This window comes from Tropicimonas sediminicola (genome assembly GCF_900188335.1).
Lineage (GTDB): Bacteria > Pseudomonadota > Alphaproteobacteria > Rhodobacterales > Rhodobacteraceae > Tropicimonas > Tropicimonas sediminicola.
Window position 1 is genome coordinate 227,328 of sequence record NZ_FZOY01000006.1, and the last position, 87,740, is coordinate 315,067.

Below are 87,740 nucleotides of genomic sequence, written 5' to 3' on the forward strand. Positions count from 1 at the left end.
TGATCATCGCGACCTCGAGGCCCAGACCATGCAGCGCCTCGATGGCCGCCCGCGACGTGGGTTTGACCGGGTCGGACACGGCGATCACCGCGGCGACCTTGCCGTCGATGGCGGCAAAAAGCGGCGTCCGGCCCGCGGCTGCGAGCGCCTTGCCGCGGTCGACGAGTTCTCCTGGCGCGATGCCCTCGCGCTCCATCAGCCGCTGCGCGCCGACCAGCACCGCGCGCCCCTCGACCGTGCCGCGCACGCCGAAACCGGTGATCGAGGCGAAATCGGCCACCGCGGGCAGCGCGGCGCGGTCCCCCGCAGCACGCAGGATCGCCTGCGCCACCGGGTGCTCGGACTGCGCCTCGACCGCGGCGACAAGGCGCAGAACCGCGTCACGGCTCTGCCCGTCGGCAAGCTCCATGTCGGTCAGCTCGGGCCGCCCCTCGGTGATCGTGCCGGTCTTGTCGAAGGCCACGACCTCGACCTCCTGCAGCCGCTGCAGCGCATCCCCCTTGCGGAACAGAACGCCCATTTCGGCCGCGCGTCCGGTGCCGACCATGATCGAGGTCGGCGTGGCGAGCCCCATGGCACAGGGGCAGGCAATGATCAGGACGGCGACGCCGGCCACAAGTGCATAGGTCAGCGCCGGGTCCGGGCCGAAGACCAGCCAGACCAGCACGGTCAGCGCCGCCAGCGTCATCACGGCGGGCACGAACCACATGGTGATGCGGTCCACCAGCCCCTGGATCGGCAGCTTGGCGCCCTGCGCCTCCTCGACCATGCGGATGATCTGGGCCAGCATCGTGTCGGCACCAACGGCGGTCGCACGGAAGGCAAGCGCACCCGTACCGTTTACCGTGCCGCCGACCACGGCATCGCCCGCGCCCTTGCCCACCGGGATCGGCTCGCCGGTCAACATGCTCTCATCCACATAGCTGCTGCCCGAGATGACCTCGCCATCCACCGCGATCCGCTCGCCCGGCCGCACCCGGATCACGTCGCCGAGCACGATCTGGTCGATCGCCACCTCCCGGGTTTCACCGGCACGCTCGACAAGCGCGGATTTCGCCTGCAGCCCGACGAGCTTGCGGATCGCCTGACCGGTGCGCCCCTTGGCACGCGCCTCCAGCCAGCGCCCGAGCAGGATCAGCACGACGATCACCGCGGCCGCTTCGAAATAGACCGCGCGCGTCTCCGCCGGGAGCAGCGACGGCAGGAAGGTGGCGATGACCGAGTAGCCGTAGGCAGCGGAGGTGCCGATGGCGACGAGGCTGTTCATGTCAGGCGCCCCGTGCAGCAGCGCCGGATAGCCCTTGAGGTAGAACCGCCGCCCCGGCCCGAAAAGCACGAGGCTGGTGAGCACGAACTGGATCACCCAGCTCGCCTGATGGCCGATGGTATTGGCGATGAAGGCGTGAAACCCGGGCAGGACGTGTCCGCCCATCTCCAGCAGAAAGACCGGCAGCGCCAGCGCGCCGGCGATCAGCGTGAGCCGCTTGAGTTCCTCCGCCTCGGCCTCCTTGCGGGCGCCGGCATCCGGTGCATCGCCGGCCCCTTGCGGGATCGTGGCGGGATAGCCCGCCTCTGTGGCCGTGCGGGCGAGCAGCTCGGGGGTCACCTGCCCTTCGAGATACCGCACCCGCGCCGTTTCCCCGGCGAGGTTGACCGAGGCTTCGAGCACACCGGGCACCTTGGCCAGCGCACGTTCCACGCGGCCGACACAGGAGGCGCAGGACATCTCCTCGACCCGCAGGGTCACCTCGGCGACCCGCGCGGGGTATCCGGCGGCGTCCAGCGCCTGCCGGATGGAATCGGCAGTGGCAGGCGCCTCGAAGCCGACCCGCGCGGTTTCGCTGGCGAGGTTCACATTCGCCGCCGCGACGCCGGGCACCGCGCCGAGTGCGCGCTCGACCCGCCCCACGCAGGAGGCGCAGGACATTCCCTCCACGGCAACAGTCAGTTCGGTCATTTCCGTCTCCTCGGACTCCGTCTCGCGGACGGATCATTGGTCAGGTCCTGCACATAAGGGTTCCACCAACTGGAAGGTCAACCCAGGCACCGGTTTTCAAGGAAGGCGCAACGACGCAGGGGTGAACGCCGTGCGGGAGGTTCCTGATTCGCAGGCAGGCGGTATCCCGGTACAATGGAGAGATTCGCTGCACTGCCGGGCGTTCTCCCCGCGCGAAGCGGCTCAAGTTGCACGGAAAACCGGCCATGGCATGTCGCCCCGGCGACACCACACAGAGCTTTGAGCGGAAATGCCGTCGCTTGCGGTTGTCAGAACGGACAAAGGCAGGCAGCATTCCTCTTCGTGAATTCAAGACGCGCCTCTGAAAGGAAATCCCTCGGATGCTGACTAGACGCCACTTCATTGTTACATCCGCTGCGCTGTTTTCGGCGCCGATTGCGGCTTCGCTGCCAGGCGCCGCCGAGGCCGCCCCGGGGGACTGGGCTTCCTGGGACGCGCAGGTCACACCGCCCGGATTCGACCCCGCCACGACCAACCCCTGGGGTCTGCATTCCCGCTTCCTGCCGCGGCGGGTCGAGACGAACCGCAGCCTGACCCCCGGCGACATCCACGTCGATGCGGTCGCGCGCTACCTCTACCACATCCAGCCCGATGGCTCGGCGATGCGCTACGGCGTCGCCATCGGCCGCGGCGGTCTGTATGAGCCCGGCACCTACACGATCCGGCGCAAGGCCAAGTGGCCCACCTGGACGCCGACGGCCAACATGATCAAGCGCGAACCCGAGATCTACGCCCAGTATGCCGGCGGCCAGCCGCCCGGCCCGAGCAATGCCCTCGGTTCGCGCGCGCTCTATCTCTATGTCGGCTCGCGCGACACCTACCTGCGCATCCACGGCACGCCGTTCCCGCGCTCGATCGGCACCCGGGCCTCGTCCGGCTGCGTCCGGATGGTCATGGCGCATATCAACCAGCTCTACGACTTCGTCGACGTGGGCTCGACCGTGGTGCTCTACCCGGGCGAGGAATCGATCAGCGCGTAGAGCTGACGGATCGTACCGGCACGGGTTCGAAGGGGCGGCAGGGACCGCCCCTTTTTCATGGGTTCTGTCCAGAGGCGGGACGCCTCCCGGAGCCAACATGTTCCCGCAACAGGAAACGGCGCCGCGAGGGTTCCTCGCCGCGCCGTTGCTCGATCCCGTGTCTGATTGCCGGCGCCCTCAGGCCCGGGCGCAGATCATCCGCCCCTCGACCGTGCGGAGCGGCAGGTAGGTCGTCTCCACCGGTCCGACCCAGCGATACCAGTAGCAATCGTCCTCCGGCATGATCACCACGGAGTTCAGATCCTGGTGCGGTGCGGCCATGGCGACCACGGCTTCGGGCAGTTCCTCGATGAAATTCGGCTCGCCGTCGACCCCGATTCCGGAGGTCGTCGTGGTGCAGGCCGTGAGGGAAAGCGCCGCAAGGGCCGCGAGCCAGGGTTTCGCTGTCGTCATTCTCAAATTCCTGCGCTGTCAAGTTATGCGGGCTTCGGTTCGCCTAGGTTGTCGATCTGTCAAGCGCGGGCAAGGCCCCTGCGGCCGCAAAGGGGAATTGCGCACGCGGCTAGTGCGGCAGGGGCACAGGTTTCCTCCCCGGCCCCACCAGATGTGCACGGGATGCAGTCACAACGTGATCCGCGCCTCGGCGACACGGTTGACACCGATTGCTCGAAGGATCGGGCGGAACACCATCCCGAAGGCCACCCCGAAGCCGAGCTGGAACAGGATGTTGGCGACAGGATATGCCCCCTCGCCCGCGACCGCGCCGAACAGGAAATTCGCGGCCGGGTGCGTGAGGTAGATCATCAGGGAATGCGCTGCGAGCAGCACCACCAGGCTCGCGAGCAACCGTGGCAGCGCGACGCTGGGAAACGCGAGGCAGAGCGCGAGCGCGAACAGCCAGACGGGCTCGGTGTGGCTCTCGAGCAGGACAAGACAGAGCAGCGCATGCGCAATGGCTATGCCGAGGCTGACCGCCTGACGCTTCCGTGTCGCGGCCGTCGCCACCATCGCGCCGATCGCCAGGAACGGCAGGATCGTGGTCGGCAGCCGTTCGACCAGCTCCGCCGCCTCTGCAACACCGCCCATGCGCAGTGCGACGCCGAGGAACACGGCAAGGTTCACCGCCTCGGCCGTCAGGAAGAACGCTGCCAACCCGCGCCAGATGTCCTGCGACAGGGCCCTGCGCACGGCCGGCAAAGTTAGCAGCAAGGCGATCGCGAGGAACATCTGCAGGTAGGCATGGAGGAACCACAGCCATTCCATCTGGATCGCGGGCGGCGCGCGACCCAGCACGGCCACGTCCAGAAACTCCGCCATGTTCCGATAGGGCAGCAGCATCGACGGATGCGCCTCACGTTCGACAAAGGCATTCTTGGCGAAATAGAGCAGCGAGAACGGCACCAGCGGCACGATGAGCCGCAGGAGCAGCGCCCAGACCCGCCCGGCGTGGTCCGCCCGCAGCACCGCGGGCAGTTGCAGGCGGCCAAAGGAGAAACCGGCAAAGACGAAGAGCACGATGGAGGCGCCGAGCGAGAGTTTCAGCCCGGTGTGAAACGCCACGACCGTCACGATGGCGAGGCTGCGCACGAGAATGAAGCTGTCGATCCCCGTCATGCGCAGGAGGCGCATGGGCGTTGCCTTGGCCGGAATGGCTTGTCGCCCCCCTGCCGCCAGCTCCGCAACGCTCCGCCAGGCCCAGTCCTGCGGCAGCGTCAGGCCCATCCCGTCGAGTTCCAGCCGCGCCTCGATGGTCGCGAGGCTGTCGGCGCCCAGATCGGCAAGCGCCTGATCGCGGTGCACCTGCCCGCGGCCGGAATGGCGTGCGAAGAGCGCGGCGATCTGCTGCTCCAGCGCACCGCGCGGCGCCTCGCCCGCCCCGCCGATGGTCGCCTCCGCGTCCCGGGCCATGTCGACAAGGGCATCCTTGTCGACCTTGCCGTTCGGCGTCGCCGGGAACCTCGGAAGGATCAGGATCGTTGCCGGGAGCATGTAGGCGGGCAGAACCCGGGCGAGCGCCGACCTGACGGCGGGCTCCGTGATGCCTCCCTGCTCGCTCAGCAGGAACAGCCGCAACCTGTCCCCCCGCAGCACCGCGCTCGCCTGCTGGACGCCGGCCAGCGCCTCGGCCGCGGCCTCGATCTCGCCCAGTTCGACCCGGAACCCGTTGATCTTGACCTGGCCATCCCGCCGACCGGCAAAGCAGATCTCGCCCTCCGGTGTCTGAAAGGCGAGATCGCCGGTGAAATGACGTCGCGCGGGCGCACCCGGGTCATCGGCAAACGGGTCGCGTGCCCCGCCGACCGGATCCGCCAGTTCCGCCACCAGTTCCCCGACCTCGCCGGCGGACACCGGCGTGCCGTCTCCGGCCACCAGCCGCGCACCGGCAAAGGGCAGCGCCCGGCCGATCGGGATGTCGCGCTGACGGGCTTCGCCGGGCTGGATCTCGTGGAACAGGAAGGCCTGCGGTGTCTCGGTCGTGCCGAAGATGTTGAACTGCCGGACGTGGGGGAACTGCTCCTGCCACTGCGCCACCACGCGCCGCGGCAACCGCTCGCCGCCCCAGAAGACCGCCCGGAGCGTCTCGAAGCCTCCGGACCCGTCCAAGCCCGTCGTGAGCAGACGCGCCGAGGCAGGCCCGAGGCGCAGAACGCTGCACCCGGCCCGCCCAAGCAACGCTCGCAGCTCAGACGGGTCGGCCATCTCGCACGGCGTCGGGATCGCCACGGCGCCGCCGTTCGACAGCGGCAGGAACACGTCGCGCAGCGTCGGGTCGTGCGCGACGCCCGCCAGCATCATCGTCACCGGCGGCTCCGGCAAGGCCAGCATCCCGGCCTGCCAGGCGAGAAAGCGTTGCAGCGTGGCGTCGGGATGGGTGATCAGCTTGGGCGCACCCGTCGTACCCGAGGTGAATAGATGGCAAGCGGCGGCGCGCGGCGCCCCGCCTCGGACCGTTCCGCCACCGCGCGGCTCGACGCATGTCAGGCCAGCGAGCCCTTCCGGCAGACGCGCGCCCGCCTCGATCACGAACCGCGCCCCGAGCCGGTCGAGCATGTGCCGGATGCGCGCCTCGGGATAGCTCGCGTCGACCACCGCGAAGGAGGCACCGTGGGCGGAGACGCCGAGCATCGCCGCCACCAGGGCCGGGTCGCGGCTGCCGAGGATGGCAACCCGATCCTGCGGCCCGGCCCCTGCGGCCTCCAGCCCGGCCGACACGGCGCGCGCCCGGTCCGCCAGTGCGCGATAGCTGATCCGTTCGTGGCTCGTGAGGATGGCCAGCGCGTCCGGTGTCCGCCCCGCATGATCGAAAAAATCCGCATGGATCCGGCGGGCCGGTTCCGGCGCGAGTGTTTCGCGCGGCAGGATGCTCTCGTGTCCGCTCCGTGCCTCCGCGAGGATGCTGCGGCAGGTCCGCTCCGGATCGCGAAGGGCTGCGGCGAGCAGACGGGCCTGAAGATCGAGGAATTGCCGCGTGCGCCCCTCGGAAAGCTGCGCCCGGTCATGGAACGCCCGCGCGGTCAGCACCCGCCGGTCCTCTGACCAGACGAGGTTCAGGTCGAACTCGGTGCGCCGGTCGAGAAATTCCCGCGGCCCGATCTCCAGCGCGCCGGCGACGATCCGGGGCGCGGGCGGGAACATGTTGATCGAGACGTCCGGTGCCTTGCCCGCCGCCAGCACCGCATCGAGAACCGGTGCATTCTCCAACGCCACCGCGGCGCGGGTCCTGTCGCTGAGCGCGCGGGCAAAGGCGGCGAAGTCGCGGTCCAGATCCACCTGCAGGTCGAGCGGCAGCGTGTGCGAAAACGGCCCGACGACCGAGTTCGGCGCGCCCAGCGACTTGCGCCCCTCGGTCTGGAAGAAACTGGAAACGGCTGTTTCGCCGGAAAACCCATGCAGCCCGAGCGCGTAGACGGCGGAGAGCAGGCCGAACCGCGTGGCCCCGAGCGCCTTGGCCGTCTGGCGCAGGGGGGCGGAAAGGTCGTCGAAGTCGCGCTCCACGACATGGCCCGCCGAGACCTCCGTGCCGCTCTCCACGCCATCCCCGATCAGCCGGACCGGCGCGGGCAGCGCCTGGACCAGCGCCTCGACGGCGCGGGCGGCGTCAGGCTCCGCGGTTTCAACATCGGTGTAATCGTAATACGAGCCCACCGGCGGCAGGTCCTCGCCCGCGTAAAGCTTGAGCAGCTCCCGGGTCATCACTCCGCGGGAAAAGCCGTCGGTGATCGCGTGGTGGGCCGCGATGGTGAAGCGCCAGGCATCGCCCAGGTCGGCCACGAGGACCCGGACCAGTGCGCCGGGCTGCCTCGGATCGACGTCATCGAAAACCAGCGGCAGCGCCCAGTCGCGGAAACCGGCAAAGCTCTGATCCTCCATCCGGCAGGCGTGGTAGCGGAACGGCGCGTCCGGGGAGACCACAGCGTGCACCACCCCGCCCGACAGCTCGAACCGGGTCCGCAGCGCCGCGTGACGCTGCACAAGCGCCTGCGCGGCCGCGCGGAACGCGGCCTCGTCCAGCGGGCCGGCGACCCGGTGCCCCATGGCGATCATGTAGGAACCGATACCGGCGAGTTCGGACAGCACGTAGCGCGCCTGGTTGTCACCGGCGACTTCGCGCATCTCTTGCGCGCCCTGTCCTGTTCCAAGCGTCTCCAGCACTGCGACCGGTCCTCGCTCGACGCCGTCCCACACCAACCGGACATCGTTACAGGTTGACCTTAAGTCAGAAAGCGCGACGCGCAAAACCTCTGTCACGGGCACCCGATGGTTCCAGGCCAGCGTTGCGCGATTGCATCCCGGGCAGTGACGGATGGGCGCGGGCTAACAGATGCGCGGCAGCGGGTCGTCCTCGAGCTCCTCGAGCAAGCGCAGCCCGCCCAACTCGGTCCTCAGTGCAACCGCCCCGCCGTTTCGCGGCGCCTGCAGGCGCCCGATCACGGCGGCGTCTGCGCCGCCGGGCGCGGCTTTCCATGCGGACAGGGCGTGATCCGCCGCCTCCGGCGCCATCACGGCGACCACCCGGCCCTCGCAGGCGAGATAATACGGGTCGTATCCGAGAATGTCGCAGACTGCCCGGACCGGTGGCCGCACCGGGACAGTGGGCTCGTCGAGGATGACCTCCAGCCCGGTCGCACGCGCGATCTCATGCGCCGCCGAGACAAGGCCGCCGCGCGTCGGGTCGCGCATGAAGCGCAGCCCCGGCACATCGCGCAACGCCCGGGTCAGCGGCAGCACGCTCCCGGCATCCGAGCGGATCTCGCCGCGCAGGCCGAACTGTTCCCGCGCCAGAAGGACGGCCACCGCGTGATCGCCGACCGGTCCGCTCACCAGAAGCGCGTCGCCCTCGCGGATTTCGTTCAGGCCCAGCGCTCCGGGATGCCGCATCACCCCGATCCCCGTGGTGGCGAGGTAAAGCCCGCCCCCCTGCCCCCGTGGAAGCACCTTGGTATCGCCGGCCGCAACCCGAACCCCCAGCTCCGCCGCCGAACGGGCGAGATCGACGACGATGCGCTCCAGCAGAGCGGCCTCGAAGCCTTCCTCGATGAAGGCATTCAGGCTGAGGAACAGCGGATCGCCCCCGGCCACGGCAAGATCGTTGGTCGTGCCATGGACGGCGAGCGAGCCGATGGTGCCTCCGGGAAACTCCAGCGGCTGCACGGTGAAGCCGTCGGTCGAGAAGAGGATCCTGTCGCCGGGCAGCGCGAGGCGCGCGGCGTCGACCGTGGTGTCGAGCGCATCGTTGGCGAGATGCCGGGCGAAGACCTCGTCGATCAACTCGCGCATGAAGCGGCCGCCGTTGCCGTGGGCGAGCGAGATACGGCTATCGGTCAGGCTCATCCCCGGTCTCCTCTGGCTTGCGCCGCGTATTCCACCACCTGGCCGAGCGAGATACCCGCGTCGCTGCATGGCACGCGCCGATGCAGGCGAAGCAAGCGGGCCATGCCGTCCAACCTTGTTTCGATCTCCCGCACGAGACGCGCATTCTGGAACACCCCGCCGGTCAGGCCGATCTGCGCGAACGGCAGCGTCTCTGCCAGCGTCCGGACCAGGTCGGGAACGACCTGCGCCATCGTGGCATGGAAATCCGCCGCGCGGCGGGCCTGCGAGCGGCGCTTGTCAGTGAGGACGTCGAGCAGAGGGGGCCAGTCGACCTCCAGCGGCCCGTCCGCTCCGGAGGAGACCGGCAAACGGACGGCCTGCCCTGCCTGACCAGAGGCGAGCGTTTCCAGCCGCATCGGCCCCTGCGCCTCGAAACTGCAATGGGTCATGCCGGTCACCAGGCAGGCGGCAGCGTCGAACAGGCGACCGACAGCCGTGGTCTCGAAGGTGTTGAGGCCCCGCGCCCAGGCCTGCCGCGCGAGGTCCGCCCCGTCTGGCGCATGCGGCAGGTCCCGGCCGGTTGCCCAGCAGAGCGCCGCCGCGCTGCGCCAGGGCTCGCGCCCGGCGCGGTCGCCGCCGGCAAGCCGGAAAGGGCGGAACCGCGCCACCCGCAACCAGCGCCCCGGCGCGCCCCAGAGCACCTCCCCGCCCCAGAGCGTTCCGTCCGCCCCGAGCCCGACACCGTCCCAGGCAAAGGTGAGCCAGTCGCCTATCGCGTCAGCGTGCTCGGCCGCGAGCGCCGAGGCGTGGGCATGATGATGCAGGATCGGCACCACCGGCAGGCCCTGTCCCCGTGCCCATCGGTGGCTGGTGTAGCCCGGGTGGGCATCGCAGAGCAGCACCGCAGCCCGCTGGCCATAGAGAGCCTGAAGGCTCTCCGAGACCTCCTGCAGCACGGCAAGGCTGCGCACGGCCTCCATCTCGCCGATATGCGGCGACACCACGGCGCGGCCGCCAAAGCCAAGCGCGACGGTTGCCTTCATCTGCGCGCCAAGGGCGAGCACGGTCTCCGGCAGGGCCTTCGGCAGGGCCAGCTCGAGTGGCGCCGTCCCGCGCCCGAGCCGGAGCGGCACCAACCGCCCCGCGATCTCGCGACAGACCGGATCGTCGGCAGGGCGTGCAATCGGCCGGTCGTGGTGCAGCATGGCGTCTGTGACGTTGGCGAGCCGGTCCTCGACCTCCTCGGGTGCGATCAGCACCGGCTCGCCGCTCAGGTTGGCCGAGGTCGCGACCAGCGGTCGGCCGAGTGCCTCGAGCAGCAGCAGGTGCAACGGGCTGTAGGGCAGAAAGAGACCGAGCTCACCGCAATCCGGCGCCACCGAGGGTGCCAGCGCCGCATCGGGCCGCCGAGGCACGAGCACGATGGGCCGCTGTGGCGTCAGCAGTGAATGTGCGGCCTTGTCCGACAGGTCAGCCAGTGCGCGCACCCCGTCCAGACCGCCCGCCCCCTCCAGCGGCACCATCACCGCAAACGGTTTGTCCGGGCGACCCTTGCGCCGCCGCAGCCGCGTAACAGCCGCCTCGTTCGCCGCATCGCACATGAGGTGGTAGCCGCCGATGCCGCGTACGGCGACGATCTCTCCCTCGGAAAGCGCCGCGACGGTTGCGGCAAGCGCGGCCTCGGCCCCCGTGACATCCTCCCGCTCCCGCCTGGCGAAGCGCAGCGACGGTCCGCACTCCGGGCAGGCGATGGGTTCGGCATGAAACCGGCGGTCCGCCGGGTCCTCGTATTCCGCCCGACAGGCGGCGCAGAGCGGAAAGCCCGACATGGTGGTATTCGCCCGGTCGTAGGGCATCGCCGAGATCAGCGTGTAGCGCGGCCCGCACTGGGTGCAGTTGATGAACGGATAGCGATAGCGCCGGTCCTGCGGGTCGCGCATTTCGCGCAGGCAGTCGTCGCAGACGCAGGTGTCCGCCGGCACGAAGATCGCAGCTTCCGAACCCGCATCGCTGTCGAGGATCGTGAAACCCGCGAACTCCTGCGGGGAGGTCTCCGTCACCTCAGCGACCTGTGGTGCCGAGAGTGGCGGGGCATCAGACACCACCTTGCGCAGGAACGCCTCCACGCCGCCCTCCGGCCCTTCGACATGGATCACCACTTCGCCCATCCGGTTCCTGACCCACCCGGACAGCCCGAGCCGGAGCGCCACGCGATAGACATGCGGCCGAAATCCGACGCCCTGCACATGGCCGGTAAGCACGATGTACCTCGCCTTGTGCACGCCTCTGCGCGGCATCGGGTGCGGCGTGGCCCGGTCCTGCTTCATTCCGCGGCCTGCCCGGAGCGGCTGCGGCCACCGCCCGACCACCAGATCCGGCAGGCGCCCTCGTCCGAGACCATGCAGGGGCCGACCGGGGTGCGTGGCGTGCAAGCCGCGCCGAAGATGCGGCACTGGTCCGGATAGATCCGTCCCAGCACGACCGCCGCGCAGTCGCAGCCCGCGGGCATCTCTCCGATCCGGCGCCGGCCCGCCTCGGCATGGTCGGGCAGCACCTTGCGGGCGTCATGGACCGCGAAGGCGGGGCGCAGCGCATACCCCGAGGCCGCAATCGTGCCTATGCCGCGCCACGCAGCGTCCGTGACCACCATGACCTCCGACAGCAGCCGGCGGGCCACGGGGTTGCCGCCCGGCTGCACCAGCGCGGGATAGCAATTGTCGAGCCGAGGCCGCCCTTCAAGCGTCTGCCGCAGAACCGAATGGATCGCCACCAGCAGGCTCTCGCTGTCGAACCCCGCGATGGCCGCCGGCACCCTGTAGCTCGTCGCCACGACCTCCCATTCCTCCGGTCCCATCACGGTGCAGACATGGCCCGGCGCGATCAGCGCGTCGAAGCCGACCTCGCCGGAACTCAGCAGCATCCCGACCGCGGGAAAAGTGCGACGACCGGAGAGCAGCAGGGCGAGGTTCTCCGGCACGCCCTGCGCCATCATCGCCGCGACCGGCGCGGTCGTCGTCTCGAACCCGGCGGCGAAGAAAACAACACGCCTGCCAGGGGCAGCCCGGGCGAGTTCCACGGCCTCCTGCGGGCTCGCCACGGGCACCACGTCGGCGCCGGCGGCCCTGGCCTGCTCCAACGAACGGACCTCGGATTTCCGGACATTGACCGGCACCCGGAGCATGTCCCCGAAGGTGGCGAGCGTCAGGTCCTCCCGCATCGCAAGCTGGATCGCGAGGTGGACATCCTCCTCCGGGCAGACGCAGACCGGGCAGCCGGGCCCCGGGATCAGCTCGATCTCCGGCGGCAGCGCATGTCGCAGACCGGCGCGGGTGATCGACCTCTCGTGGCCGCCGCAGACATTCATGATGCGGACCTTCCCGGGCAGGTTCAGCGCCCGGATGCGGTCCAGCCAGTCTGCCGCGCTGCGCCGCATCCTCAGCCCTCCGGCACTGTGGCCGGCGAGCGGCGCTCCGCCACGCCCCGCAGGAGCCAGTCGGCCCAGGGCGCCATGCCCTCGCCGGAGCGCGCCGAGACCTCGAGGACGGGCGCGGCATTTCCGAGCTGGCGAACATGCCCCTCTGCACGGCCGGCGTCGAATTCCGGCATGTAGGGGGCGAGGTCGCGCTTGGTCAGCAGCACGAGGTCGGCAGCGCGGAACAGCACCGGGTATTTCGCAGGCTTGTCGTCGCCCTCCGGCGTCGATAGCAGCGCCACGTTGCAATGCTGCCCGAGATCGAAGCTGGCAGGGCAGACAAGGTTGCCGACGTTCTCGATGAAGAGCAGGTCCAGCCGGTCGAGCTCCAGGCCGTGCAGCGCCTCGTGCACCATCCGGGCATCCAGATGGCAGGCGGTGCCGGTGCAGATCTGAACCGCCGGCAGGCCGCAGGCGCGCAGACGGTCGGCGTCGTTCTCCGTCTCCAGATCCCCCACGATCACGCCGATCCGGAGGTTGCCGCCCAACGCCCCCGCCGTTGCCTCCAGCAGCGCCGTCTTGCCCGCACCGGGAGAGGACATCAGGTTGACCGCGAAAACGCCGTGCCGGTCGAGATGCGCGCGGTTCCGCGCGGCCTGTTGGTCATTGGCCTGAAGCAGCCCGCCGAGCCCCTCGGTGATCCGCCGCCCCTCCGTCACCGTGCCTGCATGATCGGAGCGCGCGCAGCCGCAGGTGTCACACATGAGCCTCCTCCCTAGGTTCCCGTGCCGGCGGATCATCCTCCACCACCACGGAGCTCAACAGCAGTTCATCCCCCGACCGCAGCTCCGTCCGCCAGGTGCCACAGCGGACGCAGGCAAGTCGATTGATCTCCGCCTCGCACTCCAGCTTGCAATCCGGACACCAGATCCGCAACGGCGCCGTGTCGATGCTCAGCCGCGCTCCTTCGGCAAGGCTTCCGGCCGCGGCGACGGGAAAGGCGCTGGCCAGAAGCTCCGGCACCACGCCCGACAGGGGCCCGATCCTCAGCGTGAGGCCGGTGACGCGGGCCGCGCCATTGTCGCGGGCGACGGCCTCGAGCTGCTCGACCAGAGCCCGGCAGATCGCGACCTCATGCATCGGGATGAAGGAGCGTGCCGAAGGTTTCCCAACTCAGCCGCGCCTCCTCCTCGGAGACCTTCTTGATCGCGTATCCGACGTGGATCAGGACGATGTCGCCCACGGCAAGATCTTCGCCCTGCATCATGAAAAGGTTCGCGTCCCGCAGGACGCCGCCGGCCTCGCAGGTCGCGGTGTAGCCGTCGATCGCCGTGATCCGCATCGGAACGGCAAGGCACATGAGGCGTCTCCCCCCTCTCGCCCGCACACACCCAAAATGTAATGCACAACCCCCACCGATCCATGCGGACCAATTGTCTCGCTTGGGGCGCGGGAGTCGGCCGCGCGCTCGCAATCGCGCGCCCGGCCGAAGCCTTGTCTCAGACGAAGCTGACGGCGACCTTGCCGATGCCGTCGATCTCGCCTGCAAGCTCGGTGCCCTTGGGGAAATAGAGCAGACCGCAGACCGATCCGGTGATGACGATCTGGCCGACCTTCAGGCCGCCGCAATGGTCCCCGACCTTCTCCAGGAACAACCGCAGGTTGCTGAGGGCCGAACCGCCGGGAACGCTCGTGTCGCCGTCCAGCGGCATCTCTTCGCCGGCCTTGAGCCGCGCCGTGACCACGCCGAAATCCGAGCCATCCCAGCCTTCGAGCACATCCCCCTGCACGTAGCCCGCGTTGATCTGCAGGTCGGCGAACTTGTAGGCGGCATCCTCCGCCGCTTCGCCGGCAAGGCGGGTGTCAACCAGTTCGAACATGGCGCAGGGGCGGAAGTAATCCTCCAGCCGCTCCGGTGCGCCACCCTCGGGCAGCGGGCGCATCAGTTCGAAACCGATTTCCAGCTCGACGCCGAAGCGCTCGGTCACGGGCTTCTGCCCGCCGTTCCCCACGACGTAGCACGCCGGGATCGGCGCCAGGATCGGTTCGCTCCCCGGTACCGGCGCGACCTTGAACCCCGCAACCGCGCCGAGCGCGTCGGCGACGCCGCCCTGCACGCGCAGGATCTCTTCGCGGGAAAGGCTGGCGGCGGCGGGCGAGATGCGCGCGCCGGTCCGGTGGGCGGCGACCAGGTCTTCGATCAGTTTATCCACGTCGTTCATGCTGTTTCTCCAACGTTGCAGCAACTTCCCGCGCCGCGCAGAGCACGGGGTTTTCCAAAGGCACGGGCGCGCACTCGCGAAGCCGTTCCGCGGCCTGCCCAAGCGGGCCGCCGCCGATGATGACCCGCCGCGCACCGGACGCCACGGCCCGGCGGACCGCCTCCAGCAGCGCTGCATCGAGCGCCTCCGCGTCGGCCATGAGCGCCAGTGCATCGCCTTGCGAGAGAAAGCAGCCCTTGTAGAGCCCCGGCGCAGCGTTGCGCTGCATGAGGCGGTCTATGGCAGGCTGAAGCTCCGGCGTTGTGGTGGCCACGGCGAAGGGCGCGCCCGACCGGGCCGCGGCGCGGGCCGCCGCGCCGCCGATCCCGATCACGGGACAGGGATAGCGGCGCGCGATTTCCTCCGCCCCCGGGTCTCCGAAGGCCGAGACGATGATCGCGGTGGGTTCCGGCGTCAGGACCGCCGCGCCGACCAGCGCGGCCGCCGCATCGAGCGCCGCTTGCGTGGTGATCATCGGCGGGCCGTCCGGCGCCGTCCATCCAAGCGGAGCCTGAGGCAGGGCGCGGGCCGCGATCGCGCACATCGCTTCGGTCGTCGCCCGGTTCGAATTCGGGTTCATCAGTGTGATGGGCATGGCGCGATCATTCGGCAGTGTCCGATGCTTCGTCAGGAGCACGCTCTGTGCCAATTTTCCCGGAGAGGCAACAGCTTACCCCATTTCTATGTCGGAATGCCGCCGATTCCGGCCTCCGACCCCGCGTTCCGGACCGGTTTGCCGGGTCACACCCGCCATGGTTGTCATTGGACGGCCCCGTGAATGGGCAAATTATACCCAATTGGTCAAAATTTGTGCGAAATCCCACATTCTCACAAGCCGCCGCAAGGCTGGGCGGATTGCGCCTCCACTCTCGCGAGAACCCGACGCAGCTTCCCGAACAAGGGACGGAACGAACGATCCTGGTCAACAAGGAGAATGACGTTGAAGACACTGAAGCACAGTTTTGCGGCACTGGCCGTGATGGCGGGGATGGCGATCTCCCAGGGCGCCGTGGCGCAGGGAACGCTGCGCGTCGGAATGACCGCCGCCGACATCCCGCTGACCACCGGCCAGACCGACCAGGGTGGCGAAGGCATGCGCTTCATGGGCTACACGGTCTATGACTCGCTCATCGAATGGGACCTGACCAGCGCCGACAAGCCGTCGGTCCTGATCCCCGGCCTCGCGACGGAATGGTCCGTCGACCCCGAAGACCAGACCAAGTGGACCTTCAAGCTCCGTGAGGGCGTGACCTTCCACGACGGCAGCCCCTTCACCGCAGAGACCGTCGTCTGGAACTTCGACAAGATCCTCGACGATGCCTCCGAGCAATACGACCCGCGCCAGTCCGCCCAGGGCAAGTCGCGCATCCCCGCCGTCGACACCTATACGGCAATCGACGACTACACGCTCGAGATCACGACCAAGACCCCGGACGCGACGCTGCCCTACCAGCTCGCCTGGATCCTGATGTCCTCCAAGGCGAACTGGGAAGCCTTGGACAAGGACTGGGAGAAAGTCGCCGCCACCCCGTCGGGGACCGGCCCCTGGAAGCTCGAGACCTTCGTGCCGCGCGAGCGCGCCGAGCTGGTCCCGAATGCCGACTACTGGGACGAAACCCGCATCCCCAAGCTCGACAAGATGGTGCTGATCCCGCTGCCCGAGCCCAACGCCCGCGCCGCCGCGCTGATGTCCGGCCAGGTGGACTGGATCGAGGCCCCTGCCCCCGACACCATCCCCGCGATGGAAGGCAACGGCTTCGTGATCTCCTCCAACGCCTATCCGCACAACTGGACCTGGCACCTGTCGCGCCTCGAAGGCTCGCCCTGGAACGACATCCGGGTCCGCAAGGCCGCCAACCTCGCCCTCGACCGCGAAGGCATGATGCCGCTGCTCGGCGGGCTGATGGTGCCGGCCAAGGGCTTCCTGCCGCCCAGCTCGCAGTGGTTCGGCGAACCTGAATTCGACATCACCTATGATATCGAAGCGGCCAAGGCGCTGATGCAGGAGGCCGGCTACGGCCCCGAGAACCACCTCGACGTCAAGGCGCTGATCTCGCCGTCGGGCTCCGGCCAGATGCTGCCGCTGCCGATGAACGAGTTCGTCCAGCAGAGCCTCGCCGAGATCTGGATCGACGTCGAGTTCGTCGTCGTGGAGTGGAACCAGATGATCAACCTCTGGCGCGCCGGCGCGGGCGACCCGTCGGTCGAGGGGGCGATGTCGATCAACTTCACCTACTTCATCCAGGACCCGTTCACCGGCCTGATCCGGCACCTCTCCTGTGACCTGATCGCGCCGAACGGCACCAACTGGGGCCACTACTGCGACCCGGAGATGGAAGAGCTGTTCACCAAGATCCGCACCACCTTCGACCCGGCCGAGCAGGACGCGGTGCTCAAGGCGACGCACGAGAAATACGTCGACGAGGCGCTGTTCCTGATGGTCACCCACGACGTGGCGCCGCGCGCCATGAGCCCGAAGGTGCAGGGCTTCGTGCAGGCCCAGAACTGGTACCAGAACTTCTCCTCCATCACGATGGAGTGAGGTTTCGGCCCAACTGAAGACCCCCCGCCGCCCTCCGGGCCGCGGCGGGGGACCCTCCCTGAAGGAACACGACCTTGCTGAGCTACTTCCTGCGCCGCCTGATACTGGTTCTGCCGGTGGCCTTCGGCGTCTCGATCATCTGCTTCCTGCTGGTGCAGATCGCGCCGGGTGATCCGCTGACCGCCATCATGCCTGTCGACGCGACCGCCGAGGAACAGGCCGCCATGCGCGCCGCCTACGGCCTCGACAAGCCGCTGCCCGTTCAATACGCGATCTGGATCGGCAACCTCGTTCAGGGCGACATGGGCCGCTCTATCGCCACCGGACGGCCCGTCGCTGGCGAGGTCTTCGGCGCGGTGCAGAATTCCCTGGTCCTCGCCATCAGCGCCTCGCTGATCGCCTTCCCGATCGGCGTCTTTCTCGGTTTCCTCGCCGGTTACTTCCGCGACACGCTGCTTGACCGCGCGGTCACCGCGATCTCGATCACCGGGGTGTCGGTGCCCAACTACTGGCTGGGGATCGTCCTCGTCATCATCTTCTCGGTGCAGCTCGGCTGGTTGCCCTCGATGGGCGCCGGGCCCGGCGGATCGCAGGAATGGGAATGGAACTGGCTCCATATCCGTCACCTCGTCCTGCCTGCGATCACGCTCGCCGTTGTCCCCATCGGCATCGTGGCCCGTACGGTCCGCGCACTCTCGGGCGACATCCTGACGATGGACTTCGTGCAGGCGCTCTACGCCAAGGGCATGTCCCGCTTCGACGTGCTGTGCCACGTCGCCCGGAACGCCGCGGCGACCGCGCTCTCGGTGATGGGGCTGCAGCTCGGCTACCTGCTTGGCGGCTCGATCCTGATCGAGACGGTGTTCAACTGGCCCGGGTCCGGCTTCCTGCTCTCCAACGCGATCTTCCAGCGCGACCTGCCGCTGCTCCAGGGCACGATCCTGGTGCTGGCGCTGTTCTTCGTCGCCATGAACCTCATCGTCGACGTGGCCCAGGCCGCCATCGACCCGCGCATCAAGAGGAACTGACCGATGGCGATAGCTGAAACCATCGACGCAGCGCCCGCGCAGCGCTCCGGCTACTGGGCGGGCGTGGCCTCACGGCTGCGGCGCGACCCGGTCACCATGATCTGTCTCGCGGTGCTCGCGCTGCTGATCCTGTCGGCGATCTTCGCCCCGTTCCTCGGGTTGCAGGATCCCTACAAGGGCTCGATGATCGCCCGCCTGAAGCCGATCGGCACCCCCGGCCACCCGCTGGGCACCGACGAACAGGGCCGCGACATGCTCGCTCGCCTGATCTACGGCGGCCGGCTCACGCTGTTCATCGGGCTGATGCCGGTGGTGCTGGCCTTCTTCGTGGGCTCGATCCTGGGGATTGTGGCGGGCTACGCCGGGGGCATGGTCAACACGGTCATCATGCGCACCGTCGACGTGTTCTTCGCCTTTCCGTCGGTGCTGCTGGCCATCGCCATCTCCGGCGCGCTCGGCGCAGGGATCGTGAATTCGCTGGTCTCTCTGACCATCGTCTTCATCCCGCCGCTGACCCGCGTCGCCGAGGCCGTCACCTCGGGCGTCCGCTCGCTCGACTATATCGACGCCGCCCGCGCCTCGGGCGCCAGCGCGCTGACGGTGATCCGCGTGCACGTGATCGGCAACGTCCTGTCGCCGATCTTCGTCTACGCAACATCGCTCACCAGCGTCTGCATGATCCTCGCCGCGGGCCTGTCGTTCCTCGGCATCGGGGTGCGGCCGCCGGAGCCGGAGTGGGGGCTGATGCTGAACACGCTGCGCTCGGCGATCTATGTGAACCCATGGCTGTCGGCGCTGCCGGGGCTGATGATCTTCATCACGTCGCTCTGCCTCAACCTGGTGAGCGACGGCGTAAGGAGCGCGATGAATGTCCATGACTGATACCCTTCACGACACCGCCGCGCAGACAGCCGAGGGCCTGCCCGACAAGGGCGGACCGGCGCAGCCGCTGCTGATCGTCAAGGACATGCAGAAATACTTCCCCGTGCGCGGCGGCATCTTCGGGCGCACGCAGGCGATGGTGCAGGCGGTGGACGGCGTGTCCTTCGAGGTGAAGAAGGGCGAGACCCTTGGCATCGTGGGCGAATCCGGCTGCGGCAAGTCCACCACCGCGCGGCTTCTGATCGGGCTCACCGAGAAGGATTCGGGCGAGATCATCTTCGACGGCCAGGGCGTCGGCGACAGCTTGAACCTGCGCGACCTGCGCCGTGGCGTGCAGATGGTCTTCCAGGACAGCTACGCCTCGCTCAACCCGCGGCTCACCATCGAGGAATCCATCGCCTTCGGCGCCCGGGTGCAGGGCCTCTCCGACCCAATCGGGCGTGCGCACAGCCTGATGGAGCGCGTGGGCCTTGCCCCCGAGCGCTTCGCGCAGCGCTACCCGCACGAGGTCTCGGGCGGCCAGCGCCAGCGGATCAACATCGCCCGCGCGCTCGCCATGTCGCCCCGCCTCGTGGTGCTGGACGAGGCCGTCTCGGCGCTCGACAAGTCGGTGGAAGCGCAGGTTCTGAACCTGCTCGCCGACCTGCGCGAGGAATTCGGGCTGACCTACATCTTCATCAGCCACGACTTGAACGTGGTGCGCTATATCTCCGACCGAATCCTCGTGATGTATCTCGGCGAGGTGGTCGAGGTCGGCCCCGTGGTCTCGATCTGGGAAGACCAGGCCCATCCCTACACGCGCTCGCTGTTCTCGGCGATGCCCTCGATGGACCCGGAGAACCGCACCAAGACGCCGCCGCTGACCGGCGATCCGCCGAACCCGATCAATCCGCCGAGCGGCTGCCGGTTCCACACCCGCTGCCGGTTCGTCGACACCGTATGCAAGGAAAAGGCGCCCGCCCTGCGGGAATTGCCGGGCCGGGGCGGTCACTGCGCCGCCTGCCACCTGCACGACCCGGACTCGGGGCATGACAAGGCAGGCCGGGAGGATATCTGGTGAAGGCTCCCCTCGTGGAAATCCAGGACCTCGTCGTCCGCTTCAAGGGCGACCGGACGGTCCACGCCATCAACGGGCTCGACCTGACCCTGCAGCAGGGCGAGACGCTGGCCCTGCTGGGCGAAAGCGGCTCCGGCAAGTCGGTGACCCTGAAGACGCTGCTGGCGCTGCTGCCGCCAAAGCGCAGCGAGGTCGAGGGCGGCATCGCCGTCAACGGCACCGACGTGCGCAAGCTCAAGGGCAAGGCGCTGCAGAAATACCGCGGCGGCGAGGTCTCCATGGTGTTCCAGGACCCGGGCCTGGCGCTCGACCCTGTCTATACCGTGGGCGCACAGATCTCCGAGGCAGTGATGCGGCACAAGGGCGTGTCGCGCGACGAGGCGATGAGCACCGCGCTCGACATGCTGCGCCGCGTCCGCATTCCCTCGCCCGAACGGCGGCTCAAGAACTACCCGCACGAGCTTTCGGGCGGTATGCGCCAGCGGGTGATGATCGCCCTCGCGCTAGCCTGTCGGCCCCGTCTGCTGCTGGCCGACGAGCCGACCACGGCGCTCGACGCGACGGTGCAGATCCAGATCCTGCTGCTGCTGCGCGAGTTGCAGCGCGAGTTCGGCATGGGCGTGATCTTTGTCACCCACGACATCGGCGTGGCGGTCGAGGTCTCGGAGCGGATCGCGGTGATGTACGCCGGCCAGATCGTCGAGGAAGGCACCACGAGCGAGATCATCAACAACCCGCGCCACCCCTACACGCAGGGCCTGCTGGCCGCCAACCTGCACGACGTGGCCCGTGGCGAGCGGCTGAACGCCATCCCCGGCGCCCCGCCGCCGCTGGAGGAGCGCCCGACGGCCTGTTCCTTTGCGCCCCGCTGCCCGATCGCGGGCCCGGAATGCCGCGCCAGCCTGCCCGATTTCGTCACCCTCGCGCCGCGCCGCCGGGTGGCCTGTTTCCGCGCCCTCGAAGCCGCCGCCGCGGAATAGGAAGCCAGATGTTGCTCGACAAGGACCCCTACCGTGCCTTCATGCCCTACGAGCCGATCCCGGTCGCCTCGGCGTCGGACGGCCCCCTCTCCGGGCTGACCCTCGGGGTGAAGGATCTGTTCGATGTCGCGGGCTACCGCACCGGCTGCGGTTGCCCGACCCGGCTCGCGGCGAGCCCGGTGATGACCCGGACAGCCCCCGCCGTGCAGCGCCTGCTCGACGCGGGGGCGCAGTTCGTCGGCAAGACCCACACCGACGAGCTGGCCTGGGCTCTCTACGGGATGAACGCCCATTTCGGCACGCCGGTGAACCCGGCGGCCCCGGACCGCATCCCCGGCGGCTCCTCCTCCGGCTCCGCGGCCGCGGTCGCGGGCGGGCTGGTGGACATCGCCGTGGGCTCGGACACCGGCGGCTCGATCCGGGCGCCAGCGAGTTTCTGCGGCATCTGGGGCATCCGCCCGACCCACGACCGGATCCCGCTCGACGGCGCGCAGGCGCTGGCGCCCAGCTTCGACACCTGCGGGCTCTTCGCCCGGGATGGCGAGACCCTGCTGCGGGGCATGGAGGTGCTGGCCGGACCGGATACCGCGCCTTTGCCCGACGCGCCGGAGCTGCTCTGGCCGACCGAGATGCACGCGCAGCTGGGCGAGGCGCAGTCGGCGCTCTGCAGCGCGGCCTTCGACGGGCTGACCGCACGCGAGGTGTATGTCTATCCGGATGGCGTCGAGGCGGCCTATGCCACCTATCTCACCACAAACGGCGCCGATTGCGCCGAGGCGATCGTGCCCTACATCCGCGCCTCCGGCATGCCGCTGGTACGCGGGATCGATGGACGCGCCGCCGCGGCCGAGGCCCTGACTCCCGAGGAGATCGCCACCGCCCGCGCCGCCCGCGCCGCCTTCCGCGACCACGTGGAGAGCGTCGTCGGCCAGGGCGTGCTGCTGGCCCCGGCGGTGCACGACGCTCCGTTCCGGCTCGACGCGCCGGTCGAGGTGTTCGACGGTTTCCGGCACGACGCGATGCGGCTGCTCTGCGTCGCCGGCATGAGCGGCCTGCCCCAGGTCGTCTTCCCGGCGGGCAAGGTCGACGGCGCGCCCTACGGCGTTTCGCTCATCGGGCCGCGCGGCTCGGATCTCTCCCTCATATCACTGGCCATTCAACTGGCCGCAAAGGACATGCCATGACCTGCCCCATCGAAGACAAGCTCTCCGCGCTCGGACTGGCCCTGCCGCCCTCGGCCCCGTCCCGCGCGCTGTTCCTGCCGGGCAAGATCACCGGCAACCTGCTGTTCCTGTCCGGCCAGATCTGCGAATGGGAAGGCGTGCCGAAATACTTCGGCCCCGTCGGCAAGGGGTTCGACATCGCGATCGGGCAGGAAGCCGCGCAGATGTGCGCGCTCAACCTGCTGTTCTCGATCAAGGCCGTGGCCGGCTCGCTGAGCCGGGTCAAGGAAGTGGTGCGGCTTGGCGGATTCGTGGCGGCCGACCCGGAATACCCCGACGGCCCGATGATCGTGAATGGCGCTTCGCAGCTCTTCATCGACCTCTACGGAGAGGCTGGCCGCCATGCCCGCACCGCGGTCAACGTGGCCTCCCTTCCCGCCAACGCGATGGTCGAGGTCGAGGCGGTGGTGGAGCTCGGCTGAGCTCTCACGGGAACGAGACCGGCGGCGCGTCGTTCGCTTCGTCGAAGTTTTGCCCGATAAGGGCGGATCGGCCGCTCACCGATGCGATAGAGAGCGTCCGCAAGGGCGCGAACGGCAGGACACGGCGCAAGAACGCCCAAGGCAGCAGGCGCCGCCCGGGCTCAGCCGAGCGCGCCGATCAGCCGTGCCGCGGCCTCGACACCGTCCAGCACCGGCACCGACACCCGCGAGCGGACGGCCTCGGCCAGCCGGGACATGCCGCCACATCCCAGGATGATGCAGCCGCACCCGTCCTGGGCGACCGCAAGCGACGCCTCGTCGGCGATCCGTCCCATGGCGGCATCGCTCTCGTCCTCGGTCTCCAGAACCGACAGCTCGCTCGCCCGCACCCGCCGCATCCAGGGGGTCAGGCCGTAGCCGCGGATGTTCTGCTCGATCACCGGGACCGACACCGAGAGCGTCGTCACGACCGAGAATGGCAGCCCCCGCAGCATTGCCATGGTGAACGCCGCCTGACCGATGCCGATCACCGGGCACCCGGCGATGCCGTTGGCGGCCGCGAGGCCGGTGTCGTCGAAACAGCCGATGATGATCCCGTCGAAATCCGCCCCGGCCCGCGTCACCAGCTCCAGCAGCGGCGGCTCCGCCAGTTTCCCGTCCGCTTCCCCCTGGATCGCCGGCGGGCCATCGGTGGAGGTCCAGCCGGTGAAGGCGACGTGCGGCGCGACGGACCGGGCCGATGCCAGCATCGACTCGGTCATGGAGGCGGTGCTGTTGGGGTTGATCAGGAGAACCCGCTTCATTCAGACCATGCCCTTGCCGGCATCCGACCCGAGCCGCGCCCGGCGGCGCGCCTGCACCCAGACAGCGCACAGGAAGACCGCGATCACCAGGAGGGAGAACACCGTGGTCAGGGTCCCCAGGGCAAAGATCACCGGCGTCGTGACGTTGGTCGTCATGCCGTAGATTTCCAGCGGCAGCGTGTTGTAGCTGCCTGCCGTCAGAAGGGTGCGGGCGAATTCGTCGTAGCTCAGCGTGAAACCGAAGAGCGCAACCCCGATCAGCGAGGGCGCGATGATCGGCAACACCACATGGCGGACCGTCTGCCAGTTGCTGGCGCCCTGGTCGCGCGCGGCCTCCTCGAAGCTCGGGTCGAACCGGTTGAAGACGGCGAACATGATCAGCAGGCCGAACGGCAGCGTCCAGGTCAGCTGGGAGCCGTAGCCAGAGGTGGACCAGTGCACGTTCAGCCCCGATTGCGAGAAGATCAGCCCGACGCCGAGCGAGATCAGGATCGACGGGATCACCAGCGAGGTGATGACCAGGTAGAAGATCACCGAAGAGCCGGCGAAGCGCTTGCGGAACGCCAGCCCGCCCATCACCGAGACGACGACGGTGGTGACCATGACCATCAGCCCGAGCACCAGCGAGCGGGCGAAGCTGCCCCAGATGTCGCCCACCGCCTGCTGCTCGAAGAGATCCCGGAACCAGTGCGTCGACACCCCGCGCATCGGGAAGGTCAGCCCGCCCTGCGGCCCCTGGAAGGACAGGATCGCGATGGTCAGGGTCGGACCGTAGAGGAACAGCAGGAACAGCGAGAAGAAGGCCGCGAGAACATAGAAGCTGCGGGGGCGTTTGCCGGTCATCTCAGAGCTCCTTGCGGATGTCGACGAAGCGCAGCAGCACGGCGATGATCAGCAGCACCGTGGCCAGCAGCACCACCGCCGTCGCCGCGGCCGATGGATATTGCAGCAGCGCGATGTCGTTCGAGATCAGCCGTCCGACATTGGCCGACTGGCTGCCGGACATGAAGCGCACGGTGATGAAATCGCCCATCACGAGCGTCACGACGAAGATGGAGCCGATCATGATCCCGGGCTTGGTCAGCGGGATGATCACGTTGGTCAGCGTCTGGAAGCCGGAAGCGCCGTTGTCGTAGGCGGCCTCGATCAGGCTCCGGTCGATCCGCATCATCGTGTTGAAGATCGGCACCACCATGAACAGCGTGTAGAGGTGGACGAAGGCGAGGATCACCGAGAAATCGGAGAAGAGCAGCCATTCCAGCGGTTCGTCGATCACACCCCAGGAGATCAGCGTCGAATTGGCCAGCCCGTTTCGGCCCAGGAACGGAATCCAGGAGATCATGCGGATGATGTTCGAGGTCCAGAACGGGATCGTGCAGAGCAGGAACAATGCGATCTGCCAGGTCAGCGAGCGGACATGGAAGGCCAGGAAATAGGCCACCGTGAAGCCGATCAGCAGCGTGAAGACCCAGGTGATCGCGGCGTATTTGAAGGTGTTGAAGAACACCGAATATGTCACCGGCGAGGTGAACAGGAACTGGTAGTTGTCGAACTGGAAGGCCGGGTAGATCGAGAACTCGGTCGCCCCCCAGAAACTGACGACCACGATCATCACGATCGGCAGCACCAGGAAGCACAGCAGCACCACCGACAGTGGCGCGGCCAGAAGCCATCCCGAGAGGTGGCGGTTTTTCATGAGGTTGCGCATCTGGGCTCCGGCGCGGATCGTGTAGCCCCTTCCCCGTGGAACGGGAAAGGGGCGGTAGGGGACGACGCGGAAGGGGAAGAACCCCATCGCCCCCGGTGTTTCAGGCGCGCGCTCAGGCGGCGATGAACTCGTTCCACTTGCGGACCATGTACTGGTTCTCGTCCATCACCGCGTTCCAGCAGGCCACCGCGCCCATCCGGTCGTAGAAGGAGCCGCCGTCGCGGGTCTCGCCCGCCTTGGCCATGACGTCGCCGAACGGGTTGGTGATGTCGCCGGTGGCTTCCTTGCCCTCGAACCAGTAGCCCCACTCGTTCTCGTCCATGAAGTTCTTGGAGGTCTCCGGGACCGCCGAGTAATAGCCCTGGCGCATCAGGAAGCCGCCGACCCAGCCGTCGAGATACCAGTTGATGTATTCGTAGGCCGCGTCGAGCTCGAGGCCGCTGAGCGACTTCGACAGGCCGATGCCGCCGCCCCAGGAGCGGTAGCCTTCCTTCAGCGGCTGGTAGACGCAGGGAATGCCGCGCGACTTCACGGCGGTGATCGCGGGCGACCACATGGACTGGATCACGACCTCGCCGGACGCCATCAGGTTCACGCTCTCGTCGAAGGTCTTCCAGAAGGCGCGGAACTGGCCGTTCTTCTTGGCCTCGGTGAAGATCGCCATGGTCTTGTCGATCTCTTCCCTTGTCATGTTGCCCTTGTCGCCGTACTGGATCTCGCCCATCGCCTCGCAGACCATCGCGGCGTCCATGATGCCGATGGAGGAAATGTCGAGGATCGAGGCCTTGCCCTTGAACTCCGGGTTCAGCAGTTCCGTCCAGCTTTCGATCGGCCGGCCGATCAGGTCCGGGCGAATGCCCAGCGTGTCGGCGTTGTAGATCGTCGGGATCAGCGTCATCCAGCCGGTTTCCTCGCTGGCGAAGGCATTGCTGTCCGGGCCCTCGACGAAGCCCACGCTATGCGGCGCCGTGCCTTGTGCGATCACGCTCTCCGGGGTCAGCTTGCCGGATTTGAAGATGCCGACGATCTTGTCGTAGTTCTTGATCTTGCTGACATCCATGGCCTGCAGGTTGCCCGTCGGCCAGACCTTCTTGCAGATCCAGTACTCGATGTCGGCGATGTCGAAACTGTCGGGCTGGGTCGCGGCGCGCTGCGTCACGGCGTCGGAATCGAGCGCAGTCATCTCGAGCGTGAAGCCGAGGTCTTCCTTCACCTTCTGCGCCACCTCGTTGAGGTTGGAGACGCCGGTGCCGAACTGGCGCAGGGTCACGTCCTTGATGTTCTGCGCCCAGATCATCGGTGCGCCGAGCGTGGAGGCGCCGGCGGCTGTCACGGTGGCGGCGGCGCCCTTCAGGACGCTGCGCCGGCTGAGTTTCGGGGTCTCGAAGTCTTTCATCTCTCTCTCCTGTTGGGTCTTTTCTGGTTGTCCGGTGTCACACCGCGAGCGGATGCAGCGCGGCGTCGTCCCAGGACAGGCCGACATCCGCGCCCTGCGGCATCGGATTCTCGAAGAACTTTTCCTCCGGAAGGATGGCAGTGACCTCCTGGTCGCCTGCCGCCCGCACCGTCAGCACCACATGCGCGCCCTGGTACTCGACGCCGGTCACCTGGCCATCCAGCCGACCGGCGGCGGCCTCGGTCAGCGCGACCTTGTCGCTGCGGATCGCGAAATGGCCCTGCGGCAGCGCGATGACGTTGTGCCCGCCCATGAAGCGGGCGACGAACTCGGTGCGCGGGGCGTTGAACACCTCGCGCGCCGGTCCGGCCTGCTCGATGACCGCGTTGTTCATCACCACGATCTCGTCGGCCAGCGCCAGCGCCTCGTCCTGTCCGTGGGTCACGTGGATGAAGGTGATGCCCAGCTCCTGCTGGAGCCGCTTGAGCTCCGCCCGCATGCGGATCCGCAGAAAGGGATCGAGCGCCGAAAGCGGCTCGTCGAGCAGCAGGACCTGCGGATTGGTGATCAGCGCACGGGCCAAGGCGACGCGTTGCTGCTGGCCGCCCGAGAGCTGATCCGGAAGGCGGTCGGCGAACTGGCTCATGTGGACCAGCTCCAGCATCTCCCCCGCCCGGGTCCGGCGGGTGGCCGCATCGACGCCCTTCATCTTCAGGCTGAACGAGACATTGTCGCTGACGCTGAGATGCGGGAAGAGCGCGTAGTTCTGAAACATCATCGCCGTGCCCCGCCGCGCCGGCGGCAGCCAGGACACGTCCGCCCCTCCGAGCACGATCGAGCCTTCGGTCGGGTCCTCGTGGCCGGCGATCATCCGCAGCGTCGTCGACTTGCCGCAGCCGGAGGGCCCCAGCAGGCAGGCGTAGCTGCCCGCACGGAAATGATGGTTGATCCCGTCCACGGCGAGGGCCTCGCCATAGCGCTTGGTCAGGGACACAAGTTCGAGATCCTGTCCGGTCTTCATGTTCGCTCCCGCTTGGCTTGGCCGATCTTTCGACGGCGCGGGAAATTCCGGAAACACGTTCGGCCAGCGCGCGGGGTCCAGACCGGAACTGCCCAACTTGCGCGCGGGCGTACCGGTGCATCGTATAATTTCGCGGCACAAATCGTATACAATCACGGCTACGATGATCGACAATCTCCCCGAATCTTGCGCCAGCATCCTGCGCGCCCCTATCAAGGCAGGGCACAAAGGGAGCTCGTCGTGAACGCCATGGGCAAAACCACCAACCAGCGGGGTCGCGCCGTGGCGGAAGGGCTCGCCACGGCGATCCACGAGCATCGCCTGTCCCCGGGAATGAAGCTGAACGAGGACGAGGTCGGCGAGATCTTCGGTGTCAGCCGCACCATCGTCCGCAGCGCGCTGCAGTCGCTCTCCCATGAACATCTGGTGGTCATCGAACCCAATCGCGGCGCATTCGTCGCCCGGCCCAGCCTGCGCGAGGCCCGCGAGGTGTTCGAGGCACGCGCCTTGCTGGAGCCGCGCACCGCGCATTCGGCGGCCACACGCGCGACGCCGGAGGACATTGCCCTGCTGAAGCGGCACATCGACGAGGAGCACGCCGCGATCGATGCCGGCGAGACCGGCCGGGCCCTGCGCCTTTCCGGGGACTTCCATATCGAGATCGCACGGATCGCCGACCAGGCGACCATCGCCGCCTTCATTGGCCAGTTGGTGGCCCGCTCCTCGCTCATCATCGCGCTCTACTGGCGCCGCCGTAAGGCCACCTGCGAGAGCCACGCCCACCATGCCCTGCTCGAGGCGCTGGAGGCGCATGACGCGGAGCGCGCCGAGGAGCTGATGACCAGCCACCTGGTGGACCTCGTCTCGCTGCTCGACCTGACCGAACCGGCCGATGCGCCCTCCTCCCTGCGGGAGGCACTGGGGGCGCGATGATCCTGCGGACCATGACCTTGCCGGAGCTAGCGGAGGTTCTCGACTGGGCGGCCTCGGAAGGCTGGAACCCCGGGCTGGACGATGCGGAGGCGTTCTTCGCTGCGGACCCGAACGGGTTTTTCGTGGCGGAGGTGGATGGCCGGCTGGCGGCCGCGATCTCGGTCGTCAACCATTCCGACAGTTTCGCCTTCCTCGGGCTCTACATCTGCCGACCGGAGTTCCGGGGCAAGGGCATCGGCTTCGCGCTCTGGACCCACGCGCTGGAACATGCCGGTCCGCGCACCGTCGGGCTTGACGGCGTGCCGGACCAGCAGGCGAACTACCGGCGGTCGGGTTTCGCCCTCGCCTCCGAGACCTCCCGGTTCGAAGGCCCCCTGCCCCCGGTTCCGAACGCGGCCCTGCGCACCGCGACCGCGGCGGATCTGCCCGCGTTGATCGACCGTTGCTCCCGCGCCAACGGCTACGCGATGGAGCGCTTCCTGGCGCATTGGTTCCGGCCCACGGAACACCGTCGGACGCTGGTGCTCGATGCGCCGAACGGCCCGACGGGCTTCGCCACATGGCGCCGCTGCCGGCTCGGCATCAAGATCGGCCCGCTTCTGGCGGATGGCCTGGAGGCTGCGACCGCGTTGCTGCATGGCATCGCAGAGGAGGCGCCCGGCGAGCCCCTGATCCTCGACGTGCCGAGGGAGATGGACGCGCTGGCCGCGCATTGCCGGGCGCAGGGCATGGAATGCGCCTTCTCCACCGCCCGCATGTATCGCGGAACGGCACCGGTGACTGGCAGCGGTCTGCACACGGTCGCCACGCTGGAACTCGGCTGACGTGGCGCCCCGATCCCGTTTGACCCCATAAAAAAGGCCCGACGACTGCATCGCAGACCGCCGGGCCAGTCGCTCAGGAAACCCCGGTCAGGGGAAGATGCCCGGCGAGGTCGGCGCCCCGTCGTCGTGTTGGGAAAGGTAATCCACGATAAGCGGCCGGTTGACCGCGAACCCCTTGTAATCGGCCAGTTCGTCGGGAAGGTCGCGCAGCACGCGGTGCAGCCTGCGGCCCCATTTCGGCACCGTCACGAGGTCTTCGAGGCTGATCAGGTAGCAGCGGATCGGGAAGGCCAGCGCGTTGGACCGCGGCAGCCGCCAGAAGGTTTGCAGCTCCACCCGCAGGAACTGCTTCCGGCCGACATTCTCCGCCGTCACCGTCCGCTTTTCCGGGCCCCACTTGTGGTAGTTCTCCGGGCTCGTGTCGAGCCGCGGATTGACGGTCATGGTCCAGTTCAGACGCCGCGCCGGGCTGCCCTGCCTGATGTTGAGCAGGAATTTCAACGCGCGCTGGAATACGCCCATCTCGTGCGCCTTCGGCACCGGGGCGTGCCACTCGAAGAAGTTCATGCCGATGTCGAAATCGAGCGACCAGTCGGCCTGGCTCGTGACCATGCCCGCGTCCATCCAGAGGTTGCCCTCGCGCTGGTCCAGCACCGCGAAATCCCCCTGCGCCTGGCGCGTGATGTATTCCATCGGCCCGCAGGGCAGCGTGGTCGGGTCGAGAAACGTGAAGCGGTGCTCGATCCCCAGCGGCCGGTTGATCCAGTGCCAGCGGTCGCCGTCACGGTTGAGCGTGAAGAGCTCGGGATAATCCTCGGCCTTCGACACCATGATGAGCTCCAGCAGATCCCAGCCGGCGAGTTCCATGTGCGGCAGCGACTGGCAGCGCAGCGGGTCCTCGGCAAGCGTGATCTCCCGGTCGCGCATCTCGCTCACATAATGCTCGTCCACATCGAAGCGCTTGTCGAACGGGCTGCCCTCAGGCCCGCCGGCATGCGGCTCCATGTTGACCGAGTACATGTAACTGTCGCGGTCGAACGGGAACGGGAAGCGCAGGATCGCGGCGGCGGAATTGTGGTAGGTGTAGTCGTCCCGGAAGGTCTCGTCGTTGAATTGCAGGGTCATGGGCGGCCTCTATCGGTCGATGATGAGCGTCTCGCCCTGGAAGCGGGAGACGCAGGGCATGATCTTGGTCTGGGCGTTCCGGTCCTCTTCGCCGAGCCAGTGGTCGTTGTGCTCGATCCGGCCGTGGCAATCGAGCACGGCGCTCTCGCACTGGCCGCAGGCGCCGCCGCGGCAGCTCCACGGGATCTCGACGCCGGCGGCCTCGGCGGCTTCCAGCAGGCTCTGGTGCGGGCCGACGGTGAGCGTCGTGCCGGACCTCGCGAGGGTCACCTCGAAAGGCTTGCCCGGCGGCGGCGAGAGGAAGGCCTCGGAATGCAGCGCTCCCTGCGGCCAGCCGAGCCGCGCGGCGGCGTCCTCGACCCCGGCGATCAAACCCTCGGGCCCGCAGGTATAGACATGGGTGCCGAGCGGCTGCCCGGAGAGGATCGCCCCGATGTCCATCCGGTTGCCCTCTTCCGAGATGTGCACGTGGACATGCGCCGCGCCGTTCAGCAACCGCAGCCCGGCGGCCTCGGCGCGCGAGCGGGCGGCATAGTGCAACTCGTAGGGCACCTGCAGGCGCGACAGTTGCTTGAGTTGGGACAGGAACGGCGTGATGCCGATGCCGCCGGCGATCATCACGTGTTTCCGCGCCCGCAGGTCGAGCGCAAAGAGGTTGACCGGCTCGGACACGCGCAACAGGTCACCCGCCGAAACCTGCGTGTGCATGAAGCGGGAGCCCCCGCGGCCGGTGTCCTCGCGCCGCACCGCGATCTCGTAGCCGCTGCCGTCGAACGGGTCGGAGATCAGCGAATAGGCGTTGCGGCGGAGCAGATCGGCATCGGGCATCTCCACCACCACGTGCGCCCCGCCGGAGAACAGCGGCAGCCGGCGATCCTCGGGGTCCTCGAAGCGGAATCGAGTGACCAGCGGGGTCAGCGGCTCGACGGCGGCCACGCGCAGCATCCGGGCGCTCACGGCCGGATCTCCTGCGCGGCGGGCACCACGCCCGGGGTTTCGGCATCGACGCAGACACCCTGGAACGCCCCGAGCCGGCGCGAGAAGTGGTCGCGCACGAACAGGGTCAGCCCGCAATGCGCGCAGGTGAAGGGATCGGTGGTGACGCCCTCTGTGACGCCCTTGCAGTGAACGCATTGCATCCGGCGCGCGATCGAGCCGCGATGCTCGGTCTGGATCGCCTCGACCGGCATGCCGGCGGCCAGCGCCTCGGACATCGCCCGCCCGAGCGCGCCTTCGCCGCCGGCGAGGTAGAGCTGCGTGCCCATCTGCGCGTCGCCGAGCGCCTTGCGATAGCGTTCGAGGCAGGCATCGAAGCTCGGGCTCTCGTGGTACATCTTCGGCGCCAGCGCCTTCAGGCGCGCGCCGTGGCCGCTGCCGCCGGGGATGTAGATGACATGGGCGCGGTCCATCACCGCGGCGTCGGCGTCGGCCAGCTCGATCAGCGCCTCGGCGCCCTCGGCCTCGGCCAGCATCAGCGCCGGCGCGGCGCCGCGCGACTGCAGCGCGGCATAGACCGGCCGGGTCTTGATGGAGGGAGAGAAGTCTATTCTTGGCATAACGATCTTCCGGTCAGGTTGGGGCGAGGCGGACAACCGCCCCGCCGCTGTGGCTCAGCCTTTCGCGGTGCGGCGCTTCTTCTCGACGTCGTAGAACGGCATCGGGTGGGCGATCGCGGGGATCTCGCCGTCGGGGTTGGCCACGGTGAGCGGCGTGCCCTCCACGGCGCAATCCACCGGCATCCGGGCGATGCCCACGTTGTGCTCGTTCAGCGGGCTGTAGAAGCCGACGGTGACGACGCCGACCTGCTTGCCGTCCTTCAGGAGCGGCGCGCCCTCGGCCGCGGGAACGGTGCCATCCAGCTTGACGCCGAAGATCTTGAAACGCTCCTTGCCCTTGAGCCGGTAATGCTCCTCGGCGCCTCGGAAGCCGGTCTTGCCCTTGGAGACGGTGAAGTCGAGCCCGAGCTCCCACAGCGTGTCGCCGCAGGCCTCGTCCTCGAACGGGTACATCTCCGAGTTGTCATAGGGGAAGAACAGCAGGTAGCTCTCAGACCGCAGCAGGTCGAGCGTGGTGAAACGGGTCGGAATGATCCCCATCTCGGCGCCCTCGGCCACGATTGTGTCCCAGATCTCCGGCGCATCCTGGCGGCGACAGAAGATCTCGTAGCCGCGCTCGCCGGTGTAGCCGGTGCGCGAGATGGTGACCGGCTTGCCGAAGAGCGTCGTGTGGATATGCGAGAAATAGACCACGTCGCGGATGCCCGGGACGTGCTTCTCCAGGTAGTCCACCGCCAGCGGCCCCTGCAGCGAAATGTCGTGCATGTCGTCGTCGAAGAGCAGTGCCACATTGCGGCCGGTCGCGGCCATGGTGAGCTGCTCGTGGCCCTGCCCGGAGCCGTGCACCACCATGAAGCTGTGCGGCCCCATGCGGTAGACGACGCAATCGTCGACGAACTTGCCGGCGTCGTTGAGCATGCAGGCATAGGTCGAGCGGCCGGGCTTGAGCTTCTCGATGTCGCGGGTGACGGCGCGGTCGATCACGTGGCTGGCGTGCGGGCCGATCACGTGAACCTTCTTCAGGCCCGAAACATCCATCACCCCGGCTTTCGTCCGGATGGCGAGGTATTCCTCGATCTGGTCCTTGTCGTAGGACCATGCGGTTCCCATGCCGCTCCAATCCTCCAGATCGGAACCCATGGCGCGGTGGCGGTCGGCCAGGGCCGAAAATCTCCAAGATGCGGTCATCGTGTCTTTCCTTGAGGCAGTCGGCCGGGGCGATGGCTTCGCCCCGGCCAAGGGGGATCAGTCTTTCTTGAGCGCGCTGTAGGCTTCGCTCTCGTGCTTCCAACCGCCGAAGATCGCGATCACGACCAGGACGAAGGAGAGCAGGACCCAGAGCAGTTCGGCGCTGCCGTAGCCGGCATAGATCGCACCGGAGATCCCGTCCCAGGAGGTGGCGTCAAAGGGAGCTTCCATAGTCTTTTCCTTTCGATATCCGGTGGGTTACTCGGCCGGGCTGACCGAGGGATGCAGGGCTTCGGGATAGGCCGAGGCCGGGACCTTGGCCTTGTCGAGCCCGAGGATCTCGGCTTCGACGGGCACGCGAAGCTGGCCGGTGACCTTGAGCAGCAGCGAGACGGCATAGCCGGGGATGAAGCCGAGCGCGGCCATCACGATGGCGCCGACCAACTGGCCCATGAAGGAGGTCTCGATCACGTCCTCGCCGTAGAGCGCCGGGTAGCCCTGCGCGGCGATGCCCACGGCGATCAGGCCCCAGAGCCCGAGGAAGCCGTGCACCGAGAAGGCGCCCACGGCGTCGTCGACGCCCATCTTCTCCACGAAGGAGGCGACGAAGGGCATGGCGCAGGCGCCGATGAAGCCGATCGCGAAGGCCATCGGCGGATACCACAGGTCGAGACCGGCGGCACAGGAGATGATCCCGCCGAGGGCGCCGGACATCATCCAGAACGGATCGCGGGTCACCATCCAGGCGCCGATGATGCCGCCGGCAAAGCCCATCAGGGTGTTGAAGGTCATGCCGGAGATGGTCATCGGCGTGCCGTAGATCGTGCCCTCGATGGTGTTGGACCAGGACCATGCCTCGCCCGGCACGATCACGCAGCCCATCAGGAAGCCCCAGAAGCCGGCGATGATCAGCATCAGCCCAATCAGGGTCATCGGCATCGAGTGGCCCGAGATCTGGTTGGCGGTGCCGTCCGGGTTGAACTTGCCGATCCTCGGCCCGAGGTTGATCAGCACGCCGAGCGTGAAGAAGCCGGCGATCATGTGAACGACACCGGCGGCGCCGAAATCATGGTAGCCGAACTTGGTGACAAGCCAGCCGTCGGCATGCCAGCCCCAGGCGGCGGCGAGGATCCAGACGAAAGCACCCAGCACCACGGCGAGCACGATGAAGCCGGTGAGCTTGATGCGTTCGATCACCCCGCCCGACATGATCGAGGCGGTGGTCGCGGCAAAGAGCACGAAGGCGCCCCAGAACACGCCGGTGGCGCGGTCGTCGAGGTTGGGGCCCATGTAGGGGCTGGTCGGGCTGGCGACCTCGTTGGCATAGGCCAGGCCGGAGATCTCCATCGCGCCCTGCGTCAGGGTCAGGCCGGTCGGGAACGCCCAGTAAATCCACCAGCCGACGTAATAGAAGAATGGCACGATCATCGCGAAGGCGAGGATGTTCTTGATCCCCGAGGCCAGCGCGTTCTTGGATCGGGAGGCGCCCATCTCGTAGGCGAGGAACCCGGCATGGATCAGCACCATGAGCGGGATCGTCAGATAGTAGAATGTCTCGGAAAAGATCGTGCCGTTCGAGGCCGCCTTCTCCTGCAGTTCTGCCACTGTCGCGGCAAGTGTTGCGAGGTCCTGTTCCACGTCGTAACTCCTTGTTGCGTTCGATTGGGGCGTTTGCGCCCTTGTTTTCCTTCCGGGGCCCGGCCCGTCAGGCCCGGGGTCTTTCCTTCTTGGGGTCGTAATGCGGGAAGGGCGTGACCCTTGCCGCGCGTCGTCGGAGGTGGCCGTCGAGCTGACCGACCTCGATCTCGGTTCCGGGGTCCGAATGAGCCACGTCGATGCGCGCCAGCGCGATCGACTGCCCGGTGCGCGGCGAGCGCATGGCGGAGCAGATCTCGCCCACCTGCGCGCGGCCGATCCGCAGGCAGTCGCCGTGGGCCACCGCCTCCTGGCCGTCGATTTCCAGCCCGACGAACTTCCGCGAGGGGTGTTCCTTGCGGCGCAGCAGCGCCTCGCGCCCCACGAAATCCGCCGTCTTGGACTTGAGCGGCACGGTGAAGCCGATGCCGGCCTCGAAGGGGTCGGTCTGGTCGGAGAAATCGTAGCCGGCAAAGACCAGCCCCGCCTCGATCCGCACGAGGTCGAGCCCCGCGAGGCCCATCGGGCGGATGCCGAGCGGCGTGCCGGCCTCCCAGATGGCGCGGAACACCGTCTCGCCATCCTTGGGATGGCAGAAGATCTCGTAGCCCAGCTCGCCGGTGTAGCCGGTCCGCGAGACGACGACGGGCGCGCCGGTCGGGCCGCCGATGCGGCCGACGGTGAAGCGGAACCAGCCGAGATCGGCCAGCGCCGGCTGGTGCGGCGGGGTCCAGATGATCCCGGTCATCAGCTCGCGCGACTTCGGCCCCTGGACGGCGAGGTTGTGCATCTGGTCGGTGGACGATCGCACCAGCACCTCGAGCCCGAGCGTCTCGGCCTGCTCGCGCATCCAGACCCCGCCCTCGTCGGAGCCGCCGATCCAGCGGAAGTTCTGCTCGCCCAGCCGGAACAGCGTGCCGTCGTCGATCATGCCGCCGTGCGGGTAGCACATCGCGGAATAGACCACCTGCCCCACGCCAAGTTTCTCGACGTTGCGGGTAAGCACCCAGTTCATCAGCGCCTCGGCGTCCGGACCGGTGATTTCGAACTTGCGCAGCGCGGAGAGGTCCATCGCCACCACGCCCTCGCGGCAGGCCCAGTAGGCCTCAACCGCGTCGGTTTCGGGGAAGGTGTCGGGCAGCCAGAAGCCCCGGTATTCGACGAAGTTGCGGGTCAGGCCGGCGAAACTGGAATGGAAGGCGCTCTCGCGCGTCATGATGGGCTCCGAGTCGGGGGTGGCGCGCCATGCCGCGGCGCGCTGGAAGCGCTCCTCCGCGGCATAGCTGCGAACGTGGATGTCGGTGGGGTTCCAGCCGTTGGCGGCCGAGGTGTCGTCCGGACAGGCCGAGGTGACGCAGACGATGTCGGTCAGTGCCCGCAGCAGGACGTAGTCGCCCGGCCGCGACCAGGGCTCGTCGGCATACATCACGCCGTGTTCGTCGATGCCGGTGTTGAAGAAGAAGTTGGCCGCCATCCAGCCGGCGCGCCCGTCGATGCCATAGGGCGCCAGCGCGGCGTTGAAATTGTCGGTGCAGTTGGCGTGGCCGGGATAGCCGATATCGTCGTAGTATTTCGCGGCGCAGGCCAGCGCGAAGGCGTCGTGGCGCCCGCAGGTGTCCTGGATCACCTCGACAAGCGGATTCATCTCCTGGTCGAAGTATTTCCCGTGCAGCCCCGGCATCGGATAGGCGTGGTGCTGCAGGGTGCGGGTGGTGGTCACGTCCAGCGGATGGACGATCCCGCGGTCGAGCTTGCGGGCGTCGAAGCACTGGAAGTCGGTGCATTGCCGGCCGTCGACATCGAGGATCTGCAGGTATTCCCCCGCCTTGACCACATAGGCCTCGGCGGTAGCGGACTGCACCCGCAGGTCGAGCAGCGGGTCGGCCAGCGGATCGGGCAGCGCGAAATGACCTACCCGGCGCGGCGTGGCACGGGTCAGGCGCAGGGTGAGCGGACTCAGCGTGTCCTGCGCCTCGAAATCCATCGGCGCGCCCGGGGCGGCAACGATCGCCCAGCCGCGGCCCTGCGCGGTGAACTCCGCGGTTTCGCCCGCGCGGCTCTCACGACCGAAGAGATGAACGGCTCGCGCCTGGGCCAGGCCGATCCCCCGCCGCTCCAGCCCCCGACGCAGGCCCAGCAGCGAAGCCGCTCCGCCCGCCAGCAGCGCGCGCAGCCCGGCTGCCGGCGCGTCGGCCCGCGTATCCAGCAGCCCCGCGTCGAGCCGGCCATCGGGATGGGCGGCCAGAAGTTCGCAGGGCTGGCCGCCCTCGTCGTTGACGATCACCAGCCGGTCGCCCGGCTCGATCTCCACCAGCACCGCCCCGCCGCCGGGAACGCCGTAGCGCTCCTCGGCCGGGGCGCGCGTGAAGGCCGCGGCGCGGCGCGGGCGCGTCGGCTTCGGCGGGCCGGGACGCAACAGGGGTGCGGGCGGAGATGAAAGCATCGTCCAGTCCTTCGGGATTGGGTCCGGTGCGGGCGCGCGGCCCGCACGGCGGGTCGGGGATCAGTTCTGCAGGTAGACTTCCATCGAGTCGTCCAGCGCGTCCTTCCACGGGGTGTGGTGGACCGGCGCCATCGTCCCGGTGATAACCGACTTGTAGCAATTGTCCCGGAAACCCATGATGTTCTCGGCTTTGTGCGCCTTCCATTCGAAGAAGGCCTCGCAGGCGCCGTCGACATCGAAGCTCGGGTAATCGGTCTCCGCGATCAGTTCCTTGACGTAGGCGCCCTGGTACTTGATCGCGTATTTCACGTCGTCGGAGGCCTCTTCCCGCGCCTCGCGCTCGGCGACATCGGCCATCAGCGCCTGCTTGTCGGCCGGCACCTCGATCTTGCCGAGGATGATGTCGCGCACGTACCAGGCCTGGGCGTCGAACATGTTGAAGGTGAACCACTGGTCCTGCATCCCGAGGTAGAACATCTTCGGGTTGTGGACATAGACCACGCCCTTCCAGAGATCCGCCGTCGCCAGCCGGTTCGCCGTCTTGAGCCGCAGGTCGTCGGGCAGGAAGGGGAAATAGTGCCGGTAGCCGGTGCAGAGGATGATCGCGTCCACATCCTTGGTGCTGCCGTCGGCGAAATGGGCGGTCATGCCCTCCACCTTCTGCAGGGCGGGCTTCTCTTCCCAGTTGTCAGGCCAGTTGAACCCCATCGGCGCGGAGCGGTAGGCCGTGGTGACGGACTTGGCGCCGTACTTCCAGCATTGCGAGCCGATGTCCTCGGCCGAATAGGAGGCGCCGAGCACCAGCACGTCCTTGCCGGAGAACTCGCGGGCGTCGCGGAAATCGTGGGCATGGACGATGCGGCCGTTGAACTCCTCGAACCCGGGGTATTCCGGCACGTTGGGGCTCGAGAAATGGCCCGAGGCGCAGATCACGTGATCGAACTGCTCCTTGTAGACGCGGTCGGCCTCCATGTCGTGGAGGGTGATCGTGAACAGGCCCGTGGCCTCGTCAAAATCGACCCAGCGGACCACGGTGCTGAACCGGATCCAATCCCGCACCCCGGCCTTCAGCACCCGGCCCTCGATATAGTCGAACATGACCGCACGCGGCGGGTAGGACGCGATCTGCTTGCCGAAATGCTCCTCGAAGGAATAGTCGGCGAACTCCAGCCCCTCCTTGGGACCGTTGGTCCAGAGGTAGCGGTACATCGAGCAATGGACCGGCTCGCCGTTCTCGTCGACGCCGGTGCGCCAGGTGTAGTTCCAGAGCCCGCCCCAGTTGGACTGCTTCTCGAAACACACCACCTCGGGGATCGCCTCGCCCTTTTCGCTGGCGGACTGGAAGGCCCGAAGTTGCGCCAGGCCCGAAGGTCCGGCGCCGATTACAGCCACGCGTTTCGTCATCGTCTTTGTCCTCGCCCTCGATGTTGGTCTCTTCGTCTGGTCTGATCCAGATCTCGAAATCGGTTCTTCGCGGATGAACCAATTCGGGGCGGACGGAGGAGAATCGGTCAACGATTTCCTGTGTGGAAAATTTCTTTCCTTAACATTTCGGCATTTCCAAAGCGCAGATCGCGGCTATAGATCAATTAATGAGCAGTTCGTCGTTCGCACAGCGCCTTGCCGTCACTGGTTCCCTCCGCCCGCTCGGGGCCGAGAATCGGTCTCCCCTGCGCATCGGATTCCTGACCCCACTGACCGGGGCCGAAGCCGAATGGGGCCGCCAGGGGATCGACGGCTGCCGGATCTGGGTGGACTGGATCAATGCCTCGGGCGGCCTGATGGTGGCCGGTCAGCGGCGCAAGGTGAGCATCGTCGCCCATGACAGCTCCCGAGGCGCGGCGGAAACCCTGGAGGCCGCGCACGACCTCGTCGATCGCCAGCGGGTGAAGATGGTGCTGACCCTCGGCGGCGACAGCATCGCGCCCGCCCTGCCCTACCTGATGCGCCGGCGGGTGCTTGTCTCGACCCTGCTGCCGACCGACCTGTCGCCGGACACGCCCTTCCTGATCGCCCCGGCCGAGGTGCACCCATTGTTCAACGTTACCGGCGTCGACTGGCTCGCCCGGACCGCACCGGAAGCCCGGCGGATCAGCCTGTGCAGCCAGACCGACCGGCTCGGCCTGCCCTCGCTCGCCGTCTACCGCGCCGCCTTCGAGGCCGCCGGCCGCGACGTGGTGAAGGAGGTGCGCTACGCCCCCGACACGACCGAGGCCGACGCGATCGTCGCGGCAATGATGGCGGAGGAACCGGACGTGCTGTGCTGGTGCTCCTCGGCGCCGCCGATGATCCATGCGCTGACCGAGGCCGCCCATGCCCGCGGCTTCACCGGCCGCATCCTGGCCTGCACGGCCGACGAATACCCGCGCCTCATCGCCCGCACCTCGCCCGCCTTCATGGAGCGCTACACCTTCCAGTTCCCGGATTTCGACGATCCCGAGCTGGCCGACACGGCTTTCTTCTTCAGCCGTCCGGGGACCTTCTTCGAAACCTACAACCGGCTTTTCCCGGGCCGCTGGAACGCGGTGAGCTGGGAATATGCCTCGGTGCTGGACCTGTGGCACAACGCGGTGGAATGGGCCGACACGACGGAACCGGTCTCCGTTCTGGCGGCGATGAAGCGCCGCCAGGTGATGCCCCATGCGTTCGGCCCGGCGCGCTGGTGGGGCGCTCCTCTCTTCGGCACCGACAACGCGCTGGTCGGCGACTGGCCGGTTGTCTGTTTGCGGGACGGGCGGGCGCGGATCGTCGAGTTCGGCTCGGTGCTGTCCTGGCTGGAGCGGCACGAGGAGCTGCTCAAACGGCACATGACCGAGCTGGGCCAGATGTGGTTCCAGCGCATCGCGGAGCGGCGCGACGAGCCGGGCGGCGTCACTCTTCCTGAAGCAGAAGCCGCTGGTCCTCGAGGAGCGTGAGCTTCATGAACTCGCTGGCCGCCTCGATATCGCGCGAGGTGATCGCGTTGAACAGCGCGTTGTAGCTGCGCTGGTAGGTCGCGATCCGCGCGGGCGTCAGGTGCCGGCGGTACATCGCGCCGCGAAACGATTGCCGGCGCGCATCGATCACCAGGTTGTAGCAGGCCACGAGCAGCGGATTGCCGGTGCCCTCCGCGATCTGGCGATGGAATTCCTCTTCCAGCCGGACGAAATGGCCGGCTTCGGTCTGCACCGCCTCCATCCGCGACAGGGTCTCGCCCAGGGCCTCGATGTGGCGCGGCGCCATGTTGATGATCGCCAGCCGCACCATCTCCGGCTCGAAGATCCCGCGCACCACCTGCAGGTGCAGCGGCCCGGTCTCGGCGGCGACCGGCGCGACGGAGCTGTCGGCGGCATCGGGGTCGTAGGTCACGAAGGAGCCCGAGCCGGCGCGACGCCGGATCATGCCGCGCTCCTCCAGGTGATCGAGCGCCTCGCGGACGGTGTTACGGGCGACGCCGAGGTCCTGGGCCAGTTGCCGCTCGGAGGGCAGCCGCTCCTCCACTGCGTGCTCGCCGGAGACGATCCGCGTGGTCAGCGTGTCGATCACGTACTGGACGGTCACGCCGACGATCTGTCCCGTGGCGTCGGAAGCCTTGCGGCGGGAGGGGCTGTTCACTCTGCGTACCTGCAACCGGTCGTTTCGGACATGTGTTGCATAGCAATAGGCGGCGCAGCGCGGGATTTCCACCGCGTTGCGCGGCACGGGCGCCCCGCCGCGCAGCGGCGCCACCGCCGCTCGGGCTCCGCCCGGCGGCAGGCCCCCCCGCCCGTTTCAGCCCATCCGTTCGGATTCGTAGCTGCCCGGATAGGCCGGGAAGACCACCGTCTTGTTGCCATTGATGAAGGCGCGATGGTGGATATGGGCGTGGATCGCCCGGCTCAGCACGAGGCTTTCCACGTCCCGGCCGAGCGATACGTAGTCCGCCGCCGATTGCGCATGGGTGATGCGCACGATGTCCTGCTCGATGATCGGGCCCTCGTCGAGGTCGGCGGTGACGTAGTGCGAGGTCGCCCCGATGAACTTCACGCCGCGCTCGTAGGCCTGCTTGTAGGGGTTCGCGCCCTTGAAGGACGGCAGGAAAGAGTGGTGGATGTTGATGATCCGCCCCGACATCTTCTGGCACATCTCGTCGCTGAGGATCTGCATGTAGCGCGCCAGAACGATCAGCTCGGCTCCGGTCTCCTCCACGATCGACATGATCGCGGCTTCTGCCTGCGGCTTGTTGGCCTTGGTCACCCTGATGCAATGGAACGGGATATCGTGGTTCACCACGAGCTTCTGGTAGTCCATGTGATTGGAGATAACAGCCACGATATCAATGGGCAGCGCGCCGATCCTCCAGCGATACAGGAGGTCGTTCAGGCAATGCCCGAAGCGCGAGACCATGATCACCACCTTCATCTTCTCGGCTTCGTCGTGGAAGGCGAACTCCATGTCAAAGGGTTTGGCGATCTCCTCGAACCCGTCCCGAAGCGCCTCGAGGCTCTCGCCCAGCTCGCTGGCGAAACTGGTGCGCATGAAGAACCGGCCGGTCTCCTGGTCGTCGAAATGCGCAGAATCGGTGATGTTGCAGCCTTTCTCCGCCAGGTAGCTGGCGACGGCGGCGACGATGCCGCGGCTCGACTTGCACATCACGGTCAGGGCGTACTTGCTCATGGCGGTCTCCTTTGGGAAGGCAGGGTTTGGGGGCGCCGGACCCGCGGTGGCGGCCCCGACCGCAGGTTCCGGCAAGGTCGCAGGCAACATCCGGCCCGGCCCGTGCCCGCGGCCGCCCACGACCAAGGGTGGTGGGCGGGATTGGGGTCACGGGCTCCCGGCGCCGGGATGGCCCGGGGTCAGGACGCGCGGTGGCTCAGATGTCGAGCGTGTGCTGACGTTCCCAGTTGGAGAAGTGGGAGACGAAGGAGTTCCACTCCTGCATCTTCATCTTCATGTAGGAGGCCGAGAAATCCTCGCCGAGCATCGCCTTGAGCTCCGCGTCCGCGTCGTAGTAGCGGATCGCGTCGAGCAGGTTCAGGGGCAGCTTCGGCGCATCGGTGATCTTGTGCCCCTCGGCATACATGTCGATGTCGTAGCGCGGGCCGGGGTCGGCCTTGGAGCGGATGCCGGAGAGGCCCGCGGCGATGATGACGGCCTGCATCAGGTAGGGGTTCGCCGCCCCGTCCGGCAGGCGCAGCTCGAACCGGCCCGGTCCCGGCACGCGGACCATGTGGGTGCGGTTGTTGCCGGTCCAGGTCACCGTGTTGGGGGCCCAGGTCGCGCCGGAGAGCGTGCGCGGCGCGTTGATCCGCTTGTAGCTGTTGACCGTCGGGTTGGTGATCGCGGCCAGTGCCTCGGCGTGTTTCATGATACCGCCGAGGAAATGCGCGCCCTGCTCGGAGAGCCCGAGTTCGGCGGTCTGACCCGCCCCCTTCTCGGCTGCGAAGACGTTGGTCTTGCCCTCGATATCCCAGACCGAGATATGGGCGTGGCAGCCATTGCCGGTCAGCCCCTCGACGGGCTTGGGCATGAAGGTGGCGCGCAGCCCGTGCTTCTCGGCCACCGACTTGACCATGAACTTGAAAAAGCTGTGGCGGTCGGCGGTGACCAGCGCGTCGGCGAATTCCCAGTTCATCTCGAACTGGCCGTTGGCATCCTCGTGGTCGTTCTGGTACGGGCCCCAGCCCATCTCCAGCATGTAATCGCAGATCTCGGCGATCACGTCGTAGCGGCGCATCACCGCCTGCTGGTCGTAGCAGGGCTTCTCGGCTGTATCGGCGGGATCCGAGATCGTGAGCCCGTCCGGCGTCAGCAGGAAGAACTCGGCCTCGATGCCGGTCTTGACCCTGAGCCCGTGCTCGGCGGCAGCGGCGATCTGGCGGCGCAGCACGTTGCGCGGGGCCTGCTCCACCTCCTCGCCCTCCATCACGCAGTTCGCGGCGACCCAGGCGACATCGCGCTTCCAGGGAAGCGGCGTCGCGGTCGAGGGGTCCGGTACCGCCAGCATGTCGGGATGCGCGGGGGTGAGGTCGAGCCAGGTGGCGAAGCCGGCAAAGCCCGCCCCGTCGACCTGCATGTCGGAGATCGCCTGCGCCGGCACGAGCTTGGCGCGTTGTCCACCGAACAGATCGGTGTAGGAGATCATGAAGTACTTGATGCCCTGTTCGCGGGCGAATTCGGCCAGATCGGTCATTCGTCCATTCCTGTTCTTGTCGTGATCGTTGCGGGCGGGGCGCGGCGCCCCGCCCGGGGAAGCTCAGAAGCCGGTCTTGCCGGGGATCCAGCCGGTGCCGGCCAGCGGCACACCGGCCATGGCGGCGGCCTCGATGGTCAGCGCGCACAGGTCCTCGGGTTCGAGGTTGTGCACGTGGCTCTTGCCGCAGGCCCGCGCCAGCGTCTGGCATTCCAGCGTCAGCACGTTGAGGTAGTTGCGCAGCCGCCGCCCCGCCTCGACGGGATCGAGCCGTGCCATCAGCTCCGGGTCCTGGGTGGTGATGCCGGCCGGGTCGCGCCCTTCCTGCCAGTCGTCATAGGCGCCGGCGGTGGTGCCGAGCTTCTGGTATTCCGCCTCCCACTTCGGGTCGTTGTCGCCGAGCGCCACCAGCGCCGCCGTACCGATGGAGACCGCGTCGGCACCGAGCGCCAGCGCCTTGGCCACGTCGGCCCCGGTGCGGATGCCGCCGGAGACCACAAGCTGCACCTCCCGGTGCATGCCGAGATCCTGCAGCGCCTGCACGGCCGGCCGGATGCAGGCCAGCGTCGGCTGGCCGACATGCTCGATGAACACGTCCTGCGTTGCCGCCGTGCCGCCCTGCATGCCGTCGAGCACGACAACGTCGGCCCCGGCCTTCACCGCAAGCGCGGTATCGTAATAGGGACGCGCGCCACCGATCTTGATGTAGATCGGCTTTTCCCAGCCGGTGATCTCGCGCAGCTCGAGGATCTTGATCTCGAGATCGTCCGGCCCGGTCCAGTCCGGGTGCCGGCAGGCGGAGCGCTGGTCGATGCCGACCGGAAGGTCGCGCATCCCGGCCACGCGCTCGGTGATCTTCTGGCCCAGCAGCATGCCTCCGCCGCCCGGCTTGGCGCCCTGCCCGACCACGACCTCGATCGCATCGGCGCGGCGCAGGTCGTCCGGGTTCATACCGTAGCGCGACGGCAGGTACTGGTAGACCAGCTTCTCCGAATGGCCCCGCTCCTCCTCTGTCATGCCACCGTCGCCGGTGGTGGTCGAGGTGCCGGCAAGCGTCGCGCCGCGGCCGAGGGCCTCCTTGGCCGGGCCGGAGAGCGAACCGAAGGACATGCCGGCGATGGTCACGGGGATTTTCAGCTCGATCGGCTTCTTGGCGAAGCGGGTGCCGAGCGTCACCGCCGTGTCGCATTTCTCCCTATAGCCTTCCAGCGGATAGCGGCTGATCGAGGCACCGAGGAATAGCAGGTCGTCGAAATGCGGCACCCGGCGCTTCGCGCCACCGCCGCGAATGTCGTAGATGCCGGTGACGGCTGCGCGGCGGATCTCGGAGTTGGTCTCGTTGGAGAAGGTCCAGGATTGCCGGGGCGTGGTGTGTGGGGTCGCGTCCATGGGAGGGCTCCTCAGTATTCGCCGGCGTGGTCGATGTTGAAGTTGTAGAGCTTGCGGGCCGAGCCGTAGCGGCGGAACTCTTCCGGGCTGGCGTCGGCGCCCGCGCGTTCCAGCAGGTCGCGCAGGATCTCGATATGTTCGGGGCGCATCTCCTTCTCGACGCAATCCGCGCCGAGGGATTTCACGGTACCGCGCACGAAGATCCGGGTCTCGTAGAGGCTGTCGCCGAGCGCGTCGCCGGCATCCCCGAGCACGACGATGTTGCCTCTCTGGGCCATGAAGCCCGACATGTGACCGATGCTGCCATGCACCACGATGTCGATGCCTTTCATCGAGATGCCGCAGCGCGAACTGGCGTTGCCCTTGACGACGAGCAGACCGCCGCGGCCGGTTGCGCCGGCATACTGGCTCGCATCGCCCTCGACGATCACGGTGCCCGACATCATGTTCTCGGCCACGCCCGGCCCGGCGGAGCCGGTGACGCGCACGGTGGCCTGCTTGTTCATGCCGGCGCAGTAATAGCCGGTGGATCCCTTCACCGTGACCTCGATGGGCGCGTCGAGCCCCACCGCGAGCGCGTGGGCGCCCTTGGGATTCACGATCTCCCAGCTGGTCTGGTTGGTGTTGTCGGTCTGCGCCTGAAGCATCGCGTTCAGGTCGCGCAGCGGCGTGGTGGCAAGGTCGATGGTCTGCATCTCAGCGTTCCCAGAAATAGACGGTGGCGGGCTCGGGCTCCCAGACGCGGGCGGTCTCGATCCCCGGCAGGTTGGCGAGCGCCCGGTATTCGGAGCCGAAGGCGACGTAGTCGTCGGTCTCGGCCATGACGGCGGGCTTGCAGGCGATCGGGTCCCGGACCACGCCGAAGCCGTTCTTGGTGCCGACGACAAAGGTGAAGAAGCCGTCGAGATCCTCGAGCGCGCCTTCCAGCGCCTCGCCCAGGTTCAGCCCCTCGGCCAGCCGCGAGGAGATGTAGCAGGCGGCGACCTCGGTATCGTTCTCGGTCTGCGGCCCGAAGCCCTTGCGGCTCAGCACCCGGCCGACGTTCTTGTGGTTCGACAGCGACCCGTTGTGCACCAGGCACTGGTCGGCATCGGTCGAAAAGGGATGCGCACCAAGCGTGGTCACGGCGGATTCGGTGGCCATGCGGGTGTGCCCGATGCCGTGGCTGCCGCCCTTGCTGCGGATATCGAACCGCGCCGCGACATCCTTCGGCAGGCCGACCTCCTTGAAGATCTCCATCGTCTCGCCCACGCCCATCACGCGGATGCCCTTTTCGGCCAGCAACGCCCGTGCCATGGCCTCGGCCTCCCCCGGCAGGGTCAGCACCGCATGGGTGTCCGCCGCGACCAGCGAGACAGGCGCGCCGATCGCCGCGCCCAGGATCTCGTCGAGGCCGGCAAAGGTCTCTTCGGGGGTGTCGGACTGGAGCGTCATCTTGAGACCTTCGGCTTCAGCCCCATAGATCGCGATGCCGGCGCTGTCCGGCCCTCGGTCGGTCATGGTGATGAGCATATCGGTCAGAAGATCGCCCAGCCGCGGGTGCAGTTCTTCCTTCTTGAGGAAAAGGCCTACGATTCCACACATGGTTCTCTCCGTCGTGCTTCGGCTCAGGTGCCGTTGCCCCGGTTCTGTCGCGACTCCACAATCACCGACAGTGAAATTTGTTTATTAGAGAGAAATTTTTTCGACAGGCATCCGGCCGCCCAAATGACAGGCAGAAATCCCGCCTGCCGAGGACGGATCGCTCACGAAATCAGCGTACGTCGGATGCGGGCTATTGCGGATAGGTGATGATCGAGAGGAATCTCGCCGGAAGCTCGATCAACCCCTCCGGCCCGTGCGGGGCGTCGGAGTCGAACAACAGGCTGTCGCCCGGCTCCAGCCGGTAGGTGGTTTCACCGTGGCGATAATCCACGATGCCCTCCAGCATGTAGATCATCTCGATCCCTTCGTGCTGGAACACCGGGAAGCGGTCGCTCTCGGTGGTCAGGGTGATCATGTAGGGCTCGACCACGACGCCGGATTCGTTCGAGCCGATATGTCCGAGCAACTGGTAGTTGTGGCCTGCCCGGGTGCCTTCGCGCTCGATCTCGACGCCTTCGCCCGATTTCACATGCATCGCCCCGCGGGTTTCCTCGAACCCGGAGAAGAGCTGCAAAAGCGGGACGCTGAGCGCATTGGCCAATACTTGCAGCGTGTGCAGCGAGGGCGAGATCACGCCGTTCTCGATCTTGGACAGCATCCCCACCGACAGCCCGGCCTTGGTCGCAAGGTCGGCGCCGGTCATCCGGTGACGCTTGCGCAGTTCGCGCACCTGCCGGCCGATCGCCACCTCGAGGTTCTTCTCCCGCACGTCGCGCACGGCATGGGGGTCTTGCGACAGCGCCTTGACCTTGCGCTTCGTGCCAGCGGTTTCCTGCGCGGGGGACTTGATGCTCATCGGGGTCGCAATCCTCTTCCGAAACATGTCCGCGCCGCGGGCCCGGGAACCATCTCGATTCATTGAAAATACCGTGTCCACCGACCGTATGCCGCCCGGACCGCCGCAGCAAGCCCGCCACCGGACCGGCCCCTCGCGACGATTTCCCCCGCGGGCGAGGGCCTGTCCGTGCCGATGTCCCAAGGTTGTTTCCTCTAGGGAAGTGTTTTCCGGACTTGCGCCGCGGGGGGCTTGTCCGGTTAAGTTTCGGGCGAGGAATTACAACGACATTACAGGCATTTCCGTCATGTCCTTCGAGAAGGCTCGAGATTTACTCGCATTGGCGGATCACGCGGCGGCGCAGTATCGTGGGGTTTCGCTTCAGGAGATTGCGGAGCGGTTCGGTGTCAGCCATCGGACGGCGCAGCGGATGACGGCGGCGCTGGAGCAGGCGTTTCCGCATGCGGTGGAGGTCTTCGAGGACGAGGAGCGGCGCAAGCGGTGGAAGCTGCGCGAGCAGCCGATTGCCCGGATGCGGCTCGGCGGGGACGCGGAGCTGGAGGCGCTGGAGTATGCCGTGGCGCGGCTCGCGGATCTGGGGGACGACCGGCATGCCGGCACCCTGGCCAGCCTGCGGGACCGGTTGCTGGCCGCCCTGCCCTCCACCGAGGCGCGGCGGATGGAGGCGGAGGCCGAGGCGATGCTGGAGGCCTTCGGCATCGCGGCCCGCCCGGGCCCGGCGGTTCGGATCGACCCGGAGGTCTCGGAGGCGCTCGCCGCCGCCCTGCGCGGCCCCTACCGGCTGATGATGAGCTACAGTGGCGAGCGGCGGCTGATCGAACCCTATGGCGTGCTGCTCGGCGCGCGGCGCTATCTCGTGGCGCGGCAGCCGGACAAGGGGCCGGAACTGCGCCACTTCCGGATCGACCGGATCGAGGCGCCGGAGGTCACCGGGCAATACTTCGCCCGCGACCCGGGCTTCGACATCGACGCCCATGCCGCCCGCGCCTTCGGCTCCTACCAGCACGAGGCGGAGCTCGGCGAGGTGATCTGGCATTTCACTCCCGAGGCCGCCGAGCGCGCGGCCGAATGGCGGTTCCACCCGGACCAGCAGACCCGCCCCCTGCCCGACGGCGGGCTGGAGGTGCGGTTCCGGGCGTCGGGGCACCTGGAGATGGCCTGGCACCTCTACCAATGGGGCGATTCGGTCACCGTGATGGCGCCGGAGGCGCTGGCGACGCTGGTTCATCCCGGCCGCAGGGAGGATTTCGACGCACTTCCGTGACAGGGTTCACATTTCGTTCCGGCAAACAACAACAATTTCCAGTCGCACATACAGGCCCATGACAGCTTCTGACATGCTCACAGCGCACCTGTTGCAAGGTCGACGGCCCGCCCGCCGTCCCCTGCCTGCTTCCTGTAGCGAGTCCTGAGCCATGACCGATTTCCGTTTCCTGCACTGTTCCGACCTCCACCTCGGCAAGAGGTTCGGCAACTTCCCCGAAGAGCCCCGCGCCGCGCTGGCCGAGGCGCGTGCCGACCTGCCCCGGCGGCTGGCCGAGGCCGCCCGCGCGAATGGCGCGCAGCACATCCTCGTCGCCGGCGACGTCTTCGACACCGAGACGCCCTCGGACCGCGTCCTCCGCCAGGCGCTGACCGCGATGGGGGCCGACCCGTCGCTCGACTGGTGGATCATCCCCGGCAACCACGACAGCCTCGCCGCCGAGCCGCTCTGGCAGAGCGTCGCCGAACATGCGCCGGCCAATGTCCACCTGCTCGTCCGCCCCGAGCCGGTCGAGATCGCGCCGGGGGTCTCGCTGCTCCCGGCCCCGGCGCCGCGGCGCTTCCCGGGGGTGGACCTCACCGTCTGGATGGATGGCTGCGCGACGCCCGAGGGGCACCTGCGGATCGGGCTTGCCCATGGCGGGGTGCTCGACTTCGGCAGCGACGACGGCGTGTCGGAGACGATCGCGCCCGACCGCGCCGCCCGTGCCCGGCTCGACTACCTCGCGCTCGGCGACTGGCACGGGCTCTGGCAGCTGAACGAGCGGACCCGCTATTCCGGCTCGCCCGAGCACGACCGGTTCAAGCACGAGGGGCGCGGCGCCTGCCTCGCGGTGACGCTCGCCGGCCCCGGCGCGCTGCCGGTGGTGGAGGAGATCCCCGTCGGCCGGTTCGACTGGCGCCAGCCGGTGCTCCGGATCACGCCCGAGACGCAGGCCGACCTGGAGGCGCTGCTGCCGCCCGACCGGCTGGCCTGGAAGGACACGCTGGTCCGGCTCACGATGACCGGCTGGATCCGCCTGCCCGACCGGCTGGCGCTGATGGAGGACATCGAGCGGCTGAAGCCGGAGTTCTGTCACTTCGCGGTGGTGGAGGACCAGCTGCAGACCGACTACAGCCCCGACGATCTCGACGAGATCGCCCGCAGCGGCGCGCTCCGGATGGCGGCCGACGAGCTCCAGCAGGCGGCCAATGATGCGAGCCTCGCGCAGCGCGATCGCGCCATCGCGGAAGCGGCGCTCAACCGGCTTTACGGCTTCGTCAAGCGGGGTGCGGCATGAAACTCCTCTCGATCCGCCTGCAGAACGTCCGCCGCTTCACCACGCCCGTCGAGATCGGCGGCATCGGCCCCGGCCTGAACGTGCTGAGCGCGCCGAACGAATCCGGCAAGTCCACCGTGTTCGATGCGCTGCACGCGCTGTTCTTCAAGGACCGGAAGGCCTGGGACAAGGAGCTGCGCGCGCTCCAGCCCCATGCCGGGGGCGATCCGGAGGTCTCGGTCACGCTGGAGAGCGGCGGCCAGACCTATCGCATCGAGAAGTCCTGGACCAAGGGGCGGCGCGGCGAGATCCGCGTGTTCCGCGACGGGCACCTGGCGCACCAGGCCGACGATGCGGAGGCCTGGCTGGCGGGCCTCCTCACGGCGCCGAAGGATGGCGGGCCGGCGGGGCTGCTCTGGGTGCGGCAGGGCTTGCTCGGGCTTGCCGATGGCAAGGAGACCGAGACCGCCCGGCGCGACCTCGCCACCTCCGTCACCGGCGAGATCGAGGCGATGACCGGCGGGCGGCAGATGGACGACATCCTGCGCCACTGCAGGTCGGAGCTCGACGGTTACGTGACCAGCCGCGGCGCCAGGAAGGGCGGCCCGTTGGACGACGCGGAGACGCGCGTCGCGACGCTGGAGGCGCGGGAGGCCGAGCTCCGCGCCAGGGCCGCCGCGTTGCGCCAAGACCTCGACAACCGGTCGCGCCTGCGCCGCGAGCTGGAGGGCCTGAACGACCCCGAGGAGGCGGCGGAGCGGCAGCAGAAGCTCGGCGAGGCCGAGGCCGCCCACGCCGCCGCGCTGCGCCACGCCGAGGATCTCGACCGCGCCCGCGCCGCCGAGCAATCGGCGCGGCTGGCGCTGGAGAACCACGCGGCGGCGACCGAGCGGCTCGCCGCGCAGCTTGCCGAGGCCCGCGAGGCCGCGGCGCACCTCGCCGAGGCAGAACAGCGCCTGGCCGCCGCGCGGGAGGTGCTGACCGGCAAGGACGCGGCCTGGGAGTCCGCCCGCAGGGCGCATGAGGCAGCGAGCAAGGAGGCGGAGGCCGCGAGCCACCGGCATCGCCGCGCGCTCAAGGCCGAACAGGCCGCGCAGGCGGCGACGCGGCGGCAGGAGCTGGAGCAGCGTCTCGCCACGGCCAGCGACCGCCGCAGCCAGGTCGAGACCCTCGCCGCGCTGGCGCAGCAGGGCCTGAGCGCCGATGGGTTGCAGCAGATCGAGGCGCTGGCGCTGGAGCTCTCGGTGGCCCGCAAGGCGCTGGAGACCGCCGCGCCGGCGGTGGTGATGCGCTATGCCGAGGGCCGTGGCGACGGTGTCTCGCTGGACGGCCGCCCCCTGCCCGACAGCACCCGCATCGCCCTGCCCGAAGGCGGACGGCTCGACATCGCCGGGATCGGCGCGCTGCATGTTCACCCGGGCGCCGGCGCCGACGGCAGCTCGGTCGAGACGGCGCTGGCCGAGCTGGACGCCGCTCTGGTCGAGCACGGCCTTGCCAGCCTCGACGAAGCGCGCCGGTCCGCCCGCGACCGGGCGGCCTCCGAGGTTGCCCTGCGCGAGGCCCGGGCGGCGCTGAAGCTCGCGGCCCCGGACGGGCTGGAGGCGCTGCAGGCCGCGCTCGCCGCCCTCCCCGCCCCGGTCGAGACGGAAGACGGGCTGCCGGGCGTCGCCGAGGCCGAGCAGGCGGAGATCGCCGCGCGGCAGGCGCTTCAGATCGCGGCAACCGCCCTCGAATCCGCGCGGCGTGCGGCCGAGGAGGTCCGCCAGGCGGAGGCCCGGGCGTCGATGGCCGGAGAGAGCGCCGCGGCGCGGGCCGATCGCGCCGCCCTCGCCCTCGCCGGCAAGGAGGATCCGCAGGCCGCGCTGGACGGGCTGCGCGCCGCCCACCCCGCCCTCTCGCAGGCCGTTGAAGACGCCCGCGCGAGGCGCGCCGCGCTGGAGACCGACGCCCCCGATCTCGATGCCGCGCAAGCGACGCTGCAACGCCTGACTTCTGCCATGAAGGCGGCGGAGGCTCGCTCCCGACAGATTGAAAATGATTTGGCGGGACTGGAGTCCCGCATCGAGATCCAGGCAGGTGAAGCGGTGGACGAGGAATTGTCCGAGGTGCAAGGGCAGCTTGAGGCGGCGCGCGCGCAGCATGACGCGGTGCGCTTCGAGGTCGACGTGCTGCAACGTCTCGCAGGCGCGCTCGAACGCGCCCGCACGGAGGCGCGCGACCGCTACGTGCAGCCCGTCCTGGCCGAGCTGGAACCCCTGGTCCGGATGATCTGGCCCGAGGCCGAGCTGCGCTTCGACGCCGACACGCTGCTGCCCTCGGGTCTCTCCCGCACCGGCACGGAGGAGCCCTTCGACGTGCTCTCCGGCGGTACCCAGGAGCAGATCGCGCTGCTCGTCCGCCTCGCCTTCGCCCGCATCCTCGCCCGCTCCGGTACCCCCGCGCCGGTGATCCTCGACGACGCCATCGTCTACACCGACGACGACCGCATCGAGGCCATCTTCGACGCCCTCACCCGGCAGGCCAACGACCTCCAGATCATCGTCCTCTCCTGCCGACAAAAAGCCTTCCGAGACCTCGGCGGCACAGCACTCGCTATCCGGCACGTGGCGGCGGGTTGAAGCGTCGATGAAGCGGACGGAAGGGAAGGTCTGCCCGGTGTGCGATGGCCGGTGGCGCGGCGGCCTTGCCGCGCCGCGCCATGTCGCCGACTGGTCGCTGCTCGGCGCGGCCCACCAGCAGGCGATGCTGGCCGAGCTTGGCCGCCGGATCCATAGCGGCGCGTCCTTCACGGTCGGCGAGATCGGCGGGCACCTCGTCTTCCGCATCGCGGCCCCGGACGGCAGGATCGCGCCTCGCCTCGTCACCGGTGGACAGGACCCGCTTTTCGCTCACCTCGTAGGCCATATCGACCGGTCGGATCACATCGACCTCGCCGTGGCCTTTGCCCTGGAGAGCGGCATCGCCCTGTTGCAACCCTACCTGAGCGACCTGCTCGACCGGGGCGGACGGTTGCGGCTCGTGTTGGGAGATTACCTCGACGTGACCGAACCCGCCGCATTGCGGCGGCTCTGCGACCTGACGGGCGCGGCGCAGATCCATGTCTACCAGACCGCAGGCGGCAGCTTCCATCCCAAGGCGTGGCTGTTTCGGGCGCAGGACGGCGGCGCCGCGATCGTGGGCAGCTCGAACCTCAGCCGCACCGCCCTGACCGATGGCGTGGAATGGAACCTGACCGTCGCCGGCGACGGCGCATGGCAGCCGGTGCGCGACGCGTTCGAGGCGCTGCTGCGCGATCCGCAAGTGAAGCCGCTGACGCCGGAATGGATCGACGGCTACGCCGCTCGCAGGCGGCGCCTGCCCCTCCCCAGGGCCGCCCGCCGGATCGTGGAGGACGAACCGCCGCTCGACCGCCCGGAGCCGCACGAGATCCAGCGGGAGGCGCTGGCCGCGCTTGCACGCAGCCGGGCACAGGGACAAAGCGCCGGGCTCGTCGTCCTCGCCACGGGCCTCGGCAAGACATGGCTTTCCGCATTCGACAGCGAGGGTTTCGCCCGCGTGCTCTTTGTCGCGCACCGGGAGGAGATCCTGACCCAGGCCATGGCGACGTTCCGGCGGATCCGGCCGGAGGCGCGGTTCGGCACCTATTCCGGCAAGGACAAGGAGGACGGAGAGGTCGTGTTCGCCTCGATCCAGACGCTGGCCAAGGCACAGCACCTGCGGCGCTTTGATCCAGAGGCTTTCGACTACATCGTGGTCGACGAGTTCCACCACGCCGCCGCCGGCACCTACCGCCGCCTGATCGACCATTTCCGCCCGCGCTACCTTCTCGGGCTCACCGCGACGCCCGACCGAACCGACGGCGCGGACCTGCTGGCGCTCTGCGGGGACAATCTCGTCTTTCGCAGCGACCTGCAGGAGGGCATCGCCCGGGGTTTCCTCGCGCAGTTCCGGTATTTCGGCGTGCCGGACGAGATCGATTACGCCCAGATCCCCTGGCGCAGTTCCCGTTTCGACGAGGCCGCCCTGACCGAGGCCCTCGCCACCCGCGCCCGGGCACAGAACGCGCTGGAGCAATTCCGGGCGCATGGCAACGGGCCCGCGATCGGGTTCTGCGTCTCCCGCCGTCATGCCGAGTTCATGGCCGGGTTTTTCAACGCCGCAGGGCTGCGGGCATTGGCCGTGCACTCCGGCGAGGGCTCCGCGCCGCGCACGTCCTCGCTCGAGGCGCTCGGCCGGCACGAGATCGACATCCTCTTTGCCGTCGACATGTTCAACGAGGGCGTCGACGTGCCGAACATCGGCACCGTGCTGATGCTGCGCCCGACCGAAAGCGCGATCCTGTTCCTGCAGCAGCTTGGGCGCGGCCTGCGGCGGTCCGGAGACAAGGTGCTCCGGGTGATCGATTACATCGGCAACCACCGGGTGTTTCTGACCAAGGCGCGGGCGCTGCTGGCGGCAGGAGACGGCGACCGCTCGTTGTCCCAGAGGCTGGACGCGGTCGCGGACGGCACGCTCGATCTGCCGCCGGGCTGCGAGATCACCTACGACCTGAAGGCCATCGACATGTTGCGCGAGATGCTGCGCACGACCGATGCGCAGGACGAGGCCGAAGCCTGGTATCGCGTGCATGTGCTGCGACAGGGTCGCAGGCCGACCGCGACGGAATTCGCCCGGGCCGGGTTCGACCCGGGCCGGACCGGGCACGGGGGCTGGGCGGATTTTCTGCGCGACATGGGAGAAGATCTGCCAGACGCGGACAAGCTGCCCGGCGACCTGTTGAGGCAGCTCGAGCGCAGCCGCTTCGCGTCCAGCGCGCATCCCGCCCTCGCGGCGGCGCTGGCCACGGAGGGCGCGTTGCCGGAATCCGGACTTGGTGCAGCGATCGACGCTCGGCTTGCACGGTCGGGGCACCCTGCGGCCTCGACCGATGACGTCGCGGCTGCGCGCAACTTCTGGCGAATGACGCCCCTAGTCCGCGCGGGTGACGGAGCGCTCGCCCTCGCCCGCCCGGTCTCCCCTCCGGGGAAAGCCCTGATCGAGGAGATCGTGGACTGGCGGCTGGACGGGTTTGCAGCCGCCGAGACCGCGCCGGCCGTCGCCGCCGAACCGGCCGCTCCCTTCATCGCCAGCCCCCGGCTCTGGCATGAATACATGCGCGAAGAGATCCCGCCGCTCTTCGGAGCGACCTTCTCGCCGGGCAACTGGAACTCCGGGATCGTGAAGATCGCGGGAGGGCTCGTCCTGCTGACCACGCTGAAAAAGGGCGGTCTGGCGCAGGGCAACCATTACGAGGATCATTTCCTCTCCGCCGACCGGTTCCAGTGGCAAAGCCAGACCAGCACCAGAAAGGACAGCGCGCGCGGGCGCATCCTGAGCGGTCAGGCAAAGGGCACGGTGCACCTCTTCGTCCGCGCCTCCAAGCTGCGCGGCACCACCGCCGCACCGTTCCTCTACCTCGGTGTGCCGCGCTTCCGTTCCTGGGAGGGCGAGCGGCCGATCACCATCGAATGGGACCTGCAGGCGCCGGTTCCGGCCGAGTTCCACAAGGTGCTGGGCGTGCCGGCCCTCTAGCGCCTCGACGCCGCGAGCGTCAGAGCTGGCTGCCTATCGGCAGGGTTCCGTAGACCTTGCTGACGAAGACCTCCCAGGGCGTGGACGCCGGCACCTGGCGATGGACCACGATCGTGCCGTCCTCGCCCCGCGCCAGCCAGGCCACGTTGCCCCCCTCGTCGAGCCGGACCTCGTAGGCCGAGCGCGCGATGTTGGCGCGGAACATCGCCACGGCCTCCCGTGAGAGCGGTTCGGAGTCGATCAGCACGCCCATCTCGTTGTTGATCCAAACCGAGCGCGGGTCCCAGTTGAACGAGCCGACGAACAGGTAGCGCCCGTCGATGGCGAAGGCCTTGGTGTGGAGCGAGGAATTCGACAGACCCAGCCCGAGGCGTTCGCGGTCGGCGCGCTCGGTGTCGGGGCGCAGCTCCCACAGCCGGATACCGGCCTCCAGCATCGCCTTTCGCGACCGCGCGTAGTGTCCGTAGACGGGGACCACGTCCGTCGAGGCGAGCGAGTTGGTCAGGATCTGCACTTCCACGCCGCGGGCGCTGATCCCCGACAGCAGGTCGACGCCGTTCTTGCGCGGCACGAAATAGGCCGAGGACACGTGCAGCTCCTCCTCTGCCGCGTCCAGCAGGGGGCGTATCCGCGCGGCCACGAAATCCTCCTGCCCGGACCGTCCGGACGCCTTTTCGATCGGGTCGGAGATCAGCGTCGCCGGCACCCAGTCCAGGCCGATGTCACGCGATGTGACGCCGTCCCGAATGGCATGGTTGAGCGCATTTCCATAGGGGCTCCGGCGGGCGGTTTCGGCAAGGCCGGCCAGCCGTGCCCGCGCCTCGTCCAGCGTCAGCGGCTCTCCCCGATCGCCGACCACGATCTGCGCCGGCACGGCATAGGTGCTGTTCCAGTATTCATCGAACGCGGCGGACACGTCCTGCGCGATGGGGCCGGCGGCGAGCACGTCGAGATCGTTGTAGTTGCTGTCCTCCCGGGCCGCGAAATACTCGTCGCCGATGTTGCGCCCACCGACCAGCGTGACCGTGTTGTCGAAGGTCATGGACTTGTTGTGCATCCGCCGGTTCACCCGGTCGAATTCGAAGACCGAGGCGATGTTCTTGCCGAGACCGCGGCGAAACGGGTTGAAGAGGCGGATATCGATGTTCGGGTGACGGTCGAGCGCGGCGCTCATGGCGTCGTACTGGGCCACGTCCATATCGTCGAGCAGCAGCCGGACCCGCACACCGCGGTCTGCCGCCTGCAACAGGCTCCAGGCAAACAGGTGGCCCGAGGCGTCGTTGTGCAGAAGGTAATATTGCGCGTCGATGCTGCGCTCGGCCTTCTCCGCGAGGATCAGGCGCAGCGCGAGCGCCTCCGGCCCGTCGGACACCAGCCGGATGCCGGACCGGCCGTCATGCGGATTGCCAAGGGCGTCTGCCCGGCGGGACAGGAACGTGCCGCTGGGCTCCGACACCGCGCGGGTCACCGTCTTGGTGTAGCTTGCGGGACGGCTCGCACAGGCCGTCAGCAGCCCGCCAAGCGCCAGAATGAGAAGAGCCTCGGCCAACCGGCGCCATACCCGCCTGCCCGTCGCCACCGATCCCCCGGTCATCCGCATGTCTTGTGTCATCTGCCCCTCCCCGCTGGCACAGCCGCGCCCCGACAAGCCTAGCGGCCGATCAAACGGGATGCCATGCGGTTTGGCGAACAGCCCGCGCCGACCGTGTCGCGCGGGCCTCAGCGGTCCGGATTGCATGGGATGGATGGGGGTGGGTGCGCGGCGGTGACGGCCCGCCGCGATCTGTCCTAGGTGGCTGTCTGGGCTTCCTCGGGCGAAAGCTCGTCCTGCAAGTTCTTGAAGAACTTGCCCGCGAGCTTCTTCGACGTGCTAAGGACCAGACGGCTGCCAAGCTGGGCGATCTTGCCGCCAACCTCGGCCTTGGCGGTATAGGTCAACAGGGTCTCCTCGCCGCGGTCCTCCAGCGTCACGTCGGCGCCGCCCTTGGCAAAGCCCGCCGCCCCGCCCGTGCCCTCTCCCGTCAGCGAGAAGGCGGCCGGCGCCTGGCTCTGGTCTAGCACGACATTGCCGCCGAACCGCGCCTTCACCGGGCCGATCTTGAGCACCACCTTCGCCTCCAGCTCGGTGTCCGAATGCCGGATCAGTTCCTCGCAGCCGGGAATGCAGGCCTTGAGCACCTCTGTGTCGTTGAGGGCCGCATAGACCTTGTCACGCGGGGCCGGGATGAGGATTTCTTCCTGAAGTTCCATGGGAATCCTTTCAGCAACAGGGAAACTTGACCCGGGCGAGCACGTTCGCCTGCTCCGATCCGGGCTGTCGGACAAGGGTCTTGGCGCGTCTGAGCATCTTCACCATTCTGCGCAACATCTCAAAGACCTTTCTTCTGGTTTGTAACAGGTTGGGCCGGGCCGGCACCGGGGCGCTGGCCGGACCGCATCACCGCCACGAGCTCGGCCAGGATCGACAGCGCGATCTCCTCCGGCGTGATGGCGTGGATATCGAGGCCCGCGGGCGCCTTGACCGCGTCGAGCGCCTCCGGCTCGACGCCATCGGCCCGGAGCCGGGCGGCCAGGGTGGCGAACTTGCGGCGGCTGCCGACAAAGGCGATGTGGTCGGCCCCGGCCGAGAGCGCGGCCCGCAGGGCGGCCTCGTCACCCTTGCCCTGGGTGGCCACGATGATGAACCGCGCGGCATCCCCGCCCACGTCCAGCGCGAAACTGTCGGACACCCGGTCAGCCTCCGGCACGGCGCAGCCTGTCAGACCCGGCGCGCAGAGCGTCCGGCGCAGGTCGAAGTGTCGGCCAAGCTCGACCAGCGCCAACGCCACCGGGCTCTCGCCGAGCACGACGAGCTCCGGCGCAGGCAGCACCGGCTCGACGAAGACATCCATCGAGCCTTTCGACGGGCAGCCGTTGCGGGCAAAGCGTACGCCATCCTGCTGCTGGCCGGCCGAGACGCCCTGCGCCTCCAGCAGATCCTCCGGCCGGAGCGAGACGAATTGCGGCTGGCCGCTGGCCAGCGCGTCGCGGGCCGCGCGCCCGATGGCGCCGCGCGCGCAGCCGCCGCCGATCCAGCCCTCGAGAATGGTACCCTCCGCATCCAGCAGCGCCTTCGCGCCGGGCTTGGCGGAGGTCGCGTCGATGGTGCGCACCACGGTCGCCACGGCAAAGGCGCGGCCGCTGTCGCGCAGGCGCGCAAGTTCCCGGTCGAGTTTCTGGGCAGAGGTCGGAAGTGTCGTCATAGCGTCCCCATTTCCGGTTCGAGGCGTGCAAGGGATTCGAGCGTGTTGGCCGCAGCGAAGAGGTCCACATGCGGCAGCGCGGCCGCCATGCCGCGCGCCACGGGCTCGTAGCCGTCCCATCCCTTGAGCGGGTTGAGCCAGACGATGCGACATCCGCGCCGGCGCAGGCGGGCTAGCGCCGTGCCGGTCAGTTCCGGTGCCGCGCTGTCGTAGCCATCCGAGAGGATGAAGACGACGCTGCGCCCGTCGACGAAGCGGCGCGCATAGCTGCGGGCAAACTGCTCGAGGTTGCGGCCGATCTGCGAACCGCCGCCGAAACCGTCGGCCAGCAGCGTGATCCGGTTGAGCGCGCGCAGCGGATCGTCGTCGCGGAGCGCTTCTGTGATCCGCACGAGACGGGTGTGAAACAGGTAGGCGTCCGAGGCGGGATCGGCCCGCATCAGCCCGGCCACGAAGGCCAGGAAGGGCCGCGCATAGGGCAGCATGGAGCCGGAGACGTCGCAGAGCACCGTGATGCGGACGGGCCTGTCGGGCCGGTTGCGATGCGCCAGTCGCACAGGCTCGCCCCCGGTTGCGATGCTGGCGCGGATGGTGCGGCGGAAGTCGATGGTCGATCCCTTCCGCGCGGCCTTGCGCCGGCGGGAGCGCCGGTCGCGGATCGCAGCGCCGAGGCGGCGGGCGATCACCTCGGCCGCGTGGATGTCCTGCGGGGAGACCAGGTCACGCAGATCCTTCTTCATCAGTTGCTGGATGCGGGAGGCGACCAGCTTGCCCGTCCCCTCCGAGGCGGCCTCACCGTCCGGCGTCTCCTCCGGGCTGTGCTGGCGTCCGGAGGCGGCGCTTCGCCCCCCCTCGGCCTCCCGGGAGTTGCGGCTGTGGCGGGCCTGCGCGCCGTCCCCGGACGGAACCGCCTTCTGCCGCACCCTGCCCTCGTTCATCCAGTAGCTGTCGAAAAGCTCGTCGAAAGCCGCGATGTCCTGCGCGGTTCCGGCACAGACCGACTTGAGCGCCATCCGCGCCTCCGCCGGATCGACCGCGCGGACGACGGACAGCGCGTGCAGGGCCATGTCCGTCTCGGCCACGCCGAGATGGAAACCGTTCTCCCGCAGGTGCGCGATGAAGCCGGCGACCCGGCCACTGACGCCCGGATCGCGGCCTGCGAACCGCGTGATCCGCCCGCGCGGGCTCATGCCGCCTTCCCCACCAGCCGGGCGGCCACTTCCGCCGGGATCGCGGCACGATCGGCCGCCGTCTTGAGCAAGGTGACGAGCGTGGCCTGCAGCGTCTCCGGATCGTCGGAAAGGTCGTTGATCCCAAGCCCGGAGATCGCGGCGGCGAAATCCAGCATCTCGGCCACGCCCGGCACCTTCTCGAGGTCTTCCTTGCGCAGCGCCTGCACGAAGCCGACGATCTGGGCCGCGAGATGCGGCTCGATCCCGGGGCTGCGCCTGTTCAGGATCTCGAGTTCGGTCTGACGGTCGGGATATTCGACGTAGGAGTAGATGCAGCGCCGGCGCAGCGCATCCGACAGGTCGCGGGTGCCGTTTGCCGTCAGGATCACATGCGGGCGCGAGGTGGCGGTGATGGTGCCGAGTTCGGGCACCGTGATCTGGAAGTCGGCAAGAACCTCCAGCAGGTAGGCCTCGAACTCCTCGTCGGCGCGGTCGATCTCGTCGATCAGCAGCACCGGGGACCTGGGCCGCCGAATGGCGTGCAGGAGCGGACGTTCGAGCAGGAATTCCTCGGAAAAGATCCTCTGCTCCACAGTGCGCCCGGTCTGGCCGTCCTCGGCGGAGGCGCGGATCGCCAGCAATTGCCGCTGGTAGTTCCATTCGTAGATCGCCTGCGCGGCGTCGAGCCCCTCGTAGCACTGGAGCCGGATCAGCTCCGTGTCGAGCACCGACGCGAGGGTACGCGCCACCTCGGTCTTGCCGACCCCCGCCGCGCCTTCCAGCAGCAGCGGACGGCCCAGCGAACCGGCAATGTGCAGCGCCATCGCCAGGTCGGGCGATGCGACATAGCCCTTCGCCGCGAAGGCTTCCTGCAGGCTTTTCCAGTCTTGCATGGTGAATGCGCGGGGCCGCCGGGGCCGCCCCGCCTCCCTTTTCAGCCGTGAAGGCCGAGGTCGTGGGCGATCTTCCACACCCGCCACTGGTCGTGGGGCATATGGGCCTGCCGCAGCCCGAAGGCGCGGAAGGCGTCGTGCACCGCGTTGGAAAAGGCCGGCACCCCACCCACGTTCGGGCTCTCGCCCACGCCCTTGGCGCCGATCGGGTGATGCGGGCTGGGCGTTTCGGTGTGGTCGGTGGTGTAGGTCGGCGTCTCCCAGGCGGTCGGAATGAAGAAGTCCATGAAGGTCGCCGTCTTGTGGTTGCCGATCTCGTCGTAGGCGATCTCCTGCCCCATCGCGATGGCCAGCGCCTCGGTCAGGCCGCCATGCACCTGCCCCTCGATCACCATCGGGTTGATCCGGGTGCCGCAATCGTCCAGCGCATAGAACTGCCGGATCTCGTGCACGCCGGTGTCGACGTCGATCTCCATGACGCAGATGTAGGCGCCAAAAGGATAGGTCATGTTCGGCGGATCGTAGTAGCTGACCGCCTCCAGCCCCGGCTCGACGCCCGGGATCGCCTGGTTGTAGGCAGCGTAGGCGATCTCGGCCATGGTCTTGAAGCGCTCCGGCGCGCCCTTGACCACAAAGCGGTCGACGTCGAACTCCACGTCGTCGTCATGGACCTCGAGCAGGTAGGCCGCGATCATCTGCGCCTTGGCGCGGATCTTGCGGCCGGCCATCGCGGTGGCAGCCCCGGCTACCGGCGTGGACCGGGAGCCATAGGTGCCGAGTCCATACGGAGCGGTGTCCGTATCCCCTTCCTCGATCGTGATGGAGTCGGCAGGTATGCCGATCTCGCTTGCCAGGATCTGGGCGAATGTGGTGGCGTGCCCCTGCCCCTGGCTGATCGTCCCCAGACGCGCGATGGCCGACCCCGTGGGATGCACCCGGATTTCGCAAGAGTCGAACATCCCCATCCCGAGGATGTCGCAATTCTTGACGGGCCCGGCGCCCACGATCTCGGTGAAATGCGTGAGCCCGATGCCCAGCAGCTTGCGCGTCTCGCCCCGCTTGAAGGCCTCCACGCGCTCGGCCTGCTCCCGCCGCAGGCCCTCGTAGTCGACGGCCTTCAGCGCCTTGTCCCAGGCTGTGTGGTAATCGCCGCTGTCATATTCCCAGCCCAGAGCACTGGTGTAGGGGAACTGGTCGGCGCGGATGAAGTTCTTGGCGCGAAGTTCGGCGGCATCCATGCCGAGTTCGATGGCCAGCACCTCGATCATCCGCTCGATGAAATAGGCCGCCTCGGTCACCCGGAAGGAGCAGCGATAGGCCACGCCGCCCGGCGCCTTGTTGGTGTAGACCCCGTCCACGCCCACATAGGCCACGGGGATATCATAGGAGCCCGTGCAGATGTGGAAGAAGCCGGCCGGGAACTTCGTCGGGTCGGCGCAGGCGTCGAAGGCGCCGTGGTCGGCCGTAACGTGGCAATGCAGGCCGGTGATCTTGCCATCCCTGGTGGCGCTGATCTTGCCCTTCATCCAGTAGTCCCGGGCAAAGGCGGTGGCCATCAGGTTGTCCATCCGGTTCTCGATCCACTTCACCGGCTTGCCGGTGACAATGGAAGCAACGATCGAACAGACGTAACCGGGATAGACCCCGACCTTGTTGCCGAAGCCGCCACCGATATCGGGCGAGATCACGCGGATGTTGTGCTCCTCGATACCCGATAGCAGCGAGGCGACGGTGCGCACTACGTGCGGCGCCTGGAAGGTGCCGTAGACGGTCAGCTTGCCGTTCACCTTGTCCATCGAGGCAACGCAGCCGCAGGTCTCCAGCGGGCACGGATGGGTGCGGTGGTAATAGACCATCTCCTCGGCCACGACCTCGGCGCTCTCGATCGCCTGGTTCGTCGCGGCCTCGTCGCCTTCCTCCCACAGGAAAATGTGGTTGTGATGCCGGCGGGCGCCGTGAGCGCCTTCGGTCTGGTCCGCGATATCCTCGCGGAGCACCACGTCCGATTGCAGCGCCTCGAACGGGTCGGTCAGGACGGGCAGTTCCTCGTAGTCCACCTCGACGGCGGCGATCCCGTCGGCGGCGGCGTAGCGGTCGGTCGCCACGACGAAGGCGACCTCCTGGCCCTGGAACAGCACCTTGCCGTCGGCCAGAACCATCTGCTTGTCGCCGGCAAGCGTCGGCATCCAGTGCAGGCTGAGCGGCTCGAGATCCTTCGCCGTCAGCACGGCAAGCACACCCGGCACCTTCAGCGCCTCTTCGGTGCGGATCGCGTTGACGCGGGCGTGGGCATAGGGCGAGCGCACGAAATCGCCGAACAGCATGCCGGGCAGCTTCACGTCGTCGACGTAATTGCCCTTGCCTTGCGTGAACCGCGCGTCCTCGACGCGCTTGCGGGAACAGCCGAGGCCCTTGAGGCCGGCGACGCGCTGCTCGCGGGTGGGGGGCGACTGGTCGTTCATTCTGCGGCCTCCTTCGCGGCGTTCATCTCGGCCGCGGCGGCGAGGATGGATTTGACGATGTTCTGGTAGCCCGTGCAGCGGCAGAGGTTGCCGGCCATGCCGAAGCGCACCTCCTCCTCGGTCGGATTCGGGTTCTCCTGCAGCAGCCGATGGGCACGGGTGATCATGCCCGGCGTGCAGAAGCCGCACTGAAGCCCGTGGTGCTCACGGAAGGACTGCTGCAGCACGTGCAGGGCATCGGGGGTCCCGATCCCTTCGATGGTGGTGATCTCGGCCCCGTTGGCCTGGGCAGCGAACACGGTGCAGGATTTCACCGACTTGCCGTTCAGATCGACGGTGCAGGCCCCGCAATGCGAGGTTTCGCAGCCGATATGCGGGCCGGTGATCCCGAGCTTTTCCCGCAGAACGTGGATCAGAAGCTCGCGTGCCTCGGCGAGCAGGTCGTGGTCCTCGCCGTTGACCTTCAGCTGGATGTGCATCTTGCTCATGTCTCTCTCCCTCAGGCCCGCGACCAGGCGCGTTCGATGGCGCGCGAGATGATCACGCCTGCGACGTGACGCTTGAAGTCGACGGGGCCGCGGTTGTCCTCCATCGGGTCGATCTCCTCCAGCGCGGCGGCGACGGCGGCCTTCACGGCGCCGGCGTCACAGGCGGTGCCGACGAGCGCCGCGCCCGCGGCCTCCGAGAACACCGGCACATCGCTGAGGTTGGTCATCGCGATCGCGGCCGTGGCGCATTCGCCGCCCTGCTTCGAGAGCTGCACGGCGCAGGCAGCGGTGGCGTAATCGCCGATCTTGCGCTTCTGCTTCTCATAGGCATAGCCACCCGTCGGCGCGACAAAGGTGATGCGGGTCAGGAGTTCCTCATCCTCCCGCTCCGTCATGTAGGCGGCCTCGTAGAAGTCGCGTGCGGCGACATCGCGGCTGCCATCGGGGCCAACCAGCGTGAAGGTCGCGTTGAGGCACTGCATCAGCCCCGGCATGTCGTTGCCCGGGTCTCCGTTGGCGACGTTGCCGCCGATGGTGCCGACATAGCGCACCTGCGGGTCCGCGATCTGCAGCGCCGCCTCGCGCAGGATCGGCGCGGCCTGGGCCAGCACGTCGTTGGTGATCAGCTCGTTCTGGGTCGTCATCGCCCCGATCGAGACCTTGCCTCCGGTGATCGCGATGCCCTTCAGCTCGTCTATGTCCTGAAGGTCCACGAGATGGTCCACGGAGGCCATCCGGAGCTTCATCATCGGGATCAGGCTGTGGCCGCCCGCAAGCGCCCGCGCGCCATCCCCGTGTTCCTGCAACAAGGCAATCGCCGACGCGACATCTGCCGGCCGATGGTAATCGAAAGCCGCTGGTATCATCTGGTGTCCTCCCTTGGGCGGGCATGCCCGCTTGGACATCAGATTAGTGGGGTTTCATGCCGCGGATCGCGGTCTTGAACCGGCGCCACCACTTCGCTCACGAAATGCGAATGGGCTGCACGAGTTGCGCATCTCGTGCGCGCGTCCTTTTTTTGCAGGGCGTTCGGCGCAGCCCGGCGGGTATGCCTCTGTTCTGGGGGCGGCGTTCAGATGCCGAGGATCTCGCGCACCTCGGGCAGGCGCGAGCGGCTGACCGGTACCTTCGGCAGCGACCGGACGTTGTCGAAATAACAGACGCCCGAGTCCTTGCGCCGCTCGAACCCGGTCACGAAGGCACGGTTCACGAGGTAGCTCCGGTGGGTGCGCAAGAACATCTCCTCCGGCAGGCGGGAGGCGGTTTCGGTGATCGACCAGGGACAGAAGAACTTGTCCTCGCCGACGTAGAGCATCGTGTAGTGGCCCTCCGCCCGCACCGCCGCGATCTGCTCCGGCGCCACGAAGCGGGTGCGGCCATCCTTCTCGTAGGGCACGCGAACGGCAGTCGCAGCACGCGGTTCGACCGGCGGCGCTGCAGCCGCGGCCGGTACGGGCTCGGCGACCGGGTCCGGCGCGGGGGCGATCTCCGGCGCGGGCTCGGTCGCCTCATCCGCCTGCGAGAAGCTCACCCCGGTCAGCAGGAAGGCGCCGGAGATCACGAAAACGGTTAGGGTCACGCCGAAGGCCAGGAATTCGTTGCTCATCCAGGTCATCTCCGTCTCGCCCACCTCCTGCGAAACGAAACCGGTGCCCTGCATGGCGATGAAATGCACGGCGAAGACCGCGAGGCCGAAGCCGACCGTCCCCAGGACGATGTTGCGCGAGCCTCGCCGGCTGTAGGCCAGCGCCACCGCGCTGACGCTGAGCGCGACCGAGGCCGCGACGGCGAACGCGATGCCCCCGGGCGAATAGACCGGGCGGCAGATCTGCATCCCCGACATCCCGATGTAGTGCATCGCGGGAATGCCGAGCCCGATGATGCCGCCCGCCAGGGCGATCCGCCCCGGTGAACGCCTGCCGAAATGCAACAGCAACAGGGCAAGGCCGACGATCAGGATCGCCACCAGCGCAGAGATCAGCGTGACCAGCGCATCGTAGTAGAAGGCGATCGGCAGCCGCATGCCCAGCATGGCCACGAAATGCATCGACCAGATGCCGCCCCCGAGGCAGATGGCGGCCATGCTGACCACCAGTTTGCGGCGCGGCGCGGGCAGGCGCGAGGCGCCCTGCAGCAGCGACAGCCCGGTAAAACCGGCCATCAAGGCAACCGCAAGCGACGCCAGCACCAGCCGGGTGTCGTAGCTGTATTCGAGCAAGTTCGTGTCCTCCCCGGGAAGCCGGGCTCGGCTCACGGCTCCCCGACGACACTATTTGCGGAGGACGGCGCGGCGTCAACGGGGGCGCGGCGCCCTGCCCCCGATCCGCGGCAACGGACCGGAGGACGGGGCGCCCGGCGGCCTACCGGTTGCGATAGAGCAGCGAGACGCCGTCGGCGAAGACATGCACCTTCTCGGGCTGGGCCGCGAGCCGCAGGGTCTTGCCCTTCAGGCCGCGATGGATGCCTGGCAGCTTGGCGATAACCGGCTCCTTGCCCTCGTGCTCGGGCACGAAGAACAGCAGCGTCACCTCGCCGAGATTTTCCTGCACATCGACCGTCGCCGAGAACGCGTTGTCGGGGTCGTCGGTGAGCTGCATGTCCTCCGGCCGGATGCCGACGTTGACGCGGCGGCCCATGTCGCTCTCGACCGACGGATAGGCCGAGACGACGATGCCGTGATCTCCCTCCAGCCGCACACTGGTGCGTTCGCCGGTGCCGACGATCTCGCCGGGCAGCAGGTTCATCGCGGGCGAGCCGATGAACTGCGCCACGAACTCGTTCTGCGGCGTTTCGTAGAGCTCCAGCGGCGTGCCGACCTGGCTGATCCCCTTGTCGGCCAGCACGACGATCCGGGAGGCAAGCGTCATCGCCTCCACCTGGTCGTGGGTGACGTAGATCATCGTGCGGTCGGGCATGCTCTCCTTGAGCTGGGCGATCTCCAGCCGGGTCGCGACCCGCAGCGCGGCGTCGAGGTTGGAAAGCGGCTCGTCGAACAGGAAGACCTTGGGATCGCGCACGATGCAGCGCCCGATCGCCACCCGCTGCCGCTGGCCGCCCGAAAGCGCCTTGGGCAGCCGGTCGAGATAGGGGGTGAGCTGCAGGATGTCGGCCGCCTTGCGCACCGCCGTGTCGATCTCCGCCTTGCTCTTGTTCGCCAGTTTCAGCGCGAAGGCCATGTTGTCGTAGACCGTCATGTGCGGATAGAGCGCATAGGACTGAAAGACCATCGCGATCCCGCGCTGCGCGGGCGGCACGTCATTGACGACCTGCCCGTCGATCTGCAGCTCGCCGTCGCTGATCTTCTCGAGACCGGCGATCATCCGCAGGAGCGTGGACTTGCCACAGCCGGACGGCCCGACAAAGACGATCAGCTCGCCCGCGTCGATGTCCAGGTTGATGCCCTTCAGCACTTCGACCTCGCCGTAGCGCTTGCCGACATCGGTGAGTTTCAGTCCGGCCATTTCCAGCTCTCCCCAGCTCAGGCAGTCCGTTCGACGGCGAAGGCCGCCTGGTAGGGCGGCAGGGTGATGCCGCCATCTTCGAAAGTCGAGGTGAAGGGCGTGCCCTTGTCCTGCATCCAGTTACCCGCCGGCAATGGCACCCGCCGCGCCTTGTCCGACAGGTTGAAGGCACAGAACACGCGGGCCCCGTCGTGGGCGCGGATGAAGGACAGGAACTGCTCCTCCCCCGCCACGGCCTCGAAACTCCCCTTCACGATCGCCGGGTGCGATTTCCGGAATGCGATCATCTGGCGGTAGAAGGCGAGCATGCTGTCGGGGTCGTCCTCCTGCACGTTCACCGCGTGGTTCAGGTGCTCCACCGCCATCGGCAGCCAGGGCTTACCCTCGCTGAAACCGCCGTTCTGCTGGTCCCGGTTCCAGGGCATGGGCGTGCGGCAGCCGTCGCGGCCGCGGAACTTGGGCCAGAAGCGCTTGCCGTAGGGGTCCTGCAAATCCTCGTAGGCGACATAGACCTCCTCCAGGCCGAGCTCCTCGCCCTGGTAGAGGCAGACCGAGCCGCGCATCGACAGCAGCACCCCCGCAAGCACTTGCGCCAGTTGCGGCGTCAGGCTCCAGCGGGACACGTAGCGTGGCACGTCGTGGTTCGAATAGGCCCAGCAGGCCCAGCCGTCCGACGCGATCTCGTCGAAGCGCGTCAGCGTGTCCGCCACATAGGTTCCGCTCGGGAAGGCATTGGCGAGAAACGCGAAATCGTAGCACATGTGCAGCCGGTCGTTGCCGGCCGTGTACTCCGCCTGCACCTCCATGCCGCGCTGGCTCTCGCCGACTTCGCCGACCGAGGTGATGGCGCCGTACTCGTCCATCAGCTTGCGCAGACGGGTCAGGAAGGCGAGGTTCTCGGGCTGGGTCTTGTCGTAGAGGTGGTTCTGGAAGTTGTAGGGGTTCACCGCAGGGGCGGTCTTGTCGTTGATCTCTTCAGGCTTCAGCGCAGGATTGTCCCGCAACTGTTTGTCGTGCACATAGAAATTCACCGTATCGAGCCGGAAGCCATCGACCCCGCGATCGAGCCAGAAGCGGGCTACGTCCAGCAGCGCATCCTGCACCGCGGGCTCGTGGAAGTTGAGGTCCGGCTGGTCGATCAGGAAGTTGTGCAGGTAGTACTGCATCCGCTCCCCGTCCCATTCCCAGGCCGAGCCGCCAAAGATCGACAGCCAGTTGTTGGGCGGCGTGCCGTCAGGCTTGGGATCGGCCCAGACGTACCAGTTCGACCGCGCGTTGTCGCGGCTCTGACGGCTCTCCTGGAACCAGGGGTGCTGCGACGAGGTGTGCGACAGCACAAGGTCGATCAGCACCTTGAGCCCCAGTTCGTGCGCCCGCTGGATCAGCGCATCGAAATCGCCGAGCGAGCCGAACATCGGATCGACGTCGCAATAGTCGGAGACGTCGTAGCCGAAATCGAGCATCGGCGAGCGGAAGAACGGCGAGATCCAGATCCCGTCCACGCCCAGCGAGGCGATATGCGGAAGGCGGTGGATGATGCCGGCAAGGTCGCCGACGCCATCGCCGTTCGTGTCCTGGAAGGAACGCGGATAGATCTGGTAGATCACCGCGCCGCGCCACCAGTCCGGATCGCCGCGGCGGGCGTCCGGTGCGGAGGAGAAGTCGAGGTGCGTCTCTACAAAGCTCATGTCTGACTCACGTATCTTGTTTACTTGACCGAGCCGGCCAGGAGGCCGCGCACGAGGTATCGCTGCATGGCGAAGAACACCAGGATCGGCACCGCCATCGAGATGAAGGCCGCCGTAGCCAGGATCTCCCAGTCGCCGCCGCGGGTGCCCAGCATCTCGACGATCTGCCGGGTCATGACGGTCGTTTCGCCGGAACTGTCGATCAGGAACACCATGGCCACCAGAAGGTCGTTCCAGGTCCAGAGGAACTGGAAGATCGCGAAGGAGGCCAGCGCCGGGAAGCTGAGGGGCAGGATGATCTTCACGAAGATCTGGAAATCCGTCGCCCCGTCGACCTTGGCGTTCTCGATGATGTCGCGCGGCAGCCCGGCCATGTAGTTGCGCAACAGGTAGATCGCGAGCGGCAGGCCGAAGCCCGTATGGGCAAACCAGACCCCGAGGTAGCCCTTTCCGATCCCGATATTGTTGTGGAACTTCAACAGCGGGATCAGCGCCAGTTGAAGCGGAACCACGAGCAGCCCGACCACGCAGGCGATCAGCAGCGCCCGGCCGGGGAATTCCATCCAGGCCAGCGCATAGGCTGCGAAAGCGGCGATCAGGATCGGGATGATCGTGGAGGGGATCGTCACCGTCAGGGTCGAGAAGAAGGCCTTGGTCATGCCCTCGGAGTTGCGCGGATCGAACAGCATGAACTCGTAGTTCGCCAATGTGAACTCCGGCGGCGTCGTGGCGGTCACGAAGATCCGCTGGCCGCGCGAGCCGGTGAAGGCCTCGGTGTTCTCCAGCCGGAAGGATCCGTCCGCATTCAGCGTCAGCCTGCCGTCCTCGCCGAGGTCGGCCGTCTCGCCGGGCGCATAGGCGTCGATTTCGCGCGAGGACACGCCCCAATGGGCGATGTCGCCCGTGGCACTTCCCTCGAAAACATTGCCCTCGATCACGAAGACCCCGCCCTGTTCGATCTGGTCGCTCGCCGAGGGGGCGCGATACACAGAGTTCTGCTCGGTCGGGAACAGCGCCTTCCACCATCCGGTCGACGAGATCTGGTCCGAGGTCCGGAAGGACGAGACGAAGAGCCCGACCGTGGGAAAGATCCACAGCAGCACGAGGAACAGGACGGAGAGGTGAACCGCCCAGGTCAGCCCGGATTTGTGTCCTGCGATATTGTCCATTTGCCGGCCCTCCTACCGCATTTCCTTGCGCGCGTTGCGCACGTTCCAGACCAGGATCGGCGTCACGAGCAGCATGATGATCATCGCCGCCGCCGAGCCCACGCCCCAGTCGTTGGCCCGGAACATCTTGTCGTACATGTAGTTCGCCAGCACCTGCGTGCCCCACTGGCCGTTGGTCATGGCGAAGACGATGTCGAAGACCTTCAGCACGGTCAGCGTGATCGTCGTCCAGACCACCACGATGGTCGACATGATCTGCGGCACCTTGATCTTGAAGAAGATCTGGAACGGCCCGGCGCCATCGACGATGGCGGCTTCGACCGTCTCTTCGGGGATGCCGCGCAGGGCGGCGGAGAGGATCACCATGGCAAAGCCGGTCTGGATCCAGATCAGCACCGCCATCAGGAACAGGTTGTTCCAGGGCGCCAGCTGAAGCCAGTGCTGCGGCTCGCCGCCCATCGCGACCCAGATCGCGTTCAGCACGCCGATCTGCTCCACGTCGACAGGGCGGGATTCATAGACCAGTTTCCAGATCACCGAGGCCCCGACCATCGAGATTGCCATCGGCATGAAGATCAGCATCTTGGCGATGTTGCCCCAGGACAGCCGGTCGGTCAGCTGGGCCACGACCAGGCCGAAGGCGGTGGACATGGCGGGCACCACGATCAGCCAGAACATATTGTTTCCAAGGGCTTCTCGGAACTTCTGCTCGCCGAACATGAAGGCGTAGTTGTCGAATCCGATGCTGCCGTCGCGGGCAATCAGCGACAGGCGCAGCGTCTCGAACACCGGATAGGTCAGGTAGAGCCCGAGCGCGATCATCGCCGGGGCGAGGAACAGCCAGGGGCGAACCATGTTGGCGCGGGATATGTTGTGGCCCGCGGAAAGCTCGCCGGTGGCGAACATGAAATCGGTGAGCCGCCAGAGCCCGAAGACGACCGCCGCTCCCACCGCCAGCCAGAACAGCCAGGGCGCGGTGAAGCGCGCGTCCGACATCAGCAGCGCGACAAGGATCAGGAGCGCCGGAACGGCAAGCAGAAAGATCTGCCCGAGCCGGCGCCGACGACCGGCCTCGGCTTCGCCGATGACCCGGGCCGGCATCAGCAGGCGGTCCAGCAGGTAGTTGGACAGGTAGAAATACCCGACGCAGCCACCGACGCCGATGATGATGGTCACGAGACCTTGCAAGGCCGGATTCATGTTTCCCCTCCCCAACCCGCGACGTGTCGCGCGGTTCGAACAAGGGCGGCCCGCGAGGAAGGCGGGCCGCCCGGGATCGCTTTCGAGCCGGTTACTTCAGCGCGTCCCAGGACCGCTGGATGTCGTCGGCCACGGCCTTGGCATCCTTGCCGCCGGTGTAATCCACCATGCCGGTCCAGAAGGTGCCGGCGCCGATGGCGGCGGGCATCAGGTCGGACCCGTCAAAGCGGAAGGTGGTCGCGTTGAGCAGGATCTCGCCCTGCTTGCGCAGGATGTCGTCCCGGTAGGCATCGAGGTTCACGCCCTTGTGCGGCGCGAGGAAGCCGGACTGGTTCATGAAGACCTCGCTCGCGATCGGCAGGGTCAGGAACTCCATCAGGGCTTCCGCGCCCGGGGTGGGATCGGTGATCGCCAGCACGGTGCCGCCGCCCAGGACCGGGTTGCCGAGGTCCTTCTCGGCGAAACCGGGCAGATAGAAGAAGTCCGCATCCACGCCGGGCTCGACGCCTTCGGGGAAGAAGGCGGTGGCGAAGGAGGCCTGGCGGTGCATGTAGCACTGCGGCGGCGAGGAGAAGAGGCCCTTGGGGCTGTCACGGAAGTCGGTCGAGGCCACCGCGCCGGAACCGCCGGAGACGAAGGAATCGTTGCGGGCGAACCAGCCGTATTCCTCGATCGCCTCGATCACCCGCTCGTCGTTGAACGGCATCTCGTTGCTGACCCACTGGTCATAGACCTCTGGCGGCTGCGTGCGCAGCATCATGTCCTCGACCCAGTCGGTCGCCGGCCAGCCGGTTGCCGCGCCGGAACCGAGGCCGATGCACCAGGGCGTCTCGCCGTCGGCGGCGATCTGCTCGGTCAGCGCCTTCAGGTCTTCCATGGTCTCCGGCACGTCGTAGCCCGCATCGTCGAAGTTGTCGGGGCTGTACCAGACCAGGCTCTTGAGGTTCACGTTGTAGAAGTAGCCGTAGAATTCCGGCGCGCCGCTGGCATCCGGATAGGTGCCGAGATCGACCCAGGACTGGCCCGCGGCGTAGTTGTCGGTGACCCACTGCTTCATGTCGTCGCCGAGCGGGGTGAGTTGCCCCTTGGCGGCGAGCACGGCGGCAAGGCCGGGCTGCGGGAAGACCGCGATGTTCGGGGGCGAGCCGGCCTCGGCGTCGATCACGATCTGCTGCTCGAAGCTGTCGGAGCCGGTGTAGACGGCCTTGGCGCCGGTGGCGGCCTCGAAATAGGCAAGCACGTCGCGGAAGAAGCCATCTTCCGGGGTGAGCCAGGGGCCGGCCACGGTGACGGTCTGACCGCTCAGGTCAGGCGCCTCGGCGGCCCAGGCCTCGTAGCTGTCCCAGCTGAAAGGGCCCTCGCCCGGCGCGAACTTGAGCTCCTGCGCGCCCGCGGTTCCAGCGATCAGGGCCAGACTTGCCACGCCGGCCATGAGTTTCAATGTCATTGTTAGCCTCCCGAATGAGCCGCCCGGGCTTTCGGCCCTGCGGCAGGTTTGCCCGCGCCAGGGAGAATCATGCCCAAAGCGCTTTGGACAAGAGTCACCTAGTCCTTTGGCATCACCCTGTCAACGCGGACAGCTTACGCCCAAAAACATGGATTCGAAGAGGAAAACGGCATCATGCTGCACATTTTTTGGACCCAAAGCCCTTTGACTCTCCCCGATGCGCAGGCGTAACGTCGCACAGTGCAACCCGGACCCGACGCCGATGAACCTCAAGGACCTGGCAGCCACCCTCGGGCTCAGCCAAACCACAGTGAGCCGTGCGCTCAACGGCTATCCGGAGGTCTCCGAAGCCACCCGCAAACGGGTGCACGAGGCCGCGCGCGAACACGGCTACCGCCCCGACAGCCGCGCCCGGTCGCTGGCCACCGGACGGGCGATGGCGGTGGGCCTGGTGCTCACGACCTCGGCCCGCCAGGAGATCGTGAACCCCGTCTTCGCCGATTTCGTCGCCAGCGCCGCCGAGACGCTGGCCGCTCGCGGCTACGACATCGTCATGTCGCTGGTCACCGAGGCCGAACAGACCGCCGTCTACCGGTCGCTGCTGCGCAAGGGGCGGGTCGACGGGCTGATCATGCAGGCCCCGCTCACCGGCGATGCGCGGATCGGGATCCTGCACAAGATCGGATTGCCCTTCGTGGTGCATGGCCGCGTCTCCGACCATGACGAGGCCTATTCGTGGATGGACATGGACAACCGGCATGCCTTCCACACGGCGACCGACCACCTGCTCGACCTCGGACATCGCGACATCGCGCTGATCAACGGGATCGAGGACATGGATTTCGCACATCGGCGGCGCGAAGGCTTCATCGACGCGCTGGCCGCGCGCAACCTGCGCCCGCGCAGCGACCTGATGGCGAGTGCCGCCATGACCGAGAGCTACGGCCATGACACCGCGCAACGGTTGCTGGCGCAGCCGCAGCCCCCCACGGCCTTCCTCGCCTCCTCCATGCTGGTGGGCATGGGCGTGCACCGGGCGATCCGGGAGGCCGGGCTGCAGATGGGCCAGGACGTGTCGGTCGTGGTCCATGACGACGGGCTTTCCTATCTCCCGAACGGCACGCCGGAGCAGCCCCTCTTCACCGCCACCCATTCCCCGGTCCGCCAGGCCGGCCATCTCTGCGCCGAGATGCTGCTGCGGCTGATCGCCGATCCCTCCGAGGGGCCGATCCACACCAAATTGCAAGCCTCGTTCCTGGCCGGCCCCTCCACCGGGCCGGCTCCAATCCAGTAAGGACCCTGCCATGTACAAGCGCAGCGACTTTCCCGACGGTTTCCTCTTCGGCGCCTCGACCGCCGCCTACCAGATCGAGGGGCATTCCTTCGGCGGCGCCGGCCGCACCCACTGGGACGATTTCGCCGCCACCCCGGGCAACGTGGTGCGCGCCGAGGATGGCGCCGTGGCCTGCGACCATTATCACCGCTGGGAAGAGGATCTGGACCTGATCCGCGACGGAGGTTTCGACGCCTACCGCTTCTCCGCGTCCTGGGCGCGGGTTCTGCCGGAGGGTCGCGGTGCGGTGAACGCCGAAGGGCTCGATTTCTACGACAAGCTGGTCGACGGGATGCTGGAGCGCGGCATCAAGCCGATGCTGACGCTCTACCACTGGGAACTGCCCTCGGCGCTGGCCGACCTCGGAGGCTGGCGCAACCGGGACGTCGCGAGCTGGTTCGCCGATTACGCCGAGGTGCTGATGGGCCGCCTTGGCGACCGGATCTGGAAGACGGCGACGATCAACGAGCTCTGGTGCGTCAGTTTCCTCAGCCATTTCCTCGGCATCCATGCGCCCGGCGTGCGCGACATCCGCGCCGCCGCCCGCGCGATGCACCACGTGATGCTGGCCCATGGCACCGCGACGCAGGCGCTACGCGCGATGGGCGTGGGCGATATCGGCGCCGTCTGCAACTTCACCTACGCGCAACCGGCCAGCGGCTCGCCCGAAGACATCGAGGCGGCAGCGACCTTCGATGATTATTACAACAACTTCTTCATGTCCGGCTTCTTCCACAAGAAATACCCGGAGCGCATTGTCACCGCCATGAAGGACCACCTGCCCGCCGGCTGGCAGGACGATTTCGACGTGATCGGAACGCCCGTCGACTGGCTCGGCGTCAACTACTACACCCGCGAGATCATCAAGGCCGTGGACGGTCCCTGGCCGGCCCACACCTCCATCGAGGGGCCGCTGCCCAAGACGCAGATGGGCTGGGAGATCTACCCGGAGGGGCTGCTGCACTTCCTGCGCCGCTGCCACACGGACTATTCCGGCGACCTGCCGCTCTACGTCACCGAGAACGGCATGGCGAACCCCGACCTCGTGATCGACGGAAAGGTCGACGACGTGGTGCGCATCGACTACCTCGCCCGTCACTTCGATGCCGCCAAGCAGGCGATCGCGGAGGGCGTGCCGCTCGAGGGGTATTTCGTCTGGTCGCTGATGGACAATTACGAGTGGGCCCTGGGCTACGAGAAGCGCTTCGGGCTGATCCACGTCGATTTCGATACGTTGCAGCGGACGCCCAAGGCGTCCTATCTGGCCCTCCAGGCCGCCCTAGCCAGCTGAGGATCGCCCATGCCCGCCCCTTCCCTGCTCGCCGACATCGGTGGCACCAACACCCGCGTCGCCCTCGCCCGCAACGGCCAGGTGATCAGCGGCTCCGTCCGCCACTTTCCCAACGCCGAATTCGACTCCCTCGAGCCGGTTCTGCGCCACTATCTCGAGGAGACCGGCACCGAGACCCCCGCCGCCGCCTGCCTCGCCATGGCCGGGCCGGTTCGGGAAGGGGTCGGCACGCTGACCAATCTCGACTGGACGCTCGACACGGCCACCCTCGCACATGCCACCGGCGCCGGCACGGTGACCCTGCTCAATGATCTCCAGGCGCAGGGCCACGCCCTCGGCCACCTGCCGAGCGAGGCGCTGTTCTCGGTGATCGCGGGCCCGCCACCGCGCATCCAGGCGACCCAGCTGGTCATTGGCGTCGGCACGGGCTTCAACGCCGCACCGGTGTTCGACACCCCGGCCGGGCGTTTCGTGCCCCCCTCGGAAAGCGGCCACGTCAGCCTGCCCCTGCGCAGCGACACCGACATGCGCCTCGCCCGTTTCCTGGAGCAATCGCACGGCTTCGCAGCCGTCGAGGACGCGCTCTCCGGCCGCGGGCTCGTCGCCTTGCACGAGTTCGCCTGCATCGAGGCGGGCACCCCCGAAAAGGCCATTCCCAAGGGCAAGCAGATCATGGCCGCCGTGGCCGAGGGCGATCCGCTGGCGCGGGCGGCAGCGGGGCATTTTGCCCGCCTGCTGGGCGCGGTCGCGGGCGACCTTGCGCTCACCCAGCTGCCCTTCGGCGGCATCTTCCTGATCGGCGGCGTCGCCCGGGCGATGGCGCCCTACCTATCCGAGATGGGCTTCACCGAGGCGCTGCGCGACAAGGGACGGTTCTCCGGCTTCATGGAGCAGTTCCCGGTGACGGTGGTCTCGGACGACGACGCGGCCCTCACTGGGATGGCGCTTCACCTGCAGGCGCTGCTCGCGCTGAGCTGACGGCGCACCGCGGCCCGGGCATGCCCCGCCCCGGCCGCCAGAGAAAAGCCTGCGACACGGGGCATCGCGCAACCCGATCTTAACGGCTTGCCGGCTAGAGACGGCTGGCAAGCCAAGATTGGGACGCCCCCATGATCGATTCCTACCCCTCGCGCCGGTGCCGGGCATGACCGCGGTCTACGCCCTTCCGGCCCGGCTCGACCTCCCCGCCGCAACGCCACTCGCAGGAGAGCTCCGGTCTCTCCGTGGCGCCCCCCTGTCGGTAAGCGCCGATGCCGTGACGCACCTCGGAACGCCCTGCCTGCAGGTGCTGCTCTCCGCACAGCGGAGCTGGCAGGCGGATGGGCACCGGCTGACACTCGAAACCCCCTCCCCCGAGATGGACGAGCAACTCGCCCTCTTCGGCCTGAGCACGGCCGATCTTGAAGCATTGCCAGAGGAGCGATGAAAAATGAGCCTTCGCGTTCTCGCAGTCGATGACAGCCGGACCATCCGGGACATGTTGAAACTGGCCCTGACCCAGGCGGGGTTCGTCCCGAGCCTCGCAGAGGATGGCCTTCATGGGCTGGAAGTCCTCGGCGAGATGGCGCCGGATGCCATCATCACGGACATCAACATGCCCCGCATGGACGGGTTCGGCTTCATCGAGGCGGTTCGCCGGCTCGACGGCCACCGCGCTACGCCGATCCTGGTGCTCACCACCGAAAGCGCCCCGGAGATGAAGGCGCGTGCGCGCTCGGCCGGGGCCACCGGGTGGATCGTCAAACCCTTCGATCCGGTGAAGCTGGTGCGCGCACTCAACATGGTCGCCGGCCCCGGAGGTGCACAATGACCACGCCAGACCCGATGGCCGAAATCCGTGCGTCCTTCTTCGTCGAATGCGAGGAACTCATGGAGGCGCTTCAGGACGGGCTGACCATGCTCGACGGCGGCGATGCCGATGACGAAACGGTCAACATCTGCTTCCGTGCGGTTCACTCGATGAAAGGGGGGGCCGGCGCCTTCGGTCTCGACGATCTCGTCCGTTTCTCTCACCGCTACGAGACCGTCCTCGACGAGGTCCGCGCCGGCCGGCTGGAACCCGGGCACGATGTCGTGCTGCTCTTCATGCGCGCCGCCGACATCCTGTCGGACATCGTGCATTACTCGCGCGACGGCCTGCCTGTGGATCCGGACAAGGTCGAGCCGACGCTTCGGGAGCTGGAGGCGCTGATCTCGGACGAGGCGGAGGAAGAGGAGGCGGAGGTCACCGATTTCCAGCCGATGACCCTCGCACTGCCCTTCGGAGGCCCGCCCGCCGACCGGGTCGTCCGGATCCGGTTCGCTCCGGAGCCCGACCTCTTCACCTCCGGCAACGAGCCCGTTCATTTGCTGCGCGCGCTGGCCGCACTGGGCGAGATGCAGATCACTCCCGACCTGAGCGAGGTTCCCACGCTGGACGCGCTCGATCCCGAGGCCGCCTGCCTGGCCTGGGAGATCGTGCTCACGACCAATCGGGATCGCGCGGAGATCGAGGAGACTTTCGAGTTCGTCGAGGGGTTGTGCAAGCTGTCGATCTGCGAGGAGCAGAGCGGGCTATCTCTCCCCTGCCTTCCCGGGCTGCCGCCGCTCGCCATGCCCCCGGCACCCGACGCTGGCGTTTCACCGTCGGCCGAGGTCCGACCGCGTCTCACCCTGACCGCTCCGCCCGATTGCAGCGACCCGGAGGAAGGCACACCTCCGCCCGATACCGCGAAGACCCACGCTCCCCAGCCTGCACCCGCCACCCCGATCGCCGTGGAGTCGCCAGTGGCCACCGCTGCCCGCCCCGCCACCACGCCGCCCAAGGCAACCGTTCGGGTCGATCTCGACCGGATCGAGCGGCTGGTGAACCTCGTGGGCGAACTGGTGATCAACCAGGCCATGCTGTCCCAGAGCGTCGCGCAGGCCGGGCTGCCGACGAACTCGCCGGTTGTCCAGGGCCTCGAGGACTTCATGCAGCTGACCCGGGATATCCAGGACAGCGTCATGATGATCCGGGCCCAGCCGGTCAAATCCCTGTTCCAGCGGCTCGCCCGCATCGTTCGAGACACTTCCGCGGCCGTCGGAAAACCGGTGCGCTTCGTCACGCGCGGCGAGGCCACGGAGGTCGACAAGACCGTCATCGAACGCCTCGCCGATCCCCTGACCCACATGATCCGGAACGCCGTCGATCACGGCCTCGAACGCCCGGAGGCCCGTCTGGCTGCCGGCAAGCCCTCCGAAGGCTGCATCACCCTCTCGGCCGCGCACCGTTCCGGCCGGGTGGTGATCGAGGTCATGGATGATGGCGGCGGGATCGACCGGCCGCGGGTCCAGGCGATTGCCGAGGAGCGTGGTCTGATCGATCCCGGCCAGGCAATGACCGACGCCGAGATCGACGCGCTGCTCTTCATGCCCGGATTCTCCACGGTCAAGCAGGTGTCCAACCTGTCCGGCCGCGGCGTGGGCATGGACGTGGTCCGGAAATCCATCCAGGATCTCGGCGGTCGCGTGTCCATCAGTTCCTCGCCCGGCAAGGGCACCTGTTTCTCCATCTCGCTGCCGCTGACCCTCGCCGTTCTGGATGGCATGGTTGTCGATGTCGCTGGCGAAGCGCTCGTGGTTCCCATCGGCGCGATCGCGGAGACCATGGCCTACCGTGAACAGGACATTCGCTCTGTCGGTCCCCGCACGCGCGTTCTGCATATCCGGGACAGCTTCGTGCCCCTCCTGGACCTCGGCGTCGAACTCGGCTTCCGCCCGGCGAAGGAAAGCAATGCAGGCAGTGTCGTCCTTCTGGTTGCCAACGAAGGCGAGACGCTTGGCGCCCTGATCGTCGACGCGATCCACGAACAACGGCAGGTCGTCATCAAGGGCCTGCAGCAGGGCTACGGGAACGCCCCCGGAATTGCCGCTGCAACGATCCTCGGGGACGGCCAGGTCGCCCTGATCCTCGATCCGGTCGACATGATGGCAAAGGCGGGCACCCGCCCCGGCCAGACCCAACCCGCACTCGCCCCAACAGGATGATGAGACCATGACCGATGTCGCAGCCACGGCCGTCGAGGCCACAGAACGCGAATTGCTCTCCTTTCGTGTCGGAGGGCAGGAGTACTGCGTGGATATCATGTCAGTGCGGGAAATCAGGGGCTGGACCCGTCCGACGCCGGTTCCGGGATCCCCGCATTGGGTACGGGGGGTGATCAACCTTCGGGGCACGGTGCTGCCGATCGTCGATCTCGCTCGGCGTCTCGGCATCTCGGCGGAGGACGCCAGCGACCGCAACGTGATCATCGTCGTCCATCTCGGGCAGCAGACGGTGGGGCTTCTGGTCGATGCCGTCTCCGACATCCTCTCCATCGCGGAGAACGACATGCGCCCGCCCCCGGACATCGCCTCGCGCGAAGGCGAAACCTTCATCAAGGCGCTGACCGTCGTCGAGGAACGCATGCTGCGCGTGCTCGAACTCGCGTCCCTGTTGCCCGACACAGGGCGAGAGGCCGCATGACGATCGCTCATCGCCTGCAACCTGACACTCGGGCCACGCGCGAGCGCCGCCAGTTCGACATCATCGCCGCGATCGCTCGCGCGGATGCGGGGCTGATGATCCCCCCCGAAAAGGCACCGATGGTGTTCGCTCGCATCACCAAGCGCATCCGCCAACTCGGCCTCGCGGACGCGGAGCAATATTGCGCGCTGGTGCTCGGTTCGGACGGGACATCGGAACGGCGCCACCTGATCTCCGCGCTGACGACCAATGTGACCGGGTTCTTCCGGGAGAGGCACCATTTCGATTTCCTCCGCCGGCAGATCCTCCCGGATATCGTCCCCCGTGCGAAGCGCGGTGAGCGGATACGGATCTGGTCGGCCGGATGCTCCAGCGGCCCGGAGCCCTACTCGATCGCGATGGTTCTTCTGGATGCCTTCCAGGATGCGCGCGATTACGACATCAGGATTCTCGCGACGGACATTGATGCCGAGGTGCTCGATGTCGCGCGTGCCGGGCGCTACGGCATCGAGCAACTGGCCCCCCTGCCGGATGGGTACCAGAAACGTTTCCTTCGCGCGCCGCATACCGACGGGCCGGGTTGCCCCCCGGAAGTCGCGCCGGAATTGAAGCAACTGGTTCGGTTCAAGGAGTTGAACCTGCTGGCACCATGGCCGATGCGCGGCACCTTCGACCTCATCTTCTGCCGCAATGTCGTGATCTACTTTGATCAGGACACCCAGATGGATCTCTGGTCGCGTTTCGCCGGCGCCTGCAAGACCGGCGGCCACCTGTTTCTCGGTCACTCGGAGAGATTGCCGCAGACGTTTCACGGCGCTTTCCGACCGGTCGCAACCACAACCTACCTCAGAACACCGGCTTCGCCGCCTGAGCAGCCGCCCCGCAAGGAATCCTGACAATGGCGCTCCGAGATCTTCTTCACGTCATGGTGGTCGACGACATGTCGACCAGCCGCGGCCTGATCCTGCAATCGCTCGACGGCTTCGGCGTCCGCAACGTTCGATACGCCTCCGATGGCCCATCTGCGTTGCAAGCCCTCAACACCCAGCCGGCGCATCTGGTCATTTCGGACTACAACATGCCTGGAATGGATGGCCTGCAGCTCTTGCACGCGTTGCGCCAGAGCCCGTCACTGGCCGGCATCGGTTTCATCCTGATCACGGGGAAGGCCGAGCGCTCGATTATCGAGGGCGGCCAGAAGCTTGGCATGAACAACTTCATCCGCAAACCGTTCGAGTCCAAAGACTTGCTGAATTGCATCGAAGCCGTGGTGGGACGGCTATGACCCACTGCAATGAAGAACCTTCTGATGACCTGTCGTCGGCGGACACCCCAAGGAGGATTCCGTCAAGGATCGTGATGCGGCAACTCGCGGCAGAGCTTTCGGGCCTGTCCGAGGCTCTTGAGCAATTTCAGCACGACCTTTCCGACATGCTCTTCGAGGCCCATGTTTCGCCCACGTTGATGCGCCGGGTTCAGGCGATCGACGGCACGACCCAATCCCTGCACGCGTTGTCCGGCGTGGCACGCACGCTCGCGGCTACCTGCGCCGGCACCGCGGCAACCGTGGATGCGCGGGAACTCGAAAGCCTCGTGCCTCTGGGTGAACTTCTGTTTCGATTGACCGGAAGCGGGAGTGAAGCGCCACGGAACCCGGAGAGTGGAAACGTGAGCCTCTTCTGAGACCACGAGCCCGGGTTCGGATGGAATAGTGGTGCCGTCCCCTCCGAGGGGAGAATTCCAAGTATCGCGTCCTGAAACCACCAGGGCGTCGGATTTCTCGCACGGCCGCGGCAACCGGCCGCTTGGCGCTCTCCCATCGCTTGGCGCCGCCTGCGAGGCAAGGAGACGGCCGCTGATGTCTGCTGCGGCGCTCGCGGCTCCGGTCCGGGGTTCCGGAAGCAAGCGACCATAAGAGCGCGCTTCTCCCGCCCAGGGTGGACGGTGTCGCCGGCATCTTCGAATGAAGGCGCCGGCGATTCCCTTGGGAAGTGAGATGGTCAGGACATCAGAAAGCCCGGCGTCGTCGCCGCAAGCGTCTCTTCCTCGTCGCTCATGCCGACCGCGAGGTGATCGAAAAGCGGTGTGCTGAGGTAGCGTTCTCCGGTGTCGGGCAGCATGGCGAGGATCACGGTTCCGGGTTCCGCCGTCTGCGCCATGTCGAGGGCAACCGAGAAGGTCGACCCGCCCGACACGCCGGTCAGGATGCCTTCGTTGGCCGCAAGCTTGCGCGCCATCGCCATGCCGTCGGCTCCGGCAATGGGCACCAGCCTGTCGTAGTAGGAATTGTCGATCGCCTCCTGAAGTACCAGCGGAATGAAGTTCGGCGTCCAGCCCTGGATCGGGTGCGGCTCAAAGGCCGGGTGGCCGGAGGCCGGTCCGCCCGCCTCTGTGCGCTCCTGCGGGATGCCGGATCCTAGAAGCTGGGCGTTCGCCGGTTCGCAGAGCACGATCTCGAGGTCCGGCCTCGCCTCGCGCAGGACCCGCCCGAGGCCGCTGACCGTGCCGCCGGTGCCGTAGCCGGTGACCACCGCATCAAGGCGTCGACCGTCGAAATCCGCGAGGATCTCCCGGGCCGTGGTGTTGGCATGGATCAGCGCGTTGGCCTCCGTCTCGAACTGGCCGGCCCAGAACCAGCCATGGGCGTCCGCGAGTTCCCGGGCCTTGGCGTACATCCCCGTGCCGCCGGCTTCCTTCGGGGTCAGGATCACCTTGGCGCCGAACATCCGCATCAACTGGCGCCGTTCCACCGAGAAGGTCTCGGCCATCGTCACAACGAGCGGATAGCCCTTGGCAGCGCACACCATGGCCAGGCCGACCCCGGTGTTGCCGGAGGTCGCCTCGACGACGGTCTGGCCGGGCGACAGGGCGCCGCTGCGTTCCGCTTCCTCGATGATCGAGATCGCGAGGCGGTCCTTGACCGACGCGCCCGGGTTGAAGAACTCGGCCTTCACGTAGAGTTCCACGCCCTCTGGCGCGAGACGGTTGATGCGGACCACGGGCGTATTGCCGATCGTGTCCAGCACGTTGTCGTAGAGTTGCTTTCGTCCGTCCGTCTGGCGTCTGGCTGCCTTGGCACTCTGGTCGGTCATCGCACTGTCCTCTCCGGGTTGCGCAGGTTTCGCGGCTTTTCTCGGGACGGGCGCGTTCCGAAACGCCCGGCCAGTGCCGACAAGGTTACCATGAACGGCGCCGCAATGGACCGTTCAGAACACGAACACATCGGCCGTCAGGTCCCTTGCATCGATGGCGAGCAGCAGCAGGCTGTCGCCCGTCCCATATCCGACGCGGGTATCCGCGCCGTCCTGGGCGATGGTCAGATCGGCGAAACCGGCCGCGCCGCTGTCGAAGCGGATGAGGTCGCGGTCAAGGTTCAGGTCGGTGATCGTGTCCGAACCGTCGCCGGCATTGAGGATGAAGGTGTCCGCGGACGTGCCGCCCGTCAGTACATCGTTTCCGGCCCCGCCTTCGAGCACGTCCCTCCCGCCGCGGCCATCGAGCAGGTTGTCACCGGAATTGCCCCGCAGCAGGTTCTTCCCGCCGGTGCCGTGACCATCGATATCGCCCTTGCCCGTCAGAACCAGCCCTTCGACATTCGGCGCGGCCGCTTCCAGATCGAGCGAGACTCCGGCGTGAATGGCATCGCTCTTGCCCATCTTCCGGCCCTCGACAACCCGGTCCCCGGCGCTGTCCACGACATAGATGTCATTGCCATGCCCGCCCCGCATGACATCATCGCCCGCTCCGCCGTCCAGCCTGTCGCCGCCGCGCCGCCCGATCAGCAGGTCGTCGCCGCCAAGGCCCGCGAGCAGGTTCGAACCGTTGTTTCCGGTTATCTTGTTCGCGCCGTCGTTCCCGGTGGCGTTGATATCGGCCGCCTCGAGCAATTCGAGGTTCTCGATCTCGCCGCCCTGCGCCGAAAGGTCGTAGCTGACGGAGCTGAGGACCAGGTCCTTGCCGCCATCCACCGCCTCGAAGATCTTCTGTCGGGCTTGGTGAATGCGGTAGGTGTCGTTGCCTGCCCCGCCATGAAGCTCGTCCGCCCCCCGTCCGGCATCGAGGAAGTCCCTGCCCTTGCCACCGTCGAGACGGTCGGCGCCGAAGCCGCCCAGCAGCACATCCGCCCCGGCTTCGCCATAGATCCAGTCGCGCCCCCTGCCCCCATCGGCCGTGTCGTTGCCGAACCCGGCGTAGATCACGTTGTCCCCGCCCGATCCGCTGATCCGGTCCGCGCCGCTGCCGGTGGTGACGTGTTCGAAGCCGCGGAACTCCTCTTCGGCGAAGCCTGACTGGGAGCCGGCCGCGCCGAGATCGATCACGTAGTCGACGGCCGCCCGCGTGGTGTCCAGCCGGTCGATACCCTCCCCGCCGTCGAGCATCTCGGCACTCGTGGCGGCGTCGGCGTAGAGGATGTCGTCCCCGGCGTCGCCATAAAACGCGCCCGCCCCGCCCGACAGGATGCGGTCGTCGCCACCGCCCCCGCGAACCGTGTCGAGGGCGCCGCCCCAGATCCTGTCGTTTCCGTCGCCGCCCTCGATCGTGTCGGCGCCCTTCTCGCCATCGAGCCAATCCGCGCCGGCACCGCCGATCAGATGGTCTGCGCCGTCGCCACCAAACAGACTGTCGTTGCCGTCACCCCCGTCCAGCGCGTCATCGCCCTCGCCGCCCATGATCCGGTCGTTGCCGGCGTTGCCCCAGATCCGGTTGGCGCCCGCGGTGCCTGTCAGCAGGTCATTGCCGGCACCGGAAAACAGGTCCTCGAAGCCGGAAAACAGCTCACTGGCGTGACTTGTCGCGCCGGTGTCCAGATCGATCGTGTAGTCGCCGGTATGGCTCTCGGTGTTCAGCAGGTCGACCCCGGCCCCGCCGTACAGCGTCTCGTTGGCGCCTGGATCGGTCGGGCCGGCAAAAACCACGTCATCGCCGTTCCCGCCCCTGTAGAGCCCCGCGCCCCCGGAATGCAGGTGATCGTCCCCGCCCCCGCCAAAGGCCCGGTCAACACCCGGTCCGCCCGAGAGCACATCGGCGCCCGCATTGCCCGCGAGAAAGTCATCGCCGTCGCCGCCCTCGATCGTGTCGTTGCCGAGACCGCCGTACAGGCTGTCGTCGCCCCCCGCGCCGCCGATCCAGTCGTCGCCGTCGTTACCCCAGATCACGTTGTCGGAGGCGTTGCCGACAAGCGTATCCGCCCCTGCGCCGGTCCGCAGCCATTCGAATTCCAGGAAACTCTCGGAGGCAAAACTGGTGAGCCCGGTGGCAAGGTCGATGGCATAGTCGCCGGCGTGTTCCGTCGTATCGAGCAGGTCGATCCCGTCGCCGCCGTAAAGCGCTTCCAGCTGCCCCGCCCCGGTCGGCCCGGCATGGATGGTGTCGTTATCCGCGTCACCGTAATAGGTGCCCTCGCCCGCCGAATGGAGCGTGTCGCGCCCCGGGCCGCCGTGGACCAGATCGTTGCCGCCGCCGCCGCGCAAGTCGTCGTCGCCCTCGCCCCCGTCCAGCACGTCGTCTCCGGCGCCGCCGAGCAGGGTGTCGGCCCCGTCGAGGCCTTCGAGCCTGTCGTTGCCCGCGTTCCCGACGAGGATGTTGTCCGCGGCATTCCCCTTGAGCCAGTCGTCGCCGCTGCCGCCGACCGCGTTCTCGATCACCGTGGCGGCACCGATGGTCATGTTGCCCACCAACCCGCCGATGTCGGACACGCCGCCGCCCGCCAGGTCGATCACCTGGTCGGCGGCGTAGCCGGAGAAATCGACCGTGTCGGTGCCGTCGGTATCGATGATGTGGAAGGCATTCCGGTCCGCCCTGTCGGCCAGCGCGGCCCAGATGACCGAGATTTCGGCGGTGATCGTGGTGTTGAAGCCGTAGGTCGTGTGGTCGCTGTAGGCGTCGGTGATCTCGTAGGTCGGCATGTCGGCCAGCGCGATCCAGTCGGCGGCCATCGGGGTCAGCAGCCGCGCATAACTGGCATCCAGCGTCGTGTTCTCGACCTGGTCCATGTAGGACATGATCGATTTCTGCCAGCTGTCGTTGAGGTAGATGTTGGTGTTCGCGCCGACCTCGCTTGCGCTGGTAACGTAGGTGCCGAGCCCTTCATAGGGCCCGGCATGTCCGAGCCCGAGCGCGTGACCGATCTCGTGAATGTAGGTCTGCATCGCGTAGGAGCCGATGCCCGTGCCGTAGGTCGAAAGCCAGGCGGTGCTCACGTTGACCCAGGAATACTCGATGTTTCCCGTGCTCGTGTTGTAGCGCGATCTTGCATAGGCGCCGGTGTCGGAATCCCCGAAATAGAGATCCGCCGTCACGCCGTCGCCTTCCACCTCGACGAAGGTGACATTCAGGACGTTGGCGTAAAGCTGCAGCGCCTGCCAGGCGAGCGCCTCGCCGGCGATGGTCACGCCGTCTGCATCCCTCGACCAGCCGTCGAACTTCACCCGGATCACGCCGTCCTTGGCGTGGATCCCGGTGGAGTCGAGATTGAACTGATGCGGGAGCCCGCCGTCCTGCGTCCAGTAGCCGGAGCGCAGGTAGTCGGCGATCTCCTGGTCGGTGAAGTTGGGAAGTTCGTAAACCGGGTCCGTCGGCGCGGGGTCTGTCGTCGCATCGGCCGAGGCTTGGGATGTGGTCGTCCGACCATGGGCCGACCTGCCCCCCGGAACCGGGATCGGTTCCGGGCCGGCAAAGGGCGCCACCGCCGCCAAATCCCCTCCCGACACAGACCTGACCTCCCCCTGCCTTCGCCGCGGTCATGGTCCTGCCTGCGTTCCCGACTGAAACGGCGCCGCCCAGAATACCGCGTTGCGCAACGATGAAGCGAGGCACGTCGACCAGCGCCAGCAGGGCTCCTCCCGCCCCAAGCGTCGGCCTGTCGTCCGTCCTGCTCGCGTCCTCGAACGATTCTGCCATATTGGTTAACACGGAATCCGGGCCGGTTATAAGCCAATTGCCACCGGCGGCGGCGTGTGGCGAGGCCGGCATGGGCTCCGCCCCCGGAAATGCCTGGGTCAGGAAGGCGGAAGCTCAGCGGCTCGCGAGCTGCTGCGGACGCATCTGGCCCAAGAGTTCGGCGGCCTTCGGCTCACCCGCCACCGCGGCCTCCGACAGCCAGTATCCCGCGGCGCCGGCATCGGCAGGAAGGCCGATCCCGTAGGCATGGGCGCGCGACAGCTCGAACATCGCCACGGCGTCGCCGCCCTGCGCGGCCCTGGCGACCCAGCCCATCGCCTCCGTCATCGCACCGGCATCGGCAGCCCTGTCACGCAGGAACAGCCCGTATTCGCGCATCGCCGGGGCATTTCCGCTCGCCGCCGCGCGGGCGAAGGGCTCGGCCATGTCGACACGGCGTGCAACGGCTGTCTGCACGTCCTCGGTGCTGCCGCGCAGCCGGCCGAGGATGCTGGCCAAGGCTTCGCCCTCCAGCCCCGTCAGCGCTTCCGCGAATACCGCGGCCGCCGCCTCCGGATCGTATTCCGCTGCTTCGGGGCGCGCGTATCGCTCCAGCAGCCGATGCCGCGCGACGGGCGACCCTGCGGCCAGGGCCTTGTGGTAGCTCGCCATCATCTCCGCGCTCGCCGCCCCACCGAACCAGTCGCGATAGCTGTCCCCCATCCTGACGAAGCTCCAGGGCGACTCCCCGGCAAGATGTGCGGCGATGTCGAGCCAGCGACGGGCTTCCTGCGCACGCCCGATCTTCGAGAGCGCCTCGCCGAACCGAAGCGCCGATTTGAAGTCGCAGCTCGTGCTCGCGACCATCCTGTCGAGATACTCCTCCCTCCGCTCGGCCGGGAGCAGTGGCAAGGCGAAAGCCAGCGCGTGGAAGTCGCCGCGGGCGTCGATGATCGCGGCGTAGCGGTCGAAGACCTCGGCCTCGGAGCCGGATCCGGAGAGTTCCACCATCATGGAGAGCGCGTCCCCCGAGCCGCGCTCCGCCAGTGGGTGCAACAGGCGCAGCGCTTCCGCGCGGGACACGGCGTCAGACTCCTTCAGCAGCAGACCAGCCAGTCGGATGGCTGCGTCCGCCTCGCCGCGCTTCATCGCCTCGCGCATCAGTTGCAGCGCCGACCAGCGTTCGTTGTCGGTTGCGGCGAGTTC

General features: G+C 67.8%; 73 protein-coding genes (1 of these 73 only partly in view). 25 read left to right on the top strand and 48 right to left on the bottom strand.

Features of this window, described 5'->3' with window-relative positions:
• Positions 1–1,957, bottom strand: the 5' portion of a protein-coding gene (locus CHB86_RS16330) for a heavy metal translocating P-type ATPase (protein ID WP_089234141.1). It extends 545 nt beyond the left edge of the window; 1,957 of the gene's 2,502 nt are visible here — the first part of the coding sequence; its start codon is at positions 1,955–1,957; the stop codon falls past the left edge of the window.
• 380 nt (positions 1,958–2,337) lie between these two features.
• Between CHB86_RS16330 and CHB86_RS16335 the strand changes: the two genes are divergently transcribed.
• A complete protein-coding gene (locus tag CHB86_RS16335) occupies positions 2,338–2,997 on the top strand; it encodes a L,D-transpeptidase (RefSeq protein WP_089234142.1) in 660 nt (219 codons plus the stop codon).
• 177 nt (positions 2,998–3,174) lie between these two features.
• Here the strand turns inward: CHB86_RS16335 and CHB86_RS16340 are convergent, their stop codons facing one another.
• The 10 genes from CHB86_RS16340 to CHB86_RS24680 form a co-directional block, all read right to left on the bottom strand.
• Positions 3,175–3,450 carry a hypothetical protein gene (locus CHB86_RS16340; RefSeq protein ID WP_089234143.1) on the bottom strand — a complete coding sequence of 92 codons (276 nt, stop codon included), beginning with the start codon at positions 3,448–3,450 and terminating at the stop codon, positions 3,175–3,177.
• A 168-nt stretch (positions 3,451–3,618) separates the two neighbouring features.
• Complete coding sequence (locus CHB86_RS16345) at positions 3,619–7,611, bottom strand: AMP-binding protein (protein WP_089234144.1); 3,993 nt, start codon at positions 7,609–7,611, stop codon at positions 3,619–3,621.
• A gap of 201 nt (positions 7,612–7,812) precedes the next feature.
• Positions 7,813–8,829 (bottom strand): hydrogenase expression/formation protein HypE, encoded by a 1,017-nt coding sequence (hypE, locus tag CHB86_RS16350; protein WP_217898326.1) that lies wholly within the window; start codon positions 8,827–8,829, stop codon positions 7,813–7,815.
• Complete coding sequence (gene hypF / locus CHB86_RS16355; RefSeq protein ID WP_217898327.1) at positions 8,826–11,138, bottom strand: carbamoyltransferase HypF; 2,313 nt, start codon at positions 11,136–11,138, stop codon at positions 8,826–8,828. The genes hypE and hypF overlap by 4 nt, the downstream gene beginning before the upstream one ends.
• Entirely contained in the window at positions 11,135–12,244 is a 1,110-nt protein-coding gene (gene hypD / locus CHB86_RS16360) for a hydrogenase formation protein HypD (protein ID WP_089234145.1), read from the bottom strand. Before hypD ends, hypF begins: the two co-directional genes overlap by 4 nt.
• Before the next feature lie 2 nt (positions 12,245–12,246).
• Complete coding sequence (gene hypB / locus CHB86_RS16365; RefSeq protein ID WP_089234146.1) at positions 12,247–12,987, bottom strand: hydrogenase nickel incorporation protein HypB; 741 nt, start codon at positions 12,985–12,987, stop codon at positions 12,247–12,249.
• Positions 12,980–13,363, bottom strand: coding sequence for a hydrogenase maturation nickel metallochaperone HypA (hypA, locus tag CHB86_RS16370; protein ID WP_089234147.1), 384 nt, complete (start codon positions 13,361–13,363; stop codon positions 12,980–12,982). The genes hypB and hypA overlap by 8 nt, the downstream gene beginning before the upstream one ends.
• Positions 13,356–13,583, bottom strand: coding sequence for a HypC/HybG/HupF family hydrogenase formation chaperone (locus CHB86_RS16375; RefSeq protein WP_089234148.1), 228 nt, complete (start codon positions 13,581–13,583; stop codon positions 13,356–13,358). The genes hypA and CHB86_RS16375 overlap by 8 nt, the downstream gene beginning before the upstream one ends.
• Positions 13,584–13,722: 139 nt before the next feature.
• Entirely contained in the window at positions 13,723–14,445 is a 723-nt protein-coding gene (locus tag CHB86_RS16380; RefSeq protein ID WP_089234149.1) for a hypothetical protein, read from the bottom strand.
• Complete coding sequence (locus CHB86_RS24680; RefSeq protein WP_176442904.1) at positions 14,429–15,079, bottom strand: aspartate/glutamate racemase family protein; 651 nt, start codon at positions 15,077–15,079, stop codon at positions 14,429–14,431. Before CHB86_RS24680 ends, CHB86_RS16380 begins: the two co-directional genes overlap by 17 nt.
• 345 nt (positions 15,080–15,424) lie before the next feature.
• Here CHB86_RS24680 and CHB86_RS16390 point away from each other — a divergent pair, with 345 nt between their 5' ends.
• From CHB86_RS16390 to CHB86_RS16420, 7 genes are all read left to right on the top strand, one after another.
• On the top strand, positions 15,425–17,026 hold the full coding sequence (locus CHB86_RS16390; RefSeq protein WP_245838025.1) for an ABC transporter substrate-binding protein: 1,602 nt from the start codon (positions 15,425–15,427) through the stop codon (positions 17,024–17,026).
• 74 nt (positions 17,027–17,100) lie between these two features.
• Positions 17,101–18,054, top strand: coding sequence for an ABC transporter permease (locus CHB86_RS16395; protein ID WP_089234152.1), 954 nt, complete (start codon positions 17,101–17,103; stop codon positions 18,052–18,054).
• 3 nt (positions 18,055–18,057) lie between these two features.
• On the top strand, positions 18,058–18,936 hold the full coding sequence (locus CHB86_RS16400; protein ID WP_089234228.1) for an ABC transporter permease: 879 nt from the start codon (positions 18,058–18,060) through the stop codon (positions 18,934–18,936).
• Entirely contained in the window at positions 18,923–19,996 is a 1,074-nt protein-coding gene (locus CHB86_RS16405) for an ABC transporter ATP-binding protein (RefSeq protein ID WP_089234153.1), read from the top strand. Before CHB86_RS16400 ends, CHB86_RS16405 begins: the two co-directional genes overlap by 14 nt.
• Positions 19,993–20,973 (top strand): ABC transporter ATP-binding protein, encoded by a 981-nt coding sequence (locus CHB86_RS16410; RefSeq protein WP_089234154.1) that lies wholly within the window; start codon positions 19,993–19,995, stop codon positions 20,971–20,973. Before CHB86_RS16405 ends, CHB86_RS16410 begins: the two co-directional genes overlap by 4 nt.
• An 8-nt stretch (positions 20,974–20,981) precedes the next feature.
• Positions 20,982–22,157 carry an amidase gene (locus tag CHB86_RS16415; protein ID WP_089234155.1) on the top strand — a complete coding sequence of 392 codons (1,176 nt, stop codon included), beginning with the start codon at positions 20,982–20,984 and terminating at the stop codon, positions 22,155–22,157.
• Entirely contained in the window at positions 22,154–22,618 is a 465-nt protein-coding gene (locus CHB86_RS16420; RefSeq protein ID WP_089234156.1) for a RidA family protein, read from the top strand. Before CHB86_RS16415 ends, CHB86_RS16420 begins: the two co-directional genes overlap by 4 nt.
• A 161-nt stretch (positions 22,619–22,779) precedes the next feature.
• Here CHB86_RS16420 and CHB86_RS16425 read toward each other — a convergent pair whose 3' ends face one another.
• From CHB86_RS16425 to CHB86_RS16445, 5 genes are all read right to left on the bottom strand, one after another.
• Positions 22,780–23,421, bottom strand: coding sequence for an aspartate/glutamate racemase family protein (locus CHB86_RS16425; RefSeq protein ID WP_089234157.1), 642 nt, complete (start codon positions 23,419–23,421; stop codon positions 22,780–22,782).
• Positions 23,422–24,264, bottom strand: coding sequence for an ABC transporter permease (locus tag CHB86_RS16430; protein WP_089234158.1), 843 nt, complete (start codon positions 24,262–24,264; stop codon positions 23,422–23,424). It abuts the gene before it with no gap.
• A gap of 1 nt (position 24,265) precedes the next feature.
• On the bottom strand, positions 24,266–25,129 hold the full coding sequence (locus tag CHB86_RS16435) for an ABC transporter permease (protein ID WP_089234229.1): 864 nt from the start codon (positions 25,127–25,129) through the stop codon (positions 24,266–24,268).
• Positions 25,130–25,241: 112 nt separating this feature from the next.
• On the bottom strand, positions 25,242–26,525 hold the full coding sequence (locus CHB86_RS16440; RefSeq protein WP_089234159.1) for an ABC transporter substrate-binding protein: 1,284 nt from the start codon (positions 26,523–26,525) through the stop codon (positions 25,242–25,244).
• A 37-nt stretch (positions 26,526–26,562) separates the two neighbouring features.
• Entirely contained in the window at positions 26,563–27,546 is a 984-nt protein-coding gene (locus CHB86_RS16445) for an ABC transporter ATP-binding protein (RefSeq protein WP_089234160.1), read from the bottom strand.
• Positions 27,547–27,795: 249 nt separating this feature from the next.
• Here CHB86_RS16445 and CHB86_RS16450 point away from each other — a divergent pair, with 249 nt between their 5' ends.
• Together CHB86_RS16450 and CHB86_RS16455 are read left to right on the top strand one after the other, a co-directional pair.
• On the top strand, positions 27,796–28,479 hold the full coding sequence (locus CHB86_RS16450) for a GntR family transcriptional regulator (protein ID WP_089234161.1): 684 nt from the start codon (positions 27,796–27,798) through the stop codon (positions 28,477–28,479).
• Positions 28,476–29,303 (top strand): GNAT family N-acetyltransferase, encoded by an 828-nt coding sequence (locus tag CHB86_RS16455; protein WP_089234162.1) that lies wholly within the window; start codon positions 28,476–28,478, stop codon positions 29,301–29,303. Before CHB86_RS16450 ends, CHB86_RS16455 begins: the two co-directional genes overlap by 4 nt.
• An 87-nt stretch (positions 29,304–29,390) precedes the next feature.
• On the opposite strand, the gene CHB86_RS16460 is transcribed toward CHB86_RS16455, so the two are convergent.
• The 8 genes from CHB86_RS16460 to CHB86_RS16490 form a co-directional block, all read right to left on the bottom strand.
• Complete coding sequence (locus CHB86_RS16460; protein WP_089234163.1) at positions 29,391–30,428, bottom strand: heme-dependent oxidative N-demethylase family protein; 1,038 nt, start codon at positions 30,426–30,428, stop codon at positions 29,391–29,393.
• Between the two features lie 9 nt (positions 30,429–30,437).
• Positions 30,438–31,385 (bottom strand): PDR/VanB family oxidoreductase, encoded by a 948-nt coding sequence (locus tag CHB86_RS16465; protein ID WP_245838028.1) that lies wholly within the window; start codon positions 31,383–31,385, stop codon positions 30,438–30,440.
• The gene (locus CHB86_RS16470) at positions 31,382–31,984 is read right to left on the bottom strand and encodes a dimethylamine monooxygenase subunit DmmA family protein (RefSeq protein ID WP_089234165.1); all 603 of its coding nucleotides are present in this window, start codon (positions 31,982–31,984) and stop codon (positions 31,382–31,384) included. Before CHB86_RS16470 ends, CHB86_RS16465 begins: the two co-directional genes overlap by 4 nt.
• Before the next feature lie 54 nt (positions 31,985–32,038).
• On the bottom strand, positions 32,039–33,172 hold the full coding sequence (locus tag CHB86_RS16475) for an aminomethyl transferase family protein (RefSeq protein WP_089234166.1): 1,134 nt from the start codon (positions 33,170–33,172) through the stop codon (positions 32,039–32,041).
• A gap of 57 nt (positions 33,173–33,229) precedes the next feature.
• On the bottom strand, positions 33,230–33,403 hold the full coding sequence (locus tag CHB86_RS24685) for a hypothetical protein (protein ID WP_176442905.1): 174 nt from the start codon (positions 33,401–33,403) through the stop codon (positions 33,230–33,232).
• Positions 33,404–33,430: 27 nt separating this feature from the next.
• Positions 33,431–34,810: an ammonium transporter gene (locus CHB86_RS16480; RefSeq protein WP_089234167.1), complete on the bottom strand. Its 1,380-nt coding sequence runs from the start codon at positions 34,808–34,810 to the stop codon at positions 33,431–33,433.
• Positions 34,811–34,877: 67 nt separating this feature from the next.
• Positions 34,878–37,250 carry a trimethylamine N-oxide demethylase gene (locus CHB86_RS16485; RefSeq protein WP_089234168.1) on the bottom strand — a complete coding sequence of 791 codons (2,373 nt, stop codon included), beginning with the start codon at positions 37,248–37,250 and terminating at the stop codon, positions 34,878–34,880.
• A gap of 60 nt (positions 37,251–37,310) precedes the next feature.
• On the bottom strand, positions 37,311–38,654 hold the full coding sequence (locus CHB86_RS16490; protein ID WP_089234169.1) for an NAD(P)-binding domain-containing protein: 1,344 nt from the start codon (positions 38,652–38,654) through the stop codon (positions 37,311–37,313).
• A gap of 188 nt (positions 38,655–38,842) precedes the next feature.
• Between CHB86_RS16490 and CHB86_RS16495 the strand changes: the two genes are divergently transcribed.
• On the top strand, positions 38,843–40,165 hold the full coding sequence (locus tag CHB86_RS16495) for an ABC transporter substrate-binding protein (protein WP_089234170.1): 1,323 nt from the start codon (positions 38,843–38,845) through the stop codon (positions 40,163–40,165).
• Here CHB86_RS16495 and CHB86_RS16500 read toward each other — a convergent pair.
• From CHB86_RS16500 to CHB86_RS16530, 7 genes are all read right to left on the bottom strand, one after another.
• Complete coding sequence (locus CHB86_RS16500; RefSeq protein WP_089234230.1) at positions 40,122–40,844, bottom strand: FadR/GntR family transcriptional regulator; 723 nt, start codon at positions 40,842–40,844, stop codon at positions 40,122–40,124. The genes CHB86_RS16495 and CHB86_RS16500 overlap by 44 nt on opposite strands.
• A gap of 156 nt (positions 40,845–41,000) precedes the next feature.
• Complete coding sequence (purU, locus tag CHB86_RS16505) at positions 41,001–41,885, bottom strand: formyltetrahydrofolate deformylase (protein ID WP_089234171.1); 885 nt, start codon at positions 41,883–41,885, stop codon at positions 41,001–41,003.
• A gap of 196 nt (positions 41,886–42,081) precedes the next feature.
• Positions 42,082–43,401: a type III glutamate--ammonia ligase gene (gene glnT / locus CHB86_RS16510; RefSeq protein WP_089234172.1), complete on the bottom strand. Its 1,320-nt coding sequence runs from the start codon at positions 43,399–43,401 to the stop codon at positions 42,082–42,084.
• Between the two features lie 63 nt (positions 43,402–43,464).
• Positions 43,465–44,790 (bottom strand): FMN-binding glutamate synthase family protein, encoded by a 1,326-nt coding sequence (locus tag CHB86_RS16515; protein WP_089234173.1) that lies wholly within the window; start codon positions 44,788–44,790, stop codon positions 43,465–43,467.
• An 11-nt stretch (positions 44,791–44,801) separates the two neighbouring features.
• Positions 44,802–45,485: a GltB/FmdC/FwdC-like GXGXG domain-containing protein gene (locus CHB86_RS16520; protein ID WP_089234174.1), complete on the bottom strand. Its 684-nt coding sequence runs from the start codon at positions 45,483–45,485 to the stop codon at positions 44,802–44,804.
• 1 nt (position 45,486) lies between these two features.
• Positions 45,487–46,374, bottom strand: coding sequence for a class II glutamine amidotransferase (locus tag CHB86_RS16525; RefSeq protein ID WP_089234175.1), 888 nt, complete (start codon positions 46,372–46,374; stop codon positions 45,487–45,489).
• 190 nt (positions 46,375–46,564) lie between these two features.
• On the bottom strand, positions 46,565–47,230 hold the full coding sequence (locus CHB86_RS16530; protein WP_089234176.1) for a helix-turn-helix domain-containing protein: 666 nt from the start codon (positions 47,228–47,230) through the stop codon (positions 46,565–46,567).
• 286 nt (positions 47,231–47,516) lie between these two features.
• On the opposite strand from CHB86_RS16530, the gene CHB86_RS16535 reads away from it, so the two are divergent.
• The 4 genes from CHB86_RS16535 to CHB86_RS16550 all read left to right on the top strand — a co-directional run bounded on the left by CHB86_RS16535 (position 47,517) and on the right by CHB86_RS16550 (position 55,323).
• On the top strand, positions 47,517–48,494 hold the full coding sequence (locus CHB86_RS16535; protein ID WP_089234177.1) for a helix-turn-helix transcriptional regulator: 978 nt from the start codon (positions 47,517–47,519) through the stop codon (positions 48,492–48,494).
• Between the two features lie 151 nt (positions 48,495–48,645).
• Complete coding sequence (locus CHB86_RS16540) at positions 48,646–49,773, top strand: metallophosphoesterase family protein (RefSeq protein WP_089234178.1); 1,128 nt, start codon at positions 48,646–48,648, stop codon at positions 49,771–49,773.
• Positions 49,770–52,370 carry an AAA family ATPase gene (locus CHB86_RS16545; protein WP_089234179.1) on the top strand — a complete coding sequence of 867 codons (2,601 nt, stop codon included), beginning with the start codon at positions 49,770–49,772 and terminating at the stop codon, positions 52,368–52,370. The genes CHB86_RS16540 and CHB86_RS16545 overlap by 4 nt, the downstream gene beginning before the upstream one ends.
• Positions 52,371–52,377: 7 nt before the next feature.
• Positions 52,378–55,323, top strand: coding sequence for a DUF3427 domain-containing protein (locus CHB86_RS16550; protein WP_089234180.1), 2,946 nt, complete (start codon positions 52,378–52,380; stop codon positions 55,321–55,323).
• 19 nt (positions 55,324–55,342) lie between these two features.
• On the opposite strand, the gene CHB86_RS16555 is transcribed toward CHB86_RS16550, so the two are convergent.
• The 14 genes from CHB86_RS16555 to CHB86_RS16620 all read right to left on the bottom strand — a co-directional run bounded on the left by CHB86_RS16555 (position 55,343) and on the right by CHB86_RS16620 (position 72,545).
• Positions 55,343–56,935 carry a phospholipase D family protein gene (locus CHB86_RS16555; RefSeq protein ID WP_245838031.1) on the bottom strand — a complete coding sequence of 531 codons (1,593 nt, stop codon included), beginning with the start codon at positions 56,933–56,935 and terminating at the stop codon, positions 55,343–55,345.
• Between the two features lie 176 nt (positions 56,936–57,111).
• Entirely contained in the window at positions 57,112–57,573 is a 462-nt protein-coding gene (locus CHB86_RS16560) for an SRPBCC family protein (RefSeq protein ID WP_089234181.1), read from the bottom strand.
• 119 nt (positions 57,574–57,692) lie between these two features.
• A complete protein-coding gene (locus CHB86_RS16565; RefSeq protein ID WP_089234182.1) occupies positions 57,693–58,565 on the bottom strand; it encodes an XdhC family protein in 873 nt (290 codons plus the stop codon).
• Positions 58,562–59,755 (bottom strand): vWA domain-containing protein, encoded by a 1,194-nt coding sequence (locus tag CHB86_RS16570; protein ID WP_089234183.1) that lies wholly within the window; start codon positions 59,753–59,755, stop codon positions 58,562–58,564. The genes CHB86_RS16565 and CHB86_RS16570 overlap by 4 nt, the downstream gene beginning before the upstream one ends.
• A complete protein-coding gene (locus CHB86_RS16575) occupies positions 59,752–60,630 on the bottom strand; it encodes an AAA family ATPase (RefSeq protein ID WP_089234184.1) in 879 nt (292 codons plus the stop codon). Before CHB86_RS16575 ends, CHB86_RS16570 begins: the two co-directional genes overlap by 4 nt.
• Positions 60,631–60,671: 41 nt before the next feature.
• Positions 60,672–63,092: an aerobic carbon-monoxide dehydrogenase large subunit gene (locus CHB86_RS16580; RefSeq protein WP_089234185.1), complete on the bottom strand. Its 2,421-nt coding sequence runs from the start codon at positions 63,090–63,092 to the stop codon at positions 60,672–60,674.
• Positions 63,089–63,580 (bottom strand): (2Fe-2S)-binding protein, encoded by a 492-nt coding sequence (locus tag CHB86_RS16585; RefSeq protein ID WP_089234186.1) that lies wholly within the window; start codon positions 63,578–63,580, stop codon positions 63,089–63,091. The genes CHB86_RS16580 and CHB86_RS16585 overlap by 4 nt, the downstream gene beginning before the upstream one ends.
• A gap of 11 nt (positions 63,581–63,591) precedes the next feature.
• Positions 63,592–64,446 (bottom strand): FAD binding domain-containing protein, encoded by an 855-nt coding sequence (locus tag CHB86_RS16590; RefSeq protein ID WP_089234187.1) that lies wholly within the window; start codon positions 64,444–64,446, stop codon positions 63,592–63,594.
• A gap of 206 nt (positions 64,447–64,652) precedes the next feature.
• The gene (locus tag CHB86_RS16595) at positions 64,653–65,798 is read right to left on the bottom strand and encodes an MHYT domain-containing protein (protein ID WP_089234188.1); all 1,146 of its coding nucleotides are present in this window, start codon (positions 65,796–65,798) and stop codon (positions 64,653–64,655) included.
• Positions 65,799–65,940: 142 nt separating this feature from the next.
• Positions 65,941–67,041 carry an ABC transporter ATP-binding protein gene (locus CHB86_RS16600; protein ID WP_089234189.1) on the bottom strand — a complete coding sequence of 367 codons (1,101 nt, stop codon included), beginning with the start codon at positions 67,039–67,041 and terminating at the stop codon, positions 65,941–65,943.
• A gap of 17 nt (positions 67,042–67,058) precedes the next feature.
• A complete protein-coding gene (locus CHB86_RS16605) occupies positions 67,059–68,729 on the bottom strand; it encodes an alpha-glucosidase family protein (RefSeq protein ID WP_089234190.1) in 1,671 nt (556 codons plus the stop codon).
• Positions 68,730–68,749: 20 nt separating this feature from the next.
• Positions 68,750–69,898 (bottom strand): ABC transporter permease subunit, encoded by a 1,149-nt coding sequence (locus CHB86_RS16610; RefSeq protein ID WP_089234191.1) that lies wholly within the window; start codon positions 69,896–69,898, stop codon positions 68,750–68,752.
• A gap of 12 nt (positions 69,899–69,910) precedes the next feature.
• Positions 69,911–71,098, bottom strand: a complete 1,188-nt coding sequence (locus CHB86_RS16615; RefSeq protein ID WP_089234192.1) for a carbohydrate ABC transporter permease — start codon at positions 71,096–71,098, stop codon at positions 69,911–69,913.
• Between the two features lie 91 nt (positions 71,099–71,189).
• Positions 71,190–72,545, bottom strand: a complete 1,356-nt coding sequence (locus tag CHB86_RS16620; RefSeq protein ID WP_089234193.1) for an ABC transporter substrate-binding protein — start codon at positions 72,543–72,545, stop codon at positions 71,190–71,192.
• A gap of 262 nt (positions 72,546–72,807) precedes the next feature.
• On the opposite strand from CHB86_RS16620, the gene CHB86_RS16625 reads away from it, so the two are divergent.
• The 10 genes from CHB86_RS16625 (at position 72,808) to CHB86_RS16670 (ending at position 81,338) form a co-directional block, all read left to right on the top strand.
• Positions 72,808–73,839, top strand: coding sequence for a LacI family DNA-binding transcriptional regulator (locus tag CHB86_RS16625; RefSeq protein WP_089234194.1), 1,032 nt, complete (start codon positions 72,808–72,810; stop codon positions 73,837–73,839).
• Between the two features lie 10 nt (positions 73,840–73,849).
• Positions 73,850–75,169 carry a GH1 family beta-glucosidase gene (locus tag CHB86_RS16630; RefSeq protein WP_089234195.1) on the top strand — a complete coding sequence of 440 codons (1,320 nt, stop codon included), beginning with the start codon at positions 73,850–73,852 and terminating at the stop codon, positions 75,167–75,169.
• 9 nt (positions 75,170–75,178) lie between these two features.
• The gene (locus CHB86_RS16635) at positions 75,179–76,147 is read left to right on the top strand and encodes a glucokinase (protein WP_089234196.1); all 969 of its coding nucleotides are present in this window, start codon (positions 75,179–75,181) and stop codon (positions 76,145–76,147) included.
• 166 nt (positions 76,148–76,313) lie between these two features.
• Positions 76,314–76,595 (top strand): STAS domain-containing protein, encoded by a 282-nt coding sequence (locus CHB86_RS16640; protein ID WP_089234197.1) that lies wholly within the window; start codon positions 76,314–76,316, stop codon positions 76,593–76,595.
• Between the two features lie 3 nt (positions 76,596–76,598).
• Positions 76,599–76,979: a response regulator gene (locus CHB86_RS16645; RefSeq protein ID WP_089234198.1), complete on the top strand. Its 381-nt coding sequence runs from the start codon at positions 76,599–76,601 to the stop codon at positions 76,977–76,979.
• Complete coding sequence (locus CHB86_RS16650) at positions 76,976–79,177, top strand: chemotaxis protein CheA (protein ID WP_089234199.1); 2,202 nt, start codon at positions 76,976–76,978, stop codon at positions 79,175–79,177. The genes CHB86_RS16645 and CHB86_RS16650 overlap by 4 nt, the downstream gene beginning before the upstream one ends.
• Before the next feature lie 7 nt (positions 79,178–79,184).
• Positions 79,185–79,655 carry a chemotaxis protein CheW gene (locus CHB86_RS16655; protein WP_089234200.1) on the top strand — a complete coding sequence of 157 codons (471 nt, stop codon included), beginning with the start codon at positions 79,185–79,187 and terminating at the stop codon, positions 79,653–79,655.
• Positions 79,652–80,551 carry a CheR family methyltransferase gene (locus tag CHB86_RS16660; RefSeq protein ID WP_089234201.1) on the top strand — a complete coding sequence of 300 codons (900 nt, stop codon included), beginning with the start codon at positions 79,652–79,654 and terminating at the stop codon, positions 80,549–80,551. The genes CHB86_RS16655 and CHB86_RS16660 overlap by 4 nt, the downstream gene beginning before the upstream one ends.
• 2 nt (positions 80,552–80,553) lie before the next feature.
• Positions 80,554–80,940 carry a response regulator gene (locus tag CHB86_RS16665; RefSeq protein WP_089234202.1) on the top strand — a complete coding sequence of 129 codons (387 nt, stop codon included), beginning with the start codon at positions 80,554–80,556 and terminating at the stop codon, positions 80,938–80,940.
• Between the two features lie 74 nt (positions 80,941–81,014).
• Positions 81,015–81,338, top strand: coding sequence for a hypothetical protein (locus CHB86_RS16670; RefSeq protein ID WP_089234203.1), 324 nt, complete (start codon positions 81,015–81,017; stop codon positions 81,336–81,338).
• Positions 81,339–81,655: 317 nt separating this feature from the next.
• Here the strand turns inward: CHB86_RS16670 and CHB86_RS16675 are convergent, their stop codons facing one another.
• The 3 genes from CHB86_RS16675 to CHB86_RS24690 all read right to left on the bottom strand — a co-directional run.
• Complete coding sequence (locus tag CHB86_RS16675) at positions 81,656–82,747, bottom strand: PLP-dependent cysteine synthase family protein (RefSeq protein WP_089234204.1); 1,092 nt, start codon at positions 82,745–82,747, stop codon at positions 81,656–81,658.
• A gap of 114 nt (positions 82,748–82,861) precedes the next feature.
• A complete protein-coding gene (locus tag CHB86_RS16680; protein WP_141134917.1) occupies positions 82,862–86,365 on the bottom strand; it encodes a M10 family metallopeptidase in 3,504 nt (1,167 codons plus the stop codon).
• Positions 86,366–86,669: 304 nt separating this feature from the next.
• The coding region (locus CHB86_RS24690; protein WP_176442907.1) for a tetratricopeptide repeat protein at positions 86,670–87,740 on the bottom strand (1,071 nt) is incomplete at its 5' end.

Bases quoted from the DNA above. Each gene is read 5' to 3' on its own strand.
- CHB86_RS16335 (WP_089234142.1), top strand. From the start codon at position 2,338: ATGCTGACTAGACGCCACTTCATTGTTACATCCGCTGCGCTGTTTTCG.
- CHB86_RS16340 (WP_089234143.1), bottom strand. From the start codon at position 3,450: ATGACGACAGCGAAACCCTGGCTCGCGGCCCTTGCGGCGCTTTCCCTC.
- CHB86_RS16345 (WP_089234144.1), bottom strand. From the start codon at position 7,611: ATGCGCGAAGTCGCCGGTGACAACCAGGCGCGCTACGTGCTGTCCGAA.
- hypE (WP_217898326.1), bottom strand. From the start codon at position 8,829: ATGAGCCTGACCGATAGCCGTATCTCGCTCGCCCACGGCAACGGCGGC.
- hypF (WP_217898327.1), bottom strand. From the start codon at position 11,138: ATGAAGCAGGACCGGGCCACGCCGCACCCGATGCCGCGCAGAGGCGTG.
- hypD (WP_089234145.1), bottom strand. From the start codon at position 12,244: ATGCGGCGCAGCGCGGCAGACTGGCTGGACCGCATCCGGGCGCTGAAC.
- hypB (WP_089234146.1), bottom strand. From the start codon at position 12,987: ATGTGTGACACCTGCGGCTGCGCGCGCTCCGATCATGCAGGCACGGTG.
- hypA (WP_089234147.1), bottom strand. From the start codon at position 13,363: ATGCATGAGGTCGCGATCTGCCGGGCTCTGGTCGAGCAGCTCGAGGCC.
- CHB86_RS16375 (WP_089234148.1), bottom strand. From the start codon at position 13,583: ATGTGCCTTGCCGTTCCGATGCGGATCACGGCGATCGACGGCTACACC.
- CHB86_RS16380 (WP_089234149.1), bottom strand. From the start codon at position 14,445: ATGAACGACGTGGATAAACTGATCGAAGACCTGGTCGCCGCCCACCGG.
- CHB86_RS24680 (WP_176442904.1), bottom strand. From the start codon at position 15,079: ATGCCCATCACACTGATGAACCCGAATTCGAACCGGGCGACGACCGAA.
- CHB86_RS16400 (WP_089234228.1), top strand. From the start codon at position 18,058: ATGGCGATAGCTGAAACCATCGACGCAGCGCCCGCGCAGCGCTCCGGC.
- CHB86_RS16405 (WP_089234153.1), top strand. From the start codon at position 18,923: ATGTCCATGACTGATACCCTTCACGACACCGCCGCGCAGACAGCCGAG.
- CHB86_RS16415 (WP_089234155.1), top strand. From the start codon at position 20,982: ATGTTGCTCGACAAGGACCCCTACCGTGCCTTCATGCCCTACGAGCCG.
- CHB86_RS16420 (WP_089234156.1), top strand. From the start codon at position 22,154: ATGACCTGCCCCATCGAAGACAAGCTCTCCGCGCTCGGACTGGCCCTG.
- CHB86_RS16425 (WP_089234157.1), bottom strand. From the start codon at position 23,421: ATGAAGCGGGTTCTCCTGATCAACCCCAACAGCACCGCCTCCATGACC.
- CHB86_RS16430 (WP_089234158.1), bottom strand. From the start codon at position 24,264: ATGACCGGCAAACGCCCCCGCAGCTTCTATGTTCTCGCGGCCTTCTTC.
- CHB86_RS16435 (WP_089234229.1), bottom strand. From the start codon at position 25,129: ATGCGCAACCTCATGAAAAACCGCCACCTCTCGGGATGGCTTCTGGCC.
- CHB86_RS16440 (WP_089234159.1), bottom strand. From the start codon at position 26,525: ATGAAAGACTTCGAGACCCCGAAACTCAGCCGGCGCAGCGTCCTGAAG.
- CHB86_RS16445 (WP_089234160.1), bottom strand. From the start codon at position 27,546: ATGAAGACCGGACAGGATCTCGAACTTGTGTCCCTGACCAAGCGCTAT.
- CHB86_RS16450 (WP_089234161.1), top strand. From the start codon at position 27,796: ATGGGCAAAACCACCAACCAGCGGGGTCGCGCCGTGGCGGAAGGGCTC.
- CHB86_RS16455 (WP_089234162.1), top strand. From the start codon at position 28,476: ATGATCCTGCGGACCATGACCTTGCCGGAGCTAGCGGAGGTTCTCGAC.
- CHB86_RS16460 (WP_089234163.1), bottom strand. From the start codon at position 30,428: ATGACCCTGCAATTCAACGACGAGACCTTCCGGGACGACTACACCTAC.
- CHB86_RS16470 (WP_089234165.1), bottom strand. From the start codon at position 31,984: ATGCCAAGAATAGACTTCTCTCCCTCCATCAAGACCCGGCCGGTCTAT.
- CHB86_RS16475 (WP_089234166.1), bottom strand. From the start codon at position 33,172: ATGACCGCATCTTGGAGATTTTCGGCCCTGGCCGACCGCCACCGCGCC.
- CHB86_RS24685 (WP_176442905.1), bottom strand. From the start codon at position 33,403: ATGGAAGCTCCCTTTGACGCCACCTCCTGGGACGGGATCTCCGGTGCG.
- CHB86_RS16485 (WP_089234168.1), bottom strand. From the start codon at position 37,250: ATGCTTTCATCTCCGCCCGCACCCCTGTTGCGTCCCGGCCCGCCGAAG.
- CHB86_RS16490 (WP_089234169.1), bottom strand. From the start codon at position 38,654: ATGACGAAACGCGTGGCTGTAATCGGCGCCGGACCTTCGGGCCTGGCG.
- CHB86_RS16495 (WP_089234170.1), top strand. From the start codon at position 38,843: ATGAGCAGTTCGTCGTTCGCACAGCGCCTTGCCGTCACTGGTTCCCTC.
- purU (WP_089234171.1), bottom strand. From the start codon at position 41,885: ATGAGCAAGTACGCCCTGACCGTGATGTGCAAGTCGAGCCGCGGCATC.
- glnT (WP_089234172.1), bottom strand. From the start codon at position 43,401: ATGACCGATCTGGCCGAATTCGCCCGCGAACAGGGCATCAAGTACTTC.
- CHB86_RS16515 (WP_089234173.1), bottom strand. From the start codon at position 44,790: ATGGACGCGACCCCACACACCACGCCCCGGCAATCCTGGACCTTCTCC.
- CHB86_RS16520 (WP_089234174.1), bottom strand. From the start codon at position 45,485: ATGCAGACCATCGACCTTGCCACCACGCCGCTGCGCGACCTGAACGCG.
- CHB86_RS16525 (WP_089234175.1), bottom strand. From the start codon at position 46,374: ATGTGTGGAATCGTAGGCCTTTTCCTCAAGAAGGAAGAACTGCACCCG.
- CHB86_RS16530 (WP_089234176.1), bottom strand. From the start codon at position 47,230: ATGAGCATCAAGTCCCCCGCGCAGGAAACCGCTGGCACGAAGCGCAAG.
- CHB86_RS16535 (WP_089234177.1), top strand. From the start codon at position 47,517: ATGTCCTTCGAGAAGGCTCGAGATTTACTCGCATTGGCGGATCACGCG.
- CHB86_RS16540 (WP_089234178.1), top strand. From the start codon at position 48,646: ATGACCGATTTCCGTTTCCTGCACTGTTCCGACCTCCACCTCGGCAAG.
- CHB86_RS16545 (WP_089234179.1), top strand. From the start codon at position 49,770: ATGAAACTCCTCTCGATCCGCCTGCAGAACGTCCGCCGCTTCACCACG.
- CHB86_RS16550 (WP_089234180.1), top strand. From the start codon at position 52,378: ATGAAGCGGACGGAAGGGAAGGTCTGCCCGGTGTGCGATGGCCGGTGG.
- CHB86_RS16555 (WP_245838031.1), bottom strand. From the start codon at position 56,935: ATGACACAAGACATGCGGATGACCGGGGGATCGGTGGCGACGGGCAGG.
- CHB86_RS16560 (WP_089234181.1), bottom strand. From the start codon at position 57,573: ATGGAACTTCAGGAAGAAATCCTCATCCCGGCCCCGCGTGACAAGGTC.
- CHB86_RS16565 (WP_089234182.1), bottom strand. From the start codon at position 58,565: ATGACGACACTTCCGACCTCTGCCCAGAAACTCGACCGGGAACTTGCG.
- CHB86_RS16570 (WP_089234183.1), bottom strand. From the start codon at position 59,755: ATGAGCCCGCGCGGGCGGATCACGCGGTTCGCAGGCCGCGATCCGGGC.
- CHB86_RS16575 (WP_089234184.1), bottom strand. From the start codon at position 60,630: ATGCAAGACTGGAAAAGCCTGCAGGAAGCCTTCGCGGCGAAGGGCTAT.
- CHB86_RS16580 (WP_089234185.1), bottom strand. From the start codon at position 63,092: ATGAACGACCAGTCGCCCCCCACCCGCGAGCAGCGCGTCGCCGGCCTC.
- CHB86_RS16585 (WP_089234186.1), bottom strand. From the start codon at position 63,580: ATGAGCAAGATGCACATCCAGCTGAAGGTCAACGGCGAGGACCACGAC.
- CHB86_RS16590 (WP_089234187.1), bottom strand. From the start codon at position 64,446: ATGATACCAGCGGCTTTCGATTACCATCGGCCGGCAGATGTCGCGTCG.
- CHB86_RS16600 (WP_089234189.1), bottom strand. From the start codon at position 67,041: ATGGCCGGACTGAAACTCACCGATGTCGGCAAGCGCTACGGCGAGGTC.
- CHB86_RS16605 (WP_089234190.1), bottom strand. From the start codon at position 68,729: ATGAGCTTTGTAGAGACGCACCTCGACTTCTCCTCCGCACCGGACGCC.
- CHB86_RS16610 (WP_089234191.1), bottom strand. From the start codon at position 69,898: ATGGACAATATCGCAGGACACAAATCCGGGCTGACCTGGGCGGTTCAC.
- CHB86_RS16615 (WP_089234192.1), bottom strand. From the start codon at position 71,098: ATGAATCCGGCCTTGCAAGGTCTCGTGACCATCATCATCGGCGTCGGT.
- CHB86_RS16620 (WP_089234193.1), bottom strand. From the start codon at position 72,545: ATGACATTGAAACTCATGGCCGGCGTGGCAAGTCTGGCCCTGATCGCT.
- CHB86_RS16625 (WP_089234194.1), top strand. From the start codon at position 72,808: ATGAACCTCAAGGACCTGGCAGCCACCCTCGGGCTCAGCCAAACCACA.
- CHB86_RS16630 (WP_089234195.1), top strand. From the start codon at position 73,850: ATGTACAAGCGCAGCGACTTTCCCGACGGTTTCCTCTTCGGCGCCTCG.
- CHB86_RS16635 (WP_089234196.1), top strand. From the start codon at position 75,179: ATGCCCGCCCCTTCCCTGCTCGCCGACATCGGTGGCACCAACACCCGC.
- CHB86_RS16640 (WP_089234197.1), top strand. From the start codon at position 76,314: ATGACCGCGGTCTACGCCCTTCCGGCCCGGCTCGACCTCCCCGCCGCA.
- CHB86_RS16645 (WP_089234198.1), top strand. From the start codon at position 76,599: ATGAGCCTTCGCGTTCTCGCAGTCGATGACAGCCGGACCATCCGGGAC.
- CHB86_RS16650 (WP_089234199.1), top strand. From the start codon at position 76,976: ATGACCACGCCAGACCCGATGGCCGAAATCCGTGCGTCCTTCTTCGTC.
- CHB86_RS16655 (WP_089234200.1), top strand. From the start codon at position 79,185: ATGACCGATGTCGCAGCCACGGCCGTCGAGGCCACAGAACGCGAATTG.
- CHB86_RS16660 (WP_089234201.1), top strand. From the start codon at position 79,652: ATGACGATCGCTCATCGCCTGCAACCTGACACTCGGGCCACGCGCGAG.
- CHB86_RS16665 (WP_089234202.1), top strand. From the start codon at position 80,554: ATGGCGCTCCGAGATCTTCTTCACGTCATGGTGGTCGACGACATGTCG.
- CHB86_RS16670 (WP_089234203.1), top strand. From the start codon at position 81,015: ATGCGGCAACTCGCGGCAGAGCTTTCGGGCCTGTCCGAGGCTCTTGAG.
- CHB86_RS16675 (WP_089234204.1), bottom strand. From the start codon at position 82,747: ATGACCGACCAGAGTGCCAAGGCAGCCAGACGCCAGACGGACGGACGA.